84 protein-coding genes and 1 tRNA gene (1 of these 85 only partly in view) are annotated in these 104226 nt (G+C 61.2%); 25 read left to right on the forward strand and 60 right to left on the reverse strand.

What is annotated here, in order from left to right; translation table 11 throughout:
- Positions 1-232 carry the 3' end of a hypothetical protein gene (locus PMX70_RS02845; protein WP_271742817.1) on the forward strand. The gene continues 611 nt to the left of window position 1, outside the view, so the window shows 232 of its 843 coding nt (coding positions 612-843); its start codon lies off the left edge, out of view; it ends in the stop codon at positions 230-232.
- A 109-nt stretch (positions 233-341) separates the two neighbouring features.
- Here PMX70_RS02845 and PMX70_RS02850 read toward each other — a convergent pair whose 3' ends face one another.
- The 16 genes from PMX70_RS02850 to PMX70_RS02925 form a co-directional block, all read right to left on the reverse strand.
- Positions 342-962, reverse strand: coding sequence for a response regulator transcription factor (locus tag PMX70_RS02850; protein WP_099432493.1), 621 nt, complete (start codon positions 960-962; stop codon positions 342-344).
- Entirely contained in the window at positions 959-2452 is a 1494-nt protein-coding gene (locus PMX70_RS02855; RefSeq protein ID WP_334203827.1) for a sensor histidine kinase, read from the reverse strand. Before PMX70_RS02855 ends, PMX70_RS02850 begins: the two co-directional genes overlap by 4 nt.
- A gap of 2 nt (positions 2453-2454) precedes the next feature.
- Complete coding sequence (locus PMX70_RS02860) at positions 2455-4254, reverse strand: histidine kinase N-terminal 7TM domain-containing protein (protein ID WP_271742819.1); 1800 nt, start codon at positions 4252-4254, stop codon at positions 2455-2457.
- A gap of 223 nt (positions 4255-4477) precedes the next feature.
- A complete protein-coding gene (locus tag PMX70_RS02865; RefSeq protein WP_055252150.1) occupies positions 4478-5908 on the reverse strand; it encodes a 6-phospho-beta-glucosidase in 1431 nt (476 codons plus the stop codon).
- A 344-nt stretch (positions 5909-6252) separates the two neighbouring features.
- Positions 6253-6897, reverse strand: a complete 645-nt coding sequence (locus PMX70_RS02870) for a DUF4867 family protein (protein WP_055252151.1) — start codon at positions 6895-6897, stop codon at positions 6253-6255.
- 144 nt (positions 6898-7041) lie between these two features.
- Positions 7042-7530 carry an S-ribosylhomocysteine lyase gene (locus tag PMX70_RS02875; protein ID WP_055252152.1) on the reverse strand — a complete coding sequence of 163 codons (489 nt, stop codon included), beginning with the start codon at positions 7528-7530 and terminating at the stop codon, positions 7042-7044.
- Positions 7531-7681: 151 nt separating this feature from the next.
- On the reverse strand, positions 7682-9172 hold the full coding sequence (locus tag PMX70_RS02880; protein ID WP_271742820.1) for an FGGY family carbohydrate kinase: 1491 nt from the start codon (positions 9170-9172) through the stop codon (positions 7682-7684).
- A gap of 171 nt (positions 9173-9343) precedes the next feature.
- The gene (locus PMX70_RS02885) at positions 9344-10285 is read right to left on the reverse strand and encodes a transketolase family protein (protein ID WP_271742821.1); all 942 of its coding nucleotides are present in this window, start codon (positions 10283-10285) and stop codon (positions 9344-9346) included.
- A complete protein-coding gene (locus PMX70_RS02890) occupies positions 10278-11114 on the reverse strand; it encodes a transketolase (RefSeq protein ID WP_192934535.1) in 837 nt (278 codons plus the stop codon). The genes PMX70_RS02885 and PMX70_RS02890 overlap by 8 nt, the downstream gene beginning before the upstream one ends.
- Before the next feature lie 2 nt (positions 11115-11116).
- The gene (locus PMX70_RS02895; RefSeq protein ID WP_271742822.1) at positions 11117-12517 is read right to left on the reverse strand and encodes an L-fucose/L-arabinose isomerase family protein; all 1401 of its coding nucleotides are present in this window, start codon (positions 12515-12517) and stop codon (positions 11117-11119) included.
- Positions 12518-12774: 257 nt separating this feature from the next.
- Entirely contained in the window at positions 12775-13785 is a 1011-nt protein-coding gene (locus PMX70_RS02900; RefSeq protein WP_118328597.1) for a LacI family DNA-binding transcriptional regulator, read from the reverse strand.
- A gap of 182 nt (positions 13786-13967) precedes the next feature.
- Entirely contained in the window at positions 13968-15386 is a 1419-nt protein-coding gene (locus tag PMX70_RS02905) for a 6-phospho-beta-glucosidase (RefSeq protein ID WP_164473267.1), read from the reverse strand.
- A gap of 146 nt (positions 15387-15532) precedes the next feature.
- Complete coding sequence (locus PMX70_RS02910; RefSeq protein ID WP_271742823.1) at positions 15533-16981, reverse strand: PTS transporter subunit EIIC; 1449 nt, start codon at positions 16979-16981, stop codon at positions 15533-15535.
- A gap of 70 nt (positions 16982-17051) precedes the next feature.
- Complete coding sequence (locus PMX70_RS02915; RefSeq protein WP_117774381.1) at positions 17052-17891, reverse strand: PRD domain-containing protein; 840 nt, start codon at positions 17889-17891, stop codon at positions 17052-17054.
- A gap of 260 nt (positions 17892-18151) precedes the next feature.
- Positions 18152-19126, reverse strand: a complete 975-nt coding sequence (locus PMX70_RS02920) for a nucleoside hydrolase (RefSeq protein ID WP_271742824.1) — start codon at positions 19124-19126, stop codon at positions 18152-18154.
- 4 nt (positions 19127-19130) lie between these two features.
- Positions 19131-20126, reverse strand: a complete 996-nt coding sequence (locus tag PMX70_RS02925) for a ribokinase (RefSeq protein WP_271742825.1) — start codon at positions 20124-20126, stop codon at positions 19131-19133.
- A 187-nt stretch (positions 20127-20313) separates the two neighbouring features.
- Here PMX70_RS02925 and PMX70_RS02930 point away from each other — a divergent pair, with 187 nt between their 5' ends.
- Complete coding sequence (locus tag PMX70_RS02930) at positions 20314-22530, forward strand: acyltransferase family protein (protein WP_271742826.1); 2217 nt, start codon at positions 20314-20316, stop codon at positions 22528-22530.
- A 544-nt stretch (positions 22531-23074) separates the two neighbouring features.
- On the opposite strand, the gene PMX70_RS02935 is transcribed toward PMX70_RS02930, so the two are convergent.
- The 8 genes from PMX70_RS02935 to trhA all read right to left on the reverse strand — a co-directional run bounded on the left by PMX70_RS02935 (position 23075) and on the right by trhA (position 32302).
- Positions 23075-24271 carry an Nramp family divalent metal transporter gene (locus PMX70_RS02935; RefSeq protein ID WP_117769790.1) on the reverse strand — a complete coding sequence of 399 codons (1197 nt, stop codon included), beginning with the start codon at positions 24269-24271 and terminating at the stop codon, positions 23075-23077.
- 74 nt (positions 24272-24345) lie between these two features.
- Positions 24346-26190 carry a magnesium transporter gene (locus PMX70_RS02940; protein ID WP_117735884.1) on the reverse strand — a complete coding sequence of 615 codons (1845 nt, stop codon included), beginning with the start codon at positions 26188-26190 and terminating at the stop codon, positions 24346-24348.
- Positions 26191-26518: 328 nt separating this feature from the next.
- Entirely contained in the window at positions 26519-27925 is a 1407-nt protein-coding gene (locus PMX70_RS02945; protein WP_233502635.1) for a polysaccharide deacetylase family protein, read from the reverse strand.
- A gap of 72 nt (positions 27926-27997) precedes the next feature.
- Positions 27998-28753 carry a PRC-barrel domain-containing protein gene (locus tag PMX70_RS02950; protein WP_271742827.1) on the reverse strand — a complete coding sequence of 252 codons (756 nt, stop codon included), beginning with the start codon at positions 28751-28753 and terminating at the stop codon, positions 27998-28000.
- Positions 28753-29142: a YtxH domain-containing protein gene (locus PMX70_RS02955; RefSeq protein ID WP_099432470.1), complete on the reverse strand. Its 390-nt coding sequence runs from the start codon at positions 29140-29142 to the stop codon at positions 28753-28755. The genes PMX70_RS02950 and PMX70_RS02955 overlap by 1 nt, the downstream gene beginning before the upstream one ends.
- A gap of 136 nt (positions 29143-29278) precedes the next feature.
- Positions 29279-30112 (reverse strand): cyanophycin synthetase family protein, encoded by an 834-nt coding sequence (locus PMX70_RS02960; RefSeq protein ID WP_271742828.1) that lies wholly within the window; start codon positions 30110-30112, stop codon positions 29279-29281.
- A gap of 24 nt (positions 30113-30136) precedes the next feature.
- Positions 30137-31510 carry a hemolysin family protein gene (locus PMX70_RS02965; RefSeq protein WP_271742829.1) on the reverse strand — a complete coding sequence of 458 codons (1374 nt, stop codon included), beginning with the start codon at positions 31508-31510 and terminating at the stop codon, positions 30137-30139.
- Positions 31511-31618: 108 nt separating this feature from the next.
- Positions 31619-32302, reverse strand: a complete 684-nt coding sequence (gene trhA / locus PMX70_RS02970) for a PAQR family membrane homeostasis protein TrhA (RefSeq protein WP_271742830.1) — start codon at positions 32300-32302, stop codon at positions 31619-31621.
- Positions 32303-32488: 186 nt separating this feature from the next.
- Here trhA and PMX70_RS02975 point away from each other — a divergent pair, with 186 nt between their 5' ends.
- Complete coding sequence (locus PMX70_RS02975) at positions 32489-33454, forward strand: alpha/beta hydrolase (RefSeq protein ID WP_117778704.1); 966 nt, start codon at positions 32489-32491, stop codon at positions 33452-33454.
- Between the two features lie 131 nt (positions 33455-33585).
- Here the strand turns inward: PMX70_RS02975 and PMX70_RS02980 are convergent, their stop codons facing one another.
- The 6 genes from PMX70_RS02980 to PMX70_RS03005 form a co-directional block, all read right to left on the reverse strand.
- Complete coding sequence (locus PMX70_RS02980) at positions 33586-34791, reverse strand: DUF362 domain-containing protein (RefSeq protein ID WP_117769774.1); 1206 nt, start codon at positions 34789-34791, stop codon at positions 33586-33588.
- A gap of 201 nt (positions 34792-34992) precedes the next feature.
- A complete protein-coding gene (locus PMX70_RS02985) occupies positions 34993-37659 on the reverse strand; it encodes an ABC transporter permease (RefSeq protein ID WP_271742831.1) in 2667 nt (888 codons plus the stop codon).
- A gap of 8 nt (positions 37660-37667) precedes the next feature.
- Positions 37668-38381, reverse strand: a complete 714-nt coding sequence (locus PMX70_RS02990) for an ABC transporter ATP-binding protein (protein WP_117630024.1) — start codon at positions 38379-38381, stop codon at positions 37668-37670.
- Between the two features lie 319 nt (positions 38382-38700).
- On the reverse strand, positions 38701-39906 hold the full coding sequence (locus tag PMX70_RS02995) for an ABC transporter permease (RefSeq protein ID WP_117630025.1): 1206 nt from the start codon (positions 39904-39906) through the stop codon (positions 38701-38703).
- Positions 39893-41080: an ABC transporter permease gene (locus PMX70_RS03000; protein ID WP_118270547.1), complete on the reverse strand. Its 1188-nt coding sequence runs from the start codon at positions 41078-41080 to the stop codon at positions 39893-39895. Before PMX70_RS03000 ends, PMX70_RS02995 begins: the two co-directional genes overlap by 14 nt.
- Positions 41081-41089: 9 nt before the next feature.
- Positions 41090-42028, reverse strand: a complete 939-nt coding sequence (locus PMX70_RS03005; protein ID WP_271742832.1) for an ABC transporter ATP-binding protein — start codon at positions 42026-42028, stop codon at positions 41090-41092.
- Between the two features lie 197 nt (positions 42029-42225).
- Between PMX70_RS03005 and PMX70_RS03010 the strand changes: the two genes are divergently transcribed.
- Positions 42226-43371, forward strand: a complete 1146-nt coding sequence (locus PMX70_RS03010) for a sensor histidine kinase (RefSeq protein ID WP_271742833.1) — start codon at positions 42226-42228, stop codon at positions 43369-43371.
- A complete protein-coding gene (locus tag PMX70_RS03015) occupies positions 43368-43997 on the forward strand; it encodes a response regulator (protein ID WP_271742834.1) in 630 nt (209 codons plus the stop codon). The genes PMX70_RS03010 and PMX70_RS03015 overlap by 4 nt, the downstream gene beginning before the upstream one ends.
- A gap of 802 nt (positions 43998-44799) precedes the next feature.
- Here the strand turns inward: PMX70_RS03015 and PMX70_RS03020 are convergent.
- The 7 genes from PMX70_RS03020 to bilR form a co-directional block, all read right to left on the reverse strand.
- Complete coding sequence (locus PMX70_RS03020) at positions 44800-45141, reverse strand: 4Fe-4S dicluster domain-containing protein (RefSeq protein WP_138113720.1); 342 nt, start codon at positions 45139-45141, stop codon at positions 44800-44802.
- 7 nt (positions 45142-45148) lie between these two features.
- A complete protein-coding gene (locus PMX70_RS03025) occupies positions 45149-46237 on the reverse strand; it encodes a hydrogenase large subunit (RefSeq protein WP_138340529.1) in 1089 nt (362 codons plus the stop codon).
- Between the two features lie 5 nt (positions 46238-46242).
- Positions 46243-46959 carry an NADH-quinone oxidoreductase subunit C gene (locus tag PMX70_RS03030; RefSeq protein WP_138340528.1) on the reverse strand — a complete coding sequence of 239 codons (717 nt, stop codon included), beginning with the start codon at positions 46957-46959 and terminating at the stop codon, positions 46243-46245.
- Complete coding sequence (locus PMX70_RS03035; protein ID WP_138340527.1) at positions 46959-47567, reverse strand: NADH-quinone oxidoreductase subunit B family protein; 609 nt, start codon at positions 47565-47567, stop codon at positions 46959-46961. The genes PMX70_RS03030 and PMX70_RS03035 overlap by 1 nt, the downstream gene beginning before the upstream one ends.
- Before the next feature lie 12 nt (positions 47568-47579).
- Entirely contained in the window at positions 47580-50462 is a 2883-nt protein-coding gene (locus tag PMX70_RS03040; RefSeq protein ID WP_138340526.1) for a proton-conducting transporter transmembrane domain-containing protein, read from the reverse strand.
- A gap of 181 nt (positions 50463-50643) precedes the next feature.
- Complete coding sequence (locus tag PMX70_RS03045) at positions 50644-51039, reverse strand: helix-turn-helix domain-containing protein (protein WP_006235758.1); 396 nt, start codon at positions 51037-51039, stop codon at positions 50644-50646.
- A gap of 447 nt (positions 51040-51486) precedes the next feature.
- Entirely contained in the window at positions 51487-53517 is a 2031-nt protein-coding gene (bilR, locus tag PMX70_RS03050) for a bilirubin reductase, long form (protein WP_271742835.1), read from the reverse strand.
- Positions 53518-54286: 769 nt separating this feature from the next.
- On the opposite strand from bilR, the gene PMX70_RS03055 reads away from it, so the two are divergent.
- Both PMX70_RS03055 and PMX70_RS03060 read left to right on the forward strand, forming a co-directional pair.
- Positions 54287-55396: a site-specific integrase gene (locus PMX70_RS03055; RefSeq protein ID WP_271742836.1), complete on the forward strand. Its 1110-nt coding sequence runs from the start codon at positions 54287-54289 to the stop codon at positions 55394-55396.
- Positions 55397-55404: 8 nt separating this feature from the next.
- On the forward strand, positions 55405-55578 hold the full coding sequence (locus tag PMX70_RS03060) for a tyrosine-type recombinase/integrase (protein ID WP_271742837.1): 174 nt from the start codon (positions 55405-55407) through the stop codon (positions 55576-55578).
- A 1-nt stretch (position 55579) separates the two neighbouring features.
- Here PMX70_RS03060 and PMX70_RS03065 read toward each other — a convergent pair whose 3' ends face one another.
- The gene (locus tag PMX70_RS03065; protein WP_271742838.1) at positions 55580-57010 is read right to left on the reverse strand and encodes a DUF2256 domain-containing protein; all 1431 of its coding nucleotides are present in this window, start codon (positions 57008-57010) and stop codon (positions 55580-55582) included.
- Positions 57011-57126: 116 nt separating this feature from the next.
- On the opposite strand from PMX70_RS03065, the gene PMX70_RS03070 reads away from it, so the two are divergent.
- The 7 genes from PMX70_RS03070 to PMX70_RS03100 all read left to right on the forward strand — a co-directional run bounded on the left by PMX70_RS03070 (position 57127) and on the right by PMX70_RS03100 (position 62882).
- Complete coding sequence (locus PMX70_RS03070) at positions 57127-57333, forward strand: hypothetical protein (protein WP_148332873.1); 207 nt, start codon at positions 57127-57129, stop codon at positions 57331-57333.
- Between the two features lies 1 nt (position 57334).
- Positions 57335-57967: a hypothetical protein gene (locus PMX70_RS03075; RefSeq protein ID WP_271742839.1), complete on the forward strand. Its 633-nt coding sequence runs from the start codon at positions 57335-57337 to the stop codon at positions 57965-57967.
- Between the two features lie 84 nt (positions 57968-58051).
- The gene (locus PMX70_RS03080; protein WP_148332871.1) at positions 58052-58516 is read left to right on the forward strand and encodes a hypothetical protein; all 465 of its coding nucleotides are present in this window, start codon (positions 58052-58054) and stop codon (positions 58514-58516) included.
- A gap of 57 nt (positions 58517-58573) precedes the next feature.
- Positions 58574-59032, forward strand: a complete 459-nt coding sequence (locus PMX70_RS03085; protein ID WP_271742840.1) for a hypothetical protein — start codon at positions 58574-58576, stop codon at positions 59030-59032.
- Between the two features lie 82 nt (positions 59033-59114).
- On the forward strand, positions 59115-59579 hold the full coding sequence (locus tag PMX70_RS03090; RefSeq protein WP_271742841.1) for a hypothetical protein: 465 nt from the start codon (positions 59115-59117) through the stop codon (positions 59577-59579).
- Positions 59572-60927, forward strand: coding sequence for a relaxase MobL (mobL, locus tag PMX70_RS03095; protein ID WP_271742842.1), 1356 nt, complete (start codon positions 59572-59574; stop codon positions 60925-60927). The genes PMX70_RS03090 and mobL overlap by 8 nt, the downstream gene beginning before the upstream one ends.
- Positions 60924-62882: a type IV secretory system conjugative DNA transfer family protein gene (locus tag PMX70_RS03100; RefSeq protein WP_271742843.1), complete on the forward strand. Its 1959-nt coding sequence runs from the start codon at positions 60924-60926 to the stop codon at positions 62880-62882. The genes mobL and PMX70_RS03100 overlap by 4 nt, the downstream gene beginning before the upstream one ends.
- Positions 62883-62983: 101 nt before the next feature.
- Here PMX70_RS03100 and PMX70_RS03105 read toward each other — a convergent pair whose 3' ends face one another.
- The 4 genes from PMX70_RS03105 to PMX70_RS03120 form a co-directional block, all read right to left on the reverse strand.
- Entirely contained in the window at positions 62984-63217 is a 234-nt protein-coding gene (locus tag PMX70_RS03105; protein WP_271742844.1) for a hypothetical protein, read from the reverse strand.
- A 500-nt stretch (positions 63218-63717) separates the two neighbouring features.
- Entirely contained in the window at positions 63718-64344 is a 627-nt protein-coding gene (locus tag PMX70_RS03110; protein ID WP_271742868.1) for a DUF1648 domain-containing protein, read from the reverse strand.
- A gap of 457 nt (positions 64345-64801) precedes the next feature.
- Positions 64802-65398, reverse strand: a complete 597-nt coding sequence (locus PMX70_RS03115) for a hypothetical protein (protein WP_271742845.1) — start codon at positions 65396-65398, stop codon at positions 64802-64804.
- Positions 65399-65402: 4 nt separating this feature from the next.
- Positions 65403-65702: a DUF2958 domain-containing protein gene (locus tag PMX70_RS03120; RefSeq protein WP_271742846.1), complete on the reverse strand. Its 300-nt coding sequence runs from the start codon at positions 65700-65702 to the stop codon at positions 65403-65405.
- A 394-nt stretch (positions 65703-66096) separates the two neighbouring features.
- Here PMX70_RS03120 and PMX70_RS03125 point away from each other — a divergent pair, with 394 nt between their 5' ends.
- Positions 66097-66270 (forward strand): hypothetical protein, encoded by a 174-nt coding sequence (locus PMX70_RS03125; protein ID WP_271742847.1) that lies wholly within the window; start codon positions 66097-66099, stop codon positions 66268-66270.
- Between the two features lie 43 nt (positions 66271-66313).
- Here PMX70_RS03125 and PMX70_RS03130 read toward each other — a convergent pair whose 3' ends face one another.
- Entirely contained in the window at positions 66314-66712 is a 399-nt protein-coding gene (locus tag PMX70_RS03130) for a hypothetical protein (protein ID WP_271742848.1), read from the reverse strand.
- Positions 66712-67023 (reverse strand): hypothetical protein, encoded by a 312-nt coding sequence (locus tag PMX70_RS03135; RefSeq protein WP_271742849.1) that lies wholly within the window; start codon positions 67021-67023, stop codon positions 66712-66714. Before PMX70_RS03135 ends, PMX70_RS03130 begins: the two co-directional genes overlap by 1 nt.
- Before the next feature lie 208 nt (positions 67024-67231).
- Here PMX70_RS03135 and PMX70_RS03140 point away from each other — a divergent pair, with 208 nt between their 5' ends.
- Complete coding sequence (locus PMX70_RS03140; RefSeq protein WP_271742850.1) at positions 67232-67981, forward strand: HNH endonuclease; 750 nt, start codon at positions 67232-67234, stop codon at positions 67979-67981.
- Between the two features lie 20 nt (positions 67982-68001).
- Here the strand turns inward: PMX70_RS03140 and PMX70_RS03145 are convergent, their stop codons facing one another.
- Both PMX70_RS03145 and PMX70_RS03150 read right to left on the reverse strand, forming a co-directional pair.
- Positions 68002-68139: a hypothetical protein gene (locus PMX70_RS03145; protein WP_271742851.1), complete on the reverse strand. Its 138-nt coding sequence runs from the start codon at positions 68137-68139 to the stop codon at positions 68002-68004.
- Positions 68140-68492: 353 nt separating this feature from the next.
- Positions 68493-68569: transfer RNA gene (locus tag PMX70_RS03150), tRNA-Met, on the reverse strand.
- Positions 68570-68765: 196 nt separating this feature from the next.
- Here PMX70_RS03150 and PMX70_RS03155 point away from each other — a divergent pair.
- On the forward strand, positions 68766-69539 hold the full coding sequence (locus PMX70_RS03155) for a type III pantothenate kinase (protein WP_271742852.1): 774 nt from the start codon (positions 68766-68768) through the stop codon (positions 69537-69539).
- Between the two features lie 99 nt (positions 69540-69638).
- Here PMX70_RS03155 and PMX70_RS03160 read toward each other — a convergent pair whose 3' ends face one another.
- The 4 genes from PMX70_RS03160 to PMX70_RS03175 form a co-directional block, all read right to left on the reverse strand.
- Entirely contained in the window at positions 69639-70835 is a 1197-nt protein-coding gene (locus PMX70_RS03160; protein WP_271742853.1) for an ATP-binding protein, read from the reverse strand.
- A gap of 164 nt (positions 70836-70999) precedes the next feature.
- Positions 71000-71701, reverse strand: coding sequence for a hypothetical protein (locus PMX70_RS03165; protein WP_271742854.1), 702 nt, complete (start codon positions 71699-71701; stop codon positions 71000-71002).
- Entirely contained in the window at positions 71702-73432 is a 1731-nt protein-coding gene (gene folP, locus PMX70_RS03170; RefSeq protein WP_271742855.1) for a dihydropteroate synthase, read from the reverse strand.
- 95 nt (positions 73433-73527) lie between these two features.
- Positions 73528-74280, reverse strand: a complete 753-nt coding sequence (locus PMX70_RS03175; RefSeq protein ID WP_195536035.1) for an NAD-dependent protein deacylase — start codon at positions 74278-74280, stop codon at positions 73528-73530.
- A gap of 135 nt (positions 74281-74415) precedes the next feature.
- Between PMX70_RS03175 and PMX70_RS03180 the strand changes: the two genes are divergently transcribed.
- A complete protein-coding gene (locus tag PMX70_RS03180) occupies positions 74416-75234 on the forward strand; it encodes an exodeoxyribonuclease III (protein ID WP_271742856.1) in 819 nt (272 codons plus the stop codon).
- Between the two features lie 533 nt (positions 75235-75767).
- On the opposite strand, the gene PMX70_RS03185 is transcribed toward PMX70_RS03180, so the two are convergent.
- From PMX70_RS03185 to PMX70_RS03205, 5 genes are all read right to left on the reverse strand, one after another.
- A complete protein-coding gene (locus tag PMX70_RS03185; protein WP_271742857.1) occupies positions 75768-76466 on the reverse strand; it encodes a DUF6580 family putative transport protein in 699 nt (232 codons plus the stop codon).
- A 121-nt stretch (positions 76467-76587) separates the two neighbouring features.
- Positions 76588-77025, reverse strand: coding sequence for a hypothetical protein (locus PMX70_RS03190; protein ID WP_117778675.1), 438 nt, complete (start codon positions 77023-77025; stop codon positions 76588-76590).
- A gap of 78 nt (positions 77026-77103) precedes the next feature.
- Positions 77104-78294 (reverse strand): MFS transporter, encoded by a 1191-nt coding sequence (locus tag PMX70_RS03195; RefSeq protein WP_271742858.1) that lies wholly within the window; start codon positions 78292-78294, stop codon positions 77104-77106.
- A 14-nt stretch (positions 78295-78308) separates the two neighbouring features.
- Positions 78309-79955, reverse strand: coding sequence for an amidohydrolase (locus PMX70_RS03200; protein WP_271742859.1), 1647 nt, complete (start codon positions 79953-79955; stop codon positions 78309-78311).
- 2 nt (positions 79956-79957) lie between these two features.
- Entirely contained in the window at positions 79958-81169 is a 1212-nt protein-coding gene (locus PMX70_RS03205; protein ID WP_117843017.1) for an MFS transporter, read from the reverse strand.
- Positions 81170-81379: 210 nt separating this feature from the next.
- Between PMX70_RS03205 and PMX70_RS03210 the strand changes: the two genes are divergently transcribed.
- On the forward strand, positions 81380-82153 hold the full coding sequence (locus tag PMX70_RS03210; protein WP_124785727.1) for a helix-turn-helix transcriptional regulator: 774 nt from the start codon (positions 81380-81382) through the stop codon (positions 82151-82153).
- Between the two features lie 24 nt (positions 82154-82177).
- On the opposite strand, the gene PMX70_RS03215 is transcribed toward PMX70_RS03210, so the two are convergent.
- A complete protein-coding gene (locus PMX70_RS03215) occupies positions 82178-83821 on the reverse strand; it encodes an ABC transporter ATP-binding protein (protein ID WP_271742860.1) in 1644 nt (547 codons plus the stop codon).
- On the reverse strand, positions 83821-84708 hold the full coding sequence (locus PMX70_RS03220) for an energy-coupling factor transporter transmembrane component T (protein ID WP_231500817.1): 888 nt from the start codon (positions 84706-84708) through the stop codon (positions 83821-83823). The genes PMX70_RS03215 and PMX70_RS03220 overlap by 1 nt, the downstream gene beginning before the upstream one ends.
- 199 nt (positions 84709-84907) lie before the next feature.
- Between PMX70_RS03220 and glmU the strand changes: the two genes are divergently transcribed.
- The 5 genes from glmU to gltA all read left to right on the forward strand — a co-directional run bounded on the left by glmU (position 84908) and on the right by gltA (position 90982).
- Complete coding sequence (gene glmU, locus PMX70_RS03225) at positions 84908-86320, forward strand: bifunctional UDP-N-acetylglucosamine diphosphorylase/glucosamine-1-phosphate N-acetyltransferase GlmU (protein WP_117646163.1); 1413 nt, start codon at positions 84908-84910, stop codon at positions 86318-86320.
- A gap of 192 nt (positions 86321-86512) precedes the next feature.
- Positions 86513-87499 carry a ribose-phosphate diphosphokinase gene (locus tag PMX70_RS03230; RefSeq protein ID WP_089573682.1) on the forward strand — a complete coding sequence of 329 codons (987 nt, stop codon included), beginning with the start codon at positions 86513-86515 and terminating at the stop codon, positions 87497-87499.
- A gap of 239 nt (positions 87500-87738) precedes the next feature.
- A complete protein-coding gene (gene pth / locus PMX70_RS03235; RefSeq protein WP_271742861.1) occupies positions 87739-88368 on the forward strand; it encodes an aminoacyl-tRNA hydrolase in 630 nt (209 codons plus the stop codon).
- Between the two features lie 374 nt (positions 88369-88742).
- Positions 88743-89582 carry a sulfide/dihydroorotate dehydrogenase-like FAD/NAD-binding protein gene (locus PMX70_RS03240; protein WP_006235793.1) on the forward strand — a complete coding sequence of 280 codons (840 nt, stop codon included), beginning with the start codon at positions 88743-88745 and terminating at the stop codon, positions 89580-89582.
- Complete coding sequence (gene gltA / locus PMX70_RS03245) at positions 89573-90982, forward strand: NADPH-dependent glutamate synthase (RefSeq protein WP_271742862.1); 1410 nt, start codon at positions 89573-89575, stop codon at positions 90980-90982. Before PMX70_RS03240 ends, gltA begins: the two co-directional genes overlap by 10 nt.
- Before the next feature lie 396 nt (positions 90983-91378).
- On the opposite strand, the gene PMX70_RS03250 is transcribed toward gltA, so the two are convergent.
- The 3 genes from PMX70_RS03250 to PMX70_RS03260 all read right to left on the reverse strand — a co-directional run bounded on the left by PMX70_RS03250 (position 91379) and on the right by PMX70_RS03260 (position 102506).
- Positions 91379-97984: a leucine-rich repeat protein gene (locus PMX70_RS03250; protein ID WP_271742863.1), complete on the reverse strand. Its 6606-nt coding sequence runs from the start codon at positions 97982-97984 to the stop codon at positions 91379-91381.
- 336 nt (positions 97985-98320) lie between these two features.
- Positions 98321-100702: an LPXTG cell wall anchor domain-containing protein gene (locus PMX70_RS03255; protein ID WP_271742864.1), complete on the reverse strand. Its 2382-nt coding sequence runs from the start codon at positions 100700-100702 to the stop codon at positions 98321-98323.
- Positions 100703-100907: 205 nt separating this feature from the next.
- Entirely contained in the window at positions 100908-102506 is a 1599-nt protein-coding gene (locus tag PMX70_RS03260) for an LPXTG cell wall anchor domain-containing protein (RefSeq protein ID WP_271742865.1), read from the reverse strand.
- Positions 102507-102720: 214 nt separating this feature from the next.
- Between PMX70_RS03260 and PMX70_RS03265 the strand changes: the two genes are divergently transcribed.
- Positions 102721-104127 carry a helix-turn-helix transcriptional regulator gene (locus tag PMX70_RS03265; RefSeq protein ID WP_271742866.1) on the forward strand — a complete coding sequence of 469 codons (1407 nt, stop codon included), beginning with the start codon at positions 102721-102723 and terminating at the stop codon, positions 104125-104127.
- The last annotated feature ends 99 nt before the right edge of the window (positions 104128-104226 follow it).

Here is a 104226-nt window from a genome sequence, read left to right on the forward strand (position 1 = left end):
CAAGGACCTGACCTTCTACGCCCCCAGCGGCAAGACCAACGTCAACGGCACCATGAAGGAACCCTGGTTCTCGGCTCACCTGATGCCCGGCACCAACGCCACCGAGGAATTCACGTTCTCGAGCGGCGAGCTTGACAGCCTTGACGACCTGGTCAACACGACCATCGGCATCGACGCCTACCTGACCGATTCCTACGAGGACGTCGCCTCCTACAGCGCAACCATCGCGTAGCGGTAGACCACGACAGCCGCGGATTGGCGGACACATCCGCGCACACCAGACGGGGCCGCAGGAGATGATCCTGCGGCCCCGTCGCTTGTATGCCGATGCGTAACGAGCGCTAGCGCTCCATGTTGGGAACGATGCTGCCCTCGGTCACCGCATGCACGGCCAGGCGCATGATGTTGTCGTAGCCGGTCTTGCTCAGGATCTCCGAGATGCGGCGCTTGATGGTGCCCTCGCTCATAAACAGCTCGGCCGCAATCTCGCGGCGGCTTTTACCCTCGCAGGCAAGGCGCAAGATCGACAGCTCGACATCGTCGAGGGCCGCCGTGCCCGAGAAGATGCTCTCGGGCGGCTTGGGAAACGTGCAGTAACCCGCCAGCGTGGAGCGCATCACGGCGAACAGCTCGTCGATACCGACGTTCTTGTACACAAAGCTATCGACGCCCGCCTCGCGAGCCTGATCGACAAAGGTGATCTCGGGCATGCCTGTCATGATAATGATGCGACACTCGGGCAGCTGTTCCTTGATGCGTGCCGCCGCCACGATGCCGTTTGAATCGTGTTCGGTGCACACGTCCATCAGTATCATGTCCGGGCGCTCCTTGAGCGCGACACCCAAGGCCTCGGAGGCATCGGCGATCGCGGCAACGACGGTCATATCGGGCTGGTCGCCAACGGAGCGCGCCAGGCTCTCGCGCAGGATGGCCTGATCTTCGACAATTAACACGCGGATCATGAGTTTCTCCTTTGGGACGTGTCGTTGGCGTTAAGCGGAATGGATACCGTAAGCGTAAAGGGCGGGGTGGCGTGGACCTCTAGACTGCCACCCAGATCTTGCGCGACATGCCTCATACCTGGGATACCCGTTCCCTCGCGATACGATACGGGGGCCGGGGACCCGTCGTTAGAAATCGTCATGTGCGCGACGGCGTCAGCATCCGTCCTCTCCTGCCACAAGCGCACATGGACCCGATGCGCCTGCGCATGCTTGGTGGCGTTGGTCGAGGCCTCGCGGATAATCTGCAAAAAGGCGGCGGCGACACGCGCGTCCTCAGGCAGCGCACCCTCAACATCGATCTGCACGCTCACCAGGCCAAAAGCATGGACGATATCGCCCAGTTGCTCTGCCGGTTCGGTGTCGCCCCCGCTGCGCAAATCGGCAGCGATTGAGCGCAGCAGCGGGTCGATCTGCTCGAGCGACTCGTCGTCCAAGCGCCCCTCCTCCAAATAGCGATGAAGGATTGATAGGCGTTGGCCGATCACATCGTGAACGCGGGCGCGCATGCGCAGATAGGCCGCATTGTCGGCAACTTTTTTGACTTCTTCGATCTGGGCCTGGAGCTCTTGGCCCGCAAGCTCAAGCAGGTGGTTGGCCTGCGCCAGGCGGTCATGCGCATGCGCATACTCTGTCACGTCCAGACCGATTATGCGCTCGAACGAACGGCCCAAGACCATAACGTCATCGCACACAAACAGGCGAATCTCGGCGGGAGAAACCTCGACCACCGCACGCGCCTCACCAAAGCGGTCCAGGTTGATCCGCACGCGGTTCTTACCGCCTTCGGGCATTTGCATGCTGAGCTTGCGCAGGTCGTTCCATGTACCGCTCATATCGCCTAGGTCGGTGGGCATATGAAGCTCCACCAGGTTTTTGCGCATGCAGCGGTTCATAAGCAGTGGACGGCCCCTCGAGTCCAGATACAGGATGCCCACGGGAATCACGTTGATGGTTTCGATCGTCGAGAACGCGGTGATATCCTCCTGGCGGTTACGGACATCCATCAAGAGCGCCGCGACGGAACGGAACAGGAAGAACGCTCCCTCTGCGATAAGGACAACGGCCCACACCGAGCCCATGGCAAAAACCACCGGCGGTGTCACGGCGCCATCGAGCAGCAGCTCGGCCAGCATGACAGGGCGACGATAGTGCACCATGAGGACCACGCCATAGGCAAAGATCGCGGCATTGAGCCACAGCCCTCCGCCCATTGCCCTGGCGCAAACGTCAAGCGGCGCCACCAGATACGAGCCAGACGACGCGAATAAGATGAGCGCCGAAATCATCAGGTGAAGCACGAGGCTCGTCTCATAGGCGCAAATCACCTTACGGTTATAGGACGAGCGGCGCGATGCGATGAGCGGGACGTGGATCATCTGCAGACACGCAGCCAGGGCAAAGACAACATCGAGCGCAACGATTTGGGGAAGGATGAACGAAATCTGCATCGTCACTCACCCGCCCTCGGCATCAAGACGATCATGCGCAGCTGGCCGGGCTCGCCCTCAAGGCGGTATGCCACGTTGCGCCCTTGCAGAGCGCTTTCGAGCTCTTGCGCAGTGGGCGTCTGCGAAAGATCTTCATCATCGTTGGAAAAAAGCGTGGCGCGCAGCTCGACACTGCACCGGTCATGGTCGCCCAAGTGATACATAAGCGCCGGATGGTCGGTGGTGTAGGCAAAAAACGCAAAGTCATACACGCAGTCGTACAGGGCGCTTACCGTACTGGCGTGCATCGGGCGCCGTATGGCGATAATCGAAGCGCAATCGACATCGATGGTGCGCAGGTCGCTTGCGAGCTCATTGGCAATGAGTTGAATGCGGTCGCGATCAAAACCGCTCTCCCCGTGCTGCGCCAACGTGAGCGACCCTTTGCGCTTGCAATAGGCGACGAGCATCTTGGCGCGCTGCAGCATGCGGTAACGCTCGTGTGAAGACACCTCGTCGGTCAACGGTGGCAGCGAGCTCAGCAGGTCGTACATCTCTTCGAACGCGCGGGCAAGCGCCTGGTCCACGTCTTGGACCAGCAAGGTCTCGGCCTCTTGATCTGCCAGATGCGTCTTAAGATCGTAGTCGGCCGTGAGCAGCTCATTTTGGCGCTGCAGCTCCATGCGACGATGTGCCAGTTCACGGTTAAGCTCGTTGAGCTCCGACACGTCTTGGGCAAGCAGGGCCGATCCGCCCAGCAGTGGAAAGGCGCGATACATTACATCGGGATCGGACGCCACGGCAAAGGCATGGGCATGCCCGTGTTCCTGGGCCCGAAGCTCTTCGTACACGCCCGCCGGCATTGGCTTCGACACCGGTGTGGCATAGACTTCCTGCAGGTCGCGCGTTAGAACTTTGAGGTCGAGCGGCAAGGTATCGAAGATGCCAGCAATGTCGTGATATGACGGAATGACACCGCAATCGAGACAGATTTCCATCGCCACCACGCACAAGACGCAATAGACGAGCGAGAAGTTGAGCCTCCATGCCCAGGGCGCACGCAGAGCATACGAGATGGCAAAGAACGCACCACCCAACAAAACAAGCGCCGCCGTGCCCGAGAAACGTTGGATGCGAAAGGACGAGGACCGGCCCACCAGGATAAAAAAGGCAACGAAGTTAAAGGCCGTCCACACTAAGACGGCGAAATAGCCCCAGCCGTACGTGTAATCGTTGCTCCAGGTGTCGCTTGCACGGTCAAAGTGGAATACCTGCCGGTGGAAATCGTTGGTGAGCACAAAACCGATAAGTAGGATGGCCACGACCCACAGGATGCTGCGATAGCGACGGCCCGCACGGTGTTGTTCCAGCCCCGCAAGGCGCAGGCCGCACAGCTGGTAGAGCAGCGGAATGAGCGTCATGGGCACGTAGTACAGGTACCACAGCACGGTGGCATAGAACGGTGTGAACGACTTGTATTTGAGGATGACCTCAATCATCCAGAGGGCGCAGATGGTGGCGACGGCAACAAGGCGGCGGCGCAACACATAGTCCAAACAGCGTAGATAGACCGATACACCCCAGATCGAAAATATAATTGCGGCGACAAGCAACGGGAGAGAGCTCGAGTGGACGAGCGCATCCACGACCTCTTCGGACACCTCGCTATAGGCGGGCACGACGTTGGAAAGCTTGGGGTCGGAGGCAAACAGCGCCGGCAAGACTGCCAAAAGCATGAGGAACAGCACGGTGATGGCGCCGGCGATAGCAAAGACGCGGCGACGGTACACCTGATGTGTTATACCAACAAGGAATCGCGGCATGGCGAAGAGCCTGCCGCCCCTGGGATCCGCCACGGGTGCGGATCGGGCGGCCGCGTGGCCGATATGTCGCTCGCGGGTACCCATAGTGCTTTTAGTGTACCGACAGGCGGGCCCAAAAAGCGGGCCACATGTCCCAAAATCCGCAGACGGCAAGGCGCCCGGAGAGCGCATACTCGCCGGGCGCCTTGGCTAGGAGGCTATGAAGTTGAGTGTCTCAGCTTCCTTAGGATAGGTCCTCACCATTCGTTTCAATGACATGCTTGTACCAGTCGAAGCTCTTCTTTTTGGAACGCTTGAGGGTACCGTTGCCCGCATCGTCGCGATCCACATAGATAAAGCCGTAGCGCTTGGACATCTCGCCCGTGCCGGCAGACACCAGGTCGATCGGGCCCCAGGTGGTGTAGCCCAGCAGGTCAACGCCGTCCTCGGTCACCGCGTCGCGCATGGTCTGGATGTGCTGACGCAGGTAGTCGATACGGTAGTCGTCGTTGATGGAGCCGTCCTCCTCGACAACATCCTTGGCGCCCAGGCCGTTCTCGACCACAAACAGCGGCTTCTGATAACGATCGTACAGGTCGTTGAGGGTGATGCGAAAGCCCAGCGGATCGATGGCCCAGCCCCACTGGCTCTGCTGCAGGTAGGGGTTCTTGGCGCCGGCGAAGGCGTTGCCCTGGGTGCGCTCGACATCGGGGTTGTCGGCACCGGCAGAGCAGCGGGTGCTATAGTAGCTAAAGCTGATGAAGTCGACGGTGTTGGCGGCCAGGACCTCGCGATCCTCTTCGGTCATGCCCACATCGATGCCTAGACGCTCGAGCTTCTTGACGGCATAGGCCGGGTAGTAGCCGCGGCTCTGGACGTCGACGAAGAAGTAGTTGTCCTGGTTATCGAGCTGCGCCTGGCGTACATCGCCCGGACGGCAGCTGTAGGGGTAGTAGCTACCTGCGGCGAGCATGCAGCCGATCTTGATCTCGGGGTCGATCTCGTGAGCAATCTTGGTTGCCCAAGCGCTGGCGACGAGCTCGTTGTGGGCGGCCAGGTACTCGACGGCCTCCTTGTTCTCGCCCTCCTCAAAGACCAGGCCGGCACCCATAAACGGCAGGTGCAAGATCATATTGATCTCGTTAAAGGTGAGCCAGTACTTCACCAGGCCCTTGTAGCGGGTAAAGATCGTGGTCGCGAGATTCTTGTAGAAGTCGATGAGCTTGCGGTTGCGCCAGCCGCCGTACTCCTTGATGAGATGAATCGGGCAGTCGAAGTGCGTGATAGTCACGAGCGGCTCGATGCCGTGCGCCTGGCACTCGCGGAACACATCCTCGTAGAAGGCCATGCCAGCCTCGTTGGGCTCGGTCTCGTCGCCGTTGGGGAAGATGCGGGTCCAAGCCAGGCTCATACGGAAGGTCTTAAAGCCCATCTCGGCAAAGAGAGCGATGTCCTCCTTGTAATGGTGGTAGAAATCGATGCCGGTCTGCGCGGGATAGTAATAGCCGTCCTCGAAGTCGAGCATCTTACGCTGGCCGGAGACCACCGCATAGCGCTCGGGGCCGTGCGGAGCCACGTCCACGTTGGCAAGGCCGCGGCCGTCCACGTTGTAGGCGCCCTCGCACTGGTTGGCAGCCGTCGCGCCGCCCCACAGGAAGTCATTACGGAAAGCCATGCATCAATCCTTTCGCACGCTGTTGTCATAGGCTCAGTATCCCTGCAAACAACGCGTCGCTCAACGGCAACGGCGCAGGCCGATACTTCTTTTCGCGTGCAGGCGCCCGGCAACCACCCCGTCTGACACTTTTTGATACCCACCTGCCCCAGCCACCGCAAAGGGGACAGTCACCTTTGTGATGGCTGGGGCCCGTTTGTCTCGATCTGTAACAGTTAGGCCGCCAAAACCGGGCCTGGTGTTACAGATTGAGATTGTTCGGCCTGTCCCCTGCAGTTTGTCTAAATCTGTAACAGGTAGAGACGATCTAGCCCGCTAGGTGTTACAGATTGAGACAGAAGATTCTAGTCCACGGTGATGTCGAGGTTCTTTCCGATGAGGCCCACGTAGCCGCCTTCGGCTGCCTTGGGGCTGTCAGCGTGGCAGAGGACCCACTTGTCGGCCTTCCAGTAGCAGTAGCTGTCACCGGCGGCAGGCATGTCGGTTGCGGCCTCGGGGCGCGGACCGTTGGTACCGGCGGGCAGCGCCACCATCACCTGGAAGCCGCTTTCATCGACCATGCACGGCGTGTAGTGGAGCGTGGTGTTGAAGACCTCGACAACCTTGCCCGCCGGCACGCGGAACGCCTTGACGAACGCGGTATCGAGCTTTCCGTCCTCGATCTCCCAGCGATGCGCCACGAGCAGGATAAAGTCGCGGGCGCCCAGGTTAAACTCACTCGCGCGGTGATACTCCAGACAGTTGAGTCGTGTGTTGTGGCCGTTGCACCAGCCGAGCTGGAAGGGGCGGCCGCCGTACATGAGCAGGCCGAGCGTGTCGGCGCCCTCAACCTGCTCGAGCTCGGGCGCGGAGGCCACGTATTTGCTGCCCTCGGGGATGGGCGTAGCCGCGAGTGCCTCGACGAGTGGAGCGGTCAGGCTGGACGGAACGTCATCCCACACGCGGCCATAGGACTTGAACTCGGGATCAGAGACAGAGTAGATATGCATGTTCACTCCTGTTCGTAAATGTGACTATACGAACATTCTAGAACAAACATGAGCGATTTTGAACGCTCGTCCTGACCACTCAACAAAAAGGCGCCCCCGCATAAGCGAAGGCGCCCAATCCGTGCGTTTTAGGCGATAAAGCCCTTACGCCTGCTGATAATGCAGGTGCTTCTCGTCGATATCGGCCAGGTCGCGGTCGAGGTAGCGGCGTGCGAGCCAGTTTGCCATGGGGAGGTTCTGGTCCAGATAGTTACCGCACTCCTCGGGAGCGGCACCGGGGACATCGCCCTCAAAGCCGGCGACAAACTCGAACAGCTCACGCACGAGCGACAGAATCTCCTCGCTCGTCACCTCACCAAACACGACGAGGTAAAAGCCCGTGCGGCAGCCCATGGGTCCAAAGTAGACAATGCGGCTCGACCACTCGGCATGGTTGCGAAGGAACGTCGCGCCCAGGTGCTCGATGGTGTGGCACTCGGCCGTGTTCATGACCGGCTCCTTGTTGGGCGTGGTCAGGCGCAGGTCAAACGTGGTGACGGCGGCGCCGGTCGCCGGATCGCGGTCGATGCGGCTCACATACACGCCGGGCTCAAGCAGCAGATGGTCAACAGAAAAGCTCGCGATGCGCTCCATGGCAGATCCTCTCGATAGTCAAATTGGGACGGGCTCTTTTAGCTGGTTCGAATGGTCGCACCAATCATACCAGTCAAAAAAGCCCCGTCCCAAATTGACTACCTGGGACGAGGACCAATGATTTTTTAATCCCCGTCCCAGAAAAACCATTCTAGGCTGTGTAGGCAATCGTTGATTTCACGGCGTGGCGCCAGCCGGCGATCTTTTTGGCGCGCTCGTCGGCGGGCATCGACGGCTCCACGATGCCGCGGGCGCCGTAGACGTCGACGACATCGCGCGTGTACATGCCCAGCGCAATGCCGCAGGCCCAGGCCGCACCCAGGCCGCTCATCTCGTCGTTGCTCGCGATGCGGATGGGCGAGCCAACCAAGTCGCTCTCAAACTGCATCAGGTACGCGTCGCGCGTGGGACCGCCGTCAACACGAAGCTCGGCCAGCGCCGCGCCCGAATCCTCGACCATCGCATCGATGACGTCGAAAATCTGATAGGCGATCGACTCGTCGGCGGCCTTTACGAACTCCGCACGGCCCGTGGTGCGCGTCATGCCAAAGACGCAGCCCTCGGCATCGCTCGCCCAGTGCGGCGCGCCCAAGCCGGTAAACGCCGGCACAAAGTAGACGCGGCTCGCCGGATTGGCGGCGTAGCACAGATCAGTGACTTCCTCGGGATTGTTGATGAGCTCCAGGTCGTCGCGCAGCCAGGTCTTGACGGCGCCGGCGTAGCTCACGTTGCCCTCGAGCACGTACTCGGTCACGCCGTCCATACGCCACGCAAGCGAGCTCGAAAGACCATGCGAGCTGGCAACGAACTCGTCGCCGACGTTCATCATGACCGAGCTGCCGGTGCCATAGGTCGCCTTGGCCATGCCGCGGCTGTGGCAACCCTGCGCAAACAGGGCCGCATGGCTGTCGCCCAGCACGCCGTGCACCGGCACGGGCGCCGGCAAAAAGCCGCCCAGGTCCGTTGTGCCGAACAGGCCATCGGAATCGGTCACCTGCGGCAGGCAGGCAGGATCGACACCAAAAGCCTCGCACACCGGCTCGCTCCAGCAGCCACGGCGCAGATCAAAGAGCTGCGTGCGGCTGGCATTGGACCAGTCGCAGCAGAACTCCGTGCCGCCCGTGAGCGTCCAGACCACCCAGGCATCGATGGTGCCCAGGCACAGCTCGCCCGCTGCAGCGGCCTCGGCAGCCGCGGGAACGTTCGCGAGGATCCAGGCCATCTTACCCGCCGGGTAGTAGGGCGAGAGCACTAGACCCGTCGTGTCGCGCACCAGCTCGGCCACGCCCTCGCGCGCGGCCAGCTCGTCGCACAGCTCGCGGGCGCGGGCGCACTGCCACACCACGGCGTCGCACAGCGGCTCGCCCGTCGTGCGGTTCCAGGCAACGGTAGTCTCGCGCTGGTTGGAGATGCCGATGCCGGCGACGTCGGCCGGATCGACCCCGGTCTCCTCCACCACGGCGCGCGCCACGGCCAGCACGTTGGCGGCGATCTCGGCTGGATCATGGCTCACCCAGCCGGCCTCGTTGACAATCTGGCGATGCGAGCGGTCGGCACGATGAATCAAATGGCCGCCCTCGTCCACCAGCAGCGCCTTGGTGCCCTGCGTGGATTGATCGATTCCGATGATGTATTTGCTCATGTACTCTCCTGTCTCCCCCGTCGATTCAAAAACTACAACCCGACGGACAAGGAGCGAGCGGCCGGCAAGTGCCACAGATTGCCGTGAAAGAGGAGCGCCGCGTACTCTGTGTACGCAAGCGACGGTTTGAACGGCAAGGTGCGGTGCTTGGCGGCCGCGCAGCGTCTGTTTCTACTGTTTGCCAAGGAACTCGGCGACCGTCTTGGCGATTCCCTCGCCCGTCAGGCCGTAGTGCGCAAAGACCTCGGGGCTCGTGCCGGTGATGACCGGCGCGTCGGGCAGGCTCAGGCACTTGACCGGACGCGGGCAGTGCTCACCCACGACCTGCGCGACCATGGAACCCAGGCCGCCGAAGGGACTGTGCTCCTCGACGGTCACGACGGCGCGCGTGGCACCGGCGGCCTCGATCACGGCCTCGGCATCGAGCGGCTTGACGCAGTACATATCGAGCACCGTTGCCGAGATGCCCTGCTCGGCCAGCAGATCGGCGGCGTCCACGGCGTGGCGGACCATCTCACCGGTAGCGACGATCGCCACATCGGTGCCGCGGCGCACCCAGGTGGCGCGGTCCATCTGGAACGGGCACTCGTCCTCGGTGTACACGTCCTCCACCGGGTTGCGGCCCACACGGATGTAGGCCGGCTTGTTGTCGGCGACCAGGGCACGCACGAGCTCGGCGGTCTGGAAACGGTCGCTCGGCAGATATACGCGCATGTTGGGAATCGCGCTCATGGCGGCGATATCCTGCGCGGAGTGATGGCTCATACCGAGGGCGCCATAGGAAACGCCGCCCGAGATACCGATGAGCTTGACGTTGGTGTTGGAGTACGAGACATCGACCTTGCACTGCTCATACGAGCGCGTGGTCACAAAGGACGCCGGCGAGGCGGCCCAGGCCTTCTTGCCGCACGAGGCCATGCCGGCGGCGATGCTCACCAGGTCCTGCTCGGCAATGCCGACCTCGACGGACTGCTGGGGATACTGGTCAAAGAACGGCGTGAGCGATGCAGAGCCGCGGGAGTCGGAGCACAGGACGACGATGTCCTTATCGGTTGCGGCGCCCTCGAGCAGCGTGTCGCAGATAGCCTTGCGGTTGGCGATCTTGTTAGCCATTGATGGCCTCCTTATGGGCAGCGAAATCGGCGATGATCTGGGCATATTCCTCGTCGTTGGGCAGGTGATGATGCCAGGCGGCCTTATCCTCCATAACCGGCGAGCCGTAGCCCTTCACCGTGTTGAGGATGATAACCGTGGGCTTTCCCTTGGTCTCGGCGGCCAGCGTCAGCGCGGCGTCGATGGCCTGAATGTCGTTGCCCGGAATGGAGAGCACGTTCCAACCGAAGGCGGCCCAGCGCTCCTCCTGCGAGTCCTGCTTCATGACGTCCTCGGTGCTGCCGCTGATCTGCAGGCGGTTACGGTCCACGAGCGCGCACAGGTTATCAAGCTGGTAGTTGCCGCCGCTCATGGCGCCCTCCCAGACCGAGCCCTCGGCAAGCTCGCCGTCGCCCATGATGGTGTAGACGCGGTAGTCGCGGCCGTCCATCTTACCGGCAAGCGCCATGCCGACGGCCACGGGCAGACCATGGCCCAGCGAGCCCGAGTTCATCTCGATGCCCTTGAGCTTGTTGTTGGGGTGGCCGATGTAGGGGCTGCCGAACTTAGAGAAGCGGGCCTTGACGTCGTCGAGGTCCAGATAGCCCTCGTGGCAGAGTACCGCGTAGTAGGCCTCCATGGCATGGCCCTTGGAGAGCACGAAGCGATCGCGGTTGGGATCGTCGACGGTCTCGGGCGAAATGTTGAGGTGGTTGGCGTAGAGGGTCATGAGGGCGTCGATCACCGACATGTCGCCGCCGATGTGGCCGCCGGCGCCAGCCATGATGATATCGACGCAATCGCGGCGCAGGTCCCAACGCAGGGACTCAAGCTCTTCAATCGTTGCCATTTCTACTCTCCTCGCAGGTAGGCTTTGACGTCTTCTTCGATGGGGTCGTACAGGTCGGGGACAATGCCGAGGTATTTGCATGCCTCGTAGAGCACCGGCACCACGTTGGCGTGAATGGCAACGCAGTGGTGGATGTAGGGACCCTCGACGATCTTGGCCTCGAGGCGTTTGAGGTTGTCGACCTCGACCCACAGGTAGGTGCCCATGCCGGCCGGGCCGTCGATGCCGCGGGCGTTGCCCAGCAGCAGCGAGTACTCGCCGTTGTCGCCGTCAAAGCGAGCAAGGGTGAGGTCGCCGTGCTTGGCCTCGGCCGTCAGCGCGCCGGGGTGATCGAACGCCAGCGGGTAGGTGAGCTTGGGCTTGACGGCCGCACAGCTGCAGGGCCAGGGGCCACAGTGCTGCAGCAGCTCGCCGTTCTCGTTATCGGGATGGCGCACGGTCCAGTCGGCGAACATGCCGCGGTGACGACCCAAATCGGCAGCCTCGACCATCAGCGCGGTGATGGCGCCGTGGATATCGGTCTCGCATACGATGGGGATACCCATCTCGTTGAGGATGGCGTTGGCGGCGCAGGGCATAATGCCCAGCTCGTCCTGAAGCGCGTTCCAGCACTGGATGGCACCGCCGTTGCAGCCGTACTTCTTTACCAGGCGCTTCATGGCGATGGCGAGACCGGCAACGGCGGGAACCTTGTCCTCGGGGATGCAGATCTCAAAGCTGTCGCTAATGTGGGCGAGCATGGCGGACATGGCCTGCTCGTCGGTCTGGGCGTCGCGCACGGCCTGGACAAGCTCGGTCATGGGGATGGGCGAAAGCTGGATGTTGAACTTCTCGAGCAGCTCGCCCTCGTTGCACATGGTCGACCAGAAGTCGAACGGGCGGGTGGCCATCTGCAGGATGCGGGTGTGCTTGAAGGTCTTGACCACGTTGCACACGGCCAAGAAGTCCCAAACGCCGCGCTCGAACTCGGGGTCGGTCAGGCGGCAGTTGGTCATATAGGTGAAGGGAACCTGGAAGCGGCGAAGTACCTTGCCGGTGGCGAACAGGCCGCACTGGCTATCGCGCAGACGGGTACCATCGGGCTCGGGGCGCTCGTCGCGCGGGCCCCACAGCAGCACGGGCAGGCCGAGCTCGCGGGCAAGGCGGGCGCAAACGTACTCGGTGCCAAAGTTGGCGTGGCACAGCATGATGCCGTCGACGCCCTCGGCGCGGAACTTTTTGACGATAGGCTCGATATGGCTGTCGTCGAACAGCAGGCCCTCGTCGTTGATATCGTCGATATCCACGATGTCGACGCCGATCTCGCGCAGGCGATCAGCCGTCAGCCCGCGATACTTGATCGCGTCCGGCGCGCTAAAGATGCTGCGGCGCGTGGGCACAAAACCGAGCTTGATCTTATCCATGTACGTCCTCCCCTAATCACATGTTCAGTAAACAGATGTGTGTTTCGTTTTGTTCTGTTTACTAAATGTTTTACTCTTCTGTTTAGAAGTTTAGCGCGAAATACCCGTAGACGGTAGAGAAATCAGCCCAAACGGTATGTAAACGAACTGAACATACAAGGGAAACAAAAAGAGGACCCTGAAGGATCCTCTTTTGAATAGCGCTATGTTTACTGCCCTGGCGTGCTTTGACACGCCGCAGACGATGCCGTCTCCGCCTAGATCTCGCGCACGCTCTGGCGCTCGACAAAATAGGTCGACACGGCCGTTTTGCAGGTATAGCTCTTGGGATTGCGGATGTTACCCACCAGACGGCGCACCGCGATCTCGCCCACCTCGTGTTTGGGAACATGCACCGTGGTGAGTGGCGGGTTGGAGAAGGCGCCCAGAGATAGGTCGTCAAAGCCGATGATCGAGACATCCTCGGGCACGCGAATGCCGTGCTCGTTGAACGCGCGCATGGCACCCACGGCGAGCACGTCGTTCTCGGCAAAGAAAGCCGTCGGCAGGTCGTCGCGTGAGACGCTGTCGAGCCATGCACCCATATCGCGATAGGCACCTTCGAGCGTGGTGCCCAGCGTGACGTGCCATGCCGGATTGGCCTCGAGGTCCGCATCCTCAAGCGCTTGGCGATAGCCGCGCTCGCGATCCTTAAAGTTGCGGATACGAAGATCGCCTGCCAGATAGCCGATTTGCCTGTGACCCTTCTCGATAAGGTAGTCCACGGCGCGCAGCACCGAATCGGTATTGGCAATGACTACGGCATCAAAGTACTGGCGGTCGCTCCAGCCGTCGAGCACGATCAGGTGGGCGGCAGCGTTGGCGAACAGGGCGTAATCTTCCTCACCCAGCTCGGTACCCATCAGCACGATGGCGGCAGACGGGTCGGCGATCAGGCCCTCGACCTGCGGACGCACGGCGTCCAGGTCGCTAAAGTCGAGCGAGACAAAGCTCGTGCTCATGCCGTGGCGACGCGCCTGGCGCTCCACGCCCTCAATAACCGCGGGATGGAAGGTGCTCTCGTCCAGGATGGCGCCCGTCTTGCGCGCGAGCACAAACTGGATGCTCTCGAGCTGCGTCGACTGCTGATAGCCGAGCGACTGCGCGCACTCCAGGATGACTTTGGCGGTCTCCTCGCTCACGCTGCGCTTGCGGTTGAGCGCGTTGGACACGGTCGCAGGCGAAAAACCGGTGATGCGGCTGATTTCGCGAACACTTGCTTTGGCCATTGTTCCCCCTAGCAACGGTCGTGGCGGAGCATCGTGGCCTGACCGCCCCGTGACTCGACAACTAAACGACCGCAAATTCAATCTAAACAGAATAGTAAATGTTTAATAGCTAGTTTAGCCTGTTGTCAAGCGAAGCGACGCGACTATTCCCCCAACGGGCGCATTTGTCCATCTTAACGTTATTACGCAAGGTCTTCGCCATTGCTTGCTATTACGCGTCGGTACCATTCGAAGCTTTTCTTTTTACGTCTCTCAAACGAGCCCGCACCGCTATCGTCTCGATCGACATAGATAAACCCGTAGCGCTTACGCATCTGTCCTGTGGCGACCGAAACCAAATCGATCGGGCCCCAACAGGTATATCCCATGAGTTCCACCCCGTCGAGCTCGACGGTCTCCCTCATCGCCTCGATGTGGGCCCGCAGGTATTCAACTCGATAGTCGTCTTCTATTTCACCCGAATCTTCCGGCACATCAGGAGCACCCAAACCGTTTTCGACGATGAACAGCGGCTTTTGATAGCGATCCCAGATTTCATTCATGGTGACGCGCAGCCCTTTGGGGTCGATAAACCTCCCCCAAGGCTCCTGTTTTAGATACGGATTAGGCGCCGAGCGAAGAAGGTTCGAATCGAACTGACCTTCCGCATGCGCTTTTGCGACGCGCGTCGAGTAATACGAAAACGAGACGAAATCGACCAGGTTTGCAGCCAGTACTTCGCGGTCATCATCCCGATAGGGCACCTCAAAACCATGGCGGGCGTATTCCTTGAGAACATAGCTCGGGTACGCACCGCGCACCTGGACGTCGGTAAACATGTAATGGCTGCGATTCTCAGCCTGCGCAGCCAGCACATCGTCCGGATCACATGTAGCCGGATAGAAGACACCTGCGTTGAGCATGCAACCGATCTTCGCCCCAGGGCACAGTTCATGACACGCCCCGACCGCACGGGCGCTCGCAACCAATACATGGTGCACGGCCGTGTGAACCGTTGCATAGCGATTCTCCCCTTGCTCGAAGATGATCCCCGCCGCCATAAAGCACGCCTGCGTCATGATGTTGATCTCGTTAAAGGTCAGCCAATAATTGACCAATCCCCGATAGCGCTCGAACACGGTACGCGAATATCGCTCGAACAGGTCGACCAACCTGCGATCGCGCCATCCGCCATACGCATCGACGAGATGCATGGGGACATCATAGTGGTTGAGCGTCACCAAAGGCTCAATGTCATGCGCGCGACACGTCCTAAAAACATCCTCGTAAAAGGCAAGGCCTTCTTCATTGGGCTCGGCTTCGTCTCCTTTGGGAAAAATGCGGCTCCAGGCGATTGATAAGCGCAGGCATTTAAAACCCATCTGGGCAAACAGTTCAATATCCTGCTTGTACCTATGGTAAAAATCAATGCCCTTGCGAGCGGGATAGAAGCTGTCGGGTGCCAACGCACGCGGATCAAGGTCTCCCCGCATGACGTCCATGCGTTGATCGCCAAACGGCAGCATGTCGGAATTGGCTAAACCGCGACCGCCTTCGTTCCATCCTCCCTCGCACTGGTTTGCAGCCAGAGCCCCGCCCCATAAAAAATCTTCTCTAAACATTATGGTGTCGTCCTTTCTATCAAATTCCCGGCCCACACTGTCGAACGCAACGGACTCGGCAAGTGCCGCGCAACAGCACAGTACCGTTGCGCGGCCAAGGGGTCGGACCGCGCAACGGCTGGGGAGCATATTTGTGTAGTAGCCTCTTATGCCTCGACGGATTCAACGGCCTCAGAATCGCCGCTCTTGGACTTCAACGGCATCTTCTCCTGTCCTTCAAATCCAAAAATCATCGCCAACGCAAACGTCACGGCACCGCCAGCAAGACACCCGATGGTGCCAGGGATGATATCCTGAGCAAACATGAGCACGTTCATCCATGGGAAACCAACGCCAGTGAAGATATAGACGTTGGCATGAAGAAGGCTTACCAGCAGACCACCGACAGCACCACCAATCATGTTCCAGGTAAGAGCCTTCTTGTCGCGAAACAGGATGCCGTAGATGATGGGCTCACTCACGCGACCGAAGGCATAGGTGATGAACAAGTTCCAGCCCGTGGCTCGACTCTCCTTGCCCTTAGCGCGCAGGCCATAGGCGAGCGCGATGGCAAGCGTGGTGTAGGCTACAACCGCGGTGCCGGGGTATAAGATGGCGTCGTAACCGTTCTGGAGCGCGGCGGGCAATATGGCGGTATAGATCGGCACGTGCATGCCGGTGGCGATGATCAGATTCCAGAATGCGCCGATAACCGCGGTCGCAGCGGGACCGGCAACAGAGGCGAGCCAAATGATGAAATCGGCCACAAGGCCCATGACAAATTGGACGGCAGGGCCGCAGAGGCACAGCGCGACCGGCAACATCACGAGCACCGTACCCACGGGTACGATCAGAATGCGCAACATATCAGGCGAGATCTTCTTAAAGAAGCGCTCAACATAGGACTGGGCCCAGGTGATCAAGATGACCGGAAGAACAGCCTGGGTGTAGTTGACGAGCTGCATGGGGATGCCGAAGACGCTGAAAGGCTTTCCGTCCTCAACAATAGCGAGCATGTCGGGATAAATCATCACAACAGCGATGAGCAGTGCCAGCACAGGACTCGTTTTGAACTTCTTAGCCGAGCTATAGGCGGCAAACACCGGGAAGTAGTAATACGCCGCATCGCCCACCAGGGAAAGGATCCGATACAGGTCGCTCGTTTCGGACATAAAACCGGCGCCTTCGGGCCCAAACAGAATAACGAGCATCTTGAAGATACCGGCGACACAAAAGATCGGAAGGATCGGGGTGATAGCGCCGCTCACGGCATCGAGCAGCTGATTGAAGAGGTGCTTGGGCGCCAAGCGCTCCTTCCAGCTAAGCTGAGGGCCATCGAGTTCCTCGTCAATCGATACCGTGACCTCGAATCCGCCCTGCTTACAAACCTCGTCGTAGACCTTGTCGACCGTGGGCCCGACCACCAGCTGCACCTGCCCTCCGGCGTGCACGACGCTGATGATAGACGAGATGTCCTCAAGCTTCTCATCATTCGAGAGGCTTTCATCCTTGAGGTTGAAGCGCAGGCGCGTCATGCAATGCGTAACCGAAGCCACGTTTTCCGCCCCGCCCACAGTGGAGAGAATCTGCTCTGCCACCTTTTTGTAATTTGCCATCATTGGCTCCTTTGCACAATCTTGGCTTACTGTTCGAATCGGCAAAGGTCATGCCCCGAATGGCTACGGGTTACAATCCTTTTTTGGAGATGATCCGGTTGAGATGGATCATCAGATAGAGTTCCTCCTCCTCGGAGAGCGTGGCGTCCCACGTTTCACGACAATAGGAACCGATATGCTTCACGCACTCTGCCAACTGCGGAAACTCCTCACGAAAGTTCTTGTACATCTGCATGTTGGCGCTGTTCAGCGACTCGCCGGCTTGAATGCGCTTGAACAGGTACCGCAGATGCGTGGCATAGCGAGTGAAATCGTAGGAATCGCGGTCAACGATGATGCGAAAATCACTCTCGACGATCTCAGTGACATCTTCTAGCATATCGTCAAACTGCTTGGTGGGTTTGCTCGCGGTCTCGATGGCCTGAACAACCCGCGCATTGACGAGATTCATGGCAATGCTGGCAATCTCTTCTTTGGGAAGTCGTTCACCAAGCTCCTTTTCGAGCCTCATAACGATAAACTGCGCCGCTTTGTATTCCTTAGGATATGTCTCGCGCACTTCATAGGCGAGAGGCATCGCAATACGAAAACCCTTTTGCGCGCGCTCCACCGCAAATGACAGGTGATCGGCCATGAACAATGTCGCCTTGGTCGACAGATCATAGGGCAGCTCGTTGGCGACGATGTCCATCACCTTGGCCGTGAACATCACGATCTCAGAAGGAAGGTCGCGCATGACGTCCTGCCCTTTGGGGTCGATGTCATAAAACGTATGCTCAATCTTAGAGAGCGGCAGCTCGCGGGGAAATTCTCCCCCAAACCCGACGCCCCTGCCCATGGCGATCACGTCGCGCCCCTGCCCGTCGCGGCAAAGAACGGCATTGTTGTTGAGCTTTTTAATCGCAAGCATTATTGAACCTCCTTTCGGAATTATCAAAAAGAAAAGGCATGACTGCAAATAGCCGAGCTATCGCGGTCATGCCTTACCAGTAACAATCCGTTGTATCGAGGCGCGGGCATGCCTCCCTAGAAGTAACAATCCGCGCAGCAAAGAATGATAGCCCATATCTTCGCGGGGAGCACCGTCCACAGCCGACCAACGGTAGCATATCGTCCGTGAACGGTTTTGGAAGCGTTGAAACGATTGGGAGGCCGTCTCAATCTTGCGGATCAGCCAAGGACACGGGCCATACGCGTCTTGAACTCGGTCAGGAAGCGCGGGGCGTCGACGGTCAGCGCCACAAGCGCGCTCTTGTCCGGATCGGACAGGCGGTGCTCGTCGCAGATAGTGCGGCCGCGATACTCACCCAGCAAGTCAACACGCAGGTTACAGCCGAGCGCACCCACGAGCGTTGGATCAATCGCCACGGCAACCGCCAGCGGATCATGCAGCGCGCAGCCGCCCAGGTAGGGCGCGTTCATCTCGTACGAGCCAATGTAGTGCTCGACCATGCTCGCAAATGCGCAGCCAGCCATAGTGCCCGAGCCCGTCCAGCCGGCAATGTCGCGGCGTGTGAGCACCACGCGATGCGTCACGTCCAGACCCACCATGGTGAGCTTACGGCCCGAGCGCAGCACCGCGTCGGCTGCCTCGGGGTCGCTCGCCATGTTGGCCTCGGCGCCCGCGCTCACGTTGCCGGGCACAGTCAGGGCACCGCCCATCACGACCACGCGGCCGATGGACATCATCGCCGCCGCATCGCGCTCCAGGGCGAGCGCCAGGTTGGAGAGCGGGCCAGTCGCTACGTAGACCAGATCGGGGCCATAGGTACGCGCGGCATCAATCAGGTAATCGACCGCCGCATTGCCGTCGGCCGACGTCGCGCCCACCGGCTCGTACGGCGAGGCGGGCACGCTTGCGCCGCCAATACCGTTCTTGCCGTGAATGAGCGCGGTGGACGCCGGCGGCGTGTAGGGTTCGGTCGCCTTCATGGGACGATCGGCGCCCAGGTACACCGGCACCTCGGGACGGCCCAACAGGTCGAGCACCGCCAAGCAGTTGTGCGCCGACTGCTCGACGCGCACGTTGCCAAAGCACGTGGTGACGCCGACGAGCTCCACCTCGGGACTCGCGATGACATAGGCGAGCGCCATCGCATCGTCCACACCCATATCCAGATCAAGGATCAGCTTCTTGATTGCCATTGTTCTACTCCGCTTCTCCGTCTACATCCAAACCGTCTAAACCAAACTTGTGCTCGACTTCCGCACGCGTGGGAATTGATTGCCGAGCGCCCAGGCGCGACACCGTCACCGCCGAGGCGCGAGCACCCGCCGCCATGCACTCAAAGAGCGGCAGGCCCTCCAGACGAGCCGCCGCCAACGCGCCGATAAACGTATCGCCCGCGGCCGTCGTATCGACCACCGCGCTCGAAAGCGCCGGCATGCGCAGCGGCTCACCGCCATCGCCGAGCGTAACCGAGCCGGCGCCGCCCAACGTGATGACCGCAGCCCCGGCGCCCTTGTCGAGCAGCGCATTGAGCGCGGCGACGCAACTCGCATCATCCGTGGGCAGAATGCCCGTCAGTACCTGGCACTCGGTCTCGTTGGGGCAGACCAGGTCGACCGCAGGCCAGACCTCCGCAGGCAGGTCGCAGGCGGGCGCCGGGTTAAAGATCGTATAGAACCCCAGCTCGTGAGCACAAGCAAGCGCCTCGGCCGTCGCCGCAAGGTCACATTCGCCCTGGGCAATAAAGACGCTTCCGACAGCCGGGGCAATCTCGCTGGCATCGCCGTCGAGCTCGTCGGCCACCAAGCGCCTCAGTGCGCGGGCAACGTCCTCGCCCGCAAGCGCATGGTTGGCGCCCGGCGACAGCACGATGCGGTTGTCGCTCTCACAGCGAATGATAGTCGCGGTACCGGTCTCCACGTCATCGCGACGCGCCACAAACTCAACGCCCACGCCGGCATCCTGGAGCCCTGCCACAAGCGCATCGCCAAAGGTATCGCGCCCAACAGCGCCGATCATGCACGTGCGCGCACCCATGCGCGCAGCGGCAACGGCCTGATTGGCTCCCTTACCGCCGGCGTTGGTGATAAAACCGCTGCCACCGACGGTCTCGCCCGCGCGCGGCATGCGCTCGCACGCCACCGAAAGGTCCATGTTCATGCTGCCGAACACCGCAACGATGCTGTGATCCGCCATGGAAACCTCCTCGTCTTCAGGCTTTGCGCCCACCGTCGACCAACGATTGTGCACTCTCGCACCCCCTATAACTTTAGTCCACTTTGATGTGGACGCGCGCTTGAGCTTGCGCCAGCAGCAAGCATTCACAGGGGCAGGCAGCTACAATGAATACATGCTGATTATTCTCGTCATTGGATGATGTTTTATGGAACAATTCTCGCAATCGGGCTCGCGCGGTCGACGCCGCACGGGCAACGAGCCGGCGCCGCACGAACGCGTGAAGGGCGAGCGCCGTGCCTACGAACCGCGACGCACCGCGAGCCCCCATCGCGCTTCTGCCAACAACGCTGGCCGCGCCAACACTCCCGCCGCGGAGCAGACGCCTGCTCGCCCCAAGTCCCGCTATATCCCCGCCCTCGACGGCCTACGCACGCTTGCCGTCGTCGCAGTGGTGCTCTATCACCTTAACCTCACGTGGGCTCAGGGCGGCCTGCTTGGCGTCACGATCTTCTTTGTGCTTTCGGGCTATCTGATCACGCGCTTGCTGCTCAACGAAGTCGCTAAGACCGGCCGCATCGACCTCAAGAGCTTCTGGATCCGCCGCATCCGTCGCCTGGTCCCCGCCGTGGTGACCGTCGTGGTGGTGACCTGTGCGCTGTGCACCGTCTTCAACCACGTGATGCTCACCAAGATGCGCCCCGACATCCTGCCGTCGCTGTTGTTCTTCAACAACTGGTGGCAGATTGCCCAAAACGTCTCGTACTTCAATGCTCTGGGCGATCCCTCGCCGCTTACGCACTTTTGGTCGCTCGCCATCGAGGAACAGTTCTACCTGGTTTGGCCCCCGCTGCTGCTCGCTATGGTATCCATGCACATGAGCAAGCCCAACACGCGCCGCGTGGTTCTGGGCCTGGCTGCTGTCTCCGCCATCGCCATGATGGTGCTCTATAACCCCGCCGCCGACCCCAGCCGCGTGTACTACGGCACCGACACCCGCCTGTTCTCGCTGCTGCTGGGCGCCTGGATGGCCTTTATCCCCGATCGCGACCTGGCGCCGGTGCGTCTCGCTCATCGTTTGGGGCTCAATCGCCTGGCTGACGCCGCCAAGCACGGCAAGAACGCCGAGAGCAAGCATGACGCTACGACCGACGGCGCAGCCGAGACCGTCCCGACTCAGCCGAGCGCCCTCGTGCGTTTTTGGTCCTCGCCCGCATCCATCGATGTATTGGGCGTCGTGGGTCTGGTTGGCCTTGCCGCCATGGTCGCGCTCACCAACGGCTACACTGCGTTCCAGTATCGCGGCGGCACGCTGTTATGCTCCATCCTCACGCTCATGGTCATCGCGGCCTGCGTGCAGCCCCAGGGAATGGTTGCCCGCGCGCTGTCCGCCGAGCCGCTCGTGTGGGTTGGCAAGCGCTCATACAGCATCTACCTGTGGCACTATCCGCTGCTGTTGCTTATGAACCCGGTCGCCAACATCAACGATACACCGTGGTGGCAGTACATTTTGCAGGTGCTGTTGGTGGTCGCCGTAGCCGAATGTTCATATCGCTTTATCGAGACGCCGTTTAGAAAGGGCGCCTTTGGGCGCACCGTATCCGAGTTCCGCGACGGCACCACCACGCCCGCCAACTGGGTGCGCGCGCATATTCCCGTGTGCGCCACTTGCGGGATCGTGCTTGTTATCGCGCTGGGCGGCCTGATCTTTGTGCCGGAGACCTCCGCACTGAGCGGTGAGGGCGCCGAAGTCCTCAACAAGGAAGCCAAAAACACCGCGCCCACCGACCAGCAGGCGGCCGACGACACCGACAAGGACAACGACGGCTTCCCCGACGGATCCTACGACCTGCTGATGATCGGTGACTCCGTGTCGCTGCGCGCCGTCGATTCCTTTGACGGCGTGTTCCCCCACAGTCACATCGATGCCGAAAAGGGCCGCCAGTTTGATGCGGGCCGCGCGACATTTGAGGGCTATCTCCAACAGAACCTTGCCGGCAAGATCGTGGTCTTTGCGCTGGGCACCAACGGCTTGGTAACCGACGACCAGATCGACGCCATCATGGCCGATGCAGGAGATAAGCGTATTGTGGTGTTTGTGAACACGCGCAGCCCGCAGCCGTGGGTTGGCTCTACCAACCAGGCCATCGCCAACGCCGCCACGCGCTACAAGAACGTGCGCGTTATCGACTGGTACGGATACAGTGCCAATCGCAACGACCTGTTCGATGGCGATGGCACGCACCTGTCGACCACTGGCGTGACTGAGTACCTCAACTTGATCCACGATGCAGTCAAGAAGGACCTGCCCGTGCATCCCGAGGATCACGTCAACGATCCGCAGCCGGCGGCCGTCAAGTCTGCCACCGACGCACTCGTCAATGCGCTCGCTCTCAAGCCGCACAAGCTGGGCACCGACAAGTAACCTGCAGCGCAAACTTCCCACATCCGGAGGGGGTGCCTGCCACGGCAGGCACCCCCTCCGGCAGTTAGGGACGTTCCTTATATGCCGGCACCCAGGGACACTCCTGACACAGCCGAGGAACGCCCTCCTTGCGACCGAATTCTGGGCGCCTCGCCACCCCGAACGTTGTTTCCAAGCCCACACCCGCAGCAAACAACCCAAAATCACTCTTTTCGAGCCGACTCCAAGAGGTCGTGGACAAAAAGTGGCAAATATGAGTACTGTTACCATTTTAGTAGCAGGCAAAACCACCCAAAATGGCGCTCATGCGGTAGCGCACGACCCTTCCAGTTGACCAGAATGGCCGGCTTAGGACTTGGAGACCCGCTTTTAATAAACAGATTCTTAACTATGTTCATTATTTTCTTGGTCGTAAATGCTATCGGCAAGGCAACAGTACTCATATTTGGCATTTTTTGTCCACTGCCATATAACTAACGCCCTATAGCGGGCAAAAAACAGGCCGCGGCCCATGGCAGCGGCCGCTCGAAACCCAAAAGAGGCGCTAAGCGCTGTAACCCATCGCCTGCAGAACAAACATGACGACCGTCAGCACCGTAATCACACCGATAGTCGCCCAAGTGAGCACATTCCACACGCGGCCGTTGCGGTTAGTGCCCATAATGTGACGGTCAGCGGCAATAACCACCTGGAACACCAGAACCACGGGCAGCAGCACGCCATTGATGACCTGCGAGGTCATCATAATCTGGAACAGATCGACGCCGGGCATAAGCACCAGCACGGCAGAGATGCCGATGATGGCCGTAATGATGCCGCGATAGACCGGGGCCTCGTCCCAGCTGCGATCGGCACCGCGCTCCCAGCCAAATGCCTCGCAGATAGCGCTCGACGTAACGCCCGGCAGCACGCAGGCAGCCAAGAAACTCGCCGCGACCAGGCCCGAGGCAAACAGTACCGTAGACCACTGACCCGCAATAGGCTCCAGCGCGCGGGCAGCATCGGCAGCATCGCTAATCTGAATACCCGCCGGGAACAACACCGTGCCGGTCGTGATGATAATAAAGCCGGCAATGATATCGGCAGCGATCGAGCCGCTCACGGTATCAATACGCTGCAGCACAATGTCGTCCTCGCCCGCATTCTTATCGACCACGTTGTTCTGAGCCAAAAAGATCATCCACGGTGCGATGGTGGTACCGATCGTTGCGACCACGAGCGACACGTAGCTGGGGTCATTTTGAATGTTGGGCACGACCAGGTCGACCGCGACCTCACCCCAGTTGGGGCCAGCCATAAACGCGGCGACGATATAGGTCACGAACACGCAGCTCACCAGCAGCAGAATCTTCTCGATGCGCTGGAAACTACCCGACATGGTAAGCATCCATACCAGCAGCGCCACCAACGGCACCGAGATGCTCGCCGGCACGCCAAAGAGAGCAAGGCCGCTGGCGATGCCCGCAAACTCCGAAATGGTCACAGCCGTGTTGGCGATCAACAGCGCCGCCATAGCAAGTACACTCTTGCGCACGCCAAAGCGCTCGCGAATGAGCGATGCCAGGCCCTTACCCGTGACGCAGCCGCAGCGCGCCGCGGTCTCCTGCGTCACGATGAGCAGCACAGTCATGACGGGAAGCATCCAGAGCATCTTGTAGCCATAGCTGGCGCCCGCACTGGAATACGTTGCAATGCCGCCGGCGTCATTGCCCGAAAGCGCCGCCAGCAGACCGGGACCCATAGCGCCAAAGATGGCCGCGATGGTCAACTTTTGCTTGGTGCCCGACTTTTGCTTGGTATTTTGCACGCGACCACCTAACCCATGACTGACATGGCGAGCAGCACCGCGGCGATGCAATACGCCACACACGAGATCATGACGGCAATGACGTTCATGGCGGTGCCCGACGTGTTGAGGTCATGCTCGTCACGCCAGAACAGCACCATCAGGTAAATCACGGCGCTCATGTTGCCAACCAGGCAAATGATGGCAGCGATATTAAAGCACCCGGTAAAGAGTTGCTCCTCAAACATGGGCGCATCGGGGAACGCGGCGGTGCGCACCAGCTGGGCGCACAGGTAGGTCACGAGTGACAGAATCAGGCCCATGCCCGTGCTCTGGAAGAAGAATCCCAGATACGGCTTGGGCTCGTCGTCGTGACCGTCATACTCCAGGAAGTAGTTCTTGACGAACGACACCATGCGCGAGGCCGCCAGCAGCACGAGCGGCATGGCGCACATGGGGAACACCACCAGATGCGCGGAGCCGAGCGCCGTTCCCAGCACGGTCGCCATGATGCACGACGCGATGCCCCATACAACAACCCAGTACTGGCGATGCACGAACCAGCTGAGCACGTTCGTCGAGTCGTCGGACGCGCTGTCACCCGAGCCGACACCAGCGATCTGCAGGTCCTCCTGATGCTCCTCGGCGATAACGTCCATGGCGTCGTCGAAGGTTACGATACCCAGGATGTGGCGGTTCTCGTCGCAGACGGGGATAGCGACCAGGTCATACTTGGTCATCTCGTCCGTTACGTCTTCCTGGTCCTCGTCGGGCGACACGTAGACCAGGTCGCGATAGGCCAGCTGACCCAGCGTGGCGTCGCGATCGGCTACGATCAGCGTTCGCAGCGAAAGCACACCGGTCAGCATGCCGCTCGGATCCTCGGTATAGACGTAGTAGACGCTCTCGAAGTCCTCGTCGAGCTCGCGAATCGCCTCGATGGCGTCACCGACCGTTGCCGTGGCAGGCAGGGAGACAAACTCCGAGGTCATGATGCGGCCGGCGGTGTTGTCCTCATACCCCAGCAGGTTACGAATCGCCTTCTCCTCCTTGACGCCCATCAGGCGCAGGAGCTTCTCGGCCTTCTCGTAATCAAGCTCGTCGATCAGGTCGGCAGCGTCGTCCGGGTCCATCATGGCCAGCATCGACGATGCGTCCGTGTCGGACAGGCCCTCGAGCATCTCGGTCATAAGCTCGTCGTCATCGAACTCCGAGATAGCTTCGGCTGCCTGGGCGGTATCGAGCTGCGCAAACACCTGCGCACGTAGGCGCGGGTCGAGCTGCTCGATAATGTCGGCGATGTCGGCAGGGTGCAGCTCGCCGAGCGTCTTGTGCGACACCGAGAGTTGGATGTTTTTAGTCGAGCGGTCGAGCAGGTCCATGTAGGACCAAGCGATGATGTCCTCGCTGAGCGGCTTGCCCAGGTGCTTCATAAAGCCCTCGACGACGTGCTCGAGTGCGGGGCTGATCGCGCGCAGCAGACCGCGGGCACCGACCTCGGCACCCAACAGGCGCAGCTGGTTTTCGCCCGACATGGAAAACTTGATGTCGTTGACGCGCACGACCTTCATGCCCTGCGTGTCGACGATCTGCTTATTGAGCACGTCACGCGCCAGCAGGAGCTCGGTCGGCTGCAGGTACGAGAAGCGAATATTGGTGGCAGACGTGTTGAGATACACGCCCGTCTCGTCGATACGGTCGACCCATTTGCGCCAGCTGATCATAAACGGCGTCTTGCCGGGGCCGCGGAACGCGAGCGACGTCACGTGCGGAAAAACTTCGCCGGTTGCAATGCCAAAATCGTTGACCACGCCGAGCTTTTCGCCGTCGACGTCCAAGACTGGCAATTTGAGCATCTCACTCAGATAATTCAATGGTGCTCCCCATCATTATTCCTCCGGACGCGGCCGCGCGTGCGGCGTCCGGGGGCTTCTGGATATGTATACGCATGCGCGGGCGGCACGCCGCTCGACGCTTACACCCCGTGCATGCGCAAAAAGCACCTGCATGGGGTCATCGACTGTATGGTCGAGGTTTGGATTTCACCTGTAACCTTTCTCTTGACCCTCATTAACCGCAGTAACTATAGCATCAGCATCGCCCTGCGGCATCGAATTTATGCGCTGCACATTGCAGGCATACCAAACGCTGACGTATCCGTGACATAGCCATTGGGGACGTTCTTAAACGACTACCCAATGACTACTCTGTGGTGTCATCGTCCTCGGCAAGTTGGGGGAACACGGCGTCCTTGGGCATGGTGACCTTCGTCAGCGAGGTGAGCTTTTTGCTCAGCGACGTGTCCGTCTTGACCAGGTCGCTGAGCGTCACGATCTTGTAGCCGTCGGCGACAAGGCCGTCGATGATCTGCGGCAGCGCCTCGAGCGTCTGCTCGGCGCATTCGTCTCTATCGGTGAGCAGCACGATATTGCCCGGCGTCACCGAATCGAGCACCGTTGAGACCTGCTCGTCGGCACCGTTGAGCAGCCAGTCGCCCGAGTCAATATTCCACGAGACCACGGCGGAGACCAGGTCCATCGCATCAATCCAGTTTTGCTCGTCAAAGGCAGCGTAGGGAGCACGCAGCAGCATCGTCTTCACGCCGGTCGCCGACTTAATCGCATCGGTGCCTTTCGTGATCTGTTCGCGTACCGTCTCACGGTCCTGACCCTTGAGCGAATCGTCGCTGTAGCTGTTGGATCCGATCTCGCACCCGGCATCGACAATCGCCTTGGCCGTGGCAGGCGAGGCCTCGGCCGCATCGCCCGACAGGAAGAACGTCGCGGTGACGCCCTTTTCCTTGAGCACCTGCAAGATCTGTTTGGTGGCGCCGCTCGGACCCTCGTCAAACGTCAGCGCCACGTACTTTTTGTTGCCCTTGGGCGCCACGCTGGCGCACGCAACGACGCAATCGGTGGCGGGCACAACCTCGCCGCGGTCCTGCGTCTTGCCCGACTGCTCACCAACCCACACCTCGGAGCGGCCCTGGACACCCCATGTCTGCACATACTCGATAGCGCCCGTGCCCTCGACCTTGAGCTTGGGCTCGATAACCGTAGCCTGAACCTCATGCTTCTCGTAGGTGTTACGGCCATCCTTGACCGTCACCTTCTCGCCACCCTCAAGTTCGCGGCTATCCCATTTGCCCTGTTTTATGCGCTTGCCGTCCACCTTAACCGACAGCTTTTCGCCGCCATGGCGCTTGAGCACGCTGTCATCGACGGCCAGCAGGTCGCCTGCGTCGTAGGTGTCAGTCAACTCCTGGTCGTCGATGAGATTCTGCAGCGTAGAGCCCACGCGCACCGCGGTCTTTTGCCCGTTGAGTTCCACGTCCACGCTGCGGTTGACGTAGCCCACGACGGCAGCGATAAACAGCACGAGCGCACAGCCCACGGCAATGAGCGCATAGGGCAGACGGGACGGTCGGCGCGGCGAGCGCCCGTTGCCGATGCGCGCGCTGCGGTCGCTAAACCCGCGGCTATGGTTGAGGTACATCGCGCCGGGCTTACGGCGGCGACGGCGCTGACCGCTGGGCAGCTGCCCCAGGTCGCGGCGCGCCGTCGGACGCGCACCCGAACGCCCGTTTAAGTTGGATCCGTTTTGGCGCATGTGCCCTCCCCCATAAACACAGCAAGCCGGAGCAACAGGTCTCCGGCTTGCCTCCCATCATTTGGTACGTCGCTATTTTGTAGCTTTAGACGAGCCTCCGCTCGCCTTTTGGTATTCGTCCTTAAAGGCCTTGAACATACCGCGCGTCTTGCCGAGCTGCTTGCCCAGTGCGCGACTGCCCTTGTCCACGGCGACCGATCCCTTGTCATCGAGCACCTTGGCGCCCTTTTTGACCTTGTCGCCCACAACGACGCTTGCCTCGGCAGCCTTTGCAGCGGCACCGCCCGAATACCCGAGCGACTTGACCTCGTCCGAAACGATCATCGCGCCGTTCTCATAGCCGCGCAGCATCGTCGGCGGCATCTGCGTGTCGCCCACCAGCACACTCGAAGCGGCACCGGCGGTCACATAGAATGCCTGCACGATGCCCGAGCGTGGCTTGAACTCAACGTCCGAGCAATAGCCCACGACGTCGCCCGATTCCGTGCGCACGTCCATACCGACCCAGATGATGCAATCGTCCAAGTTGATGTCGAGGCGCTTGGCGGCGGCGGTATCGTACGTGTCCTTGACGTCATCGACCGCAATAGCGCCCTCGTAGACACCAATGGCGTCGAGCGCTACGAATCGGTCGGGGCGCTCGATCATGCCCGCGATATCGGACTGGCGGACCATAAAGCCGACCACGCGCGTACCGCCCGGGGTAAAGACCGGAAAGTGAATCTTTCCGAGCTTTTTAGGGCTGCGCGGCGTGCCGTCCTTTTTGGTGCGCTTGTCCTCGGTAGGCTTGCGATAGATCTTGGCGCCGACAAAATCCCCGGCGCGCATTATGCCTCGGTCGAGGGCTCCGCAGCCTCGGTATCAGCCTCGACGGCGTTCTCGACCACGACGTCGGCGGCAGGCGTTACGTTGCCGCCCGAGATGGCGTCGTTGAGCTGCTCGCGAAGCTGGTCCATGCGCTCGCGGGCCAGGTCAACCTTGGCGCGCAGGTCATCGGTCTTGGCGTCGACCATCGGACCAAAGTCGTTGACCGCGGCACGAGCCTCCTCGGCACTGTGCTCGTAGGTGTCACGCATGTTGTCCCAGGCATCGTTGGCGATATCGGCGGCCATGGCGCGGGTCTCGGCACCCGAGCGCGGGGCCAGAGCAACGCCGATGATAGCGCCGGCGGCAGCACCAAAGAGCGCACCGGAGACAAAGCTGAAAGTCTTTCCCATGATCATTCCTCTCCTGCGGGCACCTCGATGCCCACCGTTTGAATGCTGTCCATTATACCCGCAGCGCAACACTTGCCGTCGCGCTCATCTGCGTACGGTAAAAGCACAGGTACATGATGGTGATAAGCGAGTGAGCCTACTCCTGAGGCGCAGCCGGCATGGCCACCGTAGCAGCCGGGTCTTCGCCGGCGCCATCGACGAGCGGCAGGCTGCCCTCGTGCGCCGAGCCGGACGGAGCCGTTGCCGCACCGCCAAAGACGGCCGCGGGGGCCTCGTGGTTCTCGACGACCGCGCCCTCGGTATCGATTGGCATCTGCGGCTCGTCGTCAAAGCTCGGGACGCCTTGGGGCTCCGCAGACTCGGGCTCAGCAGGCGCCTCGGCAACGGGCCCAGCGTCGGCGTCGGCAGGAGCGTCGTGCTCGGGCGCATCCTCGGCCACGTCCTCGCCGTTCGCAGCGGCAACGGCCTCGTGCGGGTCCTTGCCCTCGGCCTCGGCGCGCATGCCCAGCACCAGGTTGCGCAGGCCAGCGACCGTGCCTTCCACGTCGGGGGCCGGCTGGTCAGCGTGCAGGTACGCCCAGTCCATCATAAAGGTCGCCGATGACAGCGCGCCAATGGCCAACGCGTCGTCGGGACACGAAAGCTCAACCTCAAAGACACGTTCATCATGCTCGCTCACGCGGGTGCGACCGCACGAGATGCTGCCGGCAAGACCGGTCTCGTTCATGAGCTCGACCGTCACGTGCTCCAGCAGGTGGCAAAGCTCGGTCTGGCCCATGCAGTCCTGGAACTCGCGACCCGAATCGCCCAGGCACAGATGCTTGGCAATCGCGGGCACCAGGTAGTACACGCGCGCCGTGGCCTCGATATCCTCCGAGGTCATGAGCGGCATGCCGGGGTTCACCAGCACGTGCGCGCAAATCTTGTCCTCGCTGACGGTGACCTTAAGGATGTTGAACAGGCCTGCCATAACTCTCCCCTACTCGTCCTTGCCCTACTCGTCGCCATCGTGCGGATCCACAGAGCCCGCACCCGACGCCGCCGGCTTCTCTGCCGGGGACTCGGAATCCTTCTTATCGGTTTCGGCCGGAGCGATCACGCGAATGAGCGAGATACGCTGGCCACGCATCGACTGTACCTTGAACTTGTACCCTGCGACCTCAAACACCTCTCCGATGTCGGGCACCGAGTCGCAAAGCTCCAAAATCCAGCCGGCGATGGTCTCATAATCATCGCTTTCCTCGAGCGGCCAACCAAGCTCAATCGCGTCATCGCACGAAAAACGCCCATCGACGAGCCACTCGCGGCGCGAGAGGCGCGTGAGGTACTTGTTGTCGGGGTCGAACTCGTCCTCGATCTCGCCGACGATCTCCTCGACGATGTCCTCGATGGTGATGATGCCGGCCGTGCCGCCGTACTCGTCCACGACGACCACGATCTGGTCGTGCGAGGTCTGCATCTCGGACAGCAGCGGCAGGATGTCCTTGGTATCGGGCACAAAGGTGGCGTCGCGCAAAAAGTCGGCAATGGGCTGGTCGCCCTTGCCGTCGAGCGCGGGCTGGATCAGGTCCTTGATGTGCGCGATGCCCGCGACATTGTCGGGGTCCTCGTGATAGACGGGGATGCGACTGAAGCCGGTCTGGCGCATGGTGGACAGCACGTCGGCGACTGTCTCGTCGTCCTCGCACATGGTGGTGTCCACGCGCGGCACCATGACCTCGCGGGCAACGGTGTCGCCCAGGTCAAAGATCTCGTGGATCATGCGCTTTTCCTCGTCGAGCAGGTCGTCCTGCTCCGAGACCATGTACTTGATCTCTTCCTCCGAGACGTTCTGGCGGTCATCGGCGCTCTTGATGCGCAGGATGCGGGCCAGGCCGTCGGAGCAGGCACCAGTCAGCCACACGAGCGGGCGGGCGATCTTTTGGAACACGGAAAGCGGTCCCACGACCTGCTTGGATACGCCCTCGGCGTTGGCCAGACCAATGCGCTTGGGCACGAGCTCGCCGATCACGATGGACACGAAGGCGACCGCGACGGTGATGATGACCGGCGCCAGGCCGCGCGCAATGGCGGAAAGCGGCGCGATGCCAAAGCTCATGAGCCATGTGGCGAGCGGGTCGGACAGGCTCGTCGAGGCGACGGCGGACGAGGCGAAGCCCACGAGCGTGATGGCGACCTGGATGGTGGCGAGCAGCTGGTCGGAATCGGCGGCGAGCTGGACGGCGCGCTCGGCGCGCTTATCGCCCTCCTCGGCATCGTGTTCCAACACGGCGCGCTTAGCCGTGGTGAGAGCCATCTCGGACATGGAGAAGTAGCCGTTGATAAGCGTTAAAACGAGCGTGGTAATAAGGGAGATGGTTATGTCCATCGGGAGTTTCTCGAACCTCCAAGATTCGGGACGTTGGGCAGTAAGCGTAGGTGCCGGATAGGGCAATTGCGCCGGTCGCCCGTGCGAGCGGAGCCGTGGGCGCGGTCGCTAGATTACGAAGAGGATCACCGCCATGAACTGGAAGATGCTGCCGGCGAGCACCCACAAGTGGAAAACACTGTGCAGATAGCGCACGTTTTTGGCGATATAGAACGGCACGCCCACGGTATAGCACACGCCGCCGACGGCGAGCAGGGCAAGTGCCACGGGGTTGAGCAGCGACACGAGCTCGGGCAGCTTAAAGACGACAAGCCAGCCCATCAGCAGGTAGACCAGGCCACTTACCCAGTGCGGTTGACGCTCGCGCATAAAGCACTCGAGGGCAATCCCGACGATGGCGATGGCCCACACGGCAAAGAACAGCGCAGGGCCGCCGTCGTTTGCGAGCGTGATGAGGCAAAACGGCGTATAGCTGCCGGCTATGAGCAGGTAGATGCAGCTGTGGTCGATGATGCGAAACACGCGCTTGGCGCGCGCGGGCTGAATCGCGTGGTAGAGCGTGGAGGCTAGGTATTCGAGGATAATGCTGACGCCATAGACAATTGCCGCGGCCATGTGGGCCGAGCCTCCGCCGCGCAGGGCAGCGAATACGATCAGGAGCACCAGGCCCGCGATACCCAGCAGGCAGCCGACACCATGGGTGACGGAGTTCATGATCTCCTCACCCACCGTGTAGTGTGGAACGGCCGCGGTCTTGGGTCGCGGCTTAGAACTGTCGCTCGAATCGGACATGCCGGTTACATCCTCCAACGTAAAGAGTTCTCAACACTATATCAAAGCGTCTGGGTGCGTGCGAAATTTGCACCATACGTGACCCTTTGTTTACCCATTCTTTGCCTGTTGACGCATCAACGGTGAACGTCCATAATGCGCTTGCATTAAATGTTGATGTATTAACATCTTATAGGAAAGCTTCTTATGTCTCAAAACGCACGTTCCCATCGAAAGCTCAAGATAGCCGGCGTCGTTGCGCTGGTGGTTGTCATTGCGCTGCTCGGATTTGCCGGCAACTTTCTGTTTGACTTCGCGCTGAACCCCCGCGCGCCATACACCATGAAGATGATGCAGGACGGCAAGGACGGCAAAGAAAGTGAGCAGCCGGATGCCGAGGGAACCGAGGCGCGGGCGTGGTTTAAAGAGAATCGCGAGAGCAGCGGCCTCACCGCAGATGACGGGACCGAGCTTGCCGCCTGGTATTTTGCTGCGTCGGAGAGCACGCACGACTACGCCGTCTGCCTGCATGGATATACCAACGAGCCCATCGGTATGGCCCGATACGTCAAGCGATTCCACGACCGCGGCATGAACGTACTCGCACCCGCCGCCCGCGCCCACGAGCGTTCCGGCGGTGACTACATCGGCATGGGCTGGCCCGAGCGACTCGATGTCGTCGCGTGGATCGGGCGGATTGTTGCGGCCGATCCCAAGGCGCGCATCCTGGTCTTTGGCGAGTCGATGGGCGCGGCGACTGCCATGAACGTAGCGGGGGAATCTCTGCCCGCAAATGTGAAATGCATTATCGAGGACTGCGGCTATACAAGCGTTTGGGACGAGTTTTCCCTGCAGCTCAAGGATGTATTTGGCCTGCCCAGTTTTCCCTTGCTCGATGTAGCAAACTTGGTGTGCAACGTGCGCGCGGGCTACGACTTTCATAAGGCGAGCAGTGTGGAGCAACTCAAACACGCGACGGTTCCCATGTTGTTCATCCACGGCGACCAGGACACCTTTGTGCCGTACGACATGCTCGACCAAAACTACGACGTGTGCGCCAGCAAGGTCAAGCAAAAGCTCACCATCCATGGCGCCACCCACGCCAAGAGCGCGCAAGTTGACCCCGAGCTCTACTGGAATACGGTCGACGAGTTCCTCGACAAGAATTTTTAAGCAAATAGTACGGTTTACTGGTCTATCTGGCCCCTAGCACTTCCAAAAAGCCGCCCGTGGGCGCTGTGCTCACGGGCGGTTTTTACTAACGTTGCGCTACAAAAGCGCTTGATATGTCCAATAGCTAGGCGCTATTTGACCTCGATGAGCTCGTACTCGCTCGTGCCCAGGCCAATCTTCTCGGCATGCGCGATGCACGCGCGCCAGTCGGTGTCGGGATGCGTGATGCAGAAGGGATCCTTGGCCTGCTCGCCCTCCAGATGCTCGTGATTATGCTCCATCTTGGCCGCGCTGTCGGTAAGCTCGGTGTTAGGCAGCGGCTCGGACGCCAGGACGGCGTCGGCGCAGGCCTGGTCGATGGCGACCGGGTCGAAGCTCGCGAACATGCCGATGTCGTTGACGATGGGCGTGTCATTCTCGGGATGGCAGTCGCAGTTGGGGCTGATGTCCATGGCGAGCGAGATGTGGAAGCTCGGGCGGCCGTCGACGATGGCCTTGGTGTACTCAGCGATCTTGTAGTTGAGTACGTCGGCCGCGGCATCATAGTCGGGCTTGATGCAGTCCTGGTTGCACGCCGCAATGCAGCGTCCGCAGCCCACGCAGCGATCGTGGTCGATGGCAGCCACATGAACCGTGCGAGTGCTGCCGTTGGCAAGCTCGCGCTCACGCGTACCGTCAAACGTGATGGCGCTGTGCGCGCATATCTTCTCGCAGGCACGGCAGCCAACGCAGTTGGTGGTATCGACGCTCGGCTTGCCAGCGGCGTGCTGCTCCATCTTGCCGGCACGGCTACCGCCGCCCATACCCAGGTTCTTCATGGCGCCGCCAAAGCCGGCCTGCTCATGGCCCTTAAAGTGGGTGAGGCTAATCACGATGTCGGCGTCCATGAGTGCCTGGCCGATCTTTGCCTCGCGCACGTACTCGCCGCCCTCGACCGGAACGAGCGCCTCGTCGGTGCCCTTGAGGCCGTCGGCGATGATGATCTGGCAACCCGTGGCATACGGGGTAAAGCCGTTCTGGTAGGCGGTGTCGATGTGCTCGAGCGCGTTTTTGCGGCTGCCCACATAGAGCGTGTTGCAGTCGGTGAGGAAGGGTTTGCCGCCCAGCTCCTTCACGACGTCTGCGACGGCGCGGGCGTAGTTTGGGCGCAGAAAGCTCAGGTTACCCAGCTCGCCAAAGTGAATCTTGATAGCGACGAACTTGTTCTCGAAGTCGATCTGCTCAATGCCGGCGCGGCGAATGAGGCGTTTGAGTTTGTCGAGCTGGCTCTCGCGAGCATGCGTGCGCAGGTTGGTGAAGTACACCTTTGCCGGTGCTGCGGGTGCGGTTGCGGTCATAGATCTATCCCCTCGGTCTATATGGCGTTACAGACATAGAGGATGGTACCCGTTGAAGTGGGGTTGAAGTCAAGCGCAACGCCGAGTCGCTAGGCACTCATTGGGGACAGACTTAAATGAGTGCTTGCCGCCCGGCCAGCGAGCCGGCGATCCGGCAAAGACTGTCCCCAACGACTAGTCGTTTAAGAACGTCCCCAATGACTACTCCTGCACCTTGAGGGCTTCGGCCAGGCTGACGCGCTTGATAGAGCGCGTGTGCAGCAGCGCCACGACCAGGTAGGTCGCAAAGCCGATGCCGATGCATGCAGCCATGGACCAAGCGGGCACGTAGATCTCGATATTGCCGTTGTAGGCGAGCAGCATCGAGCGGAAGATGGCCGTGAGCGAGCCAATAATGACCGGCAGGCTCAGCACGAGCGACGCCGCCACGCACAGCATGATCGAGCGGATGTACAGATGCGAGATCTCGCTATCGCGATAGCCAAAGACTTTCATGTAGCTGATCGAACGGGCGCTGTGGTCGATCACCGCCTTGGTCAGCAGGTACATAAACAGCAGGAAGATAAACACCGCGAGCCCGACCATCATGCCGATCATTTTGCTCATCATGCCGATGAACTGGTCACCCACGGCGCGCATGTCGTCGGGCGTGGTGTCACCGGCAAAGTAACGAGCATCGAGGTCGAGCTTCTCGTCGCTCACATAGCCGTTAAAGTAGGCGGCGTCGTTGCCGAACAGCTCGTTAAAGTCATCGATGCTCGTATAGATATTCATGTCCGACTTTGAACCCCAGATGCAGTCCTTACCCGCGTACTCAAGAGAATAATCCCGAGCCTCGTACTTGTCGCGAAGCTCGACCTTCTGGCCCTCGCTCCAGCCAAACTTATCGAGCAGACCGCCGCCAAAGACGACGCGCCCGTCGCCGACGTTGAGGTCTTTCCAATAGCGCGAATGAGATGAAATGCCGTAGACAGAGATGGCCTCTGTGCCGTTTCCCTCGCCGCGGTCGTATTGCAGCTGGTAAACGGCATATTTCTCGGCCTGCGCGATTGCGCCCGCGCCGTTGTCGGTCGTGTTGATCGGGTGAATGTCGTCGTTGTCGGTGTCGATCTTAGAGGCCTTGTCGATCAGGTCGATGGCCTCATCGCGGTCGCAGCCGAGGGCATCGGCAAGGTCATCGAGGCGCGCATAAAGCGCATCTTTCTTGTCCTGGACCTTGGCGAGCGCGTCCTGCGCCGCGGCCAGGCTCTCGGCAGACGGAGATGCGGTCGCGGCATCGGCTGCCGTCTGCGCCGCATCGGCCGCGTCGTCAAGCTCGTCATCGGCATCCTGGGCGGCGGAGAGCAGCGCGCCGTCAATCGACTGCAAGCGCTCGAGCGCCGCCCACTGCCCGCGCTCCTCGGCAGTACCCTCAAGCTCTAGCGGAGCCTTGAGCGTGTACTGGTGCTCGGCGACCAGGCTTGTCTCCAGGTTGTCCGCATAGTGCGTCATCGTGGGCAGGATCGCCAGGCCAAAGAGCAGCAGCAGCGAGGCAAACGCAATGCCCACGAAGAGCGTGGCGAAGTTGCCCAGGTTGCGCAGGAAGATGCGCAGGCGAAAGCGCGAGACAAAGCCCATGCGCTCCGGCAGCTGCAGGCCGCGCTTGGTGCCCGATTTGCCGCTCGCCTCGTGACGAAGGAACTGCAACGGCGTCTTGCCCATCTTGCGAAGCAGGCCCACCAGCGTGATGAGGATGAGCGCGGCAGCGGGAACCACGGCGCACTTCACAAAAATCTCCCAGCTCCAGTACACCTGGAAGGGAGGCAGGCTGTACGAACCGTAATAGAGGCCGCGCATGGGCTCGGTAAAGAACGCGACGCCGAGCGCGGTGCCCAAAAGCGCCGCGACCACGCCCACGATGGCGGGAAGTGCCAGGTAGTGCAGCACGATCTCGCGGCGGCGATAGCCGCTGGCGAGCAGCGTGCCAATGATGGCGCTCTCCTCCTCGATGGTGGCGTCGGTAAGGACCACAAAGACGAACGCCATGATCACGATGATAATGTTGAGCAGCGTCATCCACATCATGGAGTCGCCGTCTACGTCGTCGCGCGCGTAGCCAATACCCTGGTTGGAATCGGCGTCGATCAGATCGTCCACGCGCGCATCGGCATCGGTCAGCGCCTCGACCATATCCTGCTCCGCATCGATGCGATCCGCGGTGGGGAGGTCGCGATCGGTAAAAGCAAAGGAGTAGGTGTAGGCAGGTGCACCACCGGCATCCTCGAGCGCGGCAAAGCCGGCGTCGGTGACCTCGGCCACACCATAGGTGATGGTGTTCACCGTAAAGTCCGAATTGTTGAGGAACAGCGCCTGGCTATCGGGCTGGGTCATGATGCCGCAGATGGTGTAGGTGCGGCCCTCAAGCTCAACCTTATCGCCCACGACAAGGTCGTTGTTGGTGGCAAAAACTCGGTCGATAGCCACCTCATCGTCCGTCTTGGGCTGCTTGCCTTCGCAGTAGGACGCGATATCGACCTTGGTGCGGTGCGCATAGGTGCGCAACGTGCGCTTGGTGCCGTCGTCGCCGGCGGTCTTTTTGATGATGGCGTCGATGGAGAAATTCTTGTAGAGCGTGACGCCGCCGACGTCGTCGGCTGCATCCTCGGCTGCCTTGAGCTGGTCGTCGGTAGCCTCGAAGGAGGTGGTCACGCGGCCGTCCTCAATCGTGTACGCATCGCGCATGTCGTCGATAAGGCAACCGATGGAATGCGCCGCGAGCAAAAAGCCCGAGGTGAGAGCGATGCTCCCGCACATAAGCAAAAAGATGCCCAGGTACTTGCCGATATTGCGGCGCAGCTCGCGCGGGAGTCGCTTTGCGAGAGGTGTCATGGCATCGCCTACCAATCGAGCTCGGCGGCCGCAACGGGCGACTCGTTGAGCCCATCCTCGACGATGCGGCCGTCGCGCAGGCGCAGCACGCGGTTGGCCATGCGGGCGATGGCGGCGTTGTGGGTGACGATGATGATGGTGCAGCCGTAGGTGCGGTTAACATCCTCCATGAGCTGCAAGATTTCCTTGGATGTCTTGTAGTCAAGCGCGCCGGTGGGCTCGTCGCACAGCAGCAGGCCCGGGTTTTTGACGAGTGCGCGGCCGATGGCGCAACGCTGCTGTTGGCCGCCCGAGACCTGGCGCGGGAACTTGTTGCGGTGCTCGTAGAGGCCCAGCGAACGCAGCAGGTCGTCGACATTGAGCGGGTTTTTGGACAGGTGCGCCGTGACCTCGATGTTCTCCTTGATGGTGAGATCGGGCACCAGGTTGTAGAACTGGAAGACAAAACCCAGCTCACGGCGGCGATACTCGCCCAGATCGGTAGGTTTGAGCACCGTGAGGGCGCAGCCGTCCACCATGATGGAGCCACCGTCGGCATCCTCCAGGCCGCCGATCAGGTTGAGAAAGGTCGACTTGCCCGAGCCCGAGGGCCCCAGCATGACGCAGATCTCGCCGCGGTTGATGGACGTGTCGATGCCATCGAGTACCGTCAGGCGCGCATCACCGTCGCCGTAGTGTTTCCTGAGCCCGCTGACCTGGACATAGGCTTGCTTTGTCGACATGCTATCCCCCGTTGTTAGCCTTCTGCTACTTTTCTAGGGTAATAGTAAACCCAGGCGAACTATTTTTAAGCGACAGGCGCGATTTTTTCCAAACCAGTCATTGGGTACTCATTGGGGACAGACTTAAATGACTGAAACCACTCATTTAAGTCTGTCCCCAATGAATGCCGGGACTGTCCCCAAGTGCCGGCAGGAAAGGAACGTCCCCAAGTGCCGACATATTGGGACAGTCCTTGCCGGCACGACCGGCGGGCCGGCGAATCGACAAAGACTGTCTCCGATGACTAGCCGTTTAAGAACGTCCCCGATGACCAGGTAGCTAGGCGTGGGATTTGGCGCGGGTGAGGGCCAGGCCTACGGCGGCGATGGCGGCGGCGAAGAGCACCGTGACGCCCAGGTCGCAGGCGATGTCGCCCAACACGGTGGCCGTTAGATCCGAGGCAAGCGCCTTGCCGATCGCGTCGTTCACCCAAAACGTCGGCACAAAGTGCGCCACCGTCTGCACGGCCGAGCCCATGAGCGACAGCGGCATCCAGGCGCCGCCCAAAAACGTCATGAGCATGCCGAGTAAGTTGCCCACGCCGTTGATCAGCTCCTCGCGCGCGCCCAAGCTCGACAGGGTAAAGCCAACGGCCAGCGGCGTGCACGCCAGGGCAAGCGTCGCCGCCAGCGCCAGGCACACGCGACCCACACCGACCTCGGCGACCGCGCCGGCAAAGCCCACGACACCCACCATGCTCGACACGAACCAGATGCAGACGGTAAGCACCGCGGCAGCCGCGAACACAGCAAGCGAACGCTGGCGCTCGGAGACCGGGCCGGCCTCCATGCGGCGCACGCGCTCGGGCTCGTTCATACCCGAAAACACCAGTCCCACCGAAACGATGACCGATGAGATGATCGCGTACGCGCCAAAGTTGAAGTACGACTCGAGCGTGGCTGCGGCAGTCGAGTCAACCTTGACCTGCTCGATCTGGACCTCCGCGCGCTTTGCGGCGGCGTGCTCGGCGGTCTTGGCGACACTGGCCCCGGAGGCAGCAGGCTCAAGCACCGCCGCAGCGCCCGCGAGCGAGATCCACCGCGAAACCTCGGCAGACGAAAGCGCCGCCGCCATGGTGCCGGAACCGTAGGTCACATCGAGCTTGGGCAAGTCCTCCCCCGCACGGGCGGCCGCAACAAGATCGTCCTCAAACCCCTCCGGGATAAAGAACACGCAGTCGGCGCTGCCCTTGGCGCTGTTGCTCTTGGAGAGCGCGTCCGCAAGGTCGTACGTGTCGTCGCCGACGCCCGTGACCAGGTCAAAGCGCGAACCCAGGTGCCTGGTAAGCGCACGCGAAAGATCGCTGCCGTCGCGGTCGACCACAATCACGTTGGCGTCGTAGGGCTTGTACTCGGTCAGCTGCGACGAGTTCCAGCTGACCGAGGCCGCAATGAACACGCCCATGAGTGAAATGAACACCGTGTAGATGAGCAGGTAGAACGGGTGCGCGAGCGCCATGCGAAGCGCGGTCTTAAAGGTGCTCATAGCGGCTCCTTCCAAAGATCAGCGTAGCGGCGGCGACAAACACCAGGGCCATGAGGACAAGCGCACCGGCGCGAACGACAAAGGGACCCAGATCCTCAAAGAAATACAGGCGGTTGAACATATCGCAGATGAGCTTGACGGGGTTGAGCCAGCACTCGGCCGGACAGGCGCGGGCAACATCGTCGGCAAGCGCCATCGCCGGCTCGCCGTAGAGTCCGGCGAACAGGGCGCACGTGGTGGCAAAGCCCGTGAGGATGCCCGATTTGGACGCCTTGCCGCCCTTAACGGGAAGCGTCCCCACAAAAAGCCCCAGGCCCGTGGCAGCAAGCGCGGATGCGGCGCCGCCCGCCAGGCACAGCCCCTCGCGCCCGCCAAAGTCGATGCCGACCACCAGGCGCACGTAGCCGATCGCGATCGCCATCGAGGCAAATGAGACCAGCCACGAGCCGACAAAAATGCCGGCCAGCGACGCCGTCTTGGAGACGCCGCCCACGCAGCGGCGCGCGCCGAGGCCGGACAGATTGGGCTGCAGATCGACGACGGCCAGGGCCGCAAACTCGGAAGACATCATCGCGACCAGGCCAAAGAGCGCGTAATAGTAGATGGTCGTACCGTCGGGCGTGGTGCGCGTAAGGCTCACGCGGCGAGTGCCGCCCTTAAGCGACAGGGCGCGCGCAACCGCCTCCGGGTCGGCGAGCGCCGCCGGGTTGTCCTGGGCAATCTGGCGCATGAGCTCGGCATTTTGCGTATACGAGCTCGCCACCGTCTCCAGGATGCTGCGGTCGGTGAGCACCGTACTGGCGCGCGAGCTATCGTAGCTCGAAAGCAACGTAAGCTTGGGCGCGCCCGCGTCGTCGACCGTGTAGACGCCCGCAACCTCGCCGGACTTGAGCGCATGGTTCGCCTCGGCCGCGTCGTCGCACTCGTGGATCTTAAGCAGCTGGTCGTCGCCCTCCTTGGCAAGCGACGTCGCCACGTCCTTAAAGGTCGAAGCGTCCCAGGCCTCGTCGGCGACAACGGCTACCGGCACCGGATCGACCTTGCCGTCGGAGCTGAGGTTCGCAAACATAAACATGAACATCGTGGAAAGCGCAATGGGAAAGAGCGCGCCCCAGACCCATGTGCTCGGCCGGCGCAGCAGCGTCTTGACCGTGATAATGATGGTGTTGATCATGGCTGCCCCCTAGTCGCGTAGCTCGCGGCCGGTGATCTCGAGGAACACGTCGTTGAGGGTCGGCGGCTCGCTCCACACGCGACCGAGTGCCACGTCGGCGGCGCGCAGCGTGTCAAGGATGTCGACCAGATTATGTGGGCTCGCCTCGCAGGTGCAGATGAGCTCGCCGCCGGACAGCTCAACCGAAAGCACGTGCTCCAGAGCGCGCAGCCGCTCGACCGTGGCGGGCTCGACGGCGCCGACCTCGACGGTCACGCGCTCGCCCATCTGAATCATGCGCTTGAGCTCGTCGTTGGTGCCCTGCGCCAGCACGCGCCCGCCGTCCATGATCATGATGCGGCTGCAGATTTGCTCGACTTCCTCCATGTAATGGCTGGTATACACCACCGTGGCGCCCTCGTCGCGCAGGCGGCAGATGCCCTCCAGGATGGCGTTGCGGCTCTGCGGGTCGACCGCCACCGTGGGCTCGTCAAAGAAGATGAGCTCGGGCTTGTGCGCGATACCGCAGGCGATGTTGAGGCGACGCGCCAGGCCGCCCGAGAGCTTGCCGGGGCGAAACTTGGTAAAGTCGCCCAGCCCGACAAAGTCGATCGCCTCGTCCACCAGCGCGCGGCGGCGCTTGCGGTCGTTGACGTAAAGGCTGCAGAAATAGTCGATGTTCTCGCGCACCGTAAGCTCGTCAAACACCGCCACCTGCTGCGGCACCACACCGATGCGGCGCTTGAGGTCGTAGCGGGCGGGCGTCATGGGCTCGCCGAACAGCTCGATGGTGCCTTTGTCGTAGGCGAGCAGCTGCAGAATGCAGTTGATGGACGTGGTCTTGCCCGAGCCGTTGGGGCCCAGCAGGCCAAAGATCTCGCCGGGGGCGATGCTCAGGCTAAAGTGGTCGAGCGCGATAAGGTCGTCGTAGCGCTTGACGAGGTTTTCGACGTGGACGATGTCTGTCATGAGGCGGCCCTTCTGTTGATTGCGGCCCGGCACGATTGCATCATCGCAGGAGCGAGCGGCGCGCACCAGTGAGCTTTGTCACGAGTGCGGAGCTTGGCCGTGCGGCCTGCCGACGTCCCCGCTTTGCCGCGTGGGAGGAATGTCACGGTTGCGCAGGCGGTCCCTCCACCACGCGCGGCTTCGCGTACAATACCCGTATGAACAGGCTTTTCGACAAATCGATCGTGCTGGCGTGCTGTATTGCGGCCGCCATGGGTCTTGCTGTGGACGCTCGCTTGGTCGCGGCGTTTTGCCTTGGCGTTATTGCCACCTCGCTGGCCGAGGTCGTACAGGGAAACCGCGCCCGCCGTGTGAGCGAGGCCGCGAGCTACGCCTGCATCATCGCGGCTGTCTTCGTGCCGCCGTTTGTGCCGTTTGCGCCTCTCGCTCTCTATGACATCGCGCGACGCGTTCGCCGTGAACGAATCTGGCCCGCGCTGGCGATTGGCGCCGTGTTTGTCTGCGCGCTTGTCGCGGACCTTCGTGGTGGCGTGCTCACCACCCGAACGCTGCTGTTAACCGCCATCCTTTCGGTTGCCGCCACCTTGCTATCGCTACGCACCGCCCAGTTGGAGCGCGAGCAGCGGCGCATGCGCCGCACCCGCGACGAGCTGCAGGAACGAGCCCTCGCGCTCGAGGCGCGCAACCGCGATCTTGCCGACCGCCAGGACTACGAAGTCGAGCTCGCGACGCTCGCCGAACGCGCCCGCATCGCGCGCGAGATCCACGATAACGTCGGGCACCAGCTCACGCGCGCCTCGCTGCAGGCCGAAGCCCTACGCGTGGTCCACGCCGACGAGCCTGGCGTCGCCGCCGATTTCGCCGACGTTAAACGCACGGTTGACGAGGCGCTCCAGCTTGTGCGCACCAGCGTCCACGCGCTCAACGACAACGCCGTCGACCTTTCCGTGCAGCTCGAACGCATTGTTGAAGGCGCGCGCTCGGACGGCGGCCCGCAGATTGAGCTTGAAGTTTTGGCCGAGCATGCACCCGCCAACGTCGCCAACTGCTTTGCGGCGGTGCTGCGCGAGGCGCTTTCCAACGCCATGCGCCACGCCCATGCCAAAACCATTACCGTGCGGTGCATGGAGCATCCGTCGTTTTACCAGCTTGTCGTTACCGACGATGGCGCGGGCGGGGTCCAAGCAAGCGGCCGCGGCGCTGCGGAGGGCATGGGGCTCGCCTCCATGCGCGAGCGCGTCGAGGCGCTTGGCGGCACCTTCACCGCCGGCCCGCGCGCCGGCGTCGGCGGCTGGCGTGTGTTTGCCACCGTTCCCAAACAGCAAGGAGATGAGGGCCGATGAGGCTCATCGTTGTCGACGACGACCGCCTAGTGGTCGATTCGCTCAAGATTATCCTGGGCGCCCAGCCGCAGATCGAGGTAGTGGGCACCGGCGCCAACGGCGGCGACGCGGTCGCGCTCTACGCCGAGCACACGCCCGACATCGCGCTGCTCGACATTCAGATGCCGGGACGTGACGGCCTATCGGCAGCGCGCGAAATCCTTGAGCGCGATCCTGCAGCACGCGTGGTGTTTCTGACAACATTCTCGGATGACGAGTACATTGTGTCGGCGCTTAAACTGGGCGCCCGCGGCTACCTGATTAAAACCGATGTCGCCGCCATTCCGCCGGCGTTGGCACAAGTCATGGACGGCAAACGCGTGCTGGAGGGCAAGGCAATCGAGGATATCGACTTTGACGGGACGCGTACCGAGGCCGGCACGCCCCGCCGGCCCGCAGCCTTTACCGGCCTGACCGACCGCGAGTTCGAAGTCGCCGAGCTCATCGCCCGCGGCCTCGACAACAAGGAGATCGCCGCCACCGCCTACATGGGCGAAGGCACCGTGCGCAACCACATCAGCTCAATCCTAGCCAAAATGGGGCTACGCAACCGCACCCAAATCGCCATCGCCTACCTGCGAGGGTAATTACCCAACGGCCAACCGCTCCGACAGAGCAAAATAGCTGTTATCGATTTAATGCCATTTCAAAACTATGCCGGTTTACGGGGCTAAGCTCAGGGCCCCCATCCATACCCGCGTTTTCCGTAAAATGACGGCTTGTCTACCTGCGGTTTTATTTTCACGGATATCGGCATGGTTGGGAGCGCGTGACTTAGCCCCGTAAACCGGCATAGTTTTGTCCGAGCGGCTCTGCACGAGCGCCTCCGCAAGCCTCGCGGGACCAAAATGATCCGTTTTCCTCCGTCCCCAAGGAATCACCCGGAACCGCTCGCCACGAAACCTGCCCATCTACTACGTTTGACTCGATACCCTTGACCATACCCCCGTTTTCCAGAAAATCGCAGGCGTTCTACCTGCGGTTTTCTTTTCGCATTTTTTGCCGTGGTTGAGGGCCACCGCCCAAACGTCGTAGTAGATAGGCCCATTTCATGGCGAACGGGCCACACGGATGTCCTCGCGAGGCCAAAATGATCCGTTTCCCTCTGTCCACGGGAGATCAAGTGATGTTACGAATATGGTGTCATTTCAAAACTATGCCGGTTTACTACGATAAAAACGAGATTCCCGACCACGCGTGATTTTTTCGCAAAACTACAAGCCGTCTACCTGCGGTTTTGATTTTGTCAAATGCGGTGTGGTTGGAGGTGGGCGATTTATCGTAGTAATCCGGCATAGTTTTGTTCGCGACGGCACAACCGCGCGTTTAAGCGCGGGGCCGGTGGGGCATTTTTGCCCCACCGGCCCCTATCCCAGCTCTATTCCGGCGTTACTCCGGCTTGGTTTCTACCGTGGGAGTCTTATCCGCCGCAACTGGAGTACGGGCGGTGTCCATAGTCAGGCAGTGCTTGGGGCAGCTCTCGATGCACTCGCCACACACCACGCAGGCGTACGGGTCGATCGACCAGGTACCGCCCTTGCGATCGACCGCGAGCGCGCCCGCCGGGCAGCGGCGCGCGCACATGCCGCAGCAGATGCACACGTCCATGTCGTTGACGATATGCCCGCGCAAGCGCTCGGGTGCCGTCAGCTTCTCCTGCGGATAGCGCACCGTGACCGGCTGCTTGACCATAGAACCTAAGGCCGTCTTGGCAAATGTCAGTAAACTCATGCCGCGCCTACCTTTCCGTGCAGCTAATGCAGGGGTCGATGGTCAGGATAATCATGGGCACGTTGGCAAGGAGCACGCCCTGCAGCGCATGTGTCAGACCCGCCAGGTTCTGCGACGTCGGCGTGCGCACGCGGAAGCGGTCCAGGTTCTTGGTGCCGTTACCGCGCACATAGTAATACGCCTCGCCGCGCGGCTGCTCAATCACAACCTCGCCGCGTGCGCCGTCGGCCGGCGTGAGCTTGGTGCGCCCGCCGATCCCGTCGTGCGGAATCTTGCCCACAAGCTCCTTAATGATGTCCATGGCCTGCGTGACCTCGGCACAGCGTACCTGACAGCGGGCATAGCAATCGCCATCGGTAGCAACGATGGGCTCAAACGCAGCCAGATCCGCATAGGCACCGTCGTCAAACATGCGCACGTCGTAATCCACGCCCGATGCGCGCCCAAACGGACCGACCATCGAAAGCTCCAGCGCATCTTTCTTGCTGATCACACCCACGCCATGCAAGCGCTCGCCGCAGCTGTCATCGTCCAAAAACGTATGCACCAGGGCCTCGTAGTCGGGACGCATGGCATCGAGCGTCTGGACAATTCCGGCCAGCTCGGAGTCCTCGATATCGTGCTTCAGGCCGCCGATCTCGTTAATCGACAGAATCACGCGACCGCCGCAAGTGCTCTCGAAGATCTTGAGAATCTGCTCGCGCAGGGTCCACGAACGATAGAACAACGCCTCGAAACCAAAGGCGTCGGCAAGCAGGCCCAGCCACAGCAGGTGCGAGTGAATGCGCGAAAGCTCGTGCAAAATGGTGCGGATATACTGCACGCGGCCGGGCACCTCGATGTCGAGCATGCGCTCGCAGGCGCTGGCATAGCCATAGCTGTGACCCACGGCGCAAATGCCGCAGATGCGCTCGGCGATGTAGCCAAACTGGTGCATATCACGCTTTTCGGTGAGCTTCTCGAGTCCGCGGTGCACAAAGCCGATCTGCGGAATTGCCTCGATGACGCGGTCGTCCTCGATCACCAGGTCCAGATGAAGCGGCTCGGGCAGCACCGGGTGCTGCGGGCCAAACGGAATAACGGAGCGATGTGCCATGGACCTTACGCCTCCTTTTTCTGCTTGTCGCGGGCGGCCTTAGCGGCAAGCGCCGCGCGGACCTTGGCCGCTTTCTCGGGATCCATGGCGGCGAGCTTTGCCTCCATCTCGGCAGCCTTGAGCGCGGCCTTCGCAGCGGCCTCATCGTGCTGAGCATCGGAGCCGGCAGCCGCAGCGGGCTGAGCAGCGGCGCCCGCGGCGTCGCCAGCGCCCGCAGTGCCCTCCCCCGCAGCGGCCGTGGCAGTAGCAGCCTTCTCGGCCGCGGCCTTGCGCGCCTTGGCCTCGGCAGCGGCACGGACCTTCATGGCTTTCTCGCGCGCGGCCTTCACCTCGGGCGTGATAACGCTCATGGGCTCGGCAGTCGAGACCTGGTAGAAAAAGCCCTTAAAGTCAATCTGCATATCGGTGATGACAAGACCAAACAGGTCGTGCGCCTCGTTCTCAAACGGGAATACCGCCGGATAGTACGAGCTGATGGACGGAATCTCCTGGTACTGGTCGATGCCCTCGACTACCAGGTTCTCAATCGCATAGCTGCCGTCCCGCGCAATATGCTCCTGAGCAGCACGAACGTTGATAAACGTATAGACCAGGCGATACGAGCCGTCGTCGACGTTGCGCTCGGCGTGCATTTGCACAAAGCGCGCGCCGACGCCCTTGAGCGCCTGGACATGCGACAGGAGCTCGTCGATCCCGACGGTAGTATAGATAGCCTTTTGCATTACTCGGCCTCCTTTGCAGAGGTGGGCTTCTCAGCAGGCGCGTCGCCAGCGGCGGGCTCCCCGGCAGGCACGTCACCGGCATCATCAGTCCCGGCCACCGCAGCCACAAACCCGTCCTCGCCCAGCTCAACGCCACCGTCCCAGGTTGCGGCGCCGCCCACGGTAAGCGGGTCGCCGCCGGCGCGCATCACGGCCTCCTTCTGGTCCAGGATGCCACACGCCTCCACGATGGCATCGATCACCGTCTCGGGGCGAATGGCGCACCCGGGCGCGTACACGTCCACGGGAATCGCGCGGTCCACGCCGCCGATCACGTTATAGGCATCGCGGAATACGCCGCCCGAACACGCGCAGATACCGCAGGCCACCACGCACTTGGGCTCGAGCATCTGGTTGTAGATCTGGCGCACGACGGGCAGGTTCTGGGCATTGACCGACCCCGTCACCAAAAAGATATCCGCATGCTTGGGGTTGCCGGTGTTGACCACGCCAAAGCGCTCCGCATCGAACAGCGGCGTGAGCGAGGCCAGCACCTCGATATCGCATCCGTTGCAGCTCGAGCCGTCGTAATGAATAACCCACGGCGAGCGCGACATTTTATGATCCATGGATGCCGCCTCCTAAATAAATACGTCGACGAGGATGGGCATAAGGTTGAGCAGGCCAAACACCAGCGCCACGCCCCAGCCGAGCTTAACGCAGCTGCGCCAGGTGCTACGGGCGAAGGTGTTGTCGATCAGGACCTCGACAAAATACGTCGCGGCCATCACGACCAGGGCTACAACCCAGCTCACGGGGTTGTCCCAGACAAAGAACATGCCCACCCACATCAAAAACAGCACGGTCTCGCACCAGTGCATAAGGGTCATCTTGGCCAGCGTGCCGCCGCTCATCTCGGTGGCGACGCCCTGGACGATCTCCTGATGCGCATGATGCGAGTACGAAAGGTCAAACGGCGACTTGCGCAGCTTGATGGTAAGCACCGCGAGCAACGCGAGGAAAATGGGCGCGCTGTGCACGATGATGGGGACCGACTGCCCCGTCACGGCGATGGAATCAAAGCTGTCGGTGGCAAGGTACAGGCCCACGCTCATCAGCAAAACGGCGGGCTCGTAACTCATAACCTGCAGTAACTCACGATCGGCGCCAACCTGGGCAAACGGGCTTTGCGTCGAGGCGGACGCCAGCACCACAAAGATCGCGGCGAGCGTCACCATAAAAGCGCACAGTAGCGTGTTAGAGCCCGACACAAAGATGCCGCCGCCCACCACGGTAAAGATGAGCGCGCACGCCATATAGGTATCGTCCATGGTGTTTACGCTGGCGGGGGCCTTGCGCAGCAGCTTGGCAACGTCGTAGAAGGGCTGCAGCAGGCGCGGGCCCACGCGGCCCTGCATGCGGGCGGACAGCTTGCGGTCGATGCCGTCGATCAGGCCGCCCACAAGCGGCGCCAGTAAGGCAAATGCCACGGTGCCAATAAAAATGCCCACGACGCCCGAACCTTCAAAATACTTGCCGCGCAGCACCGAGGGCGCACTCATGGCAAGTCGCTCGGGCCCAATCCACGCGCAACACAGCAGCGCAAACAAGATAATGCTGCAGCACACGACGCTACCCGCGGGGCCAATACGCTTCTCGCCAAGGGCGTCCTCCGAGTACCAATTGCGCTTTTCGGCCTTCACCTCGTGTCCCATCGAGCCGCGGAAATGGCGATATTTGTCGGTCCCCACGCCCGAAAGGTACACGTTGACGTGCGGTTTGTTGCTCACGCGGAATGAAGTCAGCAGCACCACGGCGATAAACGCCACGATAACCACCATCAGGTACATGGCGTCCTTGCCAATAACGTACGGCACGCGGCCAAACACCATGGCCAAGTAAGGCGACACCAGACCGCTCGAGATAACCGGGAACGCCACGCAGCACAGAATCAGCAGCGCGGCGATGGTGTTGAGGGCCATCCATTCGGTCTTATGGACATTGACCTCAACGTTTTGAGCCGTGGGGTCGACACCCGAAAGCTTGGCAAGCCACTTGCCCCAGAAGAAGAACGTCGCGGCCGAGCCAAAGGCCAGCACCATGATCATGAGCACGTTGCCAGTCTGCGCGAACGCCACCAGGGCGCCCCACTTGGACACGAGCATGCCAAACGGCGCCACAAACATGCCCATGATGCCCAGCATCATCAGACGCGTCAGGTGCGGCATGCGGCTGAACATACCGTCCATGTCCTCGATATCGCGGCTGCCGATATGATGCTCGGCCGTGCCCACGCACAGGAACAGCAGCGACTTTGCCACCGTGTGGAACAGGATCAGAAAGATGGCCGCCCATACGGCCTCGGGCGCGCCGACACCCAGGCAGGCACTGATGAGGCCCAAGTTGGAAATGGTGGAGTACGCGAGCACGCGTTTGGCGTTGCTCTGCGAGATGGCCATGAGGGCAGCAAGCAAAAACGTGATGGCGCCCACACTCGTGACCATAAAGCCGGTTACGGGATAGATAGCATAGAGCGGGCTCAGCTTGACCATTAGGAACACGCCGGCTTTAACCATGGTTGACGAGTGCAGCAGGGCGCTCGTGGGAGTGGGGGCAACCATAGCACCCAACAGCCACGTGTGGAACGGCATCTGTGCGGCCTTGGTGAGTGCGGCGAGCGACAACAGGATGATCGGCATCACCAGCAGTGCGGATTGCGCGGTACCGGCGCCGGAAAGCTCGATCATGCCCGAGATGGTCAGCGGCATGCCGTTAACGTGCAAGAACATAAGGCCCGCCAAAAACGCGATACCGCCCAGCATGTTAAGGATGATCTGGGTGAAAGCGTTCTTGATGGCCTCGGGCGTGCGCGTGTAGCCAATCATAAGGAACGAGCACACGGTGGTGATTTCCCAGCCGCAGAACAGCCACTCAAGGTTGTCGCTCGTCACGATGACGAACATGGCCGAGAGGAACAGGAACATAAGCGCCAGGAACTGCGGGCGACGGTCGGGCGCGGTCTGCCCGCGCAGTGCGGCCTCGTGCTCGTCGTGGGCCTGGAAGTCCTTCATATAACCCAAGGCATACACGCAGATGAGGCTGCCAACAATGCCGACGGCGAGGACCATGATCACGCTCATGTAGTCCAGGTAGAGCGGCGTCGCCGTGACGGCTTCGACCGCGGGCAGCGTCATGGCTGCAAAGGCGAACGAGCCCACCAGCTGGACTATGCCGAGCACCATGGCGAGCGCGTTCCTATATTTGTACGCGTTGTACAGGATTACGGCGCACAGGATGACGTCGATGACGGAGCTGATGATCGAGAGCACATGCGAGGTGCCGGAGGCAACCTCAAAGCTCTGCGGACCCATGCCAAAAAACATGACGGCGACTACAACTGTCACCGCCATAATAATGCCGGAGCCTATGAGCCCCACCGCATCGCGGGCGCGGTCACCGCGCGCGAGCAGCATGCCCAGCGCCGGTACCAGCGGAAACAGGGTAAGGAAATACAGTAGCGTCATACCATCACTCCCCCATGCAAAAACGCTGCAATTGTTTAACGTTATAGCTCAATTGAGGAGTAGCGGCGACAGGTTTTCGGTCAACTGGGGAGTTTTAGGCGTACGAGGCAAGGAGCCTGTCCGCATTGGAGTAGAGGGGCGGCAAGAAAAATGCGCCCCTGTGGGCGCACCATCCCGTTTGCTATTCCGCCTTTTTAACGCGCGGCTTGCGACCGCGCGGCTTATCGACCAGTGCGGACTCACCGCTCTCACGGTACTGACGGCACCAAGCCTTGACCGAAGACTCGCTGGGAATCTTGTGCTTGATCATGGCCTCGCGAACCGTCAAGCCGTTTTCCAGACGGTCCTTAACCACAGCGAGCTTTACGTCGTACGAATAGGTGTGATGATGCGAACCGGCATTGAGAACGGCGTCGGCACCGCCCACGGCATACGCGCGGGCCCACTGACGAGCCGTGGCCTGGGGAATGCCAAGCTCCGCAGCGAGGGCGCGATGACCGACCCCCTCTTGGAGGATCTCGACGGCGCGCTGCCTAACCTCGGGCGCATGCGTGCGAGTCCTAGTTGCTTCCGACATATCTGCCACTTCTTAGCCTTAACCGTTAATCTGCCTTCTTACGTGCAAGTTAGATAGTAGCATTTTACTGTTTGCTCAAAGCAGTTAATTAAAATAGACGCGGCGTTATCTGGGCATTTGGCACCAAATTACGACATTTCTTTATCGATTATTTACGCTGGTAGCTGACTCACGGCTAATCGTCATTCGCTTGTCAACAAAATTGGCATCTCTTTATGTCCTTTGGTATAGAGGATATGGTTATTAACCCCTCCCCCAATAATTTTGAGTGATCTGCGAGGCAGTAGACGTCCTCACTCCTCATGATTACCGCGCATTGCCATCCACCGGAGCAAAACAAAAAGGGCGAGACCTGCGCGCTTGCAGGCCCCGCACCGGTTGACATCCGACGGGACACAGCCGGGCGAGACGGATCCGTGCTACCGCCCCGCCTGGCCGCGAAGTTAACTACAGCTCGTTGGCCGCGTGATATGCCGTGCGAATGGCGCTCGCGATGTCGGCGGTGCGCTCGCCCGAGCAGTCTCCCACGCAGGTCACGGGCACCGTCACGCCATCCAGGTCAAACGCGTTGGCCTTGGAGCCCACGGCCATCACCACGTAATCGCAGGCGATCTTTACCGGCTCCTCGGCGCCGTCCTCGGTAGTGCGAATGGCCTCCACGCCCTCGTCGGTAATGGCGGTCAGGCGGGTCTTCACGTGCTGCTCCACGTTGTGCTCTGCAAAGTCGCTCATAATCAGCGGCAGAATGGTCTCGGACTCGCCCGCGGCAATCTTGTCGAGCATCTCGACAATCGCCACCTCGCAGCCGCGCTGCAGCAGGTACTCGGCAGTCTCGGTGCCCACCAGGCCACCGCCAATGACGGCGACGCGGCCCGTAAGCTCCGCCTTGCCGGCCAGCACATCCCAGCTCGAGACGACCTTCTCCGAGTCAGCGCCCGGAACGGGGATGACCACGTCGTGCGCGCCCACAGCCACAATCGCGGCGTCGGCGGCGTTGAGATCCGTGGGGCTAGCGGCATGGTTGAGCTCAACCTTCACGCCCAGGCCGGGCAGAATCTTCTCGTAATACTCGACCGAGCGCATAATCTCATCCTTGCGCGGAGGCGCGGCCGCCAGCACAATCTGGCCGCCCAAGTGATCGCTCGCCTCATAGACGGTCACGTCGTAGCCGCGTTTGGCCGCCACGCGCGCGGCCTCCAGGCCGGCGATGCCGCCGCCCACCACGGCGATCTTCTTGTCGCCCTCACCCGGTTTAATGGCGATGGTCGCCTCGTCGCCGTTCTCGGCATTGAGCACGCACGAGATGTACTTGCGGTTTTGAATCGCGTCGACGCAGCCCTTGTTGCAGTTGAGGCACTCGCGAATGGGCTCACCCGTGGCGGCCTTCAGCGCAATGTCGGGGTCGCACATGAGCGAGCGGCCATAGGCGATAATGTCGGCCGCGCCGTCCTCAAGAATCTTCTCGCCAGCCTCGACCGAGACAACGCGGCCGACGGTTGCCACCGGCACGGAGACCAGGGCCTTGACGCGCTCGGCCACGGGCAGCGTCCAGTTGTAGGGCATGGCGCCCATGGGCGGAATGGTGTCGCCCATGTTGCCGGTGTGGTTTGCCTGCGCCACCTGGATCATGTCGATGCCGGCGGCCTCGAGCAGCTTGGCAAACTCGCAGGCCTCGTCGGGCAGCAGGCCGCCCTTGCCGCGCTGCGTGCCGTCGGGGTTCTCCATGATCACGGGGAGCTTGTACTCCACCATCAGCTCCGGCGCGGCCTCCTTAATGGCGGCGACAACCTCCAGCGCGTAGCGGACGCGGTTCTCGAACGAGCCGCCGTACTCATCGGTGCGCTGGTTGAGGATGGCCGAGCACAGCGAACCCACCAGGCGGTCGCCGTGGACCTCGATGGCGTCGATCCCAGCCTGCTGCGCGCGGGCGGCCGAGGCGGCGATGGCTTCCTTGATCTGGGTGAGCTGCTCCACGCTCGCCTCGTTCACAAAGTGCTGCATATCGTGGTGCAGCTTGGCGTAGGCCTGCTTGCGAATCTCGTTGGACTCGGCCATCTTGGCGGCAAAGGTCTCCTCGTCGCCGGCGGCCTTGGCCTCCTGCGCGGCCTTGGCGGCGGCCATGGAGCCCATGACCATGCGGCCGACGCCGGGCACGTCGTACTCGGGGTGGAACAGCTGCAGTGCGACCTTGGCACCGTGCTTGTGGACGGCGTCGGCCAGCGCCTTAAACGTGGGGATCTGGGCGTCGGTCGCCAGCTTGGGCGTGGGGCTTGCAGTCATTACGGGAGCGACGTCGCCGATGACGATGTAGCTCACGCCGCCGCGGGCCAGGCGCTCGTAAAAGGCCAGGCTGCGCTCGCCAATGGAGCCGTCGCGCTCCTCATAGCCGGTGGTTAGCGGCGGGAACATAATGCGGTTCTTGAGCTCAAGGGGGCCAACCGTAATGGGCTGGAGCAGCTTGGATGCAGGTGCGGTCATGGACATTCCTCTCTTGTAGGCGCGGCGGCGATGATGCCGCGTAGTTACAACGAGGATATGGCATGGGGGCACGAGGGCGCAACGGAAATCGGCGGATAGCGGGTAAGGGCTGGTGGATGGGGTGGGCCTGGCCGCGGGTTTGTCTCAATCTGTAACGGTAAGACCCTATTTTGCCGAGCAACTGTTACAGATCGAGACAAACCAAACCCGCCTGCTAGAAAATCTCAATCTGTAACAACAACTCGGCAAAATCCGTCCCTCGTGTTACAGATTTAGACAAACGGGGGCCGGCTGCCGGAAAATCTCGATCTGTAACATCTAGCCGTCCAAATCGGGTCTACGCGTTACAGATCGAGATTTTGTTTGAGAGGTTGAAAACCGTGCCGAAAACACGGTCCCGGAATAACAAAAAAGCTCGCCGGCTAGGCCGACGAGCTGCAAGTTCTTGGTCGCGGGGGCAGGATTTGAACCTACGACCTCCGGGTTATGAGCCCGTAGTTTCCAAACTATTTGACACTCTTTGATACCGCTTGACACCGTTATATAAGCAGGTAGATATGCATTTCTTCCAAAAACCCCAAATATCGGTTCTGTTCAATTTCGACCAAAATTCGACCACTGAAAACTTGACTTCCGCCACTGCGTGGCATACGCTCGGAGCAGCGCACCCGAAGCGCCCGCTTCACGGGCCGCACGGGCGTGCTGCTCCGAGCGTATGCCACGCAGCCATGGAGTCACACTCGTATTCATTTGACCAAAGGATCGGCACATGAGCAGGCCTCTTGTCGTTGGTAAGGGAAGCGCCCTTAAAAGCAAGACGCAGAAAAACGTCTACTATATCAGGCACAACATGGGCAAAGACCCCGTTACCGGCAAATATAGGTACTCACCTCGCCGAAAGGTCTATGCGAAGAACAAGTCGGAATTGAGAGCCGAGCTCGAAGCATATAAGGCTGAGCTCAATAGCGGGCTCACCATCAAAGACCCCGATAAGACCGTTTATCAGTACACCAAAGAGTTCCACGACGATCGCGTGGACGCCGAGACCATCAGCCCGCTTGCCCTTGACCGCGAAGAGCTTGAAATTAAGGAAATACAGGAGCTTTTCGGCAATTATCCCGTAAAGGACCTGAGGTCCCACATAATAAACGCCGGTTATGCTGAAGCCCGCAAAAGTGGAAGATTCTCCGAATCTGAGCTGCATAAAATCAGTGTAAAACTGAATCAGATTATGAAGGCCGCCATGCTTGACGACTTGATTGTCAAGAACCCCTGCGCCGGTACCGTCATCCCGCGGCCCAAAGGAAAAGAGAGGCAGGCTCTTTCCCTCGATGAAGCCCGGAGGCTTCTCTCCCTCCTCCTTTCACAGGAGATGGACTCCCACAGAATAGGCACTCTCCTGTTGCTCGATACCGGCATGCGCCGCGGAGAGATGCTCGGACTCAGATGGGGCGACGTCCATTTTGGCGACGGCTATGTCCGCATCGACGGACAGTATGCCGCCGACAAGCTGGTCAGAGACCCAAAGAGCTCAACGGGAAAAAGGTCCGTCTCTTTGAGCCCGCTTGCACTCGAGAGGCTCGCCGCCTGGCGCGAGCTTCAGCGCACGCTTCTCGCCGAAGTCGACCTCGAACAGGCTTCTGGCACCCCGATTGTGCACACATTAGTCGATCCCCAAAGAAACACGAGGGCTAAAACTAAAGATGACAAAAAAGAAAGAGGGGGCCAGTCGCCATCGCGCACATGGACCCAAATTGCTTTTCGCGATGGTTCCGCGAATGGTGCTCGGACTATGGCTTTGGGCAGTTCAGAGAAATCACGCACTACATTGAGCGAGACGGAAAGAGGTACGCTCGAGGTACAAAGTACTCCGGCCTGACCCCACACATGCTCAGGCACACGCAGGCAACGTTGCTGATCGGAGAGAACGTCGACATCAAAACCGTCAGCAGCCGCCTCGGGCACAGCACCGTCAAGCTCACGCTAGACACCTATGCACACGCAATTGCCGCCAAGGACCAGGCCGCCGCAAACACCATCGGCAACTTGCTTTCAAATTAAATCAGCCCTTCGCGTTCGATGCGTTTCGCCTCGCGTTCGCCCTCTTCCTGCTATTCCTGGCGTTCTTTGCTCTCGTGCATTCCTCTGAACAGCATCGCGATTTGCCGTTTGCGGTGTCGGCGAACGGCCGGCCACAGTGCTCGCATATTTTGACGACATCAACCGAATAGCTCTTTGCAAGCGCAACCCAAAGGCGTGTAGCAGCATCGGGCACGCAAAGGTCGAAAGAGGAGCCGCGACCATAATCGATGACGCCATTAGCCATCTGCGGCGGACTCTGCCGCTTGGGCTCGAGGATTCTCCTCCACCTATAACCCGCGCAGCGCGAGAACCACTCCGTCATGTCCTGCACCAGATGCGAGGCCAGGGATTCCTCGGTCTTGAGAACGCGCTCGGAAGACTCGTCGAGCCCCCTGAGAGCATCACCAGGCACCCTTGCAACAAAAGACGGACCTGGAAAGTCAGTTTCCCCAACCGTCTCCATAAAGGACAATGTATCGTTCTTGCACCACCTGACATACGAACGCTCGACCATGGCAGTTCCGGGCTCAATCCTTTCATTGATCACCGTCCACTCGCCACCGCGCTTAAGTCCGCCCACGAAACCATCCCTAAACTCATGGTCGCTAGGGATTTGCAGGTTGGTGAGAACCACGTACGCGGTTTTATTTGCCTCAATGTTGCCAAAGCAATACACGCGCCAATAGGGATCCAAAACCCCCAGCGAAGACGGCGAACCCATCTCGACCGACGAAGCCAGGGAGGAAATCTTCATTGCCCCGACGACCGAAAGCCAGGCATCAAGCGGTTCGTCGATTTCATAGGGACCGACTCTCCCCACAAAGCCAAACAAAGGACCGGTTACGCGCGCCGCGGCAGCGAATCTCTCCCAAGGATCGATGTTGGAAGCCTTGTCACCGGGATGCGGCGCGTCGTCGACGCGGCAAACCGGTGCCGGCACTTCTGACAGGGCGAGCAGCATTGCACCAACGCTTCCGTAATCTTCCAATTTACAAGACGGCAGAACGCCTTCCGGAAGACCGTCAAGAACCACGGAGCGAATCAGGCCGAAAGCAAGGTCCTTGTCCGCCCCCGGCGCGTCTGTTTCCACACTCGACGGCCTGTTCGGCATACCGATTGACCCTTCGCGATAGGTGAAGCTCATGTGATCGCCAGCATTCTCGCCCGCAACGTCCGGAACGAGACGACCGTTCTCGTGAAATTCAAGCCCGTCCTTCGTCTTATAACCGACCTGAACCTGACCGGTCGCGGGATCAAGCGGCATAATCGGCCAATCTCGCCATTCATCTTCAGGCGGCAAAGACGACTCTCCCTCCTCCACAACGTCGATAGTCCTTGAGTCCGATTCGTCACTCTTGACGTCGGTCAGCAGCGATTCAATCTTCTTTTTAAAAATATTGATAAGCATCATCGCAGGTAAACCCCCGTAATAGGTGATGTAATACCCCGGTTTATGCCCACTGGCGGCATTGTGTAGTCACGGAGCAGTTCCCGTCCCGTACCACACATACCGAAGGAGGCATTCACATGGACGACAACGAAACGCCCGACATCCAGAACGGCCCGATTCTCACCCGTGATGAGGTCGCCGACAAGCTGCATCTCACCCCCGACACCGCCGGCCAGCTCATCGCTCGCACCGGCATGGGCATCTACCTTTGCCGTCGCACATATATTTATGAGCGCGATCTCAACGCCTTTCTCAGCGCCCTGCGCGGCAAGGGCGGTGAGTAGCGTGATTGACTACGAGGGTCTGCCCGCGACCAAAAACTATTACGACACCCTCGGCACCGTCATTACACCCAAGGCCTGGCAGGCGCTGCGCGGCCCCCGTCGCAACGCCCATCGCATCCCCCCGAACACCCCCGAGCTCATTGCCGAGCGCGCCGCCGTCATCTTTGCCGCCAAGACCGCAACCGCAAAAGAAGAAGAGTCTGCGCGCCTCTCCGCCGGCGCGTGGATTTGGATTGCCCGCGACGACGATAACGCTGCGGCTGCGGAAGCCGTTGCCATCGCGATGTCCTCATGCGAGCGCACCTCTTTCACAAGCGCGCCGGAGCTCGCCAAAGCCTGGAACGGCGGCGAGCTCTTTGGCCCGAACTCAAAATCGCACGCCGTCGACCCCTATCGCGACCCTCCCGTACTCGTCATCGCAGACGTCGGGGCCAGCCGTATGCGCGAGGAGACTGACGCGCTCCTCGAGCTGCTCGGCGACCGTCGACGCCACAAACGCGCAACCTTGTTCGCATCAACGTTCACCGGAAAAAGCGTCGGCCGAGCGCTTGGGGCAGCCGGAGGAAACCCCGAACGCATACACGAGCTCATCGAGCTGATTAGCGCCGGGGTGCGCGAAGGGAGGCAGTCGTGACCAGCACGAGGGCGCGAGCTCCGCCCTACAGCGGTATTCGCCATTAGCAGCTTTTCTATACGTCTCAACATTTAGGAGGTACTTATGCGGCATCAGACTGTCGTAGTCCAGACGGACAGCGGTCCGGCCCTTGTCTTCGACACCGCCAAGAAGCGCTATGTCTACCATGGCAGCCAGGACACCCCCGTCCTCAACCCCGAGCACACCGAAGACGCCCAGAGCGTCTGGATCCCGCAGTTCAAGCAGGCGATTCCGAACGTTCCCCGCACTTTCATGGCGTTTAGCCCCACTGACGAGGCCGTCGACGCGATGGATTGTCTCGCTGCCATCGACGAGTGCTATGGCATCCCCGACTACGAGCTTGTCAAGATCGCAGCTCGCGCCTATGTCGTCAACGGCACCGGCGCGGCGCACGACGCGTTTGTCAAACGCTTCGCGGCTCGACTCGAGGACATCACCCAGGAACTCGGTGTCTTCGGCGCGGTCCCCATTGGACTCGCCGATCGCGCCCCCTTGCCCCTCTTCACCGTCGAGGACATCGACGACTAGCCCATCGTACGCCGCCGCCCGAGCGGGCGGCGGCCCTCTCACATCGAAAGGAAAACCATGCCCAAGAAAAGTGCCGATAAGAACCACAAGCCCCTCACCCTCAACGGCCACTCCTTCCGCATCCCCTCGGACGCCGAATGCCTGCTCGACGGCTGGAGCACCTACGGCGTCCAGCCCATCGTTATCGAGCCCGCAGAGAAGATCGAGGGCATCCCCGGCGCCTTCGTCATCGCGTCCCACTCCTCCGTCCCCAACATCCCTTACGTCGCGCCCGCCATCGTCGCGGAAATCGCCAAGCGCTGGCCCGGCATCGACCCCCGCGAGCTCGCCAGGGTCATCGTCGGGGTCGCCCGCAGCGGCGATCGCTCTTACACCCCGGACAGCGTCCTCCGCGGTATCGATAGCATCCTGGACCTCGATGCGACGGGAGTCGTGAACAAGCTTGTCGCCTATCCTCCCCTCCCGGCAGACCAGGCGCCCGAGAGCTATCCCAACGTCCTTCTCGAAGACGAGTAGGGCTCAAGCGGGGCGGATCGACAACGGTCGGTCCGCCCCTGCTTTCGGGCCGATGATCACCGCACATCGAAGAGAGGACCGAATGACAGCAGCAACAAAGAACGTCAGCGTGAAGCTCGACTCAAAGCTCTACACCGCCCTCAAGACGCGGGCAGAGCTCAACGACTCCAACGTCAGCGACGAGATCCGCTCGCTCCTGCGCTCGGCGCTCGCCGCGGAGGGGCTCGACCTCTACGGCAACGAGGTCGCGGGCTTCATACGCGGCGTCGTCGACGCGCGATTGGACGTCGCCGCACTCGACATCGAGCGCAAGCTCGACGCCACCGAGGACCGCATCGCCGCGGTCCTCTCGCGCCCCATGACCGCCGCCATCATGGCCGGCCTCATGTCGGCCGACGTCCTCAAGGCCTCCTACGCCTCGCTCGACGACGTCCCCGTCGCGGACATCTGGAAGAACTACCTCGCGCAAGCCGGCGAGCTCAGCCGCGCCGGCCTCGGCCAAATCGACGAGGTGAAGCTCCACGCGCGCGAGCGCGCCGATGGCTAGCCCGCCCGTCATCGTCAACCACTCCGTCGTCCGCGCGGGGGCGTCCACGAGGGCGTCCGCCGCGGGACTGGCGGCATACGCCGGCACCCGCCGCGGCGTCGTCATCGAGGTCAGCGAGGCCGACGACAGGAGGCTCGGCGTCGACGGCCTGGCCGCCTACGCCGCGAACAGGACCGGCTCGACCGGCGGCCTCTGGGGCGCGGACGGCCCGGTCGCCGTCGCCGAGGCGAGGCGCGCCATCGCCCAAAACGGCGGCGCGGTGCTCACCACCGTCGTCACGGTCCCGAACGACATCGCCCCAGATGCCGGCCTCGACCGCCTGGACGCCTGGCAGGCCCTGGTGCGGTCCGAGTGGCCGAGGCTCTTCTCCGAGATGACCGGCGTGCCCGAGAGCCGCGTGGAGTTCTATGCGGCGATGCACATCAACGGCACGAGCCACCACGTCCACATCCTCACGGTCGACCGCTCGGGCGACTGGGACTCCCTGCTGCCAAAGGGGAAGATGGAGGCGGCCAGACTCGAGATCTCCTCGAAGGCCATGGCACCGCTGCTGCGGGAAGCGTACATCGAGCGCGACCTCGCGAGGAAGGCGGCCCTGGAAGCAGTTGCACGAATCGACCGCGGAAAGCTCGACATCGGCCTGCCGCCGAACGGAAGGATCGAGGCCGCCCACCTCAGGCGTTTCCATCCGGAGGCCTCCGCCGCGTTGAGGGAGGCCCTCGGCCAGGCGGCGTCCGACTCCCCCGCACTCGCCGGCGCACTGAAGCGCCACAAGAAGGCGGTCGAGAGGTGCGCCGACCTCAAGTGCCTGACCGGTGAGGCGCGGGATGTCTACGTCCGCAAGGCAGCCGCCGACCTCGGCCTCCGGTGCGAGAACGCGGCGCTGCGGGTCATAGCCCCAGACAGGACGCCGGCTCGCGAGGAGGTGCCGACACGACGCGCCGCGCCCCAAACCGGCCCCGCGACGGAGAGGCGGCGGGAAGCCGGACTCGCCACCGAGGCCCGCTCCTGCATCCCGAAGGCGCGCCTCGAAAGGATCGCACGAAAGGCCGCGCGCGGCCGGGCCCTCGAGCCGGCAGACCTCAGGGGGTGTCCCACGGCGGACCGGGCGTTCAGGCGCGCCCCGTCGGCAGGCACCGCCCTAGGGCGCGCCGCCGCGATGGCGACCCTGGTCGCCAGGGAGACCACGCGGGACGCCAGAGGACGCGACATGGGAGACGAGGCCGGCGAGAGGGCGCTGAGACTCATCGCCGCGACCCTGAGGGTCCTCGCCTCCGGCGGCACCGGGCCGTCGAGCGTCCCCGCAGTGAAGATAGCGAACAGGATAGAGAGGACGATCACGAGATGAAACCGAAATCCTTCAACCGCGACATGAAAAAGGAACTCGCCGGCACGCTCGCGGCCCACGGCGTCGCCGCCGTCATAGCCTGCGCCGCGACCGCCGGCGCCTGGGACTACGCCAGGTGGTGGCCCCTATCCCTCATCTCGGGCCTCTCCGTCCTGCTGCGGCTGCCCACGGCCGACCCGGGCCCCGAGCCCGCCTACGTCTTCCGCGGCCCCCTCGAGGCGGCCGCCGACGCGGCGGCGTCGGGCCAGGCGGGCGAGCTGCTCGCGGCGCTCGCCCTCGTCGCGGCCTCCGTCCTCGCGCTCGGATTCGTTTCTTGGGGCCGCTCATGGGCGAGACTCCACGACGGGACGTTCGCCGGCGACCGCGCGCCCACGCGCACGCACGGGGACGCCTGGCTCGAGTCGAGGCCCTCCAGGGTCGCGAGGCGCTGCCCTCCCTGGGACGGGAAGGCCGCCGCGAAGGGACTCGTGGCGGCCGGCTGCATCGGCGGTGGGATCGCGATGGTCCCCGCCGTCCACTGCCTCATAAGGGCGGGCAGCGGCGCGGGCAAAAGCAGACGCGCGACGGCACCCTCGATCGTCGCGGCGATCGACCGCAACGCCCACGGGATCCCGACGTCCGTCATCGTCCACGACCCGAAGTCCGAGATTCGCGCATGGACCGAGCCGCTCGCCAGGAGGGCCGGGATGGAGGTCGTCGCCATCCGGCTCGACGAGCCCGTCAAGTCGGCGAGGTTCAACCCCCTCGACCGCGCCATCGCGGCACTCGGGACCGAGGGCGTCGCAGGTGCCGTGGCCGAGCTCCGCGAGCTGTCGGCGGCCATCGTGCCCGACGCCTTCTCCTCCGGCCAGAGGTTCTTCACGGACGCCAGCCGCAACCTGCTGACCGGCCTCTGCCTGCTCGCGATAGCGGACGGGCGGATTCCCGACGGTGCCCGGAACCTATCGACCGTGCTCGCGCTCCTGGAGCCCCGCGACGGGAAGAGCTCGGTAAAGTCGCTGGAGGAGCTCGCCGCGGACCTGCCGACGGGAAACCCGGCGCGCCAGTTCCTCCTCGTCGCCTCGTCGAACGGCGGCGGAGGGGAGGCCCTCGTCTCCACCGCGCGCAACTACCTCATGTCCTTCTGCGACGACGACGTCAGCCGCATGCTCTGGGACGGCGAGGTCGACCTCGCATCGGTCGGACGCAAGCCCACCATCCTCTACATCGCCAGCGCGACGGACCGCGGCGACCGCGGCGCACTCGTCTCGTGCATATTCTCGCAGGCGCTGTCGGCGCTGCGCGAGACCGCGCGCCTGTCAGGCGGCAGGCTGCCGGCGGAGACCCTGCTCGCCATCGACGAGGGCTCGGGCATCCCCAAGATCCCGCGCCTGCTGGGCGACCTCGCGGAGGTCCGCAGCATCGGGCTGCACGTCGTCTTCGTGCTCCAGAACACCCATCTGCTCGAGGCGCGATGCGGTTACTCCAGGGCGGAGTCGGACGCGCTGCTGACGCTGCTCGGCACCCAGGTCGTCCTCTCGGTAGAGTCCGTCGACGAGGCGGAGGAAATCAGCAAGCGTCTCGGCGACTACAGCGTGAGGACGACCGGGGAGAGCTCCACCAAGGGGACGCAGAGCTCCTCGTCCGGCAAGTCGTTCTCCGTGGCGCGCCGCCCGCTGATCACACCGTCGGAGCTCATGGCCTGGAGTGCGCGCGAGAACGGCGCGCTCGTGATCGACGCGGAGGGCCCGATGGCGCTCGCCAGCCGCGACATCACCGAGACGTTCCTGGGGCCGCTGCTGGGCCTGACGCCGCCGGGGGCCGAGGACGCGCTGCTCGCGCGGGCGCTCGAGGGGGAGGTCCGCAACGCCGGTCCGGCACCGGTATGGCGCATCCCGGAGAAGCCTAAAAAGCCCAAGGGGTCGCCGTCCGGCGGCAGGAAGCGCAAGGTATCCGCCGCGCCCGACGGGTTCTGATGCGTCATACGGCCCTGCCTGCGAAAACGGCCCGCCGTCATACGGCGCGCGAGGCGCGTATGACGGCGGGCCGTGACCGCCTTCCGGTTTAACCGGCTATGCTACCAGCGGAAACGAACTCGGCACGCCGAGTTGCGCCGCAAAATCCCGGGCGCCCGTAGTGCGCCCTTATCCTGCTCATGATGGCGCACCTCAACCCAAAGGCCCTCCAACACGTCGTCGAACCCGAAATCGAGCTCCGCCTGGACGCTCTCGCCGAGCGCATCGCCCAGGGCGAGCTCCGGAACCTTCGTCACACGGCCGTCCAGCCACTCAATCTCTGTCATCGCGCGCATGGTGCAAGCCCCTTCCGACACGGGATTGTCAGCTCAACCCGACCCTTACCCATACGGACGAACATAACTCGCCAGGGGAAGCCCCTGAAGGCCGTGCGCCACAACATGAGGCCGAATCCGCCCCCGGCTGGACAGGCCAACAACGAAGGAGCACACGGAACCGGCGCGGCGTTACAACCGTCCCGGCAAGCGTGTCACTTGGCCAAGTCATGATGCCGACAAACCCGGAAATGCTCCAACGGAGCGCCGAACGAGCGTAACAATATAAAGCCGTGCAACACGCGTTGGACGACCAGAACATCCCAAACAAAGGCCTGTCGGTCCCACCTTCAAGCCCAATAGCAAAATGTGCATCAGCGGATTTGCAGCGATACAAGTCTCAACCGTCACCATCACACCGCAGCGCGCCTAGTCCCACTCATCCTACTGCAAATGTCCCAGAACGAGAAAACGTCCAGCTTAACATGCCAACCTTTATATCCGCACGCGCGTAATTCAACTCATAAGGACCGGCTATCCCTTACCTGTGACACAATCTCAAACGCACAGAACAGAATCATCAGTCCAATCATCGCATAAGAGGCAGCCGAACCTTCAAGCACTATTCCACAAAGAACAATCTCCGCGCCGCCAATAAGAACTGTTATCAGGCGCTCTGCCTTTTTGCTCTCGCCGCTCGCATAAAAAGGCGGCAAAGCGCACAAGATCACATATAGCCCGGGAAGGGAATACAGGATCGATAGTCCAAGTCCCCCATCAACCGCAGTGCTTTGCGTAAGAATCAACTGAACCCAAACGGCAATTATCACTGAGCAGGTTGTCGATAAAAGAAGACTAGAAATATAGCACGCAACAAAGTCCCGTCGCATTCGAACAGAGAAATCCGCGAACTCTCTTCGCCGCGTGGAAACAATAAGGTACGCAGAAATTGCAATAGAACCAATCAGAGAAAACAGCGGAACAATCAGCAATTCAAGCTTATTACCCCATCGATCAACCACGCCCCCACTCCAATGAGCGGGAATTGTATCAGGGAGGACTGACCAAGCCGCCCATAGAATCAGAAATGGAAGAATAGAGAGGACGAAAGATGATAACACTGCAGTAATTTTTTTTGAGGCTCTCATCGATTCCGCATCTCCTTGCGCGCTCACATTCCACTCCGCCTTAAATCAAGTATAAATACACAGTCTTTCAAGACAGCTATTCAACATTGGTGGTCACCGCTATGGACAATGTGAACCACCTAAACGAACTCTCAATACAGTCCCAGCTTAGCACCCTTGAAAAACTGGTCGCGGACGCGGAACAATCTACCGACGCAAGACGCGATTTCGAAGCTCAGCCTCGTGCCGTATTCCAGAAATATGGAATTACAGACCTCCAAATCAAAGCGGGAAATCGAAAAGTCTCTGTACGAACTGGTGGAGTCAACCGAAAAGGAGGCGCGTGTCCCCGTTGCACGCGCAGTATATCGTCGTATCCAGCTCCCACCGTCCAAGTGCCTTGGACGGTGGGAGTTCCGCATCCCCGGGAAAGGAAAAGCGCGGCCCATCCGGACCGCGTCCGCGCCCTCCTCCCATTTCACCCCGCGACGTAGACCGTCCGCCCCGTCTCGCAGTCGATGGTCTCGGCATCCCCGAAACCGACCCGGACGGCCGCCCATCCGCCGGCGGCTGCCGACGCATCGGCCTCGGACCTCGCGGCGGCGATGAGGCGCTCGAGCTCGGTCGAGCCCGCCGGCGCGGTCCCCACCTCGAACGCGCCGCCGTCGCCTCCCGACTCGTACTCGACGACGACCGTCGAGCCGAGGGCCTCCTCCAAGGTCTCGGTTAGGCCGCCCATGCTGTCGAGGGCGTGGTCGGCGACCGTGGCCAGCGGGTAGCGGGCCATCCCGGACGCCGCCGAGCGGCCGGCCATGCGGAGCAAGCCGGCGGCCTCGAGTGCCTCGAGGAACGCCGCGGGCGCGTCGGCGTCGATGGCGACGTTGCCGCGCCCGCGGCACCACTCGGCCGCCGACGGCACGCTCGCCGTGAGCACGCCCCACTCGGCCATGTAACCATCGGAGCGCGGGTCCGTGGCGTCGAGGAGAAGGACGGCCAGGCCGCCGCCCGCGTACTCCCCGGCCACGAGGGCGAGGCGGACCGCCTCGCCCATGGAGTCGAACTCGACCGTGACCATGTGTCTACCTCCTCCTGACGGCGCTGAGCGGCCTCGGGGAGAAGTGCTCGTCTCGCTCGACGGCGGCGAACCCCATCTGGCGGTTCAGCTCGGCCATCTCCTTGATGCTAAAGTAGCCGAGCTCGTCGTCGTAGCCCTCGACGAGGCCGAACGCCTCGTCCGTGCCGTCGAACTCGAGCAGCCACCAGCCCCATCCGTTCACGCACGAGAAGTAGTGGGCGTAGACCGTGGGGTCCTCCGCCCCGTCCTGCTCGTAGAGCCTAGGCACCGTCTTGGCGATTTCCCTCGTCATCAGCTGCTGCATCTTTCCCTCCGTTCCGGGCACGTGGCCCTCAACATCTCGCCCCTGCGGGCAAAGCCGAATGGCGACGCCGCGCGTCGTCGTCGGCTTTGCTCCCTGCAAAGCCGCACCGGAGCGAAGACGGGTCAAGGGAGGTCCATGACGACCTCCACCAACCGGAGCGGAGCGGAGGTTTGTGCGGGGTCTCATGGGCCCCCTTGACGCGGCGTAGCGGAGGTGCCACCCGGCCGCGGAGCCGTGGCCGCCGTCGGCGGATGCCGTAAAACGTAAAACGCTGTTTATGTTGGCCCGGACAGCACCTGCTATCATCGCCTTTCTCGCATAGAGAGGATTGTTTCGGCATGGAAGAACGTCATGTCACGACGGGGACGGACCGAGCGAAGCCGCCCAGCGGCTCATGGACGGTATCGGGGTATTCTCCGAGATCGAGGATTATGGCAGAAGGATTGAAGTCCTCGCCGAGGCCATGTCGGTCGGGATCAGGATCGCGGACCACGAACTGCTCGCGGCATGCGGTGCGCTCCTCGCGGCGACGAGGAACCGGAGCGAGTGGACCGGAGCTTGGCTCTAGCCGACGTCACCCTCTGCGTTCCGCATGACGACCCAACCCGCGTTCACCGGACGCGCGTGTCGGCAGGCGGTGCGGAAACGTCGTTCTTCGAGCGGGTGTTCTCGAACGCCCAGACCCACCATCGCAGGCGGTCATCTGCCCCGTGAATGGGGTCCTCCCTGTGGTAGTGCTCCAGCATGAGCTGAGTGGTCCAGCCGCCGAAGCGCACCGTGTAGACCGCCGTCTGCGCGTCGTGGATGACCGCGCCGAAGGGGTCTATTCGAATGATTTGGTCGATCGTGAAGCCACGGCCGTCCGGCCAGCAGACGCGGACAGGCACCGTCGTTCCGTCGGCGTTAGTGCGGGCGTAGACGTCTACGTACTGCTTATGGACGCGTCTGCCGGGCTTGTCGCCGTTGGCGCGAACGGTGATGCCGCCGCCGAAGTCCTTTGTGTGGCCCATCACCCGGGCATCACCGCCATGCCGCCACCGCGCTCGACGAACCAGTCGCCGTGCTCCCACCAGACCGTTTTGCGCTGCCTCGCGATGCAGACGTCGTAACGCACACAGAGGTTACCGAAGATGGCGCGGCCGAACTCCTGGCGGGTGTAGATGCTCTCAACCTTCCAACTGCGGCCGTCCGGCCAGTGGATGGTGACGGGATCGGACGGGCCGTGGTCGGGGTCGTCCGCGCCGTTGGCGTCCACGGGGATGTAGATGCGCTGTGCATCGGTGGGTATGCCGCAGGTTCCCGCAAGCGAGTGCTTTTTCATGATCATGCGCGTACCCCCGAACATCCGTTTGTATCTCACGGGTTTCATTGTCGAACGAATGTTCTTGATTGTAAAGCGAACGTGGTGTGGGGGTTCGGTGTGCGGTGTCCGGACGGAGGGGCATGGATGTATCGCGTGGAAAGCGCCCGCGATCCGGAAGACCCGCGTCTTGGTATCATTTTGCCATCCTTGGGGAAGGAAGAATGCCATGACTCAGCTCTATGAGATAGACGGGTACCACTATATAGTCGACCTGACGCCCTATTTCGTTCTCGGCGTGCTGGTCATAGCCCTGGTCTGTGCAATCGCGGTCCTGGTTCGCAGGATTCTGGCGAGCCCCTTTAGGTATCCCTACTACGTGGCCCGCTTCGATGTGTCTGGCAGGCGCAACGTGAGGATCGAGGACTACATCGACCGTCACCTGATGGACCCGGCCGGTTGGGACGCCATCGTCGCCCATAGGGCATACATCCAGAACTGGAAGCACGAGCAAGAAGAGTATCTGAAAACCTGCCGGCTCCGCAGCCGGCGCGAGCGTCAGTACGCCGAGGCGGTCGACGATGACAGGGCCTTTAGGTTCATCACCTGCCGCGACCAGACGAGGTACAAGCAGGCCAACTACGTGAAGACGTCCTACAAGGTGTCGATGGATGATTCCGAGCTTGACGTGAACTGGGAGTGGATCGTCGAGCGTCGCATCCGCCTCGCCGCTATCAGCGACGAGGCGACGCTCAGGGACTATCACGCCAAGAACCAGCGAAGGCTGATGACGAAGCAGCTGCGCGAGCAGATCGCCCGCCGGGACAACTACACCTGCCAGATATGCGGGAAATACATGCCGGACGGCGTGGGCCTGCACGTCGACCATATCGTGCCGGTCGCGAAGGGCGGCAAGACCGTTCCATCCAACCTGCAGGTGCTCTGCTCGAAATGCAACGGGCGGAAGGGCGCGCGGTAGCGGCGCGTTGCAGACACGCGCTATTCGTCGAAGAAATCGGTGTCAACGGCCTTGATCTCGTAGACCTGTCTCGTGCTCACGCCGACGCCGTAGTCGATCATGAGGCCGGCGAACGCGCCGCCGTCGCCGCCCGACTCGTGCTCGACGACGACCGTCAAGCCGAGGGCCTCCTCGAGGGTCTCGGGCAGGCCGCCTCGTACTTGTCGCCCTTCTCCTTGGTCGTTGCCGACCCATTGACGATAGGATCAAGGGCATCGTAGACGGTCTTCATATAGCGACTCCTTTGTTGTTATTCAGACGTCACAGACGTCACTGCCATTAGCTAAGGACCGCCGAAACTCCTCCCAATTGGAGTTTATCGGTCGATAAGTCAAGCCGACCGGCCCGCGATTATCAATGGTTTATTTGCTTCACATAATAAATTGACTCAGGATTCACCCGCAATTCACCCGCAAAGTAAACCGATAAAGAAAAAGCTCGGAAGCAATTTTGCTTCCGAGCTGCAAGTTCTTGGTCGCGGGGGCAGGATTTGAACCTACGACCTCCGGGTTATGAGCCCGGCGAGCTACCAGACTGCTCCACCCCGCAATGTCTGGGCGCCTCATGTGCGCAAGAAAGAATATTACGTGGGAGTTCGGTAAACGGCAAGGAAAATCTCGTAGAGCATAATTCCTTCATATTTAAACCTCTCAGCCCATATCACCGTCAACGAATCGCAGCCGAGCGCCGGCATCGGCGCGTATACAATGGTGCGCGTCCTTTTACGCCGACACCTGGAGTAGACATGCTGCTCGCTATCGATATGGGAAACACGCAGACGGCCATGGGCCTGTTTGACGGAGACAAGTTGGTGCAGTCGTGGCGCATGCCCACCGACCGCTCCTATACCGCCGACGAGATCCACGTGCGCCTGATGGGCTTCTTTAAGATGTACGGGCTTTCGCTCGACGCGGTCGATGCGATCGCCTTTGCCGGCGTGGTGCCGCAGCTCTCGCGCGAGTGGCACGCCGTGGCCGACCGCATCGCAGCAGACGCCATCGTTATCGGGCCGCAGACGGCGGCCGTGACCAAGCTGCGGGCGGCGCGCCCCCAGGCCGTTGGTGCCGACCGCATCGCCAACGCCGTCGCTGCCGAGACCTTCTACGGCGCCCCGGCGATCGTGGTGGACTTTGGCACCGCAACCAATATCGACGTCATCGACGAGGACGGCTATTACATTGGCGGAGCGATTGCGCCGGGCATCCGCATCTCCATGGACGCGCTCGCCGCCCGAGCCGCCAAACTCGCCAGCGTTCCGCTCGAGGCGCCCGAGCACGCCATCGGCCGCGATACCGAGGAGTGCATCAAGGTCGGCGCCGTAACGGGCGCCGCCGCCATGGCCGAGGGCCTGGTCGCGCGCATGAAGCGCGAGCTGGGGCGCGAGGACGCCACCGTTATCGCCACGGGCGGCCTCGCCAGCATCGTTGCCGATTCGACCGACGCCTTCGACATAGTCGACGGCCAACTCACCATCAAAGGCATCTGCGAAATCTACCGCCGCATGCAGGAGCTGGGGTAGAACGGGCGCCAAGTCGTGCGCGCCAGCTCGCAGCAACCAGTCGCCAATCCTATTCCTCAAAATCGAAAATTTTTCAGTTTTGAGGAATAGGACTTTTTGCTAAGCCTCGCCGCACAACCACCTCGCCAGGTCCACGATCTGCACCCCATTGCGGTCCGTGGCCTCGTGATGCGTGCGGGCGAGAATCATCTTGGGGTACGCGTCGCCAATGCTCAGCAGTGGTGAAATCTCGCGTTCAAATGTCTTATCCGAGCTGATGTCGTCGCTCACCTGAATATAGAGCTTCTCGCTCCGTTTGATTGCTACAAAGTCTATTTCCTTTTTATAGAGCACGCCGACGTATACCTCGTATCCGCGGCGCAGCAGCTCGACTGCCACCATGTTCTCGTATACGCGTCCCCAATCCATATCACGCGTACCAAAAAGTGCATATTTAAACGCATGGTCCGCCAGATAGTACTTCTCGCCGCTCTTAAGGTATTTTTTACCGCGAATGTCGAACCGGCGAACTTTATAGAAGGCAAACGCATCACACAGGTACCCCATGTACGCACCGACCGTTTTGTTCGTTATCTTTAGCCCATCTGCGTTCAAAACATCCGTAATGTTGCGTGCCGACGTTATGTTGGAGACGTTGTCCATCATGTAATCGGCAATGCGCAGCAGTGCCGATTCGTTTCTCACGTTATGCCGCTGCACGATATCCCTCACGATGAGCGTTTTGAAGACATTGGAGAGATATTGGTAGCGCTGCTCCTGCAGTGGATAAGGGTAAGAGCCGGACATACCGCCGGTTCTCGCGTACCCATCGAAGTCGCGATCGACCTCGCCCTCGTCACTATAGAAGCGATACTCCTCAAACGAGAATGGGAAAACCTCGATCTCGAACGTGCGCCCCGTAAAGAGCGTCGACAGATCGCTCGACAGCAAAAAGGCGTTCGATCCGGTGATGAAGATGTCGTACTGCTCGGATGCATGGAGGCTGTTAATCGCGCGTTCAAAGCCGTCGCACATCTGAACCTCGTCGATAAGCAGGAAGTTTTGCTTGTCGGACACTCGATGCTCTTTCACATAGGCGAGCAGGGCATGATATTCGAGCAGGCCCTCGAACTCGTCGAGGTTGTAATTGATATGGATGACATTCGAATTGGACAGATTTGCCTCCACGTAATCGCGGAGGGCCTCGAGCAATTTTGACTTACCGCTACGGCGAATGCCCGTTATGACCTTGATGTCCGGTACGCCAATAAGGCTCGTCAACGTGTCCATATATGACGTTCTATTGATGAGTTTCATTGGTGCCTCCCTGCGGTCTTCTATCGCTATTCCTCAAAAACGAAAAATATTCAGTTTTGAGGAATAGGGTGCTGACAACCCATTCCCCAGACAACAAGACCCTCCCCGGCACAGCCGAGGAGGGTCTTGTTGTCATCGCTATCTTTGAGCGCGGGCGCCTCGCGTTACAGCCCGCGAATCCGTACGGCCTCGGGCGGAAACTCCTGCTCGCCGGCATCGGTCTTGATGGTCGCGCGGCCCCAGATGTCTAGGCCCGCAAACACACCGACCGCAAGCGGCAAACCGTTGGGCGACACCGCCGCAACCTGACGACCCAGCAGCGGCACCATATCGAAGTACTCACCCAGCACCGGAGCCAGCGGGCCGGCAGCGCCCTGCGGCATGTTGGCGGCAACCGCCCAGGCGTCAACGCGGGTCAGCACAGCGGCGGCCAATGCCTCGATCAGCGCCTCATCTGCCATATCCACGCCAAGCTCACCCAGCGCCGCACGCTCAATATCAACCGTCACCGCGGCAAACATGCCCGCAGCACCGGCACCGCCGTTCACGGCAACACGCGCGAGCGACGTCTCAAACGCAGGCGCACCGCACACGATATCGCTCGGCCACTGGATACCCACTTTACCGGCAAGGCCCAACCCCGGCGTCGAAGCCGTGCCCACGAGCGCGTCCATCATGCCCATCGCGGCCACAAACGGCAGGCCGTGGAAGGCATGCATGTTCACATCGGGGCGCACAACCAGCGAAAACGTCAGCGAAGCATCGCCCACGCTCCACGCGCACCAGCCCACGGACACGCCCTCGCGGCCCGCGTCACGCGCCGCGTCGAGCTCGGTGCCAGCGGCAACAGCATTCATCTCGATCATCTACATACGCCCCAATTCGCCCACGATATGGCCCACGCGATCCTCGGGCTCCTTGACCTCGACGCCGTTGTAGCGGAAGAACCGCGCCGGGTCGTGCATCAGATCCTCGAGCGGCACCAGCACAAAGTCACGCTCGCCGATCAGCGGATGCGGCAGGCGCAGCTTTTTGCCGCCGTGGGTCTCGCCGTCCATCCACAGCAGGTCCAAGTCGATGGTGCGCGGACCGTTGGCCTTGGCCTTTTTGGAGCGGTCGCGACCCAGCTCGGCCTCGATCTTCATGAGCTCGTCGAGCAGCACCAACGGCGCCAGCTCGGTCTTAATCTCGATGACGGCGTTGGCAAACGCGTCCTGGCGCGTCTCGTAGGCCGGCTCGCTCTCGTAGATCTTGGAGGAGTTGGACACGCAGGTGAGTGGAATCTCGGCGATCATGTCGCGTGCGGCGCGGATGTTGTCACAGCGATGCCCCAGGTTGGAGCCCACGGCCACAAACGCGCGGCGCGGCTGCGGCTTGGCAACTGCCCAGTAGCCGTTCAGGAACTGCGCAAAACCCGCGGCGTCGTGCACGCGCACGATGTTGGCACCGGCCTGGATGGCGCCCAGGCACACGCCAAACGTAGCGGCATCGCGCTCGGCGGCCTCGGTCACGCCCGAGACGGCGCCCACAAAGCGCTTGCGCGATACGGCGCACATGAGCGGATAGCCCAGTGACGCCATCTTGGCAGTCTCGCGCTGGATGACGATGTCCTCGTTGGCCGTCTTGCCAAAGCCCGGACCGGGATCGATGCAGATGCGGTCGCGCGACACGCCGGCGTGAATGAGCGCGCGGGCCTGGTCGGACAGAAAGCCCATGACGCGGCGCATGATGGGCGCCGAATCGGGCAGGGTGAAGCGGCGGAGCTGCGAGGTGGGCACGTAGGCTTCCTCGCGGCGGGCGCTGCGGCGCATCATGGCGGCCAGGTGGTCATTGGGCTCCGATGCGGCCTCGGTGGCCTCGGGCGCGGGCGCGACGGTCTCGGCGGCAGCAGCCTGCTCGGCGGCCGGCGTCTCCTGCTCGCTTGCAGGCTCGGTCGCGGGCTCAGGTTCGCCAAACGGCAACGAGGGCTGCACCACGCCACCCGGAAGCTTGGCCTCCGGCTTAGGCTCACCCAGCAACTTGCCGCGACGGCGGCGAGCCGGCTTCTCGGCCTCACGCGCGGCCTCGGCAGCCGCCTCGCGCGCCTTCTCGGCAACAAACGCCGCCGCCGAGGTATCGAGCTGCACCGTTGCGTGCGTGCGCGCGGGCGCGGCGACCTCGCCGGCATGCATCACGATGACGCCGCAGGTGCTCGTCTTAACAAACTCGACCATCTTGGGGTCGGTGAAGCCGGTCACGTCGTTGACGATCGAGGCGCCGCAGCGCACGGCCGCCTTGGCAACCGCCACGTGACGCGTGTCGATCGAGACGATGGCGCCCTCCTTGGCCAGCGCGCGCACCACGGGCAGCACGCGGCGAGCCTCCTCGTCGGGATTAACCGGGGTAAAGCCGGGGCGCGTGGACTCGCCGCCTACGTCGATGATGTCGGCGCCGGCGTCGAGCATCGCCAGGCCGTACTCGATGGCGGCATCCGGGTCGAAGTGCTCCCCGCCATCGCTAAACGAATCGGGCGTCACGTTGAGGACGCCCATGATGCGCGGACGGTCAAAGCTGAGCTCATACTTTCCGCACCGCCATGTCTTGCTGTCGTTCGCCATGAACATCCTCCTAAAATGCCCACGCCGCCGAGCTTGGGGAGCTGGCGGCGGGGTCGCTTTGCACTCAGTCTTTCTATTGTATCCGCGTACACGGGCTAGAACGCAAACGCGGCCGCGATGTCGCAAGAAATCAGCAGGTCGGCATTTGCATCCTGATCGGTGGGGGCAAGGTTGCATATGGCCAGCGTATCGCCGGTAAAGTAACGCGTAAGGCCCGCCGCCGGATACACCACGAGCGAGGTCCCGCCTACAATGAGGGCATCGGCCGCGGCGATGGCGGCAACGGCACCGGTCAACACATGCTCGTCGAGCGGCTCTTCGTAGAGCACCACATCGGGCTTGATGCGACCACCGCACGCAGGGCACACGGGCACGCCCGCGGCGTCCTCATGCTCGCGCGAGCAAATCCACTCGGCGCTATAGACCGCGCCGCACGACTGGCAAATGTTGCGATGGACCGATCCGTGCAGCTCGAACACGCGCTGCGAGCCCGCCATCTGATGCAAGCCGTCGATGTTTTGCGTCACCACGGCATCAAGCTTGCCGGCGCGCTCCAGCTCGGCCAGCTTGGTGTGACAGCGGTTGGGCTTAGCGTTAAGCGCGATCATCTTGGTGCGGTAGAAGTCGAAGAACTCGGCCGGATGCGCCTCGTAAAAGCTATGCGACAGCATGGTCTCGGGCGGATAGGCAAACTGCTGGTGATACAGGCCGTCCACGCTGCGGAAATCGGGGATGCCGCTCGCCGTGGAAACACCAGCGCCGCCAAAGAAGACCACGCGCTTGTGGGTGTCAAACAGATCCGCCAGCGCGGCGGACGCCTGCCTGGGGTCCGATATTGCCTGCGTCATATGAGTCCTCCGTCCTTGTTGATCGGGCGGCGTCGGGCGATATCCCAGCATGCGACCTTTAAGTCAGCATGCGCGGAGCCCACCCCGCCCCTGTTGCGCTAATCTTAAGCCTGCCAACCCCGTCGAAAGGACACCATGCCTCAGACTTACACTTTCGCCTCGTGGAACGTCAACGGCCTGCGCGCCGTGCTCAAAAAGGACCCGAGCTTTATCCAGATCGCGCAAGAACTCGACGTCGATATCCTGGCGCTGCAAGAGACCAAGTTGCAAGAAGGCCAGGTCGATATTGACCTGCCCGGCTATCACCAAACCTGGAGCTACGCCGAGCGTAAAGGCTATTCGGGCACTGCGGTCTTTAGCCGCCAGAAACCGCTGCGCGTGCTGCACGCCGACGCACTGCTACCCTACGCCGGCGAGAACGAGGCGGCCGAGCTCGTCGCCCAAGCCGCAACCGAGGGCCGCGTCTGCGCGCTCGAGTTCGACAAGTTTTGGCTTGTGGATGTCTACACGCCTAACGCCCAAAATGAGCTCGCGCGCATCGATGTACGCATGGCTTGGGACGATGCCTATCGCGACTTTTTGAGCGCGCTTGAACGCGAGACCGGTAAGCCCGTCGTAACCTGCGGCGACTTTAACGTGGCGCACGAGGAGATCGACCTTAAGAACCCCAAATCCAACCGCGGCAACGCCGGCTTTTCGGACGAAGAGCGCGGCAAGTTTACCGAGCTGCTCAACGCCGGGTTTACCGATACCTGGCGCACGGCAAACCCCGACGTCGAGGGCGTCTACAGCTGGTGGAGCTATCGCTTTAATGCCCGCAAGAACAACGCAGGCTGGCGCATCGACTACTTCCTGGTAAGCGACACAATCGCCGACAACGTACGCGACACCGGCATCCGCGGCGACATCTATGGCAGCGACCACTGCCCCGTCACCCTTACGTTGGAGCTCTAACTCCAGCTGCCCCCGGAGACGAAGGAAAACGGATCATTTTGGGCCTCGTGAGGGTGTCCGCGTGACCCATCCGCCACGAAACACGCCCATCTACTACGTTTAAGCCACCACCCTCAACCACAGCGAACAACGCAAAAAGAAAACCGCAGGTAGAAAGCCTGCGGTTTTTCATAAAACGCGGTCATGGTCGGGGGTATCAAGCTAAACGTAGTAGACGGGCCAGTTTCGTGGCAAGCGCCGTCAACTGGTTCCCTGGGGACATCTGGGGACGGAAGAAAATGGATCAATTTGGCTCTCTGAGGGCCACGATGCCCGTCATATCAGCCGGCCATTCCAAAACTTTGCCGGTTTACGGGGCTGAATCGCGAACCCCTAACCATACGCAATTCCGAGATAATAAAACCGCAGGTGAACGGCTTGCTCTATTTCGAAAAAAGCCGGCATGGTCTGCCTGCGCCAATCTAGCCCCGTAAACCGGCATAGTTTTGAAATGGCACTTCGACAGTATTGATTCCGCCCCGGCGCAACCAGCCCTACAGCCCGTATTTCACGACGACACGGTTAATGCGACGGCACCAAGGCTTGTACAAGGCGGCCAAAAACACGCAGGTCGCAAGGCCGTGCGTAATATCGAACGGCACTGCCGTGGCAAGACGCGCCACGGCACCCGCCCAAGTAAGCGGCTGTACAAAACCAATGATGTCATACGCGTTGATCACGACGCCATACAGCAAGCCCGACGCAAAGCCATACGCCAACAGTGACGGCATTCGCACGGTTCCATCGGCGCGGTCAAACGCGCCCGCATGCGCCAGTGCGCCACCGATATAGCCCACCAAACCCCAGGCATACATCTGCCACGGCGTCCACATGCCCTGCCCAAAAAAGAAATTGCTGGTCAGCGCTGCCAACGCGCCAACCATAAAACCATTGCGGCGACCAAGCGTCGCCCCCGCGATAATGGCGATGGCGCTCACCGGTTTAAAGTCGGGAATGGGACCGAACAAGATGCGCCCCGCCGCGGCCAACGCCGCCAACACCAGCGTGGGCATAATCTGGCGCAGGCCCGGGCGCGAAGCCTCGTAACCCGCAAAGAACAGCGCAAGCACCAGCGCCACCACAACCAGCATGGCCAACGCTGCCTGCTCAACGCCCGCCAGCAACGCCGCAGCCATCACCGCAGGAACCGCCAGCAGCAGCGGGATTTCCATATGTTGCAAGACGCGTGACAACGGCAGCCCCCATCAAACGAATGTCCGTTTATGGTAGCACGGGCAAAATGAGGCCGACCAATCCCCCGGCCGGCCTTGGCTGCCAGTCGATCAGGCTTTCGCCACGCGACCGGTCTTGGCGCTATTCGCCCGTAACTTTAGCGGCAATGGCCGCGACAAAAGGATCAAACAGCAAGCCGCCCACAACGACAAAGGCCCATCCGCCCACCACGAGGCGAACCCAGCGCGAGAAAAACGGCACACCGTCGATAACGCCAACGCCTGACTGAAACGCGACTTCAAATAGCCCGATAATGCAGAAGAGCAGAGTAGCGCCCACAACGGTTCCGCAAATCCGTGCGCCCGGAGTGTTCCGATCAAAACCAAAAAACTCAACGCACGTCTCAATTGCTTTGCCAAAGAGCGGCAAAAAACCCACGAACTGTGCAATACCGATGGCCAGAATAAGCTGCCCCCAGAAACCAGTAAGTCCCTGAAAATCTAAGCCAGGCTTTCCCTCAACAATCGGCAGAAATGAACACATGAATAGAGGATTAACGATGCCGTTGAGAATGGTCACAGCGGTACTCTTTTTTAGTGTCAAGTAGACCAACTCCTTTTGCCCTTGTCGGCCAGGCCCAAAGGGCGGAAGCGAATATTACATAAGTGAATCGGGAGACGGCAGGAATGGCGACACCAGCGCCGTCGCGCCAAACAGAACAGCGCACCCAAAAAGCAGCGTTTCGTAGCTCTCGCCAATACAGAAGGAAAGGGCCACGGGAATCAAAAACGTAAGCCCCAGCGAAACGGTGCTCACCACGCCACCGGCGCTTCCTGCAAGCCCCTCGCGCACCTCGGGCAACATGTAGGGTAGCGACTGAACGACCGGACCGGCGACGGCAGTCGAAACGCCAATCGCAAACATGAGCCCGACAGAAGGCTGAGAGACAAAAGCCTCTCCGGCCCACATAAGGGCACTCCCCGCCATTGCGGCGATGGCCATAAACACGCGATAGTCGCCAAATTGCGCTCGCGCGTAGGGACCGGCCACGCTGCCGACAATCGACCCAAGCGTCACGAAAGAGGCAAGAAGCCCGGCGACCTGGGGTTCGGTTGAAACCTCAAGTGCCGAGACAAGATAACCAGAGTACGCCGTAGCCGATGCAAGGGCGACTCCAAGCAGTATCGCCACGAGCCAAACCATCGGCATCTTGATTACCGTCGCAAACGCACTTGCCGACGACGAAGCAGGCTCCGCACCCTGAACGCCAAGGCCATCTGCAGCCTGCAGAACATCTGCCGATGGCGCAACCAGCAGCCACAGCAATCCAAACACGGCAAATAAAACGGCAGCAAGGGCATATGCTCGTCCGGGCGTTGCAAAGAGAGGAGAGGTTGCAAGCGAGCAGGCGATTCCGCCCGACCCCGCAGCGTAGAACCATCCCATGGCCCTATCGGTTTCTCCGCCAAAAGCAGAACCAAGCACTTTTAGAACGATGGCATTCACGACGCATGGTGCCGCGCCCAGAAGCATGGTCGCCGTGAACAGCGTCGCAAACGATGCGCACTCCGCGCGAGCAGCCGCTGCAATTGCAGAAATCGCCGATGCGATGAATACGAGCACCTTCACGCCATATCGATCGGCGCAAACGCCGACAGGCATGCCGAATACAACGGCAGGAACAAACGGGGCAAACAGGACGGCTGAAAACTCGGCCGAGGTCAGATGCAGGTCCGACACAACCAGATGTGCCAATCCCGACACCTGATACTGCGCGTAGTTCGCAGCAAACACGATGCCGCACACCACAAACAGCAGGGCATATTTTTCGACCGTCCCTTTGCTCACGTTCATCACCCTATCTATGCTTCATCCTTGCGATAGACGACGCGTCCGTTAAAGATCGTCGTCTCGACTTCGAGATCGCGAAGCGCCATCGGGTTCATTTCAAACGGATTGCCCGACAGGATGACGATATCGGCAAGCTTGCCGGCGGCAAGGCTGCCCAAACGGCGCTCAAAGCCCTCGACATATGCTGAGCCGAGCGTGTGCGCTTGCAGCGTCTCGCCGAGCGTCAGGGCATTCTCGCGGAAGTATCCCTCCGCCGGGTGCCCGTCAAACTCGCTACGCGTCACCGCAGCATACACGGTATCGATAGGATCGATTGACATCACCGCAGGCCAGTCAGTACCAAGCCCTAAGTGGATTCCGCCATCGGCCTCTTCCCTATAGCGCCACATGTGGCTCATGCGCTCTTCGCCAAGAGACTCCTCGTACACGCCCTGCCCAAGGCCTCCGATGGGATGCTGCGGCTGAATCGCAGCATTAATGCCCAGGCGCTTCATGCGAGCAATATCCTCGAGCTTCAGGTTATCTGTATGCTCGATAGCAAAACGCGCCCCCTTGTTGCCGCACACCTCCTCGGCACGCTCGACGGCATCGATAATCATCGTGGCCGATGCGTCGCCGATAGCATGGATACGAACATCGAAGCCATTCTTGCTGGCCTCGAGCATCATGCGGTCAAGCGTCTCCTGGTTGCATGCTGGTTCGCCGCGAAAGTCCTTCCCCGTAGGAGCGTTAAGATACGGCTCATGCATGTAGGCCGTGTACGCCTCGGGACAGCCGTCCAAAATGTACTTGAGGCCTGCCATTCGGACGCGCTCGCCGTGATGACGCACACGCAGGGCCTGCGACTCTGACATCGGAGCGTCGAGCGCAGAATAGTAGCTAATACGCAGCGTACTCAGGTCCTCGCTCGCCAGACGGTCATAGATGTCGTACACGCCGGGCGTAGTCACGCCCAAAGGATACATATCACCAATCGAAGTTATGCCGAGCTTGTTGAACTTGCGCATCGACTTGAGCAACGACGCATCAAGGTCCGGCTTATTGAGCACAACATCGAGCAAGATGTTCGTCGCCTGGGGCTCGGACAGAAAGCCATTGGGCTCGCCGTTGTCAAAGTGGCGGATAAGGCCACCTTCAGGCGTCGGGGTATTGCGGTCGATACCGACCGCCCTGAGCGCGGCAGTATTGCACCACACCACGTGCATTGAAAAGTCCGAGAGCACGATTGGGCGGTCGATATCGAGCGCATCGAGGCTGCGGCAATCAGGGTCAGTCGGGTTTTCCCACGCGGGCGAATACCAACCCTGACCGTAAATCCACGGATTGTCAGGATGCTCGGCGGCAAACTTGGCAACAGCATCCACGCAAGCCCGCTCGCTCGGCAGAAACATCAGATCGCAACAGAAGTCTTCATCCTTCTGGATTGAGCCGAGCGCAAAGTGCATGTGCGAATCGTTGAATCCGGGCATGACCAGTTTGTTGCCGGCGTCAATGACCTCGGTATCGGGACCGATAAACGGCTGCACCTTGTCGGGCGAGCCCACAGCCACGATCTCGCTGCCGCGAACTGCAACGCATCCGGCGTGAGGCTCAAGTTCCTCGGCAGTAAACAACGCCGTCGTCTTGAGGACGATATCAGCGGGAACTACCGCCTCCATGGCTACTCACCATCCTTAGCGGCGGCAGCCTGCATGGCCTTGCGGCCGAGCTCGGGCAGGAAGAAAACCGGAACTACGGAAAGCAGGAAGCAGAGGCTCTCGAGACCCATGTTCACAGTGTAGTCGGCACCAGCAACGGCAGAGATACCGATGGGCAGGAAATAGCTCATGAGCAGGGAGATGGTGCCCACGATACCGCCAGCGGAACCGGCATACTTATCACCAATCTCGGGAAGGAGAACAGGCATGGACTGCATAATCGGGCCGTTGATGGCGGTAAAGAAGCCATTGATGACCAAAATCGTCCACAGAAGGAAGCCGACCGGGGTGTACCACGTCACGAACATCGATATGGCACCGATGAGAGTAGTGACGATGAGAAAACCCTTGAACTTTCCAAGCTTATCGCAGAACGCAGGCCCAACGATGCAGCCGAAAAAGCTGCCAACGGTAACAATTGCGGCCATGAAACCAGCAGTGGCGACGTCTATGCCCTTGCCAAGCTGAAGCGCCTGAGGCAGGAAACCGGCATAGGCAGTGGTAGAGGCAAGTCCAAAACCGACGCCGATGGAGATTAGCCACACGCCAGGACTCTTGATAGCAACCTTGAGGTAGTCGAGCACGGGCTCGGGCTCGGGGAGCGATTGCCCCTCGGGCACATCTCGGTCAAGCACAATCCAAAGAACCCAGGAGATGGTCATGACGACAGCAGCGACCATATAAGAGTTAAAGACGCTGCCGAACAAGCCAGCACAGATCTGAGCGACAACGATGGCAACGCACGAAGCCGCGTAGAACAAGCCCATGGCGAAACCAGTCTGTTCACGGAACCAGGTGCCGAGCACCTTGATGAGGTTGGCGTTGAGTGCCGAGATTCCCATGCCAATCAGGAACATCGATGCCATCTGCATCGTGAACGAATCGAGCGTAAAGCAACGGAGAAAACCGCCGGCAACCGAAATTGCGGTGCAAACCGTGACAACTTTCTTAGAACCGATACGGTCACCAAGGGCACCCAGCGGAATTGAGAAGAAAACGGCGGTAAGCATAGGAACGAGGAACAGCATCGAAAAGCCGACGGTATCGATATTGAGCATAGGCATGACCTCGACGGCGAGTGCTGAGACCTGGTACTGCATGTAGTTAGCCATAAAGCACAGCAAGCAAACGACTGAAACAATCGCCCAACGCCATGAAGGAAGCTTCTCTTCCATGATGACTCCTTTAATAAGTCGGAATAATCAAACAGCTTGGAGAACCGGGCCCTGGCTCTTAGGTATTCATATTTTGCGATTGGTCCCTCACCGAAACCATTCGGCTAACGGCTTATCATCATTCGAAAAAAGGAGTAGTATCTCTACGCAAATTAACTAAAATGCCAGCTAAACCACTACGCAATCTCATCGGAGGTCATCTTGAGCTTTTTGTCCGATTCTGAATGGCTCTGCTTAAACGATCTCGTGCTTTCGATTAATTCCATCGACAGCGACCGCGAGTTTCGCTCGACCGTCCTCAAAAAGCTGCGTTTTCTCATCCCCTACGAGTCGGCTGCATTTTTCCTGAGCGACCTTTCCAGGGATCTCGTATCCACCCCGCAAGAATGGAAAACGCGCGTCTTTCTTGACCCTCTTGGCATCGATGTCCCCGCTGGGATGCTCGAGCTCTACACCGAAAAGTACTGGCAGCAGGACATGATCGTCGCCCACCGCAATCTTACGCGCTCGACGGTGCTGCGCGAGTCCGATCAGCTCAGCCCTGGCGATATCGACAGCAGTTATATGAAGGATTATCTTGGCGGCCGCCACGTCGTCAACGTCAGTTTCTTTAATGACGAGGGCTTTTTGGGATCGCTCAATCTTAATCGCAAGAAAGAAGAGGGCGACTTTAGCGATCGCGAAGTTCAAATCCTTGAGCTCATCGAACCACACCTCACGAACCGACTATCAAAATGGCGTGTGCGCGCCGACCGCAGCTCGTCTGAAATCGTATTTGCTCACGACTACGACGTCTCAGCGCGCGAAATCGATGTGTGTCGTTGCGTGTTATCGGGCATGGACAACGCGGCCATCGCCGAAGAGCTCTCCATCAGCACTGGCACCGTTAAAAAGCATCTGGAGAACATCTTTCGAAAAACACAGGTCAACAGCCGCGTTGGGCTCATGGCGCTCCTTCAGCAGTACACGGCGCTCAAGCAGTAAGACCGTTCTCGCCCGCGAACCCACTCACGCCCTATAAAACACGTTGTCGGCAAAGAAGTCGGTCGGCGGCTCCATGCAGGCGATCTCGCCATCAAACATCATGGCGATGTCGTCGGCTACCTGCTCGGCAAAATCCAGGTCGTGCGTTGCCATGATGACGGTGCCGCCAGCCCGCGCATGGTCGCGCAGGGCGCGGGCGATAATGCGGCGGCTGGCCAGGTCCAGACCCTTGGTGGGCTCATCGAGCAATAGCAGTTCGGGGCCGATTAGCAGTAGCTTTGCCAACGCAAGCAGTTGGCGCTGTCCGCCCGAAAGATCGTAGGGGTGGCGCCCATCCAGACCCGACAGCCCCAAGCTCGCCGCACGCTCCCGCGCCAAGTTCTCGTCATATCCGCAGGTCGAGGCCCATTCCATCAGCTCATCGTGAACCGTCTCGGCAACCAGCAATGCTTTGGGGTTCTGAGGCAGCAGCGCCGCCGAGGCCGCTCCGCGCACCATGCGGCCGCGCTGCAGCTTGGCGGTCTTCGCCAGCACCGAGAGCATCGTCGACTTACCGCATCCGTTGCCGCCCACGACCGCATGCACCGCACCGGCCGAAAACGCCACGTCGAGCCCGCGCAGCACCCAACCGCCCGCGCGATCGTAGCGAAACCAGCTCCCTGCCAGGGTGGTAGCCGACCCGCCGTGCATTTTTTGGAGTATTCTGCTCCCATCCGTGCGCGGGAAGGCTTCCGAGCCGTTCTCGAGCGACGTTTGCGCCACAAATTCGGACGATTTGTCCAATTCCGAACTTTTTTTCGCGCTCGATACGTCCCCGGGCGGCTCCAGAGAGCCCAAATTGTCCTCACGCCTGCTGAATACTCCGTTTTTTGCACATCGGACGGCACCCCACCCCAACATGTCGTCGGAAAACAACGATTCTCGGCGTCCCAAAGAAGCCATATCCGCCACCTCGCGCACGCGACCGTCCTCAATCCGGTACGCACACGTCGCATACTCGAGCATTGGACGCGGTTGATGCGTAGCCACAACAACCGTGCAGCCCAACTCACGGTTCACGCGAAACAGCGCGTGCAGAAAATTCTTCTCGGCAACGGGATCGAGCTGAGACGTGGGCTCGTCGAGTAGCAGCACACGCGGACGCAGCGCCAGGACGGCGGCAAGCGACAGCAGCTGCTTGCGGCCGCCCGAAAGCGTATCGGTATCGCGATGAAGCCAGTCCTCCAGACCAAAGAAATAGCTGGTCTCAGCTACGCGACGGCGCATCTCATCACGTGCTAGCCCCAAGTTTTCCAGGCCAAACGCCATCTCGTGCCACACGGTTTCGCACACGATCTGGTTCTCGGGATCCTGGAACACATAGCCCACGCGCTCCGCCGATGCCCGCACGTCCATGTCGGCAACGTTCTCGCCCAGCACGCGCGCATCACCAGTGCGCTCGCCCGCCGGCGCGATCTCGGGCTTGAGCAGCGACAGCAGCGTCGACTTGCCCGAACCGGTACCGCCAACAAGCAGCGCAAATGCACCTTGGGGAACACGCCAATCAAGCCCCTCGAGCACCGGTGCCTCGGCCCCGGGATAGGCAAAACTAAGGCCCTGCACCTCAATCGCCGGAATATCCGGGCCGCACGCCGCGCCCGACACCGGGCCCCTATCCAACCGAGCCATCAGCCAAACCTCTTCTCATCAATCGCGTGCGACGCGCAAGGCAGCATCATCCAGGCAGCGTACACGACATAGCCCCGCCACGGCGCCGGCACCGAGAGCTGCGGATAAAACGAATACTGCGTTGTCGCGGTCCATGCCACCGCCACCGCGGCGGCACCAAACACCGCAAGCCCAGCCAGCGCGGCAACGTCGCTGCGCCCCAGTCGATACCGCGCATACGTCGTACGACGCGTCGCGGCACCCCACCCGCGCGAGCGCATCGCGTCCGCGCGCTCCAGCGAATCTTCCATGCCCCAGCCCATCAACACACTCGATGCCCGCAAACGCGAACGCACGGGGTCGGCCGGCGCGCTGCCCGGCACATCAATCGCATCCTGCACCGCCAGCACCGTACGACCGCGGCGCAAAAACTGCGGGATAAGCCTCATGCACATCGAGATCATGAGCGCAATCACCGGCGCGGCATTGCCCAGCAGCGCGAGTACCTTGTCGTATTCGAGCATCGATGCCGCCGCCTCAAACCACAACACGCTCGCCACAAACAGCCCGCCCATGCACAGGCCGTATACCATGCTCTCCAGATACACCGCGCGCATGCCAATACGGAACAGCTCCGTCGAACCCGAGGCGCTAAACAGCGGATTGAGCAGCGCGACGATCAAAATCACCGGCAGCTGCCAGCGGAGCGCGCCCAGCGTGCGGGCAGCCCCACGCGTCGCAAATCCATACGCCAGCCCGCCTGCGAGCGACAGCGCGATCAGTACCGGCTGCATCGAGAACATAGTGAGCCCCAGCGTCAGCACTATATAGAGTGCCGGCACAGCCGGATGCGACATCGAGAATGCCGCGACGGGCCCGCCGCCAAACTCCTCTCGTATGTTATCCACGGGCACCCCCGTTCCCTCGCTCAAACAACAGCTCCGCAGCACCGCCAACGCCGCACGCACGCAGTGCAAACGCCACGCCGGCGGCGCAAGCCTCAACCGCCGCAAACCAATCGTTACGCGCTCGTCATATGCCTGCGGTATCATATTGCGCCGTGTATCGTTTCCAAACACACGTCTCTATAACGTAACAGGAGATCACATGGACGCAACCGCAATTATCCTCGCTGCCGGCGAGGGCACCCGCATGAAGTCGAACCACTGCAAGGTTTCGCACAAGATCCTGGGTAAGCCCATGGTCCAGTGGATCGTCGACGCTACCATCAAGGCCGGCTGCAGCCGCGTCGTGGTCGTCATCGGCAGCCACGCCGACGAGATGCGCGCCCTCATCGACGGCGCCTACGCCAACAGCGCCACCAAGGTCGAGTGCGTCGAGCAGACCGAGCGCCTGGGCACCGGCCACGCCGTAAAGGTCGCGCTCGAGGCCTGCGGCATCACGCAAGGCCCCGTCGTCGTGCTCAACGGCGACCTGCCGCTCATCACCGCCGACACCGTCGCCAAGTTCGCGCAAACCGTCGCCACCGGCGAGCTCGCCTGCACCGTCATGACCATGACCCCGCCCGATCCTTTCGGCTACGGCCGCATCAAGCTGGGCGCCGATGGTCAGATCGAGCGCATCATCGAGCAGAAGGACTGCACGCCCGAGCAGGCCGCCACGCTGCTCGAGTGCAACGCCGGCTGCTACGCATTTGACGGCACGCAGCTCGCCGCCCACATCAACGAGATCGGCAACGACAACGCGCAATCCGAGTACTACCTGCCCGACATGCTCGAGATCCTCAAAGGCCACGGCCAGGCTGTCTCCATCTTCCACTGCGACGACTACCGCGACGGCCTGGGCGTCAACAGCCGCATCCAGCTCGCACAGCTCACCGCCATCGCGCGCGACCGCATCAACGAGCACTGGATGGCCGAGGGCGTTACCTTCATCGACCCCACACAGGCCTGGATCGGCCCCGATGCCGTTATCGGCCGCGATACCGTCGTGTGGCCGCAGACGCACCTGATCGGCCACGTCACCGTGGGCGAGGAGTGCCAGCTCGGTCCCAACAGCCGCCTCACCGACACCACCGTCGGCAGCGGCTGCACCATCGATGAGACCATCGCCATTGAGGCCGTCATCGAGAACGGCGTCGACTGCGGCCCGCGCGCCTACCTGCGCCCGGGCACCCACATGCTCGACGGCTCCAAGGCCGGCACGCACGTGGAGATCAAGAAGTCCACGATCGGCGAGGGTTCCAAGGTGCCCCACCTGTCCTACATCGGCGACACCACCATGGGCTCCGGCGTCAACGTGGGCGCGGGCTCCATCACCTGCAACTACGATGGCGTGCACAAGCACAAGACCGTCATCGGCAAGGACGCCTTCATTGGCTCCGACACCATGATGGTCGCGCCCGCCCAGATCGGCGACGGTGCACTCGTGGCCGCCGGCTCCGTCATCACCGAGCCGGTCCCGGCAGACGCGCTCGGTCTGGGCCGCGCCCGTCAGGTAAATATTGAGGGCTGGGCCGCCGATTACCGCCGCCGCCTGCACGAGGACGACGAGGTATAACGTTTTACCAAGCACAAAAGGAGCTGCTCCATGGGGGCGGCTCCTTTTTCTATCGTGACCTGCGCAACCGGATGAGTGGTCGGTTCGTGTCCGTTGGCGGTAAAGACGTTATCAGGACCCGATAAACCCCGCCGCGCGGTTACAATGCAACAAGGCATCTATATGGCATTCGATGTATAAAGGAGAAGGGTAATGCCGATTAATGATCCCGAGAAGTCGGAGAATATGCGCAAGTCCATCCGCGTGTATTCCGGTTCCTCCAACCGTCCCCTCGCTCAGAAGATTGCTGAGTACCTTGGGGTCGAGCTTTCGGGCCTTACGCTAAAGCAGTTCGCCAATGGTGAGATTTACGCCCGCTACGACGAGACCGTCCGCGGCGCCGACGTCTTCCTGATTCAGTCCGTGGCCGGCGGCAACGTCAACGACATGCTCATGGAGCTGCTCATCGCCACCGACGCTGCCAAGCGCGCATCCGCCCGCTCCATCACCGCCGTTATCACCCACTACGGCTATGCCCGCCAGGACCGCAAGGCCGGCCCGCGCGAGCCCATCACCGCCCGCCTTGTCGCCAACCTACTCGAGCGTGCCGGCGTCAACCGCATCATCACCCTCGACCTGCACCAAGGCCAGATCCAGGGCTTCTTCGATATCCCGGTTAACCACCTGTCCGCACTGCCGCTGTTTGGCCAGTACTACAACGACATGCACTTCGACACCGACAACCTGGTTGTCGTCTCCCCCGACGTGGGTCGCGCCAAGGCCGCCAAGAAGCTGTCCGACATGCTCGGCTGCGACCTGGCCATCGCCCACAAGGGCCGTCCGCGCCACAACGCCGCCGAGGTCATGGGCATCATCGGTGACATCAAGGGCAAGACCTGCATCATCAACGATGACATGATCGACACCGCTGGCACCCTGTGCGCCAACGTCAAGGAGCTCAAGGCTATGGGCGCCGGCGACATCTACGTCTGCGCCACCCACGGCATCTTCTCCGGTCCGGCCATCGAGCGCCTGAACGATGCCCCCATCGTCGAGTGCGTCGTCACCGACGCCATCCCCGTCGAGGTCGGCGGCAAGATCAAGACTATCTCGGTCGCCGAGGAGTTCGCTCAGGCCATCTCCGCCGTTTACCACGAGGAGCCCGTCTCCACGCTCGTCGGCGGCGACTTCGCGCTGTAGTCGCTTGACCCTCGCATCCCACCGGAAGCCCGGTAGGCCTGCGGGGTTATCACGCCGACGTCCTCGCCGCTTCGCGGCTGCGGGATGTCGGCTTAGATAACCCCTCCCGGCCTACCGGGCTTCCTGCTGTCTCGGGGCAGCTGTTTTCTGAAATGACTTTGCCGTGCCCTTTCCTCGCCTTCGGCGGGCGTGGTAGCCTTTGTCGTTGAACGAACTTCTTATGTAACGAAAGGAAGCCTATGGCAGCTGCACAGCCGCTTAAGATTCGCATGGTTGCCGGGCTTGGCAACCCGGGTGAGGAATATGCCGAGACCCGCCACAACGCCGGCTTTAAGGCGATCGATGAGCTGGCCCGTCAGGCCGGTGTCACGTACTGGAAAAACCAGGCCGGCACCGAGGTCGCGCTCATCAACATCAACGATCCCGAGGAAGAGGGCGGTAAGCGCCAGATTGTACTGGTCAAGCCGCAGTCGTACATGAACACCTCGGGCGGGCCCATCTCCAAGCTCTGCCGCGAGTACAAGATCAAGGCCGAGGAGCTGCTCGTGATCCACGACGAGCTCGACATTCCCGCCGGCGACGTACGTGTTAAGGTGGGCGGTGGCCACGCCGGTCACAACGGCCTGCGCTCCATCATCGACAAGATGGGCAGCCGCGACTTTAGCCGTATCCGCACCGGCATCGGCAACCCTCCCGGCAAAATGCCCGTGGCAGACTACGTGCTCAAGCAGCTGCGCGCCCGCGAGGCCGAGGACTTCCAGGACACCTGTGCCCGCGCCGCAGACGCCGCCGGTCTGGCCATCGTCCACGGCGTAATCTACGCCCGCGATCACGTAAACGGCGCCGCTTCCGCCAACGGCAAGCACTAGAACCTACTATTTAGGGACAGGTTTATTTTGGCAGGTTCTATATGCGGAAACACCGCAGCGGCCGCACCGCAATAAACACGCTGCCACCATACATGCATAACGCCCCAAAGGGGGCCGGCCTCGACGAAGCGCGAGTCCGGCCCCCTTTGCCGTTTTGCCTGATAAAACCGACCAAAATAAACCTGTCCCTATTTGGTAGGTCGAAGTGGATAAACCCTTTTCCCAACCGCCGAAGACACACGTAAACAGCATGTCCATGAGGGTATAATTTGCACCGTATGTCTGCACAACGCCTGTGCGCGTACGGTTTTACTCGGGCTACCGTCCATTTCCGTGGAGGCACGGTTCGGCGGCCCTAACAAGAGAGGGGTTCTATGTATAAGATCCTGGAGAAGACGCAGTTCTCGGAGAAGGTGTTCAAGTTCCGCATCGAGGCGCCCGCAATCGCCAAGCATGCGCACGCTGGACAGTTCCTCATGGTTCGCGCCAACGAGACGGGCGAGCGCGTCCCGTTTACCCTGGCCGGCTGGAACGGTGACGAGGGCTGGGTCGAGTTCATCTTCATGGTGATCGGCAAGACCACCGAGATGCTTTCCACCTACGAGGCCGGCGAGTCACTGCGCGACGTCGTGGGCCCGCTGGGCGTTCCCACCGAGATGGCCGAGGGCCCCTGCGCCGTCATTGGCGGCGGCGTCGGCCTGGCAATTGCCTTCCCGGTCGCCAAGCACCTGGTCGAGACCGGTCACGAAGTTCACGCCATCATGGGCGCCCGCACCAAGGACCTCCTGCTCATGGAGGACCAGTTCCGCGAGCTCCTCGACGAGGACCACATCCACATCACCACCGACGACGGCTCCTACGGCGAGCAGGGTGTTGTCACCGCTCCGCTGGAGCGCCTGCTGCAGGACAAGGCCGTGAGCCAGGTCTTCTGCGTCGGCCCCGTTCCGATGATGAAGTTCTCGACCCTCACCGCCCAGAAGTACGACACCCCCATCACCGCGTCGCTCAACCCCATCATGGTTGACGGCACCGGCATGTGCGGCTGCTGCCGCGTCGAGGTGGGCGGCGTGACCAAGTTCGCTTGCGTCGACGGCCCCGACTTCGATGCCACCCTGGTCGACTGGGATGACCTTCGTGCCCGCCAGGCCGCTTACCGTTCCGAAGAGGGCGAGTCCCTCAAGGCCTATGAGGAAAAGAGCTGCGCATGCCACTAGTTAACGGTCGTTTCGTTGCCGATATGAAGTCGCCCCGCACCCCCGATAACGAGGAGCCGGCTGCCGAGCGCGCCTGCGACTTCCGCCCCGTCGACAAGGGCTTCACCGAGGAGATGGCGCTGGCCGAGGCCGAGCGCTGCCTCAACTGCAAGAAGCCGTTCTGTGTTGAGGGCTGCCCCGTCAACATCAACATCCCCCGCTTTATCGAGCAGATCCGCGAGAAGGACTTCGGCGGCGCTCTCGATACCATCCGCGAGGACTCCATGCTTCCCGCCATCTGCGGTCGCGTCTGCCCGCAGGAGAACCAGTGCGAGGGCAAGTGCATCCGTGGTAAGAAGTCCGAGCCCGTGGCCATCGGCCAGCTCGAGCGCTTCCTGGGTGATCGCCCCGAGCTCGCCTCCACGCCCAAGATGGCCCCCAAGAACGGCAAGAAGGTCGCCGTCGTCGGCTCCGGCCCGTCCGGCATCACCTGCGCCGGCGAGCTCGCCCGCAACGGCTTTGACGTTACCGTCTTCGAGGCATTCTTCACCGGCGGCGGCGTGCTGGTCTACGGCATCCCCGAGTTCCGTCTGCCCAAGGCAGTCGTCAAGCGCGAGATTGACGGCATGGAGGACATGGGCGTCAAGTTTGAGTACAACTCCGTCGTGGGCAATATGGCCACGGCCGAGGAGCTGTTCGAGCAGGGCTTCGACGCCATCTACGTGGCGACCGGCGCAGGCCTGCCCAAGTTCCTCAACGTCCCCGGCGAGAACCTGCCCAACGTCTTCTTCGCTAACGAGTACCTCACCCGCGTGAACCTGATGAAGGCCAACAAGTTCCCCGAGTACGACACCCCCACCAAGCACGGCAAGAACGTCGTCGTCTTTGGCGGCGGCAACGTGGCTATGGACGCTGTCCGTACCGCCAAGCGTCTGGGCGCCGAGCACGCCATCATCGCCTACCGTCGTACCGAGGACGAGATGCCCTGCCGTCGCGCCGAGCTGCACCATGCTAAGGCCGAGGGCGTCGAGGTTCTGCCGCTCGTCTCCCCGCTCGAGTTTGTCGCTGGCGAAGACGGCTCCGTGTGCGCCGTCAAGGTCCAGAAGATGGAGCTCGGCGAGCCTGACGAGTCCGGCCGTCGCCGCCCGGTGCCCATCGAGGGCGCCATCGAGGAGATCCCCTGCGACGTCGCGATCTCGGCTATCGGCACCAACGCCAACCCCTTCGCAAAGAAGATCGGCGGCAAGATGGAGCTCAACAAGTGGGGCTACATCGTCGCCGACGAGGAGACCGGCCAGACCACCGATCCCCGCATCTGGGCCGGCGGCGACATCGTCACCGGTGCCGCTACGGTCATTCTGGCGATGGGCGCCGGCAAGAAGGCCGCTGCCTCCATCACCAAGAGCCTGCTGGGCGAGTAATCACCCTCAGCGCTAGCCATTAAACGGCAAAGTCCCCGTCGAGCACACGCCCGGCGGGGACTTTTTCTATGTCAGCCAACCGACCGCCACAAAGGGGACATGCACCTTTGTGGCGGTCGGGGACTTGGCCGGTCGTTTTGTCTCAATCTGTAACACCTGGAGCCCGTTGAGCCTTGTAGTTGTTACAGATCGAGATATTGCTCCAACCGCCTCCGCTTTGTCTCAATCTGTAACAGTTAGAGATCAAATACCTCGCTACGTGTTACAGATCGAGACATTAGGTTGGCGAACATCTGCCTGTTCATCTCAATCTGTAACACCTGGAGCCGTTTTGGGCAGCTTGGTGTTACAGATCGAGATTTTGCATAAGCCGAGGATAGGCACCGTCACCAAAACCTAGCGCTTGCGACGCTTGGTCGCGGCGGTGCCGGCGGCGGCTACGGTTGCGCCGGCGATGCCCAGGGCGGCGACCGCCATCGCGGCGGAGTCACCCGTGCTGGCGAGCTCCGTGCCGCTGGACTTCTTGCCGTTCTTGCCCTTACCCTTGGACTTGTTCGTCGTCACCGTGGTCGTCGTCGAAGTCAAACTGCCCGCAGGGACCCCGGCGCCACCAGAGCCATCCGCACCGCCACCCTGCTCGCCGCCGCCAGGCGTCGGCTTGGGCTCGGGCTCCGGCTTGGGCTCGGGTGTCGCCTCATCGGTCACCGTAATCGTAATGTTCAGACGCTCGGAATACTCACTGTACGACATGCCAGGGCGCTGTGCCGCAATGCGCACATACATGTTGCTATCGAGCGCAATAGGCTCGGTGTACTTTACGCGGCCTTCGTCACGGCAGGGGCAGGTGTCGTTAGTCGTGTACCAAATCGTCGTGCCATCCTCGGCCGAAAGCTCCAGCTTCGTGCCCTTGGGCACCGTAATGTAGTTCTCCTTGGGCGACCATGCACCAAACGTCGTCGCACCAAACGTCGCCACCGGTCGCGCCGGTCGCACTGCCTCGGCAGACACGCGAACGTCGACTTGCTTGGATAGCGCCGCGCCGTCCACCGCCGCCGTCAACGTCGTCAAACCGGGCAGAGCACCATGCAGCACAAACGTCGCCGCGCCGTCCTCGCCCGTCACGGCCTGGGTGGCATCGACAGAGCAGATAGCCGAGGACTCCAGCCCAACACTAACCTTGGCGCCCGCAAACGGCTTGCCCGCCTTATCGGTCACATGCGCCACCAGCTCAAAATCACTGCCCTCAAGCATGGTCACAGCCTGCTCCACGTTGAGCTTGAGCTTGTCGGCACGAACGCCCACGACAAGCTCGCCACTTGCCCAGCGCGCCATGGCCGTGCCGGCGTAGTTGCGAGCACCGTCGAGCTCAAACGCCACCGTCGAGCCTGCCTCACACGCATCGGCATAGCGAATACGCAGCACGCGCGACAGCGGCTTGCCATTGGGATCGCCCTGCTTGTCGAGCCACGTATACGTCACGTCGCCCAAGCCCTGCGCGCACAATGCGGCCAGGGCATCGTCGCTCGCATCCATATACTGCGTAAACTCAACCTCGACGCAATCGGTATAGGCATGGGCCGAAGCCACCTCGGGCGCCGCCGTCGACACCAAGCCAATGTTCACCTCAGTCTGAATCGGCGGCACGCGCAGCCAAGCCGAACGCGCCTCCTCATACCCGTCCTTGGTCACGCGCACCTGATACCAGCCGGTCGGCGTATTCCAGTTGTACGCACCGTCCGCACCCGTTGCAAGTGGGTTGTCCTGCTCATACTCCTCGGCATCCCAAAGCGCTGCATTGGTACCGGCCGCATCGTCGGCGCTCCACAGCTCAACCGTTGCGCCCTCGACCGTATTGGACAGCAGGCCCTCGTACACCACGCCCGCAGGGTCGGGTGCAGCCTTGGCAGCCACATTGCGATAACGCGCCTCAAAGATCGACTGCATCTTCTCGTCCGAGATCAAGCCGTCCTTGTTGGCGTTATAGACCTCGGCGTCGGTCAGCTCGCCCCAGTTGACCGTAATACGATTCTGGCATGCGCGCTCCACCTGCTCGCAGGCAACATCGTAGGCGCATTCGGCATTGGTCAGCTTAATCGCGCGCTCCGAACCTACGCTGGTCGAAGCCGCGTCATAGGCAGCGCCCACCACAGTACCCGCCGAACCGGCCGTCAGCACGCCGGCGATTGTCATAATGGAGCCCACCGCCACATCGGTGCTGTCGTGGCAGAGCTGGCGATACAGCAGATCCTCAAACGCACGCGCCTTCTCCATGGCGTCGCGCAGCGCGTAAATGCACTTCCAGTCGTCCTCGGTCTTCTCGGGCTTGGCAAGCAAGCGCGTATGCTGAAGCTCATAGCCCTCGCGCTCGCCCTTCACCTTCTGCATACGAACGTTCACGTTCTCCCAGTTCTTGCTGGCATCGTTCACGCCGTAAATGCCGGTAAAGATGCCGATGCCCTGGGTCGCCGCGGGAAACGCCTGGCCGGCCGCCTTCCACGCATCGGTCTTAAAGACCTGTCCGAACATCTCGCACTCAATCTTATAGCTCTTGAGTGAGCGAATCGTGCGGATGAGCTTCATATGGGCGCTCACGTCGCCGTTGCGCTTCCAAGCCATAAGCCAGCCGCGAATCGTAGAGTTATTGAGGCTATGGACCACATTCCAGTTGTCGTACAGGTTGTCCAGGATGTCGCACTGCATGGCGATCGAGTTAAACAGAAGCGCCTGGTTCTTGTTGTTATTGGAGTTCTCGATAAACTCCGACTCGATATAGGCCGTCTGCTCGCCATCGGGCGCGGCGACCTTAAAGCCCTTGACGGTATCGTCGTCAGCCGCCTTGTAGCTCAGCGAGCTGCCGAGCGCCTGGCCCAAATCGTTAAACCCGCTCGTCGACTGGCCGTTGTACTCGCTGGCCTTAATGCCCGCACACTTGTTGAGCGCCGCAGCGGTTGCGTCATTCCAGCTTCCGTATTGGTTGAGCTGGCCGATACCCATCGACTGACCCACCAGATCCTCGGCCTGCTGGGCAATAAACTCCGCTCGCGACGCATGGTCGACAAGTTCCTTGATGGCCGCCGCGTCCGCCGCATTTGCACCCTGAGCCGACGCGAGCTCCTGGTACCAATCCTCGCCGGTGCCATACGTGTCCTCAAAGATCATCTTGTCCACATTGACGCCGTAGCTGTCGCCCTGCTGGGTTAGCAGCGCCGACGACCCGCCGACCGCGGCCTTGAGCTCGGCGGCAAACTGCGCGGCCTCGTCGTTGCCAGCATCATCACCCTCGCCGTCGCTGGCGGCGGGGGCGCGACGAGCCTTGCGGGCAGCTCCACCTTGGGCTTCGCCCTCTTTACCGCCCTTCTCTTCCTCGGCAAACGCATCGGCGACCATCTGGTCAATCGCGTCGTTAAAGGCCTCGTCGACATCATTAAACGAGTTATCCATCATATACTCGTGCCACTGCTGCACGGCATTCGAGAACTCCTGCTGGCGCTCCTCGGCCGCGGCGGAATGCTTTTTGGCCGAAGCGTTGGCATCAAAACTCAGCATGGTCATAAGCTGGGCATTGGAGATGCGGTAGGTCTGCGGCATAAAGATCTGCTCAAAGTTTCCGCAGTTCACATAGGTCGAGTCATTCGCCTTGTTAAACTCGTCGAGCAGCTTAAGGTAACCCTCGTCCACATACTCCGCTACATAGCGCACACGGGTGCCCTCGCGCGACTTTTGAGTCAGAGGAATCGTCACCGTCTTGCCATCCGCGCAGTCCACGTACAGGTCGAGCGTGTCGGCGGCCTCTTCGTTTCCCACCTCGAGCGTGATGTCAAAGGTCCAGTAGGCGTTCTTCTTTTGCGGCAGATGATGGAAGGTCCACAGGCTCTTGCCGGTGTCCTTGCCGTCCTTGACCAGGTTTTGCGTACCGCCACGATACGTCACATCAAAGTTCCAGACCGAAGCGCCCGGAACATAGCGCACATAGTTGCGAGCCGTCACCTCTGCGGCAGCAGCGGCGACGTCGGTCGAGCCCACGCGCGCCTCGAGCGTCACGCGCTCGGCGGCAAGCGTATCCTGCGGCAGGTCGTATTCAATCTTGGCACGGCCGAGTTTATTGGTCTTGCCAGTGTACTTTGCGGCCGAGGCGCCCGCGCCCACGGTAAGCTGCACGCTTTTGCCGGGCGCCGCATAAACGTAGGCCACATTGCCCAGCAGGCTGTGGACGTCGGTGCTGTCGACCTCGATGCGCGATCCGCTAACCTCGAGCGTGGTGCTTCCCAGCGGCAATGTCACCTCGCCCAGCGTAATAAGCGGCGAGATAGCAAAGATGCCCGCGGCCTTAGGCTTAAAGCGCACAAACACATCGGCGCCCATGCCCTTCTTCATATCGAGAACGAGGTTGTCGCCCTCCCACGTCGCGTCAGTCCACCATGTACGGGAGCTATCACCGGGATCGCGAGAGCCTGCGGACACATCCTCGACGGCATCCTTGGCCAGCGGAATCTCAATCTTGGCAGCCTGGCTGTCCTTGAGCTCGTAATGAATGCGCAGCTCGGTCTCCACGCCAACGACCGCGGACGAATCAGCAATAACCGAGCCCGCCGTCAGCCCGCGCTCGGCACGATAGGCCTCCACGTCAAACGTCGGCACGTCGAGCGTCACGTCGAGCTGTTTGCCGTCCTCAATCTTCACCTGCTTTTGCGCGATATGCTTACCCACGGTCAGCCCTAGCCGGCTAAACGTGGAATAGCTCGTCGCTTGAATGTCGTAGCTCGTCTTGTTAAAGGCGACGATGGTGTACGAACCGGCCTTAAGGCGCGGCGTCTCGGCCTTCATGATAGGCGTGGTGCCATCGTCTTCGTAACCCATCAGATAGGTGACGCCGTCGGCGACTAGCTTGCCGTCGGATGTACGGAACACCAGCACGCGGTTGGCTCCCTGGTAGTCGCCCTTGGTCGTGACCGTCGCCGTACCCCAAGGCTTCAAGTCGATATCGACCTTACCGGCCGAGGGCTTCACCGTCGCCGTCGCCCCACCCAGCTTGAGGCTGTCTTTGGGCTCGAGCGTTATCTCCAGATCCTGGTCCGCGTCGGCAATGGCCTGCGACACCACGAGTGCCGTGCCCTGGATACGGAAGTCGTTTTCCTTGTCACCCTTGGCAGGCTTAAGCGTCTTGCCGCCGCTCTTCACCGTCAGATCGATGTTATCGAGACTATCGAGCTCAATGCGCTCGGTCTTATCCTGGCCCACAATCGGTTCAAGATAGCCCACGTTGAGCTCAATCGCACGCGAGGACGGAATCTTGGTAAAGTCCTCCGCCTTAATCTCTCCGATATTCCATGTGCCCGTCATCTGGTCGCCCGGGCGCGCCAGCACCATGTCATAGTAACCGCTGAGCGAAATGCGCAGGGTGGCTGCTGTCTTGGAGAGAGCGTCCGCTGTAAAGCTGCCGTCATCGCCAACCGCCAGCGGCGTGGACTGCCCCGCCTGCACGAGTGTAGCCGTCGCGTTCTGGGGAAGTTTGCCCGTCACCTGGGCCGCCTCGCCCATCCACTCAAACGTGTAGGCAGGCTTCGAGGAATCGACGGAGTCCTTGCGATCGGCCACGGCATCGGCAAGCTTTTTGACCATCGAGGGGTTGCCAGCCGAATCGGTCGCATAGGCATAGATGGTCTGGCCTTCACTAAAGGGAATCGCATACGTTACGCCATCGATTGTCACGCGCTCATTATAGTCGCCCGGATAGCCCGCCTCACCAAACTGAAGATCGGGGTTCATCACGCGCAGGGCAACGGCATTATGGTTCGTCTCGTTTCCGTATCTCGTGTTCTCAAAAGCTCCCCACTCTATCATTTCCACGCTTTTGGGTAGCACAATCTCTTTGCCGACAATCGCAGGATCAAGAGAGGCGAACGCGAGCGCCCCGATAGATTTGACACCATCGCCAATCGTCACCGACGACACAAAGGAGCACCCACAAAATGCATAGTGCCCGATCCGCTCCACCGTGCCCGGCACATTGATCTGCGTAAAGGTGAGTACCGTTGTATCCGAGACATAGAACTGTGGCACGCCACAATAGGCGAATGCAAGATAGTCGATAGTTTTGACCGAAGGCGGCAGCGTTGCCACCACATTGTCGTCAAGTTGTTCACATTCCTTAAAGGCCTGCTCGGGAATCGTGGTAAAGGCCGCGTTGTTGGGCCAGGTTACCGTTTGGAGCGTCTTGCTTTTGTAGAATGCATAGCTCTTGAGCTCCTCGACCGAATCGGGCAGTGCGATCTCTTTGATGCTGCTGCCGCCCAAGCCGCCAACCGAGCGGACATGCGAATTAGGGGCGAAGGTGATCGATGTGAGCGCAGCGTTTCCCATACCCGTAAGGCTCACGACATTTTTGTCGTCGATGGTCGAGGGCACCTCCAACGTGGTAATGCCCGCGTCGCCATACTCGATAGAAATTTCGTTGGTGAGGCTATCAATCGAGAAGTAGTACTGCGCGGGGGTCTGCTCGCCGGCCACGTAGCCATCGTCGTATTCGTCCTTTACGCCCGTGGCGCCCTTCGAGGTTGCCCAGAGTTCAAGTTCCTCGTTCCAGGTCGCCTCGGTGCCGGAAGCCTCCTCTTGCTTTTGCTGCTCGGCGAGCTCCTTGCCCTCGACAAGATCGGTGGCAAGCGTACCCGCAGGTGTGCTCTCGGTCTGTCCGGCGCCCGTCAGGCCCGCCGCCGATGCAATCTCGGAGGCCGGGGGCGTAGGGGTGTCACCGGCCTCGAGCGCTGTGGGGTCGGCAGCGCCGGCATCGGGCGCGGGGTCGGCGGCGTTGGCGGCATCGGCATCGGGCGCGGCGTCGGCGGGGTCGGCGGCGTCTACTTGGTCGACATCCGTCTGCACAAAGGTGCTATCGGTGGTGAGTGCCTCAGCAAACGCGCCCACAGGCAACGAGCCCGTCACCATAGTGAGGGTCACCGCGGCAATGGTCAGGCGGCGGCAAAGCGCTCGAACAGTAGTCCACCTCATGGTCGTTCCTTTCCTGCAAACCAAAAGTCATCCAGCGTAATCGTTGTCTAAAAACAAAGCGAACGGTAGGTTCATATATACGAACCTACCGTTCTACCTGCGCAAACCACCACAAAGGGGACAGGCACCTTTGTGACGGTTCTGGACTTGGCCGGCCAGTTTGTCTCAATCTGTAACAGTTAGAGGTCAAATTCCCCGCTTGGTGTTACGGATCGAGACATTAGATTGGCGACCATTCGGTTCATCTCAATCTGTAACATCTGGAGCCGTTTTGGGCAGTTTGGTGTTACAGATTGAGATTTTACTGAAGCCGAGAACGAGAGCCGTCACCCAGCCCTAATGCTTGCGGCGCTTGGTCGCGGCGATGCCGGCGGCGGCTACGGTTGCACCGGCGATGCCCAGGGCGGTGACCGTCATCGCGGTGGTATCCCCCGTGGTAGCCAGGACAGCATCGCCCTTCTTGGCCTGCGTGGTTTTCTCAACCGTCTTGATCGTGGCGGTTGTCGTGGCCGGCTTGGCCGCGGGCTTGGTCTCGGGCTTCACCTCGGGCTTGGTCTCAGGCTTGACTTCAGGCTGCGGTGCGGGCTTTTCGGGGTCGACCGGAGCCGGCGTAGCTTCGGGCGTAAAGGTCAGATCGGTGTTGAGCCACAGGGTGTAGATCCAGCCGCTGTCCTCATCGGATACGCTATCCGCGACCTGGTAGCCGCACTCCTGGCCGTTGATCACCAGCTTGGTGTCGGGCGTAAAGTAGAAGCCGCGCGCGGACTTGAGGTAGATACCGTAGCGATAGGTCACGCCGGGCTTAAAGACGTCGATGTGATTCGTGATGTTCTGATCCCAGAACTTCTGAGAGTTCACTTCGCTGCCATCGCTGCCCGTCCAGAACTCACACTGAGGAAGGGAGCTGGAACCCGTCGGAACATTCGCCGTAAAGACCGGCTTATCGCCCGCCTTAAAGGTGGTCGTGGCGCCGTTGATCTCGATAACGTCGATGGCCCGCCATTCGTCGATCGGCTGCTCGCACAGCATATTGTCAGCGTTTGGCGCGAAGACGCCGTTGGCGGTCTTTGTGTGGTGCACCCAATGACCGTTGACGTTCATTTCGCAGCCATCAGACACGGTATTGTCGCCCTTGAGCCTCAGCTCAACGGAGTACATGTAGAACTTGCCCTCTTCGAAGTGGTCAATCTTCTTCATGCCCGGCGTGTACTTTGCGGGATCGGAATACCAGAAGGCAACTGGCTTGAGCTTCGCAGGGTCGCTGTCATCCATCTCTTCCCAGCACTCATAGGCGATCTCATACTTATCGGCATCGGCGGCAGGAATCGTCGCGGTCGCACGCGGCGCCTCGCCGGGCGCGTAGTCGGTTTTCACATCGTTGACGTTTAGGTTCTCAAGAGCTTCGTTTTCCGACGAAGCAGGCATCGTAATTGTTTTAATAGCAGGGACATACAGGAATTCTCCGCTTAGACTCGACTTTACGGTTTCCCCGTTTACGGTAGCAACGGTTTCATCGCTGAAGGAATATCCGTCTTTTGGCTTCAGCATAAGAGAATACACGTACTCTTTCCCGCTTTTAAACTTTGTAATAGTCGGCAGGGAACCATGTGAGCCGTTATCGGAATACCAGGCAGCAACGGGTTCGTTGTTTTCAAATTCCTGCCAGCATTCATAAGCGATTTCATATTTATCTGCATCGTAGTTAGGGACACCTGCCGTCGCCTGCGGACCAGTATCCAGCTGCCAATTGAAGTTCGTATTCTGAACATTGGCAAAGGAGATGGATTCCGATTCTGATTCCGCTGCCGGGATAACAAGGCACGCCCTCTCGTAGACATGGGTGCGGGTGTAGTAGTCATCCCGGATCTCGTTAATAGTGGGTTTCCCGGTCGCCTCGGTGTCTCCTTTAAAGGCGTCGTCCGGATCACCGATGATGATATTCCCGGGCTCTGTACCCGTATACGTAAGCTTGGATCCATCATAGGTGGTCGTCATCTTGGACTTATTCTCCTTGTACTCCGTAAAGTACTTCTGCTCCTCCTTCTGTCTCTGAATCTTGCTGATATCCAGGGTAAGCGTTGTTTTATTGCTCGCACTGTCATACGCCGCATGGACGATCAAGTCCCCCAGGCCGATAAAAGTCAAAGCGCTACCATCGAGAGCAGACTGGTCTCCATCTACAAGGGCAATCCCCTCCACATACTCAATCGTTTCTTCTTTCTTGATGTCGGTGTAATTGTTCCGCACCGTAATATTGACCCTAACGCCGCTGCCGCCAACAACATCGGTCACACCGCAGGGCATGATGGCGTCATTCGCCGGCGTGGCGGCGTTGTCGCTGGGAGTATTTTGTTCAGCGGGTGCCGCATCGTTGGATTCATCGGTGGCGCCAGTCGGGGCCGTCTGCTGAGGCTCAACGGTGGCTTGCGCCGCCGGAGCAGCATCGGTTGCAGGCGCGGTCGAAGCAGCCGGTGCGGTCGTTGCAGCCGTATCCCCCGCAACCGTCGGCGTCACCGGAGCCGCGGCAACCTCATCCGTCCCAGCGGCGGGATCGGCGCATTCCGTCGCCAGCGCCACGCTCGGCAGCAGCAACTGACCGACCATAAGCGCACACGCGCCGGCGCAAGCTATTTTGGCACCCACACAACGCCAGGTACCATGAACCAGCGAGCAGGTACGCTCACGCTGAGCTTGCTTGTCAAAGTGGCTTACGTTCATAACGGCCTCCTTGGTCGATGGGCCATACCACCACAAAGGTGCCTGTCCCCTTTGTGGTGGTCCTGTACCACCAAGATGTGCCAAATGACTCCGCACGCCTAGGTTCGTAGATGCGAACCTAGGCCTCTAACTGCGGAAATACAAAGAGCCGCCGCGAGGGCATTTGTGCTCGCGCGGCGGCTGAAAATGGCTATGAAAGCTTGCACTAGCGGTTGCGGCGCTTGGATGCGACGAAGCCGGCGCCGATGACGGACGCACCGGCAATGCCGAGGGCTGCCGCCGTCGTCGCGGCGCTATCGCCCGTGGCGGCCAGGGCGCCGGAAGCGTTTTTGGCCCCAGCTGCAGTCTTGGTCGTAACGGTCTTGGTGGTCTTTGCGTCCTTGTCTACGGGCTTGAGGTCAGGCTTCTGCTCGGGATTGGGCATGGGATCGGGCTCCGGAGCCGGCTCGGGGTCCGGCGTTGGGTCCGGCTCCTGCCCGTCTCCAAAATCAATCGCCACATCATGGGCGACCTCGACAGAACCGACGATATCCGAAATCGCAGACGAACCGGCAACACCGATGACCTGCCCGCTCTGGGAACTAGGCCATTGCCCCGTATCGACAACCTTCTTCACATCGCGCACGGCACCGTCCGTCGGAGTCGTAATCATCGCGTTCCCTCGTAAATCGATCATCGCGGCATGGTACAGGGTCGCATTCGCGCCGTTGCGGTTGATCGCATAGATTCCCGCAGTCGCGCCCGAAGCCTCAATCTTCGATTTGAAAATCTGGATACGAGGCGTTTCAAACCTGGTATTTGCCTCTGCCATGATTCCAAAACTTTGATTGCGATCGGCGTCGATGCCGCTTGCGGCAGACAGGCTTCGAGACGTGAGGTTCGACTTCTCGACAAGCATCCACACCGCACCGGCTTGCGAGCGTGCGCTGATACCCGCCGAGAGCGAAGCCGCACTACCAGCCGAAAGCGTGACATCGGCTCCGTTGACGATTTTCATGAGGGTATTCTTCTTGATACCAAACGTATTGATGCACATGGAAGCCCACGAGGCATCGCCAGTCTTAATCGACAGACTGGCGCCATCGACGGTGACATCGCCGCCGTGCTCATAAGCGGAATCCGGCTCTTCCTGCTCGCCTTCCTGGGCAGCGTGTCTGTTTGGAATGTTATCAGCATGGATACCGCAGATGATCTCCAGTGGACGCCAAGATCCTTCAGCCGATTTCGCCTCGATTTTGACATCAGCGCCCTTATCGATTGTCACGCCGCCGGCCGTCGCGCGAATGCCCGCCACGTTTTCCGCTGCACCCGAAGCCGTCGCGTTGACGCTGACGCCGCTGATGGTCACATCGCCGCCGGTCCTGCCGTCTCCCGACGCTGTAATTACATCGTTCTGGGCCGTCGCATTCAGGGTGCCGTCGCCGGTAATGGCAAGGTTGCCGTTCTTGACAGCAACGGCGCTCTGCCCGGCGTCGGCCGTGACGGTGTTGGTGCCCGTCACGCCCATGGTGAGGTTGCCCTTGGCGCCGATGGAGCCGCCGTCGTAGCCGTTGAGCTTCATGTCGTCGGCACCGTTCCAGGACCAGGTTCCCGCCTCGTCGCCGGCAGCGGTGCCCGCGTCGTACTGCGTGCCGCCCACGTTGACCCAGTCGGCGGCGAGCGCCACGCTCGGCAGCAGCTGGCCGGCCATGAGCGCGCAGGCCCCCGCGCAGGCGAGTTTTGCGCCCACGCGGCGCCATGTTCCGTGGGAGAGCGAGCACGCGCGGCCGTGGTCGATTGGGTTGTCATGGATTTGCTTTCGCATGTGAGCCTCCTTGTCGTAAGGGGTGCCTCTGTAACACCATGTTACGGGAAGATATCCGGATCCCGGGGCACAAATTCTCATGTGGCGCACCTGCCAGCGCAAAAGGCAACGAGCATGCGATTGCCAAGCGCACCCCGCCCCCCGAAAGGCCCGCCCCCTACCGCCATGGTCTACAATCGAGGGCACAATCATTCGTCCATCCAAAGGACCGTCCTTGAACCTAAGCAAGCCTAAAATCAACGCGCTTCTGGCACTCGCTCTTTTTACCTTCGCCTTTCTTTCCGCCGAGTTTCGCTTCGATATCAATGTCGGGCTGCTCTCCGGTGCCGAACGCGTTGTAATCGCACAGGGCTTTATTCTGGGTGCGAGCGTGCTCGGCTTTATCGGGTACGCGCCGCTGTTCGGGCTCGCACAGCGCAAAGGCCACTCACTAGCAGCCGTCAACGCCGCCGCCGTCCCTATCGTCATCATGGGCCTGACGCAAATTCAGTTCCCTACGGCCCCGCTTGTGCTCGAGATTCTGGGCTGCGTGGCATTCTTTGGGCTCGGTCTGCTGGGTGCCGCTGCTCACCACGCCTTTTCGTTGGCATTCCAGGATGACCCCAAACTCGCCACCGGCGCGGGAGCGGCCTATGCCGCGGGCATCCTGATGCAGTTCGCCGTCAACCTGCTCAATTGCGGCGGTATCGCAGAGCTTATCGTTCTCGGCACAGCGACGATCGCCATCTCTGCCCTCAGCGCTGTTCCTCAAAACACAGACACAGCCGCGAACCCCGCCATCAATCCCTTTGTTGAGCCCTCTCACGCCCTCGCCAAGCAGGCGTGTTGGAGCATCGCGCTGGTCATGATTCTTGCCTGCTTGTTCTCGACCCTCGACAACGTGGTCACACTCTCCAACGCCCACGGCACCATTGCCGTGCAGACCTGGCCGCGCCTCTTTTTGGCAGCAAGCGGCCTTGCCGCCGGTCTTATCTTTGATCTTGCCGAGCGCCGCTACATGGGACTTGTCATGCTCGGCATCGCCGTGCTCTCGACCATTTCCATCCTGGCCGTGGAGGCCGGCGCCGATCCCAACCTGGGCCTTGTCGTCTTTTACCTGAGCTCGGGCTTTTTCGTCACGTTCTTCACTGCCACCTTTACACAGCTGGCACCGCGCATGCATGCGCCCGCTCTTTGGGCTGGCATGGGCCGCGCCGCCAACAATGTATGCGCTTTCACCACATCAGGCATCTCGCTTGCTCTCGTGACCTCGGATAACGTTGCCCTCATTATGATCGGCGCGCTCATTTTGCTCGTCGCCGCCTGTGCGGCATTCGTGGCAGCCGGCCTGTTCCGCCTGCCCCAAACCGAGCAGGAGCGTGAACATCAACAGCTTGCCGAGGAAGCGCTGGCAGCACCGAGTATCGAGGAGCAACGCCAGGCCTTCATCGCCAACCACGCTCTCACCCCGCGCGAAGTCGACGTGCTGGTAGCCGTTACCCAGGACGAGCGCCCGCTCAAGCAGATCGCCGAGGAGCTCGGCATCTCGATGCGTATGGTGCAGCGGCACCTGAGCTCCATCTACCAAAAGACCGACACGCAAACGCGCGCTGGTCTCACCAAGGCCTTCCCCTCGGCCTAAAACAAAAACCACCACAAAGGTGCTGTGAACTGCGCCCCGAAACTTGGACTGAATAAATAGCGACTACGCCGCAAGGGCCCGGTTCCGGAACTCCTCCGG

The organism is Collinsella aerofaciens (assembly GCF_028206795.1).
Lineage (GTDB): Bacteria > Actinomycetota > Coriobacteriia > Coriobacteriales > Coriobacteriaceae > Collinsella > Collinsella aerofaciens_AX.

Coding starts and splice junctions, on each gene's coding strand:
- PMX70_RS02850 (WP_099432493.1), bottom strand. CDS start 962: ATGATCCGCGTGTTAATTGTCGAAGATCAGGCCATCCTGCGCGAGAGC.
- PMX70_RS02855 (WP_334203827.1), bottom strand. CDS start 2,452: ATGCAGATTTCGTTCATCCTTCCCCAAATCGTTGCGCTCGATGTTGTC.
- PMX70_RS02860 (WP_271742819.1), bottom strand. CDS start 4,254: ATGCCGCGATTCCTTGTTGGTATAACACATCAGGTGTACCGTCGCCGC.
- PMX70_RS02865 (WP_055252150.1), bottom strand. CDS start 5,908: ATGGCTTTCCGTAATGACTTCCTGTGGGGCGGCGCGACGGCTGCCAAC.
- PMX70_RS02870 (WP_055252151.1), bottom strand. CDS start 6,897: ATGCATATCTACTCTGTCTCTGATCCCGAGTTCAAGTCCTATGGCCGC.
- PMX70_RS02875 (WP_055252152.1), bottom strand. CDS start 7,530: ATGGAGCGCATCGCGAGCTTTTCTGTTGACCATCTGCTGCTTGAGCCC.
- PMX70_RS02880 (WP_271742820.1), bottom strand. CDS start 9,172: ATGAGCAAATACATCATCGGAATCGATCAATCCACGCAGGGCACCAAG.
- PMX70_RS02885 (WP_271742821.1), bottom strand. CDS start 10,285: ATGGCTAACAAGATCGCCAACCGCAAGGCTATCTGCGACACGCTGCTC.
- PMX70_RS02890 (WP_192934535.1), bottom strand. CDS start 11,114: ATGGCAACGATTGAAGAGCTTGAGTCCCTGCGTTGGGACCTGCGCCGC.
- PMX70_RS02895 (WP_271742822.1), bottom strand. CDS start 12,517: ATGGATAAGATCAAGCTCGGTTTTGTGCCCACGCGCCGCAGCATCTTT.
- PMX70_RS02900 (WP_118328597.1), bottom strand. CDS start 13,785: ATGGCCAAAGCAAGTGTTCGCGAAATCAGCCGCATCACCGGTTTTTCG.
- PMX70_RS02905 (WP_164473267.1), bottom strand. CDS start 15,386: ATGTTTAGAGAAGATTTTTTATGGGGCGGGGCTCTGGCTGCAAACCAG.
- PMX70_RS02910 (WP_271742823.1), bottom strand. CDS start 16,981: ATGGCAAATTACAAAAAGGTGGCAGAGCAGATTCTCTCCACTGTGGGC.
- PMX70_RS02915 (WP_117774381.1), bottom strand. CDS start 17,891: ATGCTTGCGATTAAAAAGCTCAACAACAATGCCGTTCTTTGCCGCGAC.
- PMX70_RS02920 (WP_271742824.1), bottom strand. CDS start 19,126: ATGGCAATCAAGAAGCTGATCCTTGATCTGGATATGGGTGTGGACGAT.
- PMX70_RS02925 (WP_271742825.1), bottom strand. CDS start 20,126: ATGGCGGATCACAGCATCGTTGCGGTGTTCGGCAGCATGAACATGGAC.
- PMX70_RS02930 (WP_271742826.1), top strand. CDS start 20,314: ATGGAACAATTCTCGCAATCGGGCTCGCGCGGTCGACGCCGCACGGGC.
- PMX70_RS02935 (WP_117769790.1), bottom strand. CDS start 24,271: ATGGGTCCCGGTCTGCTGGCGGCGCTTTCGGGCAATGACGCCGGCGGC.
- PMX70_RS02945 (WP_233502635.1), bottom strand. CDS start 27,925: ATGCGCCAAAACGGATCCAACTTAAACGGGCGTTCGGGTGCGCGTCCG.
- PMX70_RS02950 (WP_271742827.1), bottom strand. CDS start 28,753: ATGCGCGCCGGGGATTTTGTCGGCGCCAAGATCTATCGCAAGCCTACC.
- PMX70_RS02955 (WP_099432470.1), bottom strand. CDS start 29,142: ATGGGAAAGACTTTCAGCTTTGTCTCCGGTGCGCTCTTTGGTGCTGCC.
- PMX70_RS02960 (WP_271742828.1), bottom strand. CDS start 30,112: ATGGCAGGCCTGTTCAACATCCTTAAGGTCACCGTCAGCGAGGACAAG.
- PMX70_RS02965 (WP_271742829.1), bottom strand. CDS start 31,510: ATGGACATAACCATCTCCCTTATTACCACGCTCGTTTTAACGCTTATC.
- trhA (WP_271742830.1), bottom strand. CDS start 32,302: ATGTCCGATTCGAGCGACAGTTCTAAGCCGCGACCCAAGACCGCGGCC.
- PMX70_RS02975 (WP_117778704.1), top strand. CDS start 32,489: ATGTCTCAAAACGCACGTTCCCATCGAAAGCTCAAGATAGCCGGCGTC.
- PMX70_RS02980 (WP_117769774.1), bottom strand. CDS start 34,791: ATGACCGCAACCGCACCCGCAGCACCGGCAAAGGTGTACTTCACCAAC.
- PMX70_RS02985 (WP_271742831.1), bottom strand. CDS start 37,659: ATGACACCTCTCGCAAAGCGACTCCCGCGCGAGCTGCGCCGCAATATC.
- PMX70_RS02990 (WP_117630024.1), bottom strand. CDS start 38,381: ATGTCGACAAAGCAAGCCTATGTCCAGGTCAGCGGGCTCAGGAAACAC.
- PMX70_RS02995 (WP_117630025.1), bottom strand. CDS start 39,906: ATGAGCACCTTTAAGACCGCGCTTCGCATGGCGCTCGCGCACCCGTTC.
- PMX70_RS03000 (WP_118270547.1), bottom strand. CDS start 41,080: ATGATCAACACCATCATTATCACGGTCAAGACGCTGCTGCGCCGGCCG.
- PMX70_RS03005 (WP_271742832.1), bottom strand. CDS start 42,028: ATGACAGACATCGTCCACGTCGAAAACCTCGTCAAGCGCTACGACGAC.
- PMX70_RS03010 (WP_271742833.1), top strand. CDS start 42,226: ATGAACAGGCTTTTCGACAAATCGATCGTGCTGGCGTGCTGTATTGCG.
- PMX70_RS03015 (WP_271742834.1), top strand. CDS start 43,368: ATGAGGCTCATCGTTGTCGACGACGACCGCCTAGTGGTCGATTCGCTC.
- PMX70_RS03020 (WP_138113720.1), bottom strand. CDS start 45,141: ATGAGTTTACTGACATTTGCCAAGACGGCCTTAGGTTCTATGGTCAAG.
- PMX70_RS03025 (WP_138340529.1), bottom strand. CDS start 46,237: ATGGCACATCGCTCCGTTATTCCGTTTGGCCCGCAGCACCCGGTGCTG.
- PMX70_RS03030 (WP_138340528.1), bottom strand. CDS start 46,959: ATGCAAAAGGCTATCTATACTACCGTCGGGATCGACGAGCTCCTGTCG.
- PMX70_RS03035 (WP_138340527.1), bottom strand. CDS start 47,567: ATGGATCATAAAATGTCGCGCTCGCCGTGGGTTATTCATTACGACGGC.
- PMX70_RS03040 (WP_138340526.1), bottom strand. CDS start 50,462: ATGACGCTACTGTATTTCCTTACCCTGTTTCCGCTGGTACCGGCGCTG.
- PMX70_RS03045 (WP_006235758.1), bottom strand. CDS start 51,039: ATGTCGGAAGCAACTAGGACTCGCACGCATGCGCCCGAGGTTAGGCAG.
- bilR (WP_271742835.1), bottom strand. CDS start 53,517: ATGACCGCACCTGCATCCAAGCTGCTCCAGCCCATTACGGTTGGCCCC.
- PMX70_RS03055 (WP_271742836.1), top strand. CDS start 54,287: ATGAGCAGGCCTCTTGTCGTTGGTAAGGGAAGCGCCCTTAAAAGCAAG.
- PMX70_RS03060 (WP_271742837.1), top strand. CDS start 55,405: ATGCTCAGGCACACGCAGGCAACGTTGCTGATCGGAGAGAACGTCGAC.
- PMX70_RS03065 (WP_271742838.1), bottom strand. CDS start 57,010: ATGATGCTTATCAATATTTTTAAAAAGAAGATTGAATCGCTGCTGACC.
- PMX70_RS03070 (WP_148332873.1), top strand. CDS start 57,127: ATGGACGACAACGAAACGCCCGACATCCAGAACGGCCCGATTCTCACC.
- PMX70_RS03080 (WP_148332871.1), top strand. CDS start 58,052: ATGCGGCATCAGACTGTCGTAGTCCAGACGGACAGCGGTCCGGCCCTT.
- PMX70_RS03085 (WP_271742840.1), top strand. CDS start 58,574: ATGCCCAAGAAAAGTGCCGATAAGAACCACAAGCCCCTCACCCTCAAC.
- PMX70_RS03090 (WP_271742841.1), top strand. CDS start 59,115: ATGACAGCAGCAACAAAGAACGTCAGCGTGAAGCTCGACTCAAAGCTC.
- mobL (WP_271742842.1), top strand. CDS start 59,572: ATGGCTAGCCCGCCCGTCATCGTCAACCACTCCGTCGTCCGCGCGGGG.
- PMX70_RS03100 (WP_271742843.1), top strand. CDS start 60,924: ATGAAACCGAAATCCTTCAACCGCGACATGAAAAAGGAACTCGCCGGC.
- PMX70_RS03105 (WP_271742844.1), bottom strand. CDS start 63,217: ATGCGCGCGATGACAGAGATTGAGTGGCTGGACGGCCGTGTGACGAAG.
- PMX70_RS03110 (WP_271742868.1), bottom strand. CDS start 64,344: ATGAGAGCCTCAAAAAAAATTACTGCAGTGTTATCATCTTTCGTCCTC.
- PMX70_RS03115 (WP_271742845.1), bottom strand. CDS start 65,398: ATGGTCACGGTCGAGTTCGACTCCATGGGCGAGGCGGTCCGCCTCGCC.
- PMX70_RS03120 (WP_271742846.1), bottom strand. CDS start 65,702: ATGCAGCAGCTGATGACGAGGGAAATCGCCAAGACGGTGCCTAGGCTC.
- PMX70_RS03125 (WP_271742847.1), top strand. CDS start 66,097: ATGGACGGTATCGGGGTATTCTCCGAGATCGAGGATTATGGCAGAAGG.
- PMX70_RS03130 (WP_271742848.1), bottom strand. CDS start 66,712: ATGGGCCACACAAAGGACTTCGGCGGCGGCATCACCGTTCGCGCCAAC.
- PMX70_RS03135 (WP_271742849.1), bottom strand. CDS start 67,023: ATGAAAAAGCACTCGCTTGCGGGAACCTGCGGCATACCCACCGATGCA.
- PMX70_RS03140 (WP_271742850.1), top strand. CDS start 67,232: ATGACTCAGCTCTATGAGATAGACGGGTACCACTATATAGTCGACCTG.
- PMX70_RS03155 (WP_271742852.1), top strand. CDS start 68,766: ATGCTGCTCGCTATCGATATGGGAAACACGCAGACGGCCATGGGCCTG.
- PMX70_RS03160 (WP_271742853.1), bottom strand. CDS start 70,835: ATGAAACTCATCAATAGAACGTCATATATGGACACGTTGACGAGCCTT.
- PMX70_RS03165 (WP_271742854.1), bottom strand. CDS start 71,701: ATGATCGAGATGAATGCTGTTGCCGCTGGCACCGAGCTCGACGCGGCG.
- folP (WP_271742855.1), bottom strand. CDS start 73,432: ATGGCGAACGACAGCAAGACATGGCGGTGCGGAAAGTATGAGCTCAGC.
- PMX70_RS03175 (WP_195536035.1), bottom strand. CDS start 74,280: ATGACGCAGGCAATATCGGACCCCAGGCAGGCGTCCGCCGCGCTGGCG.
- PMX70_RS03180 (WP_271742856.1), top strand. CDS start 74,416: ATGCCTCAGACTTACACTTTCGCCTCGTGGAACGTCAACGGCCTGCGC.
- PMX70_RS03200 (WP_271742859.1), bottom strand. CDS start 79,955: ATGGAGGCGGTAGTTCCCGCTGATATCGTCCTCAAGACGACGGCGTTG.
- PMX70_RS03205 (WP_117843017.1), bottom strand. CDS start 81,169: ATGGAAGAGAAGCTTCCTTCATGGCGTTGGGCGATTGTTTCAGTCGTT.
- PMX70_RS03215 (WP_271742860.1), bottom strand. CDS start 83,821: ATGGCTCGGTTGGATAGGGGCCCGGTGTCGGGCGCGGCGTGCGGCCCG.
- glmU (WP_117646163.1), top strand. CDS start 84,908: ATGGACGCAACCGCAATTATCCTCGCTGCCGGCGAGGGCACCCGCATG.
- PMX70_RS03230 (WP_089573682.1), top strand. CDS start 86,513: ATGCCGATTAATGATCCCGAGAAGTCGGAGAATATGCGCAAGTCCATC.
- pth (WP_271742861.1), top strand. CDS start 87,739: ATGGCAGCTGCACAGCCGCTTAAGATTCGCATGGTTGCCGGGCTTGGC.
- PMX70_RS03240 (WP_006235793.1), top strand. CDS start 88,743: ATGTATAAGATCCTGGAGAAGACGCAGTTCTCGGAGAAGGTGTTCAAG.
- gltA (WP_271742862.1), top strand. CDS start 89,573: ATGCCACTAGTTAACGGTCGTTTCGTTGCCGATATGAAGTCGCCCCGC.
- PMX70_RS03250 (WP_271742863.1), bottom strand. CDS start 97,984: ATGAGGTGGACTACTGTTCGAGCGCTTTGCCGCCGCCTGACCATTGCC.
- PMX70_RS03255 (WP_271742864.1), bottom strand. CDS start 100,702: ATGAACGTAAGCCACTTTGACAAGCAAGCTCAGCGTGAGCGTACCTGC.
- PMX70_RS03260 (WP_271742865.1), bottom strand. CDS start 102,506: ATGCGAAAGCAAATCCATGACAACCCAATCGACCACGGCCGCGCGTGC.